This window comes from Symbioplanes lichenis (assembly GCF_030709675.1).
Lineage (GTDB): Bacteria > Actinomycetota > Actinomycetes > Mycobacteriales > Micromonosporaceae > Actinoplanes > Actinoplanes lichenis.
In genome coordinates, this window is record NZ_JAUZQD010000009.1 from 1 (window position 1) to 111477 (window position 111477).

At 72.0% G+C, this 111477-nt stretch carries 117 protein-coding genes (1 of these 117 only partly in view); 34 read left to right on the forward strand and 83 right to left on the reverse strand.

What is annotated here, in order from left to right; all coding sequences use genetic code 11:
- Window positions 1-52: 52 nt before the first annotated feature.
- Window positions 53-1291, reverse strand: a complete 1239-nt coding sequence (gene tyrS / locus RAN62_RS21840; RefSeq protein WP_305786931.1) for a tyrosine--tRNA ligase — start codon at window positions 1289-1291, stop codon at window positions 53-55.
- 62 nt (window positions 1292-1353) lie between these two features.
- Between tyrS and RAN62_RS21845 the strand changes: the two genes are divergently transcribed.
- On the forward strand, window positions 1354-2052 hold the full coding sequence (locus tag RAN62_RS21845) for a polyphosphate kinase 2 family protein (RefSeq protein WP_305786572.1): 699 nt from the start codon (window positions 1354-1356) through the stop codon (window positions 2050-2052).
- Here the strand turns inward: RAN62_RS21845 and RAN62_RS21850 are convergent.
- The 6 genes from RAN62_RS21850 to RAN62_RS21875 are packed head-to-tail and all read right to left on the reverse strand — an operon-like array spanning window position 2040 to window position 6138.
- Window positions 2040-2687: an adenylate kinase family protein gene (locus RAN62_RS21850; RefSeq protein WP_305786573.1), complete on the reverse strand. Its 648-nt coding sequence runs from the start codon at window positions 2685-2687 to the stop codon at window positions 2040-2042. The two genes, RAN62_RS21845 and RAN62_RS21850, sit on opposite strands and share 13 nt — an antisense overlap.
- A gap of 13 nt (window positions 2688-2700) precedes the next feature.
- Window positions 2701-3285 (reverse strand): hypothetical protein, encoded by a 585-nt coding sequence (locus tag RAN62_RS21855; RefSeq protein ID WP_305786574.1) that lies wholly within the window; start codon window positions 3283-3285, stop codon window positions 2701-2703.
- A 38-nt stretch (window positions 3286-3323) separates the two neighbouring features.
- Window positions 3324-3812, reverse strand: coding sequence for a type II toxin-antitoxin system PemK/MazF family toxin (locus RAN62_RS21860; RefSeq protein WP_305786575.1), 489 nt, complete (start codon window positions 3810-3812; stop codon window positions 3324-3326).
- Window positions 3813-3829: 17 nt separating this feature from the next.
- A complete protein-coding gene (locus tag RAN62_RS21865) occupies window positions 3830-5026 on the reverse strand; it encodes a hypothetical protein (RefSeq protein ID WP_305786576.1) in 1197 nt (398 codons plus the stop codon).
- Window positions 5027-5075: 49 nt separating this feature from the next.
- Complete coding sequence (locus tag RAN62_RS21870; RefSeq protein WP_305786577.1) at window positions 5076-5267, reverse strand: DUF397 domain-containing protein; 192 nt, start codon at window positions 5265-5267, stop codon at window positions 5076-5078.
- Window positions 5260-6138, reverse strand: coding sequence for a helix-turn-helix domain-containing protein (locus RAN62_RS21875; protein ID WP_305786578.1), 879 nt, complete (start codon window positions 6136-6138; stop codon window positions 5260-5262). Before RAN62_RS21875 ends, RAN62_RS21870 begins: the two co-directional genes overlap by 8 nt.
- Before the next feature lie 159 nt (window positions 6139-6297).
- Between RAN62_RS21875 and RAN62_RS21880 the strand changes: the two genes are divergently transcribed.
- The 3 genes from RAN62_RS21880 (at window position 6298) to RAN62_RS21890 (ending at window position 8266) form a co-directional block, all read left to right on the forward strand.
- On the forward strand, window positions 6298-6540 hold the full coding sequence (locus RAN62_RS21880) for a hypothetical protein (protein ID WP_305786579.1): 243 nt from the start codon (window positions 6298-6300) through the stop codon (window positions 6538-6540).
- A 106-nt stretch (window positions 6541-6646) separates the two neighbouring features.
- On the forward strand, window positions 6647-7459 hold the full coding sequence (locus tag RAN62_RS21885; RefSeq protein ID WP_305786580.1) for a CAP domain-containing protein: 813 nt from the start codon (window positions 6647-6649) through the stop codon (window positions 7457-7459).
- A gap of 195 nt (window positions 7460-7654) precedes the next feature.
- Window positions 7655-8266, forward strand: coding sequence for a DNA-3-methyladenine glycosylase (locus tag RAN62_RS21890; protein WP_305786581.1), 612 nt, complete (start codon window positions 7655-7657; stop codon window positions 8264-8266).
- Here the strand turns inward: RAN62_RS21890 and RAN62_RS21895 are convergent.
- Window positions 8214-8813 (reverse strand): dihydrofolate reductase family protein, encoded by a 600-nt coding sequence (locus tag RAN62_RS21895; RefSeq protein WP_305786582.1) that lies wholly within the window; start codon window positions 8811-8813, stop codon window positions 8214-8216. The two genes, RAN62_RS21890 and RAN62_RS21895, sit on opposite strands and share 53 nt — an antisense overlap.
- 82 nt (window positions 8814-8895) lie before the next feature.
- On the opposite strand from RAN62_RS21895, the gene RAN62_RS21900 reads away from it, so the two are divergent.
- The 3 genes from RAN62_RS21900 to RAN62_RS21910 are packed head-to-tail and all read left to right on the forward strand — an operon-like array spanning window position 8896 to window position 11738.
- A complete protein-coding gene (locus tag RAN62_RS21900; RefSeq protein ID WP_305786583.1) occupies window positions 8896-9678 on the forward strand; it encodes a dihydrofolate reductase family protein in 783 nt (260 codons plus the stop codon).
- Window positions 9679-9688: 10 nt separating this feature from the next.
- On the forward strand, window positions 9689-10174 hold the full coding sequence (locus tag RAN62_RS21905; RefSeq protein ID WP_305786584.1) for a hypothetical protein: 486 nt from the start codon (window positions 9689-9691) through the stop codon (window positions 10172-10174).
- 43 nt (window positions 10175-10217) lie between these two features.
- Window positions 10218-11738 (forward strand): hypothetical protein, encoded by a 1521-nt coding sequence (locus RAN62_RS21910; protein ID WP_305786585.1) that lies wholly within the window; start codon window positions 10218-10220, stop codon window positions 11736-11738.
- 96 nt (window positions 11739-11834) lie between these two features.
- On the opposite strand, the gene RAN62_RS21915 is transcribed toward RAN62_RS21910, so the two are convergent.
- Genes RAN62_RS21915 through RAN62_RS21925 form a run of 3 tightly spaced genes read right to left on the reverse strand, consistent with a single transcriptional unit; the run spans window position 11835 to window position 13860 of the window.
- A complete protein-coding gene (locus RAN62_RS21915) occupies window positions 11835-12248 on the reverse strand; it encodes a CBS domain-containing protein (RefSeq protein ID WP_305786586.1) in 414 nt (137 codons plus the stop codon).
- 45 nt (window positions 12249-12293) lie between these two features.
- Complete coding sequence (locus tag RAN62_RS21920; RefSeq protein WP_305786587.1) at window positions 12294-13160, reverse strand: NAD(P)H-hydrate dehydratase; 867 nt, start codon at window positions 13158-13160, stop codon at window positions 12294-12296.
- Window positions 13144-13860, reverse strand: coding sequence for a histidine phosphatase family protein (locus RAN62_RS21925; RefSeq protein WP_305786588.1), 717 nt, complete (start codon window positions 13858-13860; stop codon window positions 13144-13146). The genes RAN62_RS21920 and RAN62_RS21925 overlap by 17 nt, the downstream gene beginning before the upstream one ends.
- A gap of 146 nt (window positions 13861-14006) precedes the next feature.
- Here RAN62_RS21925 and RAN62_RS21930 point away from each other — a divergent pair, with 146 nt between their 5' ends.
- The 5 genes from RAN62_RS21930 to RAN62_RS21950 all read left to right on the forward strand — a co-directional run bounded on the left by RAN62_RS21930 (window position 14007) and on the right by RAN62_RS21950 (window position 19790).
- On the forward strand, window positions 14007-15311 hold the full coding sequence (locus tag RAN62_RS21930; RefSeq protein WP_305786589.1) for an extracellular solute-binding protein: 1305 nt from the start codon (window positions 14007-14009) through the stop codon (window positions 15309-15311).
- Window positions 15312-15326: 15 nt separating this feature from the next.
- Window positions 15327-16259 (forward strand): carbohydrate ABC transporter permease, encoded by a 933-nt coding sequence (locus RAN62_RS21935; protein ID WP_305786590.1) that lies wholly within the window; start codon window positions 15327-15329, stop codon window positions 16257-16259.
- Window positions 16260-16261: 2 nt separating this feature from the next.
- Window positions 16262-17122, forward strand: a complete 861-nt coding sequence (locus tag RAN62_RS21940) for a carbohydrate ABC transporter permease (RefSeq protein ID WP_305786591.1) — start codon at window positions 16262-16264, stop codon at window positions 17120-17122.
- A 2-nt stretch (window positions 17123-17124) separates the two neighbouring features.
- Window positions 17125-18609: an arabinosylfuranosidase ArfA gene (gene arfA / locus RAN62_RS21945; RefSeq protein ID WP_305786592.1), complete on the forward strand. Its 1485-nt coding sequence runs from the start codon at window positions 17125-17127 to the stop codon at window positions 18607-18609.
- A gap of 104 nt (window positions 18610-18713) precedes the next feature.
- Window positions 18714-19790 carry a hypothetical protein gene (locus RAN62_RS21950; protein WP_305786593.1) on the forward strand — a complete coding sequence of 359 codons (1077 nt, stop codon included), beginning with the start codon at window positions 18714-18716 and terminating at the stop codon, window positions 19788-19790.
- Here RAN62_RS21950 and RAN62_RS21955 read toward each other — a convergent pair.
- Complete coding sequence (locus RAN62_RS21955) at window positions 19783-20733, reverse strand: LysR family transcriptional regulator (protein WP_305786594.1); 951 nt, start codon at window positions 20731-20733, stop codon at window positions 19783-19785. The two genes, RAN62_RS21950 and RAN62_RS21955, sit on opposite strands and share 8 nt — an antisense overlap.
- Before the next feature lie 254 nt (window positions 20734-20987).
- On the opposite strand from RAN62_RS21955, the gene RAN62_RS21960 reads away from it, so the two are divergent.
- Together RAN62_RS21960 and RAN62_RS21965 are read left to right on the forward strand one after the other, a co-directional pair.
- Window positions 20988-21872 (forward strand): sulfite exporter TauE/SafE family protein, encoded by an 885-nt coding sequence (locus RAN62_RS21960; RefSeq protein WP_305786595.1) that lies wholly within the window; start codon window positions 20988-20990, stop codon window positions 21870-21872.
- Between the two features lie 63 nt (window positions 21873-21935).
- Window positions 21936-23339: an ATP-binding protein gene (locus tag RAN62_RS21965; protein ID WP_305786596.1), complete on the forward strand. Its 1404-nt coding sequence runs from the start codon at window positions 21936-21938 to the stop codon at window positions 23337-23339.
- A 9-nt stretch (window positions 23340-23348) separates the two neighbouring features.
- Here the strand turns inward: RAN62_RS21965 and RAN62_RS21970 are convergent, their stop codons facing one another.
- From RAN62_RS21970 to argH, 11 genes are all read right to left on the reverse strand, one after another.
- Window positions 23349-23810 carry a hypothetical protein gene (locus RAN62_RS21970; protein ID WP_305786597.1) on the reverse strand — a complete coding sequence of 154 codons (462 nt, stop codon included), beginning with the start codon at window positions 23808-23810 and terminating at the stop codon, window positions 23349-23351.
- Window positions 23807-24736, reverse strand: coding sequence for a ParA family protein (locus tag RAN62_RS21975; protein WP_305786598.1), 930 nt, complete (start codon window positions 24734-24736; stop codon window positions 23807-23809). Before RAN62_RS21975 ends, RAN62_RS21970 begins: the two co-directional genes overlap by 4 nt.
- Window positions 24737-24796: 60 nt before the next feature.
- Window positions 24797-26029, reverse strand: coding sequence for a M20/M25/M40 family metallo-hydrolase (locus RAN62_RS21980; RefSeq protein ID WP_305786599.1), 1233 nt, complete (start codon window positions 26027-26029; stop codon window positions 24797-24799).
- Window positions 26014-26679: a trypsin-like serine peptidase gene (locus tag RAN62_RS21985; protein WP_305786600.1), complete on the reverse strand. Its 666-nt coding sequence runs from the start codon at window positions 26677-26679 to the stop codon at window positions 26014-26016. Before RAN62_RS21985 ends, RAN62_RS21980 begins: the two co-directional genes overlap by 16 nt.
- Window positions 26679-27797, reverse strand: coding sequence for a hypothetical protein (locus RAN62_RS21990; RefSeq protein ID WP_305786601.1), 1119 nt, complete (start codon window positions 27795-27797; stop codon window positions 26679-26681). Before RAN62_RS21990 ends, RAN62_RS21985 begins: the two co-directional genes overlap by 1 nt.
- A gap of 17 nt (window positions 27798-27814) precedes the next feature.
- Window positions 27815-29242, reverse strand: a complete 1428-nt coding sequence (locus RAN62_RS21995; RefSeq protein WP_305786602.1) for a hypothetical protein — start codon at window positions 29240-29242, stop codon at window positions 27815-27817.
- Window positions 29243-29258: 16 nt separating this feature from the next.
- On the reverse strand, window positions 29259-30551 hold the full coding sequence (locus RAN62_RS22000; RefSeq protein ID WP_305786603.1) for a hypothetical protein: 1293 nt from the start codon (window positions 30549-30551) through the stop codon (window positions 29259-29261).
- The gene (locus RAN62_RS22005; protein WP_305786604.1) at window positions 30548-31117 is read right to left on the reverse strand and encodes a hypothetical protein; all 570 of its coding nucleotides are present in this window, start codon (window positions 31115-31117) and stop codon (window positions 30548-30550) included. The genes RAN62_RS22000 and RAN62_RS22005 overlap by 4 nt, the downstream gene beginning before the upstream one ends.
- A gap of 13 nt (window positions 31118-31130) precedes the next feature.
- A complete protein-coding gene (locus RAN62_RS22010) occupies window positions 31131-32132 on the reverse strand; it encodes a hypothetical protein (protein WP_305786605.1) in 1002 nt (333 codons plus the stop codon).
- A gap of 35 nt (window positions 32133-32167) precedes the next feature.
- Window positions 32168-32587, reverse strand: coding sequence for a helix-turn-helix domain-containing protein (locus RAN62_RS22015; protein ID WP_305786606.1), 420 nt, complete (start codon window positions 32585-32587; stop codon window positions 32168-32170).
- A 135-nt stretch (window positions 32588-32722) separates the two neighbouring features.
- Window positions 32723-34153, reverse strand: coding sequence for an argininosuccinate lyase (argH, locus tag RAN62_RS22020; RefSeq protein WP_305786607.1), 1431 nt, complete (start codon window positions 34151-34153; stop codon window positions 32723-32725).
- Window positions 34154-34182: 29 nt separating this feature from the next.
- Between argH and dapE the strand changes: the two genes are divergently transcribed.
- Entirely contained in the window at window positions 34183-35250 is a 1068-nt protein-coding gene (gene dapE, locus RAN62_RS22025) for a succinyl-diaminopimelate desuccinylase (RefSeq protein WP_305786608.1), read from the forward strand.
- 2 nt (window positions 35251-35252) lie between these two features.
- On the opposite strand, the gene RAN62_RS22030 is transcribed toward dapE, so the two are convergent.
- The 9 genes from RAN62_RS22030 to RAN62_RS22070 all read right to left on the reverse strand — a co-directional run bounded on the left by RAN62_RS22030 (window position 35253) and on the right by RAN62_RS22070 (window position 43976).
- The gene (locus tag RAN62_RS22030; RefSeq protein ID WP_305786609.1) at window positions 35253-36497 is read right to left on the reverse strand and encodes an argininosuccinate synthase; all 1245 of its coding nucleotides are present in this window, start codon (window positions 36495-36497) and stop codon (window positions 35253-35255) included.
- Window positions 36497-37393, reverse strand: a complete 897-nt coding sequence (locus RAN62_RS22035; RefSeq protein WP_305786610.1) for a hypothetical protein — start codon at window positions 37391-37393, stop codon at window positions 36497-36499. Before RAN62_RS22035 ends, RAN62_RS22030 begins: the two co-directional genes overlap by 1 nt.
- On the reverse strand, window positions 37390-37893 hold the full coding sequence (locus RAN62_RS22040) for an arginine repressor (protein ID WP_305786611.1): 504 nt from the start codon (window positions 37891-37893) through the stop codon (window positions 37390-37392). Before RAN62_RS22040 ends, RAN62_RS22035 begins: the two co-directional genes overlap by 4 nt.
- Window positions 37890-38819 carry an ornithine carbamoyltransferase gene (argF, locus tag RAN62_RS22045; protein WP_305786612.1) on the reverse strand — a complete coding sequence of 310 codons (930 nt, stop codon included), beginning with the start codon at window positions 38817-38819 and terminating at the stop codon, window positions 37890-37892. Before argF ends, RAN62_RS22040 begins: the two co-directional genes overlap by 4 nt.
- A complete protein-coding gene (locus tag RAN62_RS22050) occupies window positions 38816-39973 on the reverse strand; it encodes an acetylornithine transaminase (RefSeq protein ID WP_305786613.1) in 1158 nt (385 codons plus the stop codon). Before RAN62_RS22050 ends, argF begins: the two co-directional genes overlap by 4 nt.
- Complete coding sequence (argB, locus tag RAN62_RS22055) at window positions 39970-40836, reverse strand: acetylglutamate kinase (protein WP_305786614.1); 867 nt, start codon at window positions 40834-40836, stop codon at window positions 39970-39972. Before argB ends, RAN62_RS22050 begins: the two co-directional genes overlap by 4 nt.
- Window positions 40836-42008 (reverse strand): bifunctional glutamate N-acetyltransferase/amino-acid acetyltransferase ArgJ, encoded by a 1173-nt coding sequence (gene argJ, locus RAN62_RS22060; RefSeq protein ID WP_305786615.1) that lies wholly within the window; start codon window positions 42006-42008, stop codon window positions 40836-40838. The genes argB and argJ overlap by 1 nt, the downstream gene beginning before the upstream one ends.
- Window positions 42005-43006 (reverse strand): N-acetyl-gamma-glutamyl-phosphate reductase, encoded by a 1002-nt coding sequence (gene argC / locus RAN62_RS22065; RefSeq protein ID WP_305786616.1) that lies wholly within the window; start codon window positions 43004-43006, stop codon window positions 42005-42007. Before argC ends, argJ begins: the two co-directional genes overlap by 4 nt.
- Window positions 43007-43088: 82 nt before the next feature.
- Window positions 43089-43976 (reverse strand): LysR family transcriptional regulator, encoded by an 888-nt coding sequence (locus tag RAN62_RS22070; RefSeq protein ID WP_305786617.1) that lies wholly within the window; start codon window positions 43974-43976, stop codon window positions 43089-43091.
- Between the two features lie 72 nt (window positions 43977-44048).
- On the opposite strand from RAN62_RS22070, the gene RAN62_RS22075 reads away from it, so the two are divergent.
- Window positions 44049-44771, forward strand: a complete 723-nt coding sequence (locus tag RAN62_RS22075) for an SDR family oxidoreductase (RefSeq protein ID WP_305786618.1) — start codon at window positions 44049-44051, stop codon at window positions 44769-44771.
- A gap of 85 nt (window positions 44772-44856) precedes the next feature.
- On the opposite strand, the gene RAN62_RS22080 is transcribed toward RAN62_RS22075, so the two are convergent.
- From RAN62_RS22080 to RAN62_RS22100, 5 genes are all read right to left on the reverse strand, one after another.
- On the reverse strand, window positions 44857-46164 hold the full coding sequence (locus RAN62_RS22080) for an ATP-dependent 6-phosphofructokinase (protein WP_305786619.1): 1308 nt from the start codon (window positions 46162-46164) through the stop codon (window positions 44857-44859).
- On the reverse strand, window positions 46157-47047 hold the full coding sequence (locus RAN62_RS22085) for a phosphotransferase (RefSeq protein ID WP_305786620.1): 891 nt from the start codon (window positions 47045-47047) through the stop codon (window positions 46157-46159). Before RAN62_RS22085 ends, RAN62_RS22080 begins: the two co-directional genes overlap by 8 nt.
- A gap of 9 nt (window positions 47048-47056) precedes the next feature.
- Window positions 47057-49300: an exo-beta-d-1,3/1,6-glucosidase gene (locus RAN62_RS22090; RefSeq protein ID WP_305786621.1), complete on the reverse strand. Its 2244-nt coding sequence runs from the start codon at window positions 49298-49300 to the stop codon at window positions 47057-47059.
- A 151-nt stretch (window positions 49301-49451) separates the two neighbouring features.
- Complete coding sequence (locus RAN62_RS22095) at window positions 49452-49685, reverse strand: hypothetical protein (protein ID WP_305786622.1); 234 nt, start codon at window positions 49683-49685, stop codon at window positions 49452-49454.
- Window positions 49686-49715: 30 nt separating this feature from the next.
- Entirely contained in the window at window positions 49716-50399 is a 684-nt protein-coding gene (locus RAN62_RS22100) for an SDR family NAD(P)-dependent oxidoreductase (RefSeq protein WP_305786623.1), read from the reverse strand.
- 103 nt (window positions 50400-50502) lie between these two features.
- Between RAN62_RS22100 and RAN62_RS22105 the strand changes: the two genes are divergently transcribed.
- Both RAN62_RS22105 and RAN62_RS22110 read left to right on the forward strand, forming a co-directional pair.
- On the forward strand, window positions 50503-51321 hold the full coding sequence (locus RAN62_RS22105) for a helix-turn-helix transcriptional regulator (protein ID WP_305786624.1): 819 nt from the start codon (window positions 50503-50505) through the stop codon (window positions 51319-51321).
- Between the two features lie 15 nt (window positions 51322-51336).
- Window positions 51337-52035, forward strand: a complete 699-nt coding sequence (locus RAN62_RS22110) for a GAP family protein (protein WP_305786625.1) — start codon at window positions 51337-51339, stop codon at window positions 52033-52035.
- A gap of 7 nt (window positions 52036-52042) precedes the next feature.
- Here RAN62_RS22110 and RAN62_RS22115 read toward each other — a convergent pair whose 3' ends face one another.
- The gene (locus tag RAN62_RS22115) at window positions 52043-52780 is read right to left on the reverse strand and encodes a hypothetical protein (RefSeq protein WP_305786626.1); all 738 of its coding nucleotides are present in this window, start codon (window positions 52778-52780) and stop codon (window positions 52043-52045) included.
- 21 nt (window positions 52781-52801) lie between these two features.
- The gene (locus RAN62_RS22120) at window positions 52802-53506 is read right to left on the reverse strand and encodes an NPCBM/NEW2 domain-containing protein (protein WP_305786627.1); all 705 of its coding nucleotides are present in this window, start codon (window positions 53504-53506) and stop codon (window positions 52802-52804) included.
- A gap of 143 nt (window positions 53507-53649) precedes the next feature.
- Between RAN62_RS22120 and RAN62_RS22125 the strand changes: the two genes are divergently transcribed.
- The gene (locus RAN62_RS22125; RefSeq protein ID WP_305786628.1) at window positions 53650-54135 is read left to right on the forward strand and encodes a GNAT family N-acetyltransferase; all 486 of its coding nucleotides are present in this window, start codon (window positions 53650-53652) and stop codon (window positions 54133-54135) included.
- 141 nt (window positions 54136-54276) lie between these two features.
- On the opposite strand, the gene RAN62_RS22130 is transcribed toward RAN62_RS22125, so the two are convergent.
- Entirely contained in the window at window positions 54277-54975 is a 699-nt protein-coding gene (locus tag RAN62_RS22130; RefSeq protein WP_305786629.1) for a GNAT family N-acetyltransferase, read from the reverse strand.
- A gap of 93 nt (window positions 54976-55068) precedes the next feature.
- Here RAN62_RS22130 and RAN62_RS22135 point away from each other — a divergent pair, with 93 nt between their 5' ends.
- Window positions 55069-55761, forward strand: a complete 693-nt coding sequence (locus tag RAN62_RS22135) for a SanA/YdcF family protein (RefSeq protein WP_305786630.1) — start codon at window positions 55069-55071, stop codon at window positions 55759-55761.
- Window positions 55758-56543 carry a serine hydrolase gene (locus tag RAN62_RS22140; protein WP_305786631.1) on the forward strand — a complete coding sequence of 262 codons (786 nt, stop codon included), beginning with the start codon at window positions 55758-55760 and terminating at the stop codon, window positions 56541-56543. The genes RAN62_RS22135 and RAN62_RS22140 overlap by 4 nt, the downstream gene beginning before the upstream one ends.
- 95 nt (window positions 56544-56638) lie before the next feature.
- Here RAN62_RS22140 and RAN62_RS22145 read toward each other — a convergent pair whose 3' ends face one another.
- Window positions 56639-56848: a DUF397 domain-containing protein gene (locus RAN62_RS22145; RefSeq protein ID WP_305786632.1), complete on the reverse strand. Its 210-nt coding sequence runs from the start codon at window positions 56846-56848 to the stop codon at window positions 56639-56641.
- A gap of 95 nt (window positions 56849-56943) precedes the next feature.
- Window positions 56944-57816, reverse strand: coding sequence for a helix-turn-helix domain-containing protein (locus RAN62_RS22150; RefSeq protein WP_305786633.1), 873 nt, complete (start codon window positions 57814-57816; stop codon window positions 56944-56946).
- Between the two features lie 239 nt (window positions 57817-58055).
- Between RAN62_RS22150 and RAN62_RS22155 the strand changes: the two genes are divergently transcribed.
- Together RAN62_RS22155 and RAN62_RS22160 are read left to right on the forward strand one after the other, a co-directional pair.
- Complete coding sequence (locus RAN62_RS22155; protein ID WP_305786634.1) at window positions 58056-58244, forward strand: hypothetical protein; 189 nt, start codon at window positions 58056-58058, stop codon at window positions 58242-58244.
- A gap of 44 nt (window positions 58245-58288) precedes the next feature.
- Window positions 58289-59701: a M28 family metallopeptidase gene (locus RAN62_RS22160; RefSeq protein ID WP_305786635.1), complete on the forward strand. Its 1413-nt coding sequence runs from the start codon at window positions 58289-58291 to the stop codon at window positions 59699-59701.
- Here RAN62_RS22160 and RAN62_RS22165 read toward each other — a convergent pair.
- Window positions 59698-60396 carry a class I SAM-dependent methyltransferase gene (locus tag RAN62_RS22165; protein WP_305786636.1) on the reverse strand — a complete coding sequence of 233 codons (699 nt, stop codon included), beginning with the start codon at window positions 60394-60396 and terminating at the stop codon, window positions 59698-59700. The two genes, RAN62_RS22160 and RAN62_RS22165, sit on opposite strands and share 4 nt — an antisense overlap.
- Before the next feature lie 29 nt (window positions 60397-60425).
- Here RAN62_RS22165 and RAN62_RS22170 point away from each other — a divergent pair, with 29 nt between their 5' ends.
- The 4 genes from RAN62_RS22170 to RAN62_RS22185 all read left to right on the forward strand — a co-directional run bounded on the left by RAN62_RS22170 (window position 60426) and on the right by RAN62_RS22185 (window position 63830).
- Window positions 60426-61388, forward strand: coding sequence for a sialidase family protein (locus RAN62_RS22170; RefSeq protein WP_305786637.1), 963 nt, complete (start codon window positions 60426-60428; stop codon window positions 61386-61388).
- Window positions 61389-61398: 10 nt separating this feature from the next.
- On the forward strand, window positions 61399-62157 hold the full coding sequence (locus RAN62_RS22175; protein ID WP_305786638.1) for an SAM-dependent chlorinase/fluorinase: 759 nt from the start codon (window positions 61399-61401) through the stop codon (window positions 62155-62157).
- A 105-nt stretch (window positions 62158-62262) separates the two neighbouring features.
- Window positions 62263-62733: a sigma-70 family RNA polymerase sigma factor gene (locus RAN62_RS22180; RefSeq protein ID WP_305786639.1), complete on the forward strand. Its 471-nt coding sequence runs from the start codon at window positions 62263-62265 to the stop codon at window positions 62731-62733.
- A complete protein-coding gene (locus tag RAN62_RS22185) occupies window positions 62730-63830 on the forward strand; it encodes a hypothetical protein (RefSeq protein ID WP_305786640.1) in 1101 nt (366 codons plus the stop codon). The genes RAN62_RS22180 and RAN62_RS22185 overlap by 4 nt, the downstream gene beginning before the upstream one ends.
- Here RAN62_RS22185 and RAN62_RS22190 read toward each other — a convergent pair.
- Window positions 63823-65016 carry an MFS transporter gene (locus RAN62_RS22190; RefSeq protein WP_305786641.1) on the reverse strand — a complete coding sequence of 398 codons (1194 nt, stop codon included), beginning with the start codon at window positions 65014-65016 and terminating at the stop codon, window positions 63823-63825. The two genes, RAN62_RS22185 and RAN62_RS22190, sit on opposite strands and share 8 nt — an antisense overlap.
- Window positions 65017-65121: 105 nt before the next feature.
- Between RAN62_RS22190 and RAN62_RS22195 the strand changes: the two genes are divergently transcribed.
- Window positions 65122-65727 (forward strand): TetR/AcrR family transcriptional regulator, encoded by a 606-nt coding sequence (locus tag RAN62_RS22195; protein WP_305786642.1) that lies wholly within the window; start codon window positions 65122-65124, stop codon window positions 65725-65727.
- A gap of 30 nt (window positions 65728-65757) precedes the next feature.
- Here the strand turns inward: RAN62_RS22195 and pheT are convergent, their stop codons facing one another.
- The 9 genes from pheT to RAN62_RS22240 all read right to left on the reverse strand — a co-directional run bounded on the left by pheT (window position 65758) and on the right by RAN62_RS22240 (window position 73577).
- Window positions 65758-68226, reverse strand: coding sequence for a phenylalanine--tRNA ligase subunit beta (pheT, locus tag RAN62_RS22200; protein ID WP_305786643.1), 2469 nt, complete (start codon window positions 68224-68226; stop codon window positions 65758-65760).
- A gap of 5 nt (window positions 68227-68231) precedes the next feature.
- On the reverse strand, window positions 68232-69293 hold the full coding sequence (locus tag RAN62_RS22205; protein WP_305786644.1) for a phenylalanine--tRNA ligase subunit alpha: 1062 nt from the start codon (window positions 69291-69293) through the stop codon (window positions 68232-68234).
- A 146-nt stretch (window positions 69294-69439) separates the two neighbouring features.
- Complete coding sequence (locus tag RAN62_RS22210) at window positions 69440-70222, reverse strand: TrmH family RNA methyltransferase (protein WP_305786645.1); 783 nt, start codon at window positions 70220-70222, stop codon at window positions 69440-69442.
- 113 nt (window positions 70223-70335) lie between these two features.
- Window positions 70336-70728 carry a 50S ribosomal protein L20 gene (gene rplT / locus RAN62_RS22215; RefSeq protein ID WP_305786646.1) on the reverse strand — a complete coding sequence of 131 codons (393 nt, stop codon included), beginning with the start codon at window positions 70726-70728 and terminating at the stop codon, window positions 70336-70338.
- 34 nt (window positions 70729-70762) lie between these two features.
- On the reverse strand, window positions 70763-70957 hold the full coding sequence (gene rpmI / locus RAN62_RS22220; protein ID WP_305786647.1) for a 50S ribosomal protein L35: 195 nt from the start codon (window positions 70955-70957) through the stop codon (window positions 70763-70765).
- Window positions 70958-71010: 53 nt separating this feature from the next.
- Window positions 71011-71631, reverse strand: coding sequence for a translation initiation factor IF-3 (gene infC, locus RAN62_RS22225; protein ID WP_305786932.1), 621 nt, complete (start codon window positions 71629-71631; stop codon window positions 71011-71013).
- A gap of 302 nt (window positions 71632-71933) precedes the next feature.
- Window positions 71934-72389, reverse strand: a complete 456-nt coding sequence (locus RAN62_RS22230) for a PH domain-containing protein (RefSeq protein ID WP_438874534.1) — start codon at window positions 72387-72389, stop codon at window positions 71934-71936.
- A 45-nt stretch (window positions 72390-72434) separates the two neighbouring features.
- Window positions 72435-73271 carry an ATP phosphoribosyltransferase gene (hisG, locus tag RAN62_RS22235; RefSeq protein WP_305786649.1) on the reverse strand — a complete coding sequence of 279 codons (837 nt, stop codon included), beginning with the start codon at window positions 73269-73271 and terminating at the stop codon, window positions 72435-72437.
- 42 nt (window positions 73272-73313) lie between these two features.
- Entirely contained in the window at window positions 73314-73577 is a 264-nt protein-coding gene (locus RAN62_RS22240) for a phosphoribosyl-ATP diphosphatase (RefSeq protein ID WP_305786650.1), read from the reverse strand.
- 79 nt (window positions 73578-73656) lie between these two features.
- On the opposite strand from RAN62_RS22240, the gene RAN62_RS22245 reads away from it, so the two are divergent.
- Genes RAN62_RS22245 through RAN62_RS22255 form a run of 3 tightly spaced genes read left to right on the forward strand, consistent with a single transcriptional unit; the run spans window position 73657 to window position 76108 of the window.
- Window positions 73657-74532 carry an ABC transporter substrate-binding protein gene (locus tag RAN62_RS22245; protein ID WP_305786651.1) on the forward strand — a complete coding sequence of 292 codons (876 nt, stop codon included), beginning with the start codon at window positions 73657-73659 and terminating at the stop codon, window positions 74530-74532.
- Window positions 74529-75371 carry an amino acid ABC transporter permease gene (locus RAN62_RS22250; RefSeq protein WP_305786652.1) on the forward strand — a complete coding sequence of 281 codons (843 nt, stop codon included), beginning with the start codon at window positions 74529-74531 and terminating at the stop codon, window positions 75369-75371. Before RAN62_RS22245 ends, RAN62_RS22250 begins: the two co-directional genes overlap by 4 nt.
- Complete coding sequence (locus RAN62_RS22255) at window positions 75371-76108, forward strand: amino acid ABC transporter ATP-binding protein (RefSeq protein ID WP_305786653.1); 738 nt, start codon at window positions 75371-75373, stop codon at window positions 76106-76108. The genes RAN62_RS22250 and RAN62_RS22255 overlap by 1 nt, the downstream gene beginning before the upstream one ends.
- 4 nt (window positions 76109-76112) lie before the next feature.
- On the opposite strand, the gene ribH is transcribed toward RAN62_RS22255, so the two are convergent.
- The 11 genes from ribH to RAN62_RS22310 form a co-directional block, all read right to left on the reverse strand.
- Window positions 76113-76583 (reverse strand): 6,7-dimethyl-8-ribityllumazine synthase, encoded by a 471-nt coding sequence (ribH, locus tag RAN62_RS22260; RefSeq protein WP_305786654.1) that lies wholly within the window; start codon window positions 76581-76583, stop codon window positions 76113-76115.
- A 60-nt stretch (window positions 76584-76643) separates the two neighbouring features.
- The gene (locus tag RAN62_RS22265) at window positions 76644-77846 is read right to left on the reverse strand and encodes a bifunctional 3,4-dihydroxy-2-butanone-4-phosphate synthase/GTP cyclohydrolase II (protein WP_305786655.1); all 1203 of its coding nucleotides are present in this window, start codon (window positions 77844-77846) and stop codon (window positions 76644-76646) included.
- Window positions 77843-78439, reverse strand: a complete 597-nt coding sequence (locus RAN62_RS22270) for a riboflavin synthase (protein ID WP_305786656.1) — start codon at window positions 78437-78439, stop codon at window positions 77843-77845. The genes RAN62_RS22265 and RAN62_RS22270 overlap by 4 nt, the downstream gene beginning before the upstream one ends.
- Entirely contained in the window at window positions 78439-79524 is a 1086-nt protein-coding gene (gene ribD / locus RAN62_RS22275) for a bifunctional diaminohydroxyphosphoribosylaminopyrimidine deaminase/5-amino-6-(5-phosphoribosylamino)uracil reductase RibD (protein ID WP_305786657.1), read from the reverse strand. Before ribD ends, RAN62_RS22270 begins: the two co-directional genes overlap by 1 nt.
- A 618-nt stretch (window positions 79525-80142) precedes the next feature.
- On the reverse strand, window positions 80143-81096 hold the full coding sequence (locus tag RAN62_RS22280) for a GGDEF domain-containing response regulator (RefSeq protein ID WP_305786933.1): 954 nt from the start codon (window positions 81094-81096) through the stop codon (window positions 80143-80145).
- 133 nt (window positions 81097-81229) lie between these two features.
- Window positions 81230-81895 (reverse strand): ribulose-phosphate 3-epimerase, encoded by a 666-nt coding sequence (rpe, locus tag RAN62_RS22285; RefSeq protein WP_305786658.1) that lies wholly within the window; start codon window positions 81893-81895, stop codon window positions 81230-81232.
- A 9-nt stretch (window positions 81896-81904) separates the two neighbouring features.
- Window positions 81905-82537: a sulfotransferase family protein gene (locus RAN62_RS22290; RefSeq protein WP_305786659.1), complete on the reverse strand. Its 633-nt coding sequence runs from the start codon at window positions 82535-82537 to the stop codon at window positions 81905-81907.
- 95 nt (window positions 82538-82632) lie between these two features.
- Window positions 82633-84123 carry an RsmB/NOP family class I SAM-dependent RNA methyltransferase gene (locus RAN62_RS22295; RefSeq protein ID WP_305786660.1) on the reverse strand — a complete coding sequence of 497 codons (1491 nt, stop codon included), beginning with the start codon at window positions 84121-84123 and terminating at the stop codon, window positions 82633-82635.
- Window positions 84120-85046, reverse strand: a complete 927-nt coding sequence (fmt, locus tag RAN62_RS22300) for a methionyl-tRNA formyltransferase (RefSeq protein WP_305786661.1) — start codon at window positions 85044-85046, stop codon at window positions 84120-84122. The genes RAN62_RS22295 and fmt overlap by 4 nt, the downstream gene beginning before the upstream one ends.
- 39 nt (window positions 85047-85085) lie before the next feature.
- On the reverse strand, window positions 85086-85637 hold the full coding sequence (gene def, locus RAN62_RS22305) for a peptide deformylase (protein ID WP_305786662.1): 552 nt from the start codon (window positions 85635-85637) through the stop codon (window positions 85086-85088).
- Window positions 85638-85675: 38 nt separating this feature from the next.
- Entirely contained in the window at window positions 85676-86860 is a 1185-nt protein-coding gene (locus tag RAN62_RS22310; RefSeq protein WP_305786663.1) for a cytochrome P450, read from the reverse strand.
- 351 nt (window positions 86861-87211) lie between these two features.
- Here RAN62_RS22310 and RAN62_RS22315 point away from each other — a divergent pair, with 351 nt between their 5' ends.
- A complete protein-coding gene (locus RAN62_RS22315) occupies window positions 87212-87781 on the forward strand; it encodes a hypothetical protein (protein ID WP_305786664.1) in 570 nt (189 codons plus the stop codon).
- 75 nt (window positions 87782-87856) lie between these two features.
- Here the strand turns inward: RAN62_RS22315 and RAN62_RS22320 are convergent, their stop codons facing one another.
- The 13 genes from RAN62_RS22320 to pyrR form a co-directional block, all read right to left on the reverse strand.
- A complete protein-coding gene (locus RAN62_RS22320) occupies window positions 87857-90370 on the reverse strand; it encodes a primosomal protein N' family DNA-binding protein (protein WP_305786934.1) in 2514 nt (837 codons plus the stop codon).
- A gap of 314 nt (window positions 90371-90684) precedes the next feature.
- A complete protein-coding gene (gene metK, locus RAN62_RS22325) occupies window positions 90685-91875 on the reverse strand; it encodes a methionine adenosyltransferase (RefSeq protein ID WP_305786665.1) in 1191 nt (396 codons plus the stop codon).
- A gap of 76 nt (window positions 91876-91951) precedes the next feature.
- Window positions 91952-93169: a bifunctional phosphopantothenoylcysteine decarboxylase/phosphopantothenate--cysteine ligase CoaBC gene (gene coaBC / locus RAN62_RS22330; protein WP_305786935.1), complete on the reverse strand. Its 1218-nt coding sequence runs from the start codon at window positions 93167-93169 to the stop codon at window positions 91952-91954.
- Window positions 93170-93242: 73 nt separating this feature from the next.
- Window positions 93243-93506 (reverse strand): DNA-directed RNA polymerase subunit omega, encoded by a 264-nt coding sequence (gene rpoZ, locus RAN62_RS22335; protein WP_015623990.1) that lies wholly within the window; start codon window positions 93504-93506, stop codon window positions 93243-93245.
- 18 nt (window positions 93507-93524) lie between these two features.
- Entirely contained in the window at window positions 93525-94115 is a 591-nt protein-coding gene (gene gmk, locus RAN62_RS22340) for a guanylate kinase (RefSeq protein WP_305786666.1), read from the reverse strand.
- 32 nt (window positions 94116-94147) lie between these two features.
- A complete protein-coding gene (mihF, locus tag RAN62_RS22345) occupies window positions 94148-94465 on the reverse strand; it encodes an integration host factor, actinobacterial type (protein WP_305786667.1) in 318 nt (105 codons plus the stop codon).
- 184 nt (window positions 94466-94649) lie between these two features.
- Window positions 94650-95480 (reverse strand): orotidine-5'-phosphate decarboxylase, encoded by an 831-nt coding sequence (gene pyrF, locus RAN62_RS22350; protein WP_305786668.1) that lies wholly within the window; start codon window positions 95478-95480, stop codon window positions 94650-94652.
- Between the two features lie 126 nt (window positions 95481-95606).
- Complete coding sequence (locus RAN62_RS22355; RefSeq protein ID WP_305786669.1) at window positions 95607-96614, reverse strand: quinone-dependent dihydroorotate dehydrogenase; 1008 nt, start codon at window positions 96612-96614, stop codon at window positions 95607-95609.
- Window positions 96611-99919 (reverse strand): carbamoyl-phosphate synthase large subunit, encoded by a 3309-nt coding sequence (gene carB / locus RAN62_RS22360; RefSeq protein WP_305786670.1) that lies wholly within the window; start codon window positions 99917-99919, stop codon window positions 96611-96613. Before carB ends, RAN62_RS22355 begins: the two co-directional genes overlap by 4 nt.
- Window positions 99919-101031 (reverse strand): glutamine-hydrolyzing carbamoyl-phosphate synthase small subunit, encoded by a 1113-nt coding sequence (carA, locus tag RAN62_RS22365; RefSeq protein WP_305786671.1) that lies wholly within the window; start codon window positions 101029-101031, stop codon window positions 99919-99921. The genes carB and carA overlap by 1 nt, the downstream gene beginning before the upstream one ends.
- Entirely contained in the window at window positions 101028-102290 is a 1263-nt protein-coding gene (locus tag RAN62_RS22370; RefSeq protein ID WP_305786672.1) for a dihydroorotase, read from the reverse strand. The genes carA and RAN62_RS22370 overlap by 4 nt, the downstream gene beginning before the upstream one ends.
- Window positions 102287-103210 (reverse strand): aspartate carbamoyltransferase catalytic subunit, encoded by a 924-nt coding sequence (locus tag RAN62_RS22375; protein ID WP_305786673.1) that lies wholly within the window; start codon window positions 103208-103210, stop codon window positions 102287-102289. Before RAN62_RS22375 ends, RAN62_RS22370 begins: the two co-directional genes overlap by 4 nt.
- Entirely contained in the window at window positions 103207-103779 is a 573-nt protein-coding gene (gene pyrR / locus RAN62_RS22380; RefSeq protein WP_305786674.1) for a bifunctional pyr operon transcriptional regulator/uracil phosphoribosyltransferase PyrR, read from the reverse strand. The genes RAN62_RS22375 and pyrR overlap by 4 nt, the downstream gene beginning before the upstream one ends.
- A 288-nt stretch (window positions 103780-104067) precedes the next feature.
- Here pyrR and bldD point away from each other — a divergent pair, with 288 nt between their 5' ends.
- Window positions 104068-104556 (forward strand): transcriptional regulator BldD, encoded by a 489-nt coding sequence (gene bldD, locus RAN62_RS22385; protein WP_305786675.1) that lies wholly within the window; start codon window positions 104068-104070, stop codon window positions 104554-104556.
- Window positions 104557-104623: 67 nt separating this feature from the next.
- Here the strand turns inward: bldD and RAN62_RS22390 are convergent, their stop codons facing one another.
- From RAN62_RS22390 to aroB, 5 genes are all read right to left on the reverse strand, one after another.
- On the reverse strand, window positions 104624-107419 hold the full coding sequence (locus tag RAN62_RS22390) for a hypothetical protein (protein ID WP_305786676.1): 2796 nt from the start codon (window positions 107417-107419) through the stop codon (window positions 104624-104626).
- A 222-nt stretch (window positions 107420-107641) separates the two neighbouring features.
- Entirely contained in the window at window positions 107642-108052 is a 411-nt protein-coding gene (gene nusB, locus RAN62_RS22395) for a transcription antitermination factor NusB (RefSeq protein ID WP_305786936.1), read from the reverse strand.
- A 35-nt stretch (window positions 108053-108087) separates the two neighbouring features.
- Window positions 108088-108645 carry an elongation factor P gene (efp, locus tag RAN62_RS22400; protein ID WP_305786677.1) on the reverse strand — a complete coding sequence of 186 codons (558 nt, stop codon included), beginning with the start codon at window positions 108643-108645 and terminating at the stop codon, window positions 108088-108090.
- Between the two features lie 73 nt (window positions 108646-108718).
- Window positions 108719-109180, reverse strand: a complete 462-nt coding sequence (gene aroQ / locus RAN62_RS22405) for a type II 3-dehydroquinate dehydratase (RefSeq protein WP_305786678.1) — start codon at window positions 109178-109180, stop codon at window positions 108719-108721.
- Window positions 109177-110247: a 3-dehydroquinate synthase gene (aroB, locus tag RAN62_RS22410; protein ID WP_438874535.1), complete on the reverse strand. Its 1071-nt coding sequence runs from the start codon at window positions 110245-110247 to the stop codon at window positions 109177-109179. Before aroB ends, aroQ begins: the two co-directional genes overlap by 4 nt.
- Before the next feature lie 68 nt (window positions 110248-110315).
- Here aroB and RAN62_RS22415 point away from each other — a divergent pair, with 68 nt between their 5' ends.
- Window positions 110316-111023 (forward strand): Clp protease N-terminal domain-containing protein, encoded by a 708-nt coding sequence (locus tag RAN62_RS22415; protein ID WP_305786679.1) that lies wholly within the window; start codon window positions 110316-110318, stop codon window positions 111021-111023.
- Here the strand turns inward: RAN62_RS22415 and RAN62_RS22420 are convergent.
- Window positions 111016-111477, reverse strand: partial view of a shikimate kinase gene (locus RAN62_RS22420; RefSeq protein ID WP_305786680.1) — the 3' portion only. 39 nt of this gene lie beyond the right edge of the window; 462 of the gene's 501 nt are visible here — the last part of the coding sequence; the start codon falls outside the window, past its right edge; its stop codon occupies window positions 111016-111018. The genes RAN62_RS22415 and RAN62_RS22420 overlap by 8 nt on opposite strands.

Consider the following 111477-nt stretch of genomic DNA (forward strand, 5'->3'; position numbering starts at 1 on the left):
GAGCCGCCACCGCCAAATCGGGGGGCCGAGACCCCCGCCACAGGGTGAAGACCTAAACCCGCTCGACGCCGGCGAAGGTCCGCTTCCCCTTGCGGAGCACGAGGAACTGTCCGTGCAGCAGGGCCGACGCGGGCACCACGGCCTCGGCGTCGGTCACCCGCTCGTTGTTCAGGTACGCCCCACCCTCCGAGATCGTGCGCCGCGCGTCCCCGTTGCTCTTCGCGAGCCCCGTCTCCACGAGCAGCGCCGCGACCGTCGGCAGCTCCCCGCGTACCGGAGTCAGACCGGTCTCGGACAACGCAGCCCGCAACGTGGCTGCGGACAGCGAAGAGAGCTCACCGCGCCCGAACAGAGCCTGACTGGCGGCCACCGCCTGATCGGCCTCGGACGAGCCGTGCACGAGCGCGGTGATCTCGTACGCGAGCTCCTTCTGCGCCAGTCGTGCCTGCGGCCGCTCGGCCGTCTCCTTCTCGAGCGAGACGATCTCCTCCCGCGACTTGAAGCTGAAGTAGCGCAGGTACTTCGCGACGTCGGCGTCGTCGGCGTTGATCCAGAACTGGTAGAACGCGTACGGCGAGGTCATCTCCGGGTCGAGCCACGTCGCACCGCCCGCGGTCTTGCCAAACTTGGTGCCGTCGGCCTTGAGCACCAGCGGGGTCGTGAACGCCTGCACAGGGCCGGCGCCGCGGCGGCGGACGAAATCCACGCCGGCGGTGATGTTGCCCCACTGGTCGGACCCGCCGAACTGCAACTGGCACCCGTGCCGCTGGTGCAGCTCGAAGAAGTCGTTGGCCTGAAGCAGCTGGTAGCTGAACTCCGTGAAGCTGATGCCGGTCTCGAGCCGGTTCTTGACCACGTCGCGGGCGATCATCTTGTTGACCGGGAAGTGCTTGCCGACATCGCGCAGGAAGTCGATGACCGACAGCGACGCGGTCCAGTCGAGGTTGTTGACCATGGTCGCCGCGGAGGGCCCGTCGAAGGTCACGAAGGGCTCGAGCTGGGACCGGATGCGCGTCACCCACCCGGCGGTCACCTCGGGCGCGTTGAGCACCCGCTCGGTCGAGCGCCCGCCCGGGTCACCGATCTGCCCCGTGGCCCCGCCGACGAGCAGCAGCGGCTTGTGCCCGGCGAGCTGGAGCCGGCGCGCGGTCACCACCTGCATGAGGTTGCCGACGTGCAGCGAGGCGGCGGTGGGGTCGAAGCCCACGTAGTACGTGATCGGATCGCCGTCGAGCAGCGTCCGCAGCTCGTCGGCGTCGGTCGAGTCCTGGATCAGCCCGCGCCACAGCATGTCGTCAACAAGAGTCACCCACCGATTGTCCCGCAGGACCGGAAGGGAATTACCGTGGCCCCATGGCGAAGAAGAAGCTGCAACAGCAGCTCGAGGAGGCTCAGCAGCGGTTGCTCCGGCTGCGGCTGGAGCTGGGCGGGCAGATCGGGGCGAAGAGGATCGGCCCGCCGCTGTGCGTCGTCTTCGAGGGCTGGGACGCGTCCGGCAAGGGCGGGGCGATCAAGCGGCTGACCGCGCCGATCGACCCCCGGCACGTCCGGGTGTCGCAGTTCGCCGCCCCCACGTACGACGAGAAGCGCCACCATTTCCTCTGGCGCTTCTGGCCCAAGCTGCCGGGGTGGGGTGGCATGGCGGTGTTCGACCGTTCCTGGTACGGCCGGGTGCTGGTCGAGCGGGTCGAGGGTTTCGCCACCGAGGAGCAGTGGCGGCGGGCGTACGACGAGATCGTCGAGTTCGAGCGCACGCTGACCGCCGAGGGCATGATCATGGTCAAGTTCTGGCTCGACGTGTCGCCTGAGGAGCAACTGCGCCGCTTCGAGGACCGGGCCGCCGATCCGCTGCGCGCGTGGAAGCTCACGGACGAGGACTGGCGCAACCGCGACAAGCGCCCGGCGTACGAGAAGGCGGTCAAGGAAATGCTCGGACGCACGAATCACAAGAACGCGCCGTGGCACGTGATCCCCGGCGACGACAAGCACTACGCGCGGCTGGCCGTCGTCGAGGCGGTCTGCGAGGCGATCGAGAAGCGTCAGCCCTTGTAGGCGGGGAGGTCGAGCGTCTTCCGAATGGCCTGCTGTACGTCCTCCGGGGCGGGCCGCGCGTCGATGTCGTGCACGACCTCCTTGCGCCGGAAGATGTCGAGCACCGGCTTGGTCTTCTCGTGGTAGTCCTTGAGCCGGGCGGCCAGCGCCTCCGGAGTGTCGTCCTCGCGCACGATCAGCTCGGTGCCGCAGATGTCGCAGCGGCCCTCCTGCTCGGGCCGGTCGGCGATGAGGTTGTAGTCCATGCCGCAGCCGGGGCACAGCCGGCGGCTCAGGACCCGGCGGCGCACCTCGGCGTCGGGCAGCTCGAGGTGGATGACGGCGTCGATGTCGTAGCTCTCCATGAAGAACTCGGCCTGGCGCCCGTTGCGCGGGAAGCCGTCGATGATGAAGCCGAAGTTCCAGTCGTGCTGGTCGAGCCGGTCGCGCACGACGGACTCGACGAGGTCGTCGCCGACCAGGTCGCCGGCGTTCATCGTGCGGCGGACCTGGGCGCCGAGCTTGGTGTGCTTCTGCACGTGCCAGCGGAAGATGTCGCCCACGCTGATGTGGACGAGGTCGAGGTCCCGGGCGAGCAACTCGCTCTGGGTGCCCTTGCCGCTGCCCTGCACGCCCATGATGACGTATTTGCGCATGGTGTCCGCCTCCCTAGAGAACCGCGCCGACTCGCAACCGGCCGAGCCCCGGCAGCCGGGACGGATCGATGCTCCACGCGCCGGCCACGCGGAGCACGTCCTGCTCCGAGACCAGGATCGTGGTGTCCTCCGCCACGAGGGCGGCGAGCTCCTCCTCCAACGTGACCGGCTCGGCCACGAGGTAAACAGCGGGCAGGCCGAGCTCGAGCTCGACCGGCGTCGGGTCGCCGAACCAGGTGGTGACGTCGCCCGTCTGCCCCACGAATCCGAAGGCGCGGACCAGCTCCCCCTTCGCCGCGCGCTGCCAGCGGTGGGTCTCGGTGACCCGGTGGGTGGCGAACTGCTGCACCTCGGTGCCCAGCCGCTCGGAGAGGTCCACCACGTCGGCCGGGTGGTTGAGCAGGCGCCGCCCGGCGGCGAGGGTCCAGCCCTCGACCGGCGGCGTGACCGCGATCCGGTCGTCGGTCAGGTGGGCCACGTCGAGCCCGTCCCGCCACGGGACCTCGCCGAGATCCCGCAGCCCGAGGGCGTCCACGACCGCCCGCTGATCGACGCCCCGGATCGCCAGCCACGCCTGTTTTGTCCCGAAACCCGCCATTGCCGTCACGGTAGACGTCAACTCGGCCGCGGGCCGCGTTATGCCCAGTTGTAGTTGCGCCGGAGGATGGCCGCGACCCGGTCGAAGCGGGCGCGGTCGAGCACGGCGCCCTCCCGGCGGATGCCGTCCTCGTCGACCTCGAGCACCCGGTCGAGCCGGACCCAGCTCGGCCGCTCCTCGCGGTCCCACGCCCCGGGGCCGAGCGCGAGCCAGTTGCGCTGACCGTCCCGGTCGCTCTGCGAGGACAACATCAAGCCCAGGAGGGTACGCGCGTCGCGCCCCACCACGAGGACGGGACGGTCCTTGCCCTGGTGCGGGTCGTCCTCGTACTTGACCCAGGTCCACACGACCTCGCCCGGGTCGGCGTCGCCGTCGAGATGCGGGGCGTACTCGATCTGGCGTCCCCGCTGGCCGGTGGGGACGTGCCGGGCCGGCCGCCGCGCCGCCGTGCCCTCGGGAGCGGGCGCGCGCCGGGGTGCCGCCACGCGCTGCGCGACGCCGGTGATGGTTCGCAGAAGTCTGTTCACATCGCGCACTGTAGCGATCAGCCGTCGGCGGCCCGGTAGGCGATCTCCGGGTCGAGCAGAGCCGCCCACCCCGGCCGCCACTGCGCCGCCCGCGCCTCGATCTCGATGCGCAGGTTGGCGCGCCACGGGCCGAAGGTGTCGTCGTCCGGCCACCACGAGGGCCAGGCGTCGTAGCGGCGCTCCACGGTCACTTCCGTGGCGGTGGTGGTGACCCGCAGGAAAAGCCAGCGCCCGTACGCGTCGTCGGCCTCGGCCGCGCGCAGCCGCCGGATCAGGTCGCTGAGCTCGTGGAACATGCCGAAGTTGCCCTCGCCGGGGCGCTCGGCGGGCGGCGGGTCCCCGACCTGGGCCTCGAGGCTGCTGCCGTCGGCGTAGGCGCTGACCTCGCACCGGCCGTCGCCCGCCGCACTCCGGCCCCGCAGCCAGGTGACCAGGGCGCCGAGCTCGCCCGTGCCGACCGGGAGGGGACGGTCACGCTCGGGCTCGCGGTGCATGGCCGCCCAGATGAGCCGGTCGTGGTCGCCCTCGCTGAGCTTGCGGACCCGGCGGCGCTGCGGAGGCCGGCCGGCCGGGCGGGACGGCGGCTCGACGTCGCCGAGCAGCCCGGCGCGGGTGGCCACGGCGAGGCCGGCGCGGATGTCCGGCTCCCGGGTGGTGAGCCGGGCGAGCAGCGCGTGCAGGGCCGCCGAGCCGAAGCCGGTCAGGAGCCGGGCGGCGGCCGCGGCCACGTCGGCGCGCTCGGCGGGGGTGTCGACGTCGTGCTCGCCCCACTCGAAGACGAACTCGGCTAGCTCCCGGCCGGCGGCGTCGTCGCCGAGGACAGCGCCGGCGGTCGTGGTGAGGCCGTTGCGCAGCTCGTACGGCACGCGGCGCCAGCGGCCGGCGTCGTACCAGAAGGTGTAGCCCAGCTCGTCCCGCCCGGCCGGACCGGTGAGCTCCTCCCACGGGAGCCACTCCGGGGCGCCGGCCAGCAGGTCGAGGGGCGGCTCGGCGTCGACCGTCGCGCTGTACTCGTGGTCGTAGCCGTAGAGCACCGCCCGGCCGCCCTCGATCAGCGTGAGGTGCGCCCAGTTGCCGCCGCCGTCGTCGTGGTGGGCGCCGGCCGCGGTGATCGTCCACACGTCCTCGTGACCGAGGGCGCTCAGGGCGGCGGCGAGGGTCGCCCATCGGCGCCACAGGTCGGCGGGGGCGTCCAGGCCGGCGGGATCAGTCACCCCACCAGGCTATTCGTCCTTCGGGGCGGCGACGAGGACACGCCCCGCGCTATTCGGTCTTCAGGCCGGCGACGAAGGCCCGCCACGCCGCTTTCGGGAAGACCAGCGCCGGGCCGTCCGGGTCCTTGCTGTCGCGTACGGCCACGACGTCCACGAGATTGTCGGCGACCTCCACGCAGTCGCCCCCGTTGCTGCCGCTGCGCGTGCTCTTGTGCCAGCGCGCACCGCTGAGGTCAGGCATCGCTCTCCTTGATGATCGTGCCGATGAGATCCTCGGAGGCGCGCCGGCCGAGCGCGACTTGTTCCAGCTCAGCCCACACGCCGCTGTAAGTCTCCACTTCGCGGGGCTTGTCCAGGTAGAGGGCGCCGGTCAGATTCTCGCAATAGATGGTCGTCGGTTCCGGGGCGGCGGTGCCGACGGTCGGGAAATCGAGAATGGTGAACGAACCGGCGCTTGACGCGGTGTGCGGACCCGCTCCGAAGGGGATCACGCGCACGCTCACGCCCGGGCGCTGGCAGATGTTCACGAGATGGGCGAGCTGCTTCTGCATGCCCAGCGTGTCGGCGATCGTGCGGCGCAGCACGCCCTCGTCCACGAGCACGTCGAGGCGCGGGGGCGGCGGGTCGGCCCGGCGGAGCAGCTCCTGCCGCTCGAGGCGTACGGCCACGGCGCTGCGGACCCCGGAGTCGTCGAGGTCGGCGCGCTGACGGAAGACCCATTCGGCGTACTCGGGATTCTGCAGCAGGCCCGGGATGACGCTCGGCGCGTAGTGTCGCAGCCGCTCGGCGGCGGTCTCCATGCCGACGTAAAGCTCGAACCAGCCCGGGACGACGTCGCCGTAGGCGTGCCACCAGCCCTTGGCCTTGGACTCGCGGGCGAGGCCGACGAGCACCTCGGTGATCTGGGCCCCGGCGCCGTAGAAGGCGCACATGGCGAGCACGTCGTGCTTGCGCAGCGAGACCTCGCCGTTCTCGATCCGGTACATCCGGGCCCGGGAGAACTCGAGCTCCTCGGCGGCGGCCATGAGCGAGATGCCGGCGCGCTCGCGCAGCTGCTTCATGAGGCGTCCGGCCTGCCGCCTCGGGACGGTGGAGCCAGTCTCGACGCCCACGCGACCTCCCGTGTCAGAAAGTTTGCAGTTGTGCCGAACGAGACGGCGAGAATCTCGTTCGGGAAAATCTCGCCGTGCTCCATTGATGATGGAGAGTATGTGACGCACGCTCCTCTGTGTAGCCCCTAAGTTGCCGTAAGTGATCTTCAGAGGAGACCCATGCCGGGCAGTCCCCCCACCGAGCACCTGCCGGGCCGGCCGTCCTGGGACTGCCTGGTCTGCGACCGCCCCTGGCCGTGCGCCACCGCGAAAGCCGACCTCGCGGCCCAGTACGACCACTTCCCCGCCGGGCTCGCCATCTACATGGCCTCGGTGATGTACGACGCCGTCGCCGACCTCACCGCCCGGGGCGAGCCCACCCCCGCCGACCTCTACGACCGGTTCCTGTCCTGGGTCTCTTAGTTCTTCGTGAGTCGATCCTTTAGGGCTCCTTAGAAAAGCCCGCCCCGGCGCCCCGGCCAGCCATAGTGCAGGTCGCAACGCTGTCCGAGTCTGTCTAAGTGCCGAGGTGACCAGTTCCGTGTCGATGTCCGCTGCCCGACGTTTCCGGTACACGCTGGCGGCGGGGGCCACCGCCGTGGTGATCGGGGCCGGCTTCACGGTCATCGGCGTGGCCCGCTCCGGCGACAGCGCCCCGGACAACGCCGCGGCGACCGTGCCCCTGGCCACCCAGTCCCCCGTCGACCTGGGCGCCACGCCGGAAGCGGACCTGCTGCTCGACGAGGAGTCCGTGCCCTCGCTGCCGCCCTCGGCTCCGCCGTCGTCCCCGTCGCCCAGCCCGTCGAAGTCGGCCACCCCGAAGCCCAAGCCGTCGCGCACGGCCACGGCGAAGGCCACGCCGGCGAAGACGAAGACGGAGAAGCCGAAGAAGAAGGCGACGACCTCGGTGCCCGCCACGAGCGGCTCGATCCTCGACCAGGTGCTGGCCCACATCAACGCCGCCCGCAAGGACGAGGGCCTGGGCGCGTACACGCTGGACAGCGACCTGTCGAAGGCCGCGGCCATCCACAACCAGCTGATGATCGACGGCTGCGGGCTGAGCCACCAGTGCTCCGGCGAGGGCGGCATCGGCGACCGCTTCAGCGCACAGGGCGTCAAGTGGAGCTCCGCCGGCGAGAACATCGGCTTCGGCAGCGCCGGCTCCAGCGACGCCGCCAAGGTCGACGCGGCCAACGGCCTGACCGACAGCATGCTCGCCGAGACGCCGCCCAACGACGGCCACCGCAAGAACCTGCTGAGCGACGGCTTCGAGAAGATCGGCCTCAGCGTGGTCCGCGACAGCAAGGGCGTGGTCTGGATGACGCAGGACTTTGTCGGATGATGCGCCCCGACCACTTCCGCCGGCGGCGGCGCCCGCTCGAGTTCGGCCCGACGCGCCCCTTCGGCCCGCAGCGCCCCGCCGCGACCCTCCTGCCGGTCAAGCGCCGCCGCCCGGGCGGACCGCGCCGGCCCGCCAACTGACTTTTCCTCCCGGGCTTTTCGAGTACGCCGCCCGGGGCCGGGCAAACTGGACAGCGTGTCCGATCCCTGGCTGAAGCTGCCCGCCGCCCGCGTCGACGAGGCCGCCCGTGACCTGCTCGGCCGGCGCCTGACCGCGCACGGCGTGACCGTCCGCCTGACCGAGGTCGAGGCCTACAGCGGCCTGGGCCAGGACCCGGCGAGCCACGCCCACCGGGGCATGACCAGCCGCAACGAGGTCATGTTCGGCCCGGCCGGCCACCTGTACGTCTACCAGATCTACGGCATGCACTTCTGCGCCAACATCGTCTGCGGCGAGGAAGGCGTGGCGGCGGCCGTCCTGCTCCGCGCCGGTGAGGTGGTCGACGGCCTTGATCTCGCCCGCGAGCGCCGCCACGCGCGCAAGGAGACCGATCTCGCCGCCGGGCCGGCCAAGCTGATGCAGGTGCTCGGCCTGGACCGCGCGGCCAACGGCACCTCGGTCGTCGACGGGACGGGACCGGCCACGCTCGCCCCGCCGGACGGCCCGGTCGGCCCGGTGGTCGCCGGCCCCCGCGTCGGGGTGACGGCCGCCCACGACGTGCCGTGGCGCTTCTGGCTCGACGGCGACCCGACGGTCAGCGCGTACCGCCGTCATGTCCCCCGCCGCCGGCCCGCCGGTACGTCGTGACGTCCGCGCCGCTGGGGAAGCGCCGGCTGTCCGTGACGGTGAACGCCGCCGGGTCGAAGCCGCCGTCGACCAGCGGCAGACCGGCGCCCGCCAGCACCGGGTAGCGCTTCACGACCAGCTCGTCGATCTCCGGCAGCAGGGCCGCGGCGAGCTTGCCACCGCCGCAGAGCCACAGGTCCAGGCCGTCGGCCGCCTTCAGCTCCCGCACATACGCGACCGGGTCGCCCTGGGCCCACTCGACGGGCCCGTCCGCGCCGGGCGTCCGGGAGAACACGATCTGCCGCAGGTGGGAGTACGGGCTGGTGACGCCCTCGTCCAAGCCCACCTGGTACGTCGCGCGGCCCATCAGCACCGTGTCGAAGCGCAGGTTCGGCGTGCCCTCGAGGCCGAGCGCCGCCCGGAAGGCGGCCGGGATCGTCTCCGGCTGGACCGCGTTCATCGCCGTCATCAGGTCGGCGTCCATCGGGAAGAACGCGGACTCCCCGCCCGGCCCGGCGATCCGGCCGTCGATGGTCGTGGCGACGTAGTACACGAGGCGTCGGCTCATCGCCGGATGATCCCACGGTGGGAGAACCGGGTGATGTCACGGCCGGGGGGAAGTGTCGTAGGGCGGTGATAGACCGTGCGGCATGGGAGAGCGGCCGCGGGTGGTGGTGTCGGTGACGGCGTCGGTGGACGGGCGGCTCGCGCTGCGGCGGGAGTCGTTGCTGCTGCACGCGGCGGCGGCGCGGGAGTGGGAGGCGCTGATGCCCGCGAGCGCGGACCGGGTGCAGGCGGCGCGGACGGCGTACCTGGAAAGGGTGTGGGGTCCGCAGGCCGTGCTGGAGGGCAGCGGGTCCTTCGTGCCGGACCACGCGGGGCCGGTGGACGGGCTGCCGCCGGACGACGGGCAGCCCGGGGACTTCCTGGCCGACGCGGTCGTGCACCGGCCCGGGCGGCGCAAGTGGTTCACGGTCGTGGACTCGCGGGGGCGGGTGCGGTGGCGCTACAAACAGCACGGCGACCAGGATCTGCTCGTGCTCGTGGCGGAGGAGACGCCCCGGGAGTATCTGGCGTACCTGCGGCGAGAGGGGATCTGTCACTTGGTCGCGGGGCGCGAGCGGGTCGATCCGGGGCTCGCGCTGCGGCGGATGCGCGCCGAGCTGGGCGTCACGTGCGTCGTGGCGAGCGGGGGCGGCAGGCTGCAGGGGGCGTTGCTGCGGGCCGGGCTCGTGGACGAGGTGCACCTGGTCGTGGTGCCGGCGGTGATCGGCGGGAGCGGGACGCCGGCGCTCTTCGACGGGGTGCCGCTGAGCGCGAATGAGCGAGCCACGCCGCTGCGGCTCGTGGCGTCGCAGGCGGAGCCCGACGGGGTGCTGTGGCTGCGCTACGAAATCGCCGAAAGCGCCACCGCGGGGCGGCCCGGCCGTTAACGTCCGTGCCGTGATGTCTCGACGGGTGCTGGTGCTGCTGGACGTGCTGTGCCTGACCGGCGTGCTGTGGTGCGGCGTGCTCATCGGCGGGCTGCTGGGCGGGGCGGCCACGCTGCCGACCACGCCCGTGGTGCTGGTGGCCGTGGCGCTGGTGCTGCCCGGCTTCGTCGCGGGCATCCTCACCAACCGGCGGGCGCTGCGCGGGCGGCGGCCGCAGAGCTGGTTCATACCCGCCGTGTGGGCGCCGCCGGTGGAGCTGCCGCGCTGGGGGCTGCTGACCGCCGGGGCCGTGCTGGCCGCCTTCTGGGTGGCAGGGCTGTCGGCCTTCGCCGGGATGAGCACCGACTCCCGGCCGGGCGAGCCCGCGGCCCGCGAGGTGCGCGCCGAGCAGCGCTTCGCCCTCGGCGTGCTCGGCGGCGTCGGGGTGGGCGGCACCGCGCTGGCCGCCTCGACCGTGCTGCGCGAGCGCCGGACCGGGCAGCGCCGCACCGCCTGATCTTGTTATTGTCTCGCCCTCTCAACTCCCAAGGGCGTGACTCGTGCGGCGGAAGCCTCTTGTCCTTCTGGGCGCTGCGGCGCTCGTTCCTCTGCTCCTCCTGGGGACCACCGCGTCGGCCTCCGCCGCGAGCGGCACCCTGACGGTGACCACCTATGACCGGACCGGCGCCAAGGTCGGCACTCCGCTGAAGCTGATCAACCTCGCCACCAACGGCACCTGGACGGCGACGGCCGGCAAGGCGAAGTCGCTGCCCAAGGGCACCTATGCCGTGCTGGCCGCCATCCACACCAGGAAGACCGCGTCCGACACCGTCGGCGCGCTGGTGGTCAAGGTCGCGGGCAAGAAGGCCGCGACGATCGACGCGCGCAAGGGCAAGGTGCTCAAGGACAGCCTGGACAAGAAGCCGGTCGGCGGCTACTCCGAGGTGCAGGCGGTCGTCTGCCTCGGCGCCTGGTCCGAGAGCGTCGAGGTGCGCAACAATCCCGGCCAGGTCTTCGTGATCCCGAACGCGTCGAAGAAGCTGGAATCGCACCTCGCCACGGTGTGGAGCGACGACCGCGAGCAGTGGGTGGTCGCGCGCTCGCAGAAGACCATCCCCGCCACGCTGACGCGTACGGTCAAGCGGTCCTCGCTGGCCACGCTGACCTCCTATGTCCGCGCCGGTGTCGCGGGCGCGTCCAACGTCAACCTCATGCTGCAGGGCTCGGGCATGAGCTGCCGGAGCAGCCTGCTGACCGGGCTCCCGTCGGCCGGCGTCCCGGCCATGGTCAAGACCCACGTGTCCGCGGGCAAGTGGCAGATCGAGGCCGACACGTCCGCCCCCAACGGCGACACCATCGGCTTCCAGTACGCGGAACGCACGCTCGCCGCGGGCAAGAGCTACTCGCAGACGTTCCTCCGCTCGGCGTGGGGACCGGCGACCCGGCCGCAGATCGCGCCGAAGACGATCCACTTCGACACGTCGCAGATGTTCGTCGACCCCGGCTTCGGGTGGACCGGCCGTTACGGGTCGGAGGGCGGCTCGAAGTCGACGGCGTCACTGTCCCGCGGCGGCACGCTGATCAAGAAGCAGAACCGCACCGACATGTACTCGTACGACAACGCGATCTTCTCCGCCCCCGCGAAGAAGAAGGGCTGGTACCTGCTCCGGGTCGACGCGCAGCGCGCCCGGCCCGGGCTCACCTACCCCAAGAACCTGCTGTCCGCCCGCTCCAGCGTGTGGTTCAGCTTCTACGCCAACCCCACCGGCGAGCGTACGGCCGCCGTGGCCGTCCCGCGCTTCTCGGTGACCGGGCTCGACGGCTCCAACCGGGCCAAGGCGCGCACGACGACCACCGTGGACATCAAAGCCCAGGGCACCGCCGCGACGACGATGAGCGTCAAGGCGTCGTACGACGGGGGCAAGAGCTGGAAGGCCGTACCGGTGAAGAAGTCCGGCGGTCTCTGGAAGGCCACCGTCAAGAACCAGGGAGCCGGTTTCGTGGCGCTGCGCGCGCAGGCGAAGACGGCCAAGAACTACAAGACCGAGGTCACGGTGTATCGGGCGTACGCCGTGCGCTGACGCCGGCACCCGGATAACGGCTGCCGTCTATGTCCGATATGGTCGTGGTCCCCGGGGTGGGGGCCGGGTCCCGCGGTCCTCACCCCGGGCCGCCGCTCAGGTGGTGATGGCGTCGATCAGGTCGCCGACCGGGCGGTCCGGCAGCGCGCGGGCCACGTCGGCGAGGGCGACGATGCCGACCAGGTCGTGGCCGTCGATGACCGGCAGGCGGCGGACCTTGTGCTGGGCCATCGTGCGCAGGATGTCGGCCGCGTCGTCATCGGCGCCGATCGTGACGGGCTTGCCCTGGGCCAGCTCGCCGGCCTTGATCCCGGCCGGGTCGTGCCCCTTCGCCAGGGCCTTCACCACGATGTCGCGGTCGGTCAGCATGCCCCTGAGCCGGTTGTCGGTGCCGCAGATGGGCAGCGAGCCGACGTCGAGCTCGGCCATCTTGCGGGCGGCGTCGGCGAGCGTCTCGGCCTCGCCGACACACGTCGCGTCGGGCGTCATGATCTCTCGGGCGGTGGTCATCGGTGACCTCCCCTTCACTGGGCGTGAACGGAAGGCGTACCCGGTTTACACAGTGGCAATCGTGAATGCCACTTCATCCACCAACTCGCGGGCCAGGAAGCCGATGCGCCCGTAGCGCGGGGCCAGGCGCTGCCCGGCGACCGCGTGGGCGTACGCCGCCCAGCACGCGGCCTGGGCCGGCTCGGCCTTACGGGCCAGCAGACCCGCGACGATCCCCGCCCGGACGTCGCCGCTGCCCGAGGTGCCCAGCCCGGCGTCGCCGCTCTCCTCGCGCCACGCCTGGCCGTCGGGGCCGGCGATGTGGCCGTACAGGGAAACGGTGGCGCCGTAGGCGGACGCCAGCTCGGCGGCGACCGCGGCCAGGTCGTCGCCCGGCTCCCGGCCCAGCAGGATCTCGGCCTCGGTGACGTTCGGGGTCAGCACGACCTTGAGGTCCCGCCCCGCGAGCAGCTTGGGCTCCTTGCTGAGGGCACCCAGCGCATAGGCGTCGAGCACCACCGACGACGAGCCGGCCGCGTCGAGCAGCTGGTGCATCAGCCGCAGGGTCTCGTCGACGTCGTCGAGGCCAGGGCCGATGGCGAGCACGTCGGCCTTGACCGCCAGCTCGAGCAGGTGCTCCGGCGCGTCACCGGAGACGGACCCGCGCCCGGTCTCGGGCAACCCGACGACCTTGGCCTCGGGCACGGTGATGCTCAGGGCGGCGGCGGTCGACTCGACCACGGCCAGCTGGAGGCGTCCCGCCCCGGCGCGCATCGCGGACTCGCCGGCCAGCAGCACCGCGCCCGGGGTGAACCGGGAGCCGCCGACGACCAGGACGGTCCCCCGGCTGGTCTTGTCGCCCGCCGGGTCGGGCAGCGGCCACCGGCGCAGCACGGCCGGGGTGATGACCTGTTCCTCACGCCGGTTCGGCATCGACGTCCTCCTGCCTGGTGTGCGGGGCGCCCTCGTCCTTGATGTGCGCCACGTCGTTGAACAGGACCGGCCCGAGCTCATCGCCGCGCCGCTCCCACGTGCTGATCGAGCAGTTGGCGATCGTGGTGGCGTGCGCGACCGTCATGAGCTCCTCCTCGCTGAGGTGCTCGGCGAGATAGCGCACCAGCAGCACGATCGCCTCGTGACCGAAGAGCACGATCCGGCCGCCGGGGTGGTCCTCGCGCAGCTCCCGCAGCAGGGCGCGCAGCCGCAGCAGCACGTCGGCCCACGACTCGCCGCCGGGCGGACGGTAGTAGAACTTGCCGAGCCGGGCCCGCCGGGCGTACTCGTCCGGCAGCCGGGACTGCACGCCCCGGCCGGTCATCAGGTCGAGAATGCCCAGCTCGCGGTCGCGCAGCCGCTCGTCGACGACCATCGGGACGCCGCTGCCCGCGAGGGCGAGCTCCGCGGTCTGCCGGGTCCGCAGATAGGGGGACACCACGGCGAGATCCGGCCGGTTGTCCGCGAGCCACGCGGCGACGGCCCGCGCCTGTTCCCGCCCCGCGTCCGACAACGGGACGTCCGCGTCACGCTCCGGGATGTCGATGATCTCCAGGCCGCTCGTCTCGGCGTCCTGCGCGATCACATTGCCCGTGCTCTGCCCGTGCCGGACGACAGCCAGCCACCGCAACTCCTCCATGACCAACGCCTTTACCCTGTTGATCGGCCGCTACGCCAGCCCCGGCGCCGGGAGAAGTCGATCATTCCTGTTTCGGTGGCGGTCGTTCTTGACTGGCGAACGCCGGGCTCTGGACCGGTCCCGCGGCCGGACGGCAGGCTCACGGCATGGCCCTCACCCGACGCGCCCTGCTGGGCGGTTCCGCCGCTGCTGCGGCCCTCGGGCTGACCGGGTGCGCCGGCTTCACCCCCGGACGCGACGCGGGCGGCTCCGTGGACTTCTGGAATCTCTTCGGCGGTGGCGACGGCCTGCGCATGACGCAGATGCTCGACGCCTACCGCGCCTCGCACCCCGGGACCGATCTGAGCGCCGTGACGCTCGCCTGGGGCAACCCCTATTACACGAAGCTGTCCCTCGCCACGCTCGGCCAGAAGCCGCCGGACGTCGCGGTCGCCCACTTGACCCGGGCGAAAACGATGATCACGGCCGGGCTGCTCGAGGAGCTGCACCCGGAGGACCTGGCCCGGCACGGCATGACGCCGGACATGTTCTCCCAGCGGCCGTGGGAGGCCGGGCTGGTCGACGGTAGGGCCTACGCCATCCCGATCGACACGCACCCGTTCGTCATGTTCTACAACACCGAGATCTGCCAGAAGGCCGGCCTGCTGGCCGCCGACGGGACCCTCGCGCCGCTGGACACCCAGGAGAAGTTCATCGACGCCCTGACCAAGGTCAAGGCCGTGACCAAGGGGTACGGCGGGGTCGTCGCGATCGACGGCGACGTCGCCAGCCCGTGGCGCATCTTCCAGTCCCTGTACGCGCAACTGGGCGGCCAGGTGCTCGCCGACGAGGGCACCAAGGTGGTCATCGACGACGACGCGGCGGCCCAGGTGTTCACGTTCATGCAGAAGCTCACCAGCGGCGGGCTGATGCCGGGCAGCGTGGACTACCAGGGCGCGATCGCGATGTTCGCCAGCGGCCAGGCGGGGTTCTACTTCCAGGGCGAGTGGGAGATCTCGACGTTCCAGACGGCGAAGACGCCCTTCTCGATGACGCTGTTCCCCAATGTGTTCGGCGGGGGGACGTACGCGGTGCAGGCCGACTCGCACACGCTGGTCATCCCCAAGCAGCCCAACCGGGACCAGGCCGGGCTGGACCGCTCGCTCGACTTCATCAAGACGCTGCTGGACCAGAGCAAGACCTGGGCCGAGGGCGGGCACGTGCCCGCGTGGAAGCCGTTCCTCGACAGCGCCGAGTACAAGGCGCTGACGCCGCAGTCCAACTACGCGGCCGCCGTCGACGGCGCCACCTACGACCCGGAGGGCTGGTACTCCGGCTCCGGCTCCAACTTCGAGATCGTCTGCAGCGCGGCCATCGGCAACGTCCTCGCCGGGCGGGAGTCCCCCGCCGCCGCGATCGCGCAGATGCGCGACAACCTCGACCGGCTCGCCAAGACCGCCTCGCCCGTCTGAGAAGGAGGTGCACCCATGACCACCACCGAGACAGCCGTCCGTACGCCGTCCGCCGAGGAGCCTGTCGCCGAGAAGAAGCGCGGGTACGGTCTGCCCGCCGCGGGCTTCCTGGCGCCGTTCCTGCTGGTGTACCTGCTGTTCATCATCGGGCCCGGCCTCTACGGGCTGCTGATGAGCTTCTTCGACACCAGCCTCGTCAAGCCGGGCCTGTCCAGCTTCGCCGGGCTGGGCAACTACACCGAGGCGCTGCAGAGCGGCGACTTCTGGTCGTCGCTGTGGCACACGCTGTGGTTCACGATCCTGACGACGCCGCCGCTCATCGTGCTGGCGCTGGCGCTCGCACTGCTGGCCGACCGGGTCAAGCACGGGCGCTGGTTCTTCCGGCTCGCGTTCTTCGCCCCGTACATCCTGCCGTCGGCCGTTGTGGCCTTGATCTGGATGTTCCTCTACACGCCGGGGCTGGGCCTGATCGAGGTCAGCCTGGGCAAGATCGGGATCACCGCGCCGAACTGGCTGGGCGACCCCTCGTGGGCCATGCCGTCGCTGGCCATCACCACACTGTGGTGGACGCTCGGCTTCAACTTCGTGCTCTATCTCGCCGGCCTGCAGGAGATCCCGCGCGACCTCTACGAGGCGTCGGCGATCGACGGGGCCTCGCCGTGGCAGCAGATCAGGTCGATCACGCTGCCGCTGCTCGGGCGCACCACCACGCTCGTCTGCGTGCTGCAGGTCATCGCGTCGCTCAAAGTCTTCGACCAGATGTACATCATGACCTCCGGCGGGCCCGACTTCGCGACCCGCTCGATCCTGCAGTACGTCTACGACTCGGGCTTCACGAACTTCCGCATCGGCTACGCGTCCGCCGTCTCGATGCTCTTCTTCCTCGTCGTCCTGGCCGTCTCCGCGGTCTGGTTCACCATCGTCCGCCGCCAGGAAAAGGGGGTGTGACCATGAGCATCGCGACGCGGCCCCCCGCCTCGGCCATGACCGTGGCCACGCGCACGAAACTCTTCAACCGCATCTGCGCCGGCGTGCTCATCGCCTTCGCGCTGCTGTGGCTCGTACCGTTGCTGTGGGCGGTGGACACCGCGCTCAAGCCGAACGCCGAGACGGTCAACACCACGTGGGCGATCAACGACCCGACGGTGGCGGCCTTCGGCCGGATCCTGCGCGACACCGACATCGTCCAGTGGTTCGGCGCCAGCATCTTCATCTCCACGCTGACCGCCGTCGGCACGGTGCTGCTGGCCAGCCTCGCGGCCTTCGCGCTGTCCCGCATCAAGTTCCGCTACAGCAACGTCGTGTTCTGGTTCGTGCTCGCGGGCATCATGATCCCGAGCCAGGTGCTGATCGTCCCGCAGTTCCGCGAGATGGACTCGCTCGGCCTGCTCAACACCTTCTGGGCGGTCAGCCTGCCGCAGATCCCCACCGCCGTGGCCGTCTTCATCTTCAAGCAGTTCTTCGACGGCCTGCCCCGCGAGCTGGAGGAGGTCGCCCGCATGGACGGCGCCGGCTGGCTGCGGATCTATCGGCGGATCATCATGCCGCTGGCCCGGCCGGCGGTCTCCGCGGTCGCCATCTTCGCGTTCGTCACCTCGTGGAACGACCTGCTGTGGCCGCTGCTCGTGCTGAGCAACCCCGACACCATGACGATCCCGGTCGGGCTCGCCACCGTGCAGGGCACGTTCGGCATCCGGTACGCCGACACCATGGCGTCCGCGATCCTCGGCGCGATCCCGCTCGTCGCCGTGTTCCTGCTCTTCCAGCGCAATATCGTCGAAGGCATCGCCGGCAGCGGCCTGAAAGGATGAGAATGCTCAACGCTTCCCTGACCGTCGACCCCGCGTACACGATCGGGACGGTGGACCCGCGCCTCTACGGCTCGTTCGTCGAGCACATGGGACGCTGCGTCTACACCGGGATCTACGAGCCGGGTCACCCGTCCGCGAACGGCGACGGGTTCCGGCAGGACGTGGCGGGGCTCGTGCGGGAGCTCGGGGTGCCGATCGTGCGCTACCCCGGGGGCAACTTCGTCTCCAACTACAAGTGGGAGGACGGCATCGGGCCCGTCACGGATCGCCCCCGGCGGCTCGACCTGGCGTGGCGCTCCCTGGAGACCAACGAGGTCGGCGTCGGCGAGTTCGTGACGTGGGCCCGCTCGGTCGGCGTCGACCCGATGATGGCGGTCAACCTGGGCACGCGGGGGCTCGAGGCCGCTCGTGACCTGGTCGAGTACTGCAACCTGCCGGGCGGGACGTACTGGTCCGACCTGCGCGGCGGGGATCCGTACGGGATCAAGGTGTGGTGTCTCGGCAACGAGATGGACGGTCCCTGGCAGACCGGGCACAAGACCGCCGAGGAGTACGCCCGGATCGCCGTCGAGACCGCCAAGTCCATGCGCCAGGTCGACCCGTCGATCGAGCTCGTGGCGTGCGGCAGCTCCAACCGCGCGATGCCGACGTTCGGCTCGTGGGAGGCGACGGTGCTCAAGGAGGCGTACGAGGCGGTCGACTACATCTCCGCGCACGCCTACTACCAGCAGCACGGCGACGACCGGGCCAGCTTCCTCGCGGTGGCGACCGACATGGACGCCTTCATCGAGGAGGTGGTGGCGACCGCGGATCACGTACGGGCGGTCAAGCGGCAGTCCAAGCGGATCCACGTCTCCTTCGACGAGTGGAACGTGTGGTACCAGAGCCGGTTCGTCGGCGAGACCAACCTCGACGTGGAGCAGACCCCGCGGCTGATCGAGGACGTCTACTCGGTGACCGACGCGGTGGTGGTCGGCAACCTGCTGATCTCGCTGCTCCGGCACGCCGACCGGGTGAAGATCGGGTGCCTGGCCCAGCTGGTCAACGTCATCGCGCCGATCATGACCGAGCCGGGCGGGGCGGTGTGGAAGCAGGCGTCCTTCCACCCCTTCGCCCTGACCGCGCAGTACGGGCAGGGCACGGCGCTGCAGGTGATCCCCTCCGCCCCGACGGTGTCCACGGCGCTCTACGGTGACGTGCCGGTGCTGGACGCGGTGGCCGTGCACACCGACGCCGACGAGATCGTGATCTTCGCGGTCAACCGGTCGCTGGAGGAGCCGCTCGACCTCGCCGTGGACCTGCGGTCGCTGCCGGGCGTCACGTCGGCCACGCACACCGCTCTGGCCGACGCCGACCCGGACGCGGTCAACACCGCCGCGGCGCCCGATCGGGTGGCGCCCCGGCTGCTGGACGAGCCGAAGATCGACGGGGGCCGGCTGTCGGCCGTGCTGCCGCCGCTGTCCTGGAACATGATCCGGATCAGCTGACCCCTGGTCCCAGCGGTCCCGCGCCTGCCAGGTGCGGGACCGCCGTCGTTCCGGACTCCTTCCCCTGGTGCCGGACACGGCGGCGGATGCGGCATGATGCGCGGATGATCATCGATGCGGTCCGGGTCGCGTCGTTCCGGCTCCCGGTCGGCTACGTCAGCGCCCTGACGCCGCGTGTCCCCGGACGGCGGCTGATCGTGGCCGGCGTGGGAGCCGCGGTCGCGGTCTTCGACGTGGACCGGGCCGCCGCCGGGCCGCTGGCCACGTTCCCCCAGCCGGGCGAGCCCACCGGCGACCCGGCGGTGGCCCCGGATCTCTCCCTGGCCGTGTGGCCGGGCCTGACGGCGGTGCACGCGGTCGCGGCGAACGGCACGGCGGTGTGGACGGCACGCCACCCCTGCCGGGTCTGCGGCGAGACCCACGAATCCGCGGACGAGTACGCCGACGACCTGTACCACCGCAGCCCGGACAGCGGCTCGGCGGCTTTCGCGGCCGACGGGCGCACGGTGTGGGCGCACGTACGCGGCGACCTGCTGGACGCTCCGGCCCCGCCCGGCCCGCCTCCGGCGGACGACGACAGCACCGAGCAGTGGGTGGTCTTCGCCGCGGCCGACGGCTCCGTGCTGGCGCGGACCGGCACGGAGTCGTGGGGCGCCGGCTCGGACCACCTGCCCCACCTCGATCCCGCCGTGATGGGCCTGGACATCGGTGAGGGCCAGGACGGCTCGGTGGTGCTGGTCGGCCGGCTGCGGGAGGACGGGCTGGAGACGGTGAGCTTCGATGACCGCGACCGGATCCTCGTTGCCCTCGGGCCGGACCACGTGCTGACCGTGCGCCACGGAGGCCCGACGGACCTGCGGGTGCACCGGCTGACCGACCTGGGTGTCACCGCCGAGCTGGCGTCCGCGGATCTGCCGGGCAGCGGCCCGGAGAACGGCTGGGACTACTACGTCGCGCCGCTCGACGACCGGACCTACGTAGCGAGCACCTCCCGGCACGGGCATGCCGAGGACGACATCCGGCACTGGCTGATCGACGTGGTCGACGGCGTGGTGCGGGGGCAGGTGCGCTACCCCGGCGCTGCGGGCCCGCGGCTCATCGGCTTCGGCGACGGAACCTGGCTCACCGCCGGGCCGGAGAGCGATGTCGCCCTGTGGCGCCTGCCCCCTTCGATCAGCTGACTTCTTCGTGCGGCGCGCTGCCGGTCCACTCCCGTTCGGTGGCCAGGCGGCGCGCCGTCGCGATGAGCGCGCGGACCTGGGCGGACGGCTCGTGCTCGCGCCACAACAGCGACCACGGATAGCGCGGGGCGACCGGGCCGAGCGGGCGCCAGCAGACATCGTCCGGCCAGCCGGCGGCCGAGGCGGGGACGCACATCACGCACTTCTTCTGCGCGACGAGATCGACGGCGGCGCGCAGGGTCTGGACCGTGCCCGGGAAGCTCGACGGGAAGAAACCCGCCGCCCGGCACAGCTCCGCGACGTAGGAGTTGAACTCCGGCGCCACGTCGTCGTCGGCCAGCAGCAGCGTCTCGTCGCGCAGGGCGGCGACCGGGACCTGCGCGAGGGCGGCGTACGGGTGCCCGGCCGGCACCAGCACACCCAGCGGATCCTGCCGGAACACCTCGGCGGCGATCCCCGCCGTCCCGGTGCTGAGCCGCCCCACCCCCACATCGAGCCGGCCGTCGGCGAGCATCCGGCACTGCTCGGGCACGCCCACCTGCACCTGGTGCACCTCGACCTCGGGGAAGAGCGCCTGCACCATGCGCAGCACGGGACGGATCGCGCCGTACCCCTCGTCGAGCAGACCCAGCCGCAGCGTCGGCGCCGCCGTGCCCCGAGCCTGTTCCGCGGCCCGCTCGACGTGGTCGAGGATCTGCCGCGCCTCGACGAGGAACCGGCGGCCGGCGCCGGTCAGCGCGACATGCCGGGTCGTACGCTCGACGAGCTGGACGCCGACGGCCCGCTCGAGCCGCTGCACCTGCGCGGTGAGCGCGGAGGGGACGATGTGCTCGCGGGCGGCGGCGCGGCCGAAGTGGAGCTCCTCGGCCAGCGTCACGAAGTATCTGAGCTGCCGCAGCTCGATCCGGCCACCGTGGGCCGCGGAGGGCAACGAGCTGACCACCATGACACCCTCCCGAGGATCACCTTCAGTCGATGCGTCCTCCGGAGTGTTATCGCTAACACTCTGGTAGTCAATACGTAACCCTCCAGCAATGATCTTCCTGTGTCCCCGCTGTTAGCGGTCACAACCCGCCGCCGCCGCTCCCCCGCGCCCGCCCGGGCACCCCGAAGGTGAACGCTCACCTCATCGAGTAAAAGTCCACCAACTCGACCCGGTTGGTAGACAAAGGGGGAACCGTCGCGGAGACTTCCGGGATGGATCTCACCCTGGCGCTCGCCGGCCTCGGTGTCGGCATCGTCGTCGGCCTCACCGGCATGGGCGGCGGCGCCCTCATGACCCCCGTCCTGGTGCTGCTCTTCGGCATCCCCCCGGTCGCCGCCGTCTCCAGCGACCTCGCGGCCAGCGCCGTCATGAAACCCTTCGGCGGCTGGGTGCACGCCCGGCGCGGCACGGTCAACTGGCGCCTCGTCGCCTGGCTCTGCGCGGGCAGCGTCCCCAGCGCCTTCGCCGGCGTCCTGATCCTGCGCGCCCTCGGCGACGACGAGACGGTCCAGCACATCATCAAGATCTCGCTCGGCGTCGCCCTCCTGCTCGCCGCGGCCGGCCTGCTCCTCAAGGCCTGGGTCGGCCGCGGCCGCCCCGCCTCCGGCGAGCCGATCGCCGTGCGCCCCCTCCCGACCCTGCTCATCGGCGCGGCCGGCGGCGTCATCGTCGGCATGACCAGCGTCGGCTCCGGCTCACTGATCATCGTCGCCCTGCTCGCCCTCTATCCGACGCTGCGCGCCAACGACCTCGTCGGCACCGACCTCGTCCAGGCCATCCCCCTGGTCCTGTCGGCCGCCGCCGGCCACGCCCTCTTCGGCGACCTGCAGCTCGACCTGGCCGGCGCGGTGCTGCTGGGCTCGATCCCGGGCGTGCTGATCGGCTCCCGCATCTCCTCCCGCGCGCCGGGCGGCATCGTCCGGGCGGCGCTGGTGATCGTGCTGCTGGCCAGCTCGCTCAAGCTCCTCGACGTCCCGACGACGGCCGTCGGCCTCGTCGTCGCGGCGGCGATCGTGGTGGCGGTGGGCCTGGCCCTGTGGCAGCACACCCATCGGGCGCCCGAACAGCGGCTCCCGGAACACGCTCACGCGAGATAGTAACATCGGTGATAGTATCTTCAGCGAGACTATCTGGGATGGGAGCTGGAGGCAGCCGTGTTCGTGGGGCGGAGGCATGAGCTGGCCTCGCTCGACAGCCTGCTCACTCAGGTGCGTAAGAGCATGGGCGACGCCAAGCCGGGCCGCTGCGTCCTGATCCGCGGGCGCCGCCGGATCGGCAAGTCGAGCCTCGTCGAGGCCCTGGTCGACCGGGCGGACGCGCCGGCGGTCTTCTTCACCGCGTCAGGTGCGCCCGACGCCGTGGAGCTGCCGGCCTTCCTCGACGCGGTGAGCGGCTCGACGCTGCCCGAGCGGGAGATCTTCGCCGAGGCGACGCCCGGCAACTGGAGTGCCGCCCTGCGTCAGCTCGCCGGCATCCTGCCCGACGACCGGCCCAGCATTGTCGTGCTCGACGAGGTGCCCTATCTGGTCGAGCAGGTCGAGGCCTTCGAGGGCATGCTGCAGCGCGCCTGGGACCGCGAGCTCAGCCGCAAGCCGGTCCTGCTCGTCCTCATCGGCTCCGATCTGTCCATGATGGAAGCGCTGAACACCTATGGGCGGCCGTTCCACCAGCGCGGCACCGAGATGGTGCTCGGCCCGCTCAACCCGGCCGAGGTGGGCGAGATGCTCGGCCTCGCGCCGGCCGAGGCGTTCGACGCCGCGCTGGTCACCGGCGGACTGCCCCTCATCTGTGCCGCCTGGCCGCGAGGCGCCGGCCTCCTCGACTTCCTCGGCACCGAACTACGCAACCCGGTGTCGCCGCTGCTGGTCTCCGCCGAGCGCTCCCTCGCCGCCGAGTTCCCGACCGCCGCGCAGGCCCGGACGGTGCTCTCGGCCATCGGCAGCGGCGAGCGCACCTTCACCAACACCGCCCGGGCCGCGGGCATCTCCCACGCCACCTTGAACCGGGCGCTCGAGACGCTGACGGCCAAGCGGCTCGTCGCCGCGGAGCTGCCGCTGTCCCGCACGCCGTCGAAGGAGCGCCGCTACCGGGTCACCGATCCTTACCTGAGGTTCTGGCTGACGTTCGTGGGCCCGTACCTGCCGGAGATCGAGCGGATGCGCGGCGACCTCACCCTGGCCCGGCTGCGTGCGAGCTGGACGAGCTGGCGGGGGCGGGCGATCGAGCCGCTGCTGCGGGAGTCGCTCGCCCGCCTGCTGCCGGCGCAGGGCATCACCGCCGCGGCCGCCGTGGGCGCCTACTGGACGCGCTCCAACAGCATCGAGATCGACGTGGTCGGCGCCGACCGAGAGCCGGTCGCGCGGGAGCTGCTCTTTCTCGGCTCGATCAAGTGGCTGGAGAGCTCGACGTTCGACGACCACGATCTGCTTGCGCTGCAACGGCATCGGGCCGCGCTCACCGACGATCCGGTGCCGTTGCTGGCGATCAGCCGCAGCGGGGTGACGGCTCGGGGGCTCGACGCGGCCTTCGGACCGGACGATCTGCTCGCCGCCTGGGTGCGGTAGGGCGCGCGGTCACCAGGAGCTCAGGCCGGCGTACTTGCGGTGGGTGCCGATGGCGTGCTCGACCAGCTTGCGGACCGCGTCGGACTTGAGAGTGGCGGGCGGGAGGGTCAGGCCCGCGGCGGCGGCGAGGGCGATCAGGTCGGCCTTGGTGGCCTTCCTGCCGTTGAGCTGCAGCTTGTTGAGGTACGCGGCGCCGTCGGCGACGGACGGCTGCCCGCGCAGCTCCGCGATGATCGCCGAGTAGTCGCCCTGTGCCCCGACAAGTGGATTCTTCGCGGATGAGCCGGCGCCGACATCCTTCGCAGGTGAATCGGCGGCGACATCCTGCCCAGGCGAGCCGTCGGTGACGGCGGCGAGGTCCAGGGTGGCGCGGCCCGTGGCCAGGTCGGTCAGCTGGGCCGCGGACCGGCTCGCCAGGAACTCGAAGACCCGGTGCAGGAGCTTCACCGTGCTGGTCAGATCCATGGTCATGCTCGGGCCCTCTCTCCGGCGACCGTCTCGACGAACTCGCCGATCAGGGCGCGCATCTCCTGGCTGACGGGATGGTCCAGCGGGCCGCGCAGGATCGCGGGCACGCCGCTCTCCCCCGACTCCGCGAAGTACTGGGGACTGTTGCGCACCGACGAGCCGAAGATCGGCATGATGCCGGCCTCGCGCAGATTCTCGATCGGGGTGCGCTGGGCGATGATCGGCTGCTCGGAGCGGACCTGCGTCATGGTGAAGGCGACCCCGGCGAAGCGCGGGTCGATGCGCCGCGCGAGCGTGTCCTCGTCGGCGAACTCGTTGTAGCGCTTGACCAGTTTCACGACGCTGCTGCGCAGATAGCCGATGCCGATGGTGGACAGGTAGTCGGGCTTCGCCGGTACGAGCACGAAGTCACTCGCGACGATCGCAGTCTTGGTCACCAGGCCGAAGTTGGGGGCGCAGTCGATCAGGACGATGTCGTACGCCCGGAAGGCCGGCGCGCGGAGCGCCTCGGCGAGACACCCGTGCACGTCCAGGAAGCGGCGCCGTGACTGGGCCGGGGTCATGCCGACGAGTTGCAGGGCCAGCTCCAGGTCGATGTCGATGAGCCCGAGGTGCGAGCTGATCAGGTCGAGCCGGCCGCCGTTGCGGGCGACGCGCTCGTTCACGCGCGGCGGCGTCACCACGAGCTCCTCGAGGGCCAGCTCCGCGCTCGACGGTCCGCTGTCGTACCACCGCTTGATCGTCCGCCGCTCGCGCAACTCGGTGGTCCACTCCTCGACGGTGAAGAAGGAGAAGGTCAGGTTGGTCTGCGGGTCGAGGTCGATCATCAGGACGCGATAGCCGTTGTTCGCTATCTCCGCGGCGACATTGGCCGTGAGCGTCGTCTTGCCGACCCCGCCTTTGTAGTTCATGACCGAGACAACTGGCACGCACGACCCCCCGAGGACTGGACGGGAATCGTAGGCAGCGGGTGGCCCGCCGGTGCCACATCAGAAAGCCGACAGCGTCCGGCCGTAACCCTCGCGCCAGGGCGCTGAGCGGCGCGGATGCGGTGCGGGGCGGGCGTCCGGCGCCGCGAGCCGGGTCAGGAAGGCCGCGATCGTGGCGGTGGCGCGGCGGGCGGTGGGGAGGTGGAGGCTCTCGTCCGGGCCGTGGGCGTTGTCGGCGGGCAGGGCGAAGCCGAGGAGCACCGGGTCCAGGCCCAGGGTGCGGCGCAGGATGCCCAGGGCGGGGATCGTGCCGCCCGAGCGGGGGAAGACCGGGGGTACGCCGAAGACGGCCGTGCAGGCGGCGGCCGCGGCGGCGAGGCCGGGGGTGGTGGGCGGTACGGAGATCGGGTCGGCGGTCGACGTGATCCGCACGGTGGCTGTGGGCTCGCGGCCCAGGAAGGCGGCGACTCGGGCGGCCACGGTGGCGGTGTCCTGGCCGGGGGCCACGCGGAGGCCGAGGCGGGCGAGGGCGGTGGCCGGGATGATGCTGCTCGTGCCGGGTCCGGTGTAGCCGGCGCGCAGGCCGTGCACCGACAGGGCGGACCGGCGGGCGGCCTGATCGGGCGACGGGACGACGGAGGGGAAACGTTCGCCGAGGCTCGTGATCAGGGCGCAGAGGGTGTTCGCGGGGTTGGGGACAAGACCGCCGTGGCGGCCGGAGTGCAGGTCGGTTGGCGGGCCGTCGACCCGGAGGGAAAGAGTGGCCGCGCCGCGCAGGGAGCGGACGATCGCGGGCTGGGCCGGCGACGGCATCATCGTGTCGGAGACCAGGAGGATGTCGGCGGACAGCGGGTGGCGGGCCAGGAAGCCGGCGAGGTGGGGGCTGCCGATCTCCTCCTCCCCCTCGTAGAGGCACGTCACGTCGAGCGGCCGGGACGAGCAGGCACGCAGGGCGGCGAGCTGGCAGAGGATCGGGCCCTTGTCGTCGGAGGCGCCGCGGGCGTACAGGCGGTGGCCGCGCAGCTGGGGCGCGAAGGGCGGGGAGTGCCACCGGGTGCCGGGCGGCTGGACGTCGTAGTGGCCGTAGAGCAGGACGGCCGGGCCGGGGCCGGGGCGGCGGCCCAGGACGACCGGGTGGCCGCCGGTGGGCAGGACGGACGTGTGCAGGCCGGCGGCGCGCATGTGGGCGGCCAGCCAGTGGGCGGCGGCGCGGACGTCCGGGGCGTGGCGGGGGTCGGCGCTCACGCTGGGCAGCGCGGCGAAGCGGGTCAGCGCCCTCAGGAACGGACCCACGAGCGGATCATCAGGAGTTTGCGGGAGGTCAGGCGGACGCCCGCGTTGAACCGGCCGGGGATGCCCGCGCGGTGGAGGCCGGCCAGTGTGGGCCGGCCGTCGTGGGTCAGCCAGATCGGGCCGCCGCTCTGGCCGGTCTCCGTGGCGATGCGGTATTCGAGCTGCTCCGGCCGCACGCCGGTCAGCAGGCCCTCGGCCACGTAGAGGTGGTCGCGCGGATAGCCGGCCACGCTGACCGGATTGCTGCTCAGCACGCGGTCGGGCAGGGCGCTGACGTGCCGCCAGTGCCCCGCGCCCAGGCGACGGGTCAAGGTCAGGACCGCGAAGTCGTACGCCGCCACGGCCGAGCCGTCGAGGAACTCCCGCGGCATGTCGATCCGGTTCGCCATGGCGTGTCCGAACGGCTCGCTCGCGCCGTCCTTGCCCGGAGCCACGCTCACGAACTGCGCGTTGCGGACGTGGTGGGCCGCGGTGAGCACCTTGTCCGGGGCGATCAAGGTGCCCGTGCCCACCCGCCGCTGCTGCACGCCGCCGGGCCCGGCCGAGACGGTCATGAGGTGGCAGACGTACCGGAAGGGCTCGCCTGTCGCCGGCGTGACCCGGCGCCGCGCGTCCGGAGGGAAGACGAGCGCTTCGAGCGCGGGGTGCATCAGCCGGCCGGCAGTCGCTGCGGCAGGGTGTGGGCCTGGCTCCGGTAGTCCCAGGGCTGCGCGGGCGGGCGCCGCCGCCGCGAGCCGCCCCCGGTCAGGGCCTCCCAGCTGGTCACCCACTCCTCGGCGAACTCGGCGATCTGCAGCAGCAGCGCCTCGAAGCGGGTCCGGTCGTTCTGCAGCACGTGCGAGTCGGCGAGCCAGCGCAGCACCTCACGCCCCGAGACGGCCATGCGCTGCCGCAGCGAGGTGGTGAGCGGCTCGCGCATGTACCGGGTGAGGACCTCCTCGATCACGTCCCAGTTGGTGCGGGCGCCGAACTGCTCGCGGATGTCCGGGGCGGCCAGCAGGTTCATGGCCTCCTCGAGCAGCGCCATCACCTCGACGCGGAGGACGCTGATGTGGCCGTACGAGGCGTACTTGAGGTTGTTGCGCAGGTCCAGGCCGGAGCGGCGGACGGCCGCGATGCTCCCGAAGCTCGGGTCGAAGGCCCGCTCGCGGATCACGTCCGAGATCCGCTTGTCCCGGAAGAAGTCCGCGACCTCCTGGTTGAAGTTCGTGAACAGCGGCTGGAAGGGACGGTTGGGTCGGCCCCCGGCCGGCGGCGGTACGTTTCCGAAGCCGAACGCCCGCTGATAGGCCGCGTGCCGGTCGCGCAGCGTGTAGCGCAGCACCTCGCGCCGGTCGAAGCGGTAGAGCCCGTACGCCCCCGGCCCGCCCGACAACCGCAGCGTCCCCGCCTCGAAGAGGTTCTGCAGCATGGCGACCACCCGGAACACGCCGAGCCGCTCGTGCTGGTAGATGTAGTACAGATCGGCGATGGCGAGCAGGCGCTCGGACTCGACGGTCTCGTCGTACTCGTCGACGCCGGCCGCGAGCCGCGTGGAGGCCAGATCGGGCACGGCCTCCTCGCCGATGCCGACCAGCGCGGCGAGCCCGTTGTCGGCCGGGGGCGCGGTGCCGTTGCCGGCCCCGGCGAGCAGGGCGCTGACCCGGCGGTCGATGTCCTCGGCCAGGCGCGGGTCCGCGCTCAGCCGGCTGCCCAGCAGGTCGGTGAGCTGCGCCCGCAGCGCGGCGGCCCGGCTCCGGAGCTGTTCCGTGTCACGAACGGTGGCCATGGCACACACCTTCCTGGTCAGAGGACGAACTTGACGGGGGTGCCGCCGGGACGGGACACGGTGAGCTCTTTGAGATCCTTGGCGGCCGCGGCCGTGATCGGCACGAGCAGCTCCTCGTCGCTCGCCGGCACGACCGACGGGAAGGTCTGCGAGCTCTTGCCGGTCAGCACGACGTCGGCCGCGGGGCTGAAGCCGGAGCCCGTGATCACCAGCGCGTCCTGCAACCCGGGCCACAGCCGGGTGCCGTCGGCCTGCAGCGGCGAGCGGCGCAGCGCGACCTGGACGTCGAGCACCTCCACGTCCGGGAGCAGGCGCAGGGCGAGGGTGCGTACCTCGCGCACGCGGTCCTGCAGGGTGGTCAGCGAGGACCGGACCGGCGTGCTGCCCACCCCGGAGAGGGTGAAGGTCCCGGCCGGCGGCACGGGCAGCGAGGCGATCACGTCACCCAGGGCGTCGTCGAGCGTGTCGGCCTCCTCGGCGAAGGAGGCGATGCCGTCCTGCCCGCCGAGGCGCAACCGGTCGGCGCCCGTACGCCCGAAGGCCTCCACCCAGTCGAGCACCGATCCGAGGCTGACCGAGCGCCCGTTGGACAGCACGGGCAGTTCCGTCTCGGCCCGCTCGACCTCCGCGCGTACCAGGGTGTCCCGGGTCTCCTCCACGGCCCGGACCACGACGCTGAGCCCGCGCTCGATCTGCACGATCTGGGTGCCCAGGAACGGGCGGCCGCCGGCCAGCGGGTCGAGGAAGACGCGGTCGGCGATCCACGCGGAGACCAGCGCGGCACCGTCGCTGACGATCGTGCCGAACGTGGTGAAGATCTGCTCGTCGCGGACGCTGGAGATGTTCTCGCGGATCATGCCGAAGACGTCGCGCAGCCGGCCCAGCAGTCCCTCCGCGGTGTCGGCGGTGACGGCCACGGGCGGGTTGCCGAGCACGGCGGCCTCCCCGGCGAACTCCGAGAGCAGCTGGTCGACCCGGTCGATGTTGGGACCGCCGGGATAGGAGAGTTCCACGACCACCTGGTCCAAGGTGGTGTGCACGAGGGCGCGCACGTCGCGGATCTGGTCCTCGTCGGGCACCAGCTCGAGCGGCTGCAGCGGATCGAGGTTGCGATAGATCGCGTCGCGCGACGCCGTGGCCCGCGCGACGATCGTGGCCTGCGCCCCGGTCAACGCCCCGCCCCCGTTCGCCGTGATCAGGCCGCCGGTCGACGGGCGCCGGTAATAGAGCTCGGTACGGCCGTTGTACTCCTTGGTCTCGAACGCGCGGACCAGCAGCGCCTCGAAGTCCTTGCCGTTCTCCGGCTTGGCGCCCAGCACCGACTCGATCGCCGCGTCGACGATCCCGGCCCCGCCGGTGGCCGGCCCGTTCCCGCCGTTGCCGCCGTTCTGGTTGCGCGACAGGAAGGAAGCGGCCTCGATGATGGTCTGCTCGACGGTCGTCATGACGTACTCCTCGCGGTCAGCGGCGGGCCAGTTGGCGGTAGAACGCGGTGGTGATGCGCCCCGGCGGGGCGAGCCCCCGGTCGAGCGCGGAGCGGGCGGCGCCGATCAGGAAACGCTCCGGGACCACGCCCGGATCGGTGCCCCGCGCGAGGCGCTGCGCCGCCTCGTCGACCATGGCCTGCTCCTTCGGCGCGAAGCGGAGCACCTCCGCGAGACGGCGACCACCGAGCGACGGGTACGGCGTCAGGCACATCGCCTCCACGACCAGCGGCACGACCTTCGGGGCGCTGCGCAGCACGGCCGGCGGGATCGAGCCGCCGGGGTCGCCGGGATAGAGCCGGGCCCACAGCCGGGAGTAGTGACCGGCCTGCGCCCCGAAACCCATCCGGCGCAACAGGTCGATGCTCAGACCCGGGCGCAGGTACGGGGTCGGGTGCGGCCCGGTCCGGCTGTACGCGACCACCGTGTCCGGCGCCCGGCCGACCACGTCGAGCAGCGAGGCCACGACCGCCGGGCCGCCGAGCAGCAGCGCGCACAGATCGGCGAACGTCTCCCGGTGCCAGCGCAGCCACACGTGGCGTACGGAATCGGGGACCCCCGCCTCGGCGAGCACCCGGGAGAGCCGCTCCGGCACGGCCCGCGCGAGCCCCAGGTCGTTCTGCAGGTTGTGGCTGACCTCGTGCAGCACCGCGCCCAGCGTCCACGGGTTGACGAGCCGGTGGTACGGGAGCTGGATCAGCGGGAACGGGTTGAGCCGGCTGCCCAGGCGCCGCAACGGGATGTTGCGCCGGAACGTCGCGGGCGAGAAACCGGTCCGCATGTACGAGAACGGGGCCGGCGCCGGGATCGACCGCGCGGTGCCCAGGTTCACGTACGCGGTCTGGTAGCAGTCCAGCGCGATCCGGTCACAGGCGAGCAGCCGGTCGGCGACCTGCGACTGCCGCTGGCCGAACAGCTCGAAGTAGAAGTCCCACACCCGTTCCACGGCCCGGACCCACAGGTGCGCCCGCTCCTTGTGCCGCAGGACGCGGTGCAGCGCCGGGGTCGCCGGATCGCCGGAGGCCGCCCGCACCGCCTCGACCGCGGCCCGGGTCTCGGTTGTCAGGGTCTCCCGCAGCTCGGCCATGAGCCGGTTGACCTCGCGGACGTGCCCGGCGCTGGGCGCACCGGGACCGGCCCCGAACTCCTCCTCGCCGAAGGGCCGCAGGGCGGCGAGATGCCGCTCGACGTTGACCGCCTGGGTGGCGAGCCACCCGGGCAGCAGCGCCGGGGCGGCCGCGGCGGGCCTGGTCGCGACCGCTGCGCTCACGACGGCTCCTGCGGGATCGCGGCGTGGAACCGGGCGTCGGCGGTGGCGGCGGTGGTCCAGGCGGCGACGCAGGCGACCGGGTCGGCCAGGAGGCGGCGAGCCGCGGCGGCCAGGGCGACGACCGGGTCGGTGCGCTCGGCCGCGGCCTCGGTGACCAGGGCGGGCACGAGCCGCAGCAGGGGCCGGAGCGCGGGATCGGCGTGCAGGCCCCGGACCAGCGCGGTCACGGCGGGCAGCAGCGGGGGTACGGCACCGGTCAGTCCCACCATCGCTCCGGCAGCAGCTGTGGCCTCGGCCTCGCCCAGGGCCTCAGCGACCAGATGACCGAGGTGTTGCAGCAGGTCGCTCTGGGCTGGGCCGGTGGCGGCGTACCGGCCGTTGGGCAGCCGCGTCCGCGGGCCGGCCGGCACCGGGCCGGGCTGCACGTGCTGGAGCACCAGCCGGTGCGCCGCCTCGGCCAGGTCCCGGAGCGGCCGCGGGGCGGGATCACGGCGCGCGGCCCCGGCGAGACGGCGGAAGAACTCCTCCGCCTCGCCGGACGCGTGCTCGACCGAGTTGAGGGTCACCGTTCGCCGCCGGTCACATGCGACGGGTGGACTGCTGGCGGCGGCCGGGCTGCGGCGCGCCGCGGCGGCCGTTCTGGCGCCGGCTCGGGCTGTGCCCGTTCGAGCCGCGCTGCTGGGCGCCGGGCTGCCGGCCCACGGCCGGGCTCGTGCGGCGCACCGCGGTCACGGTGCCGCGGGCGTTGGTGGCGAGGGCCCGGCGGGCGGCGGCGGGACGGCCCAGCACCCGGCGCGTCTGCCCGGCCATGACCTGCGCGGCCCGGCGCGGCGTGGGACGGCGGCCGGACGCGCTCTGGCGGCACAGCGCGCGGGCGGTGCCCCGGACGATCGACGGCACCATGCGGATCGCCGGGCGCAGGTTGCGCCGGCGCCACAGCAGCCGGGTCAGCGCCGCGGACCCGCGGACCAGCGGCGCCATGACCTGCTCCAGCTCGGCGCGCTCGCGGGGGCTCAGCGCGTTGACGGTGGCGGCCCCGATCATCGCCTCGGCCTCGGCCTCGGTGGCGGCCCGCGAGGCGACGGCGGCCATCATCTCGGCCAGCGCCTGGGCCGGGGTAGGGGCCATCTCCTCGTACTCGTCCTCGAACTCGCCTTCGTCCTCGAACTCGTCCTCGAACTCGTCCTCGAACTCGCCCTCCCGCAGCAGCTGCGCCACGCCGCGGCCGAGCGTGGCGCCGAGCGGCCCGCCGACGGCCCCGCCGACGATCGGGGCGGCGACCCGGGCGACCTGGCGCAGCACCGGCGCGGCCCGGCGCACGAAGCGGCCGGCGGAACGCAGGGCCCGGCGGAAGAACTCCTCGCCCTCGTCCTCGAACTCGCCCTCGAACTCGTCCTCGAACTCCCCTTCGTCCTCGTACTCGTCCTCGAACTCTCCTTGGCCGCCGCCGAGCAGCCCGCCCACGCCCCGCGCGATGGACCCGAGGAACTCCTCGCCTTCCTCCTCGCCCTCGCCCTCGAACTCGTACTCGTCCTCGCCCTCGAACTCGGTCTCGTAGAGCGTGCGCTGGCCAGTAGCCATCTCCGGACCCTCCCTCGCGCGGATTCCTACGCCGGTCAGGAAACCGTGTCGGCGCGCTCCGGGGCAGTCGCGTCTTCGGGGGAGACATCTATGTGCGTCGCTCGAACATGCGACGGCGCGTCCCCGGCGAGCAGCCGGGCCACCATCGCCGCCCGCGAGTTGACGCCGAGCTTCGCGAAGATGCGCCGCAGATGGGTGGCCACGGTCCAGGTGCTGATCCCCAGCCGGTCGGCGATCGCCTGATTGGTACGCCCCGCCGCGACCATGCGGGTGATCTCGAGCTCGCGCGGGCTCAGCGACGCCGGATCGTCCTCCTCCGGCCCGGCCCGCGAGCATCGGCACCGCACACCGTCCACTGTGATGTCGAGCAGGGTGGCGACAGGCGGCGGGTTCCGGGCCAGGGCGGCGACGAGCCGGTGCACCAGGTCGCGGACCTCGGGGTCGTCATGGGTCATGATGCCTCCCTGTCCGCGGCGATGCGTGCAGTAGGGCATCCAACCTAGACCGGGCCGTCCGGGCACGGAAGGTGACAGACGGGTTCCCGTCGTACGGCATTCGCGCCCCGGAGGCGACCCTCCGGGGCGCGGCGATCAGCGGGGAACGACCTGCTCGGCGGCCCAGGTGCGCCAGCCGTCGAGCTTGTCGCCGGCGATCTGGAGCTGGTCGGCGACCGGGCCGGGGCCGGTGGAGCCCGGCGTCGTGCGGGCGGCCAGGGCGCTGCGGACCGAGAGGACCTGGCGGACCGACGGGTCGAGGTGCTCGCTGACGGCCTTGAGGTCGTCGTCGGTGACGTCCTCGAGCTCGCACTCGCGGGCGGCGCACAGGGCGACCAGCGAGCCGGTGATCTCGTGGGCGTCGCGGAAGGGGATGCCCTTGCGGACCAGCCAGTCGGCGACCTCGGTGGCCAGGGAGAAGCCGACCGGCGCGGCCGCGGCGAGGCGGTCCACGCGGACGGTCATGGTGGAGATCATGCCGGCCAGGGCGGGCAGGAGGATCTCCAGCGTGTCGACCGCGTCGAAGACCGGCTCCTTGTCCTCCTGCATGTCGCGGTCGTAGGTCAGGGGCAGGCCCTTGAGCATCGTGAGGACCGCGACGAGACCGCCGATGAGCCGGCCCGCCTTGCCCCGGGCCAGCTCGGCGATGTCCGCGTTCTTCTTCTGCGGCATGATCGACGAGCCGGTGGCGAAGGCGTCGTCGAGGATGACCCAGCCGAACTCGGTGGAGGTCCAGAGGACGACCTCCTCGCCCAGGCGGGAGAGGTGCACGCCGAGCAGGCTCGTGATGAAGAGGAACTCGGCGGCGAAGTCGCGGTCGGCGACGCCGTCCATGCTGTTCTGCACCGGGGCCTTGAAGCCGAGCTCCTTGGCGACCGCGGTCGGGTCGAGCGGCAGCGACGAGCCGGCCAGGGCACCCGAGCCCAGCGGGGAGAGGGCGGCGCGCTCGTCCCAGTCGCGGAGCCGCTCGAGATCGCGGAGCAGGGGCTGGACGTGGGCGAGCAGCCAGTGGCCGAAGCTGACCGGCTGGGCGTGCTGCACGTGGGTGAGGCCCGGCGCCGGGGTGTCGACGTGCCGGCCCGCCTGCTCCATGAGGGCGTCGGCCAGCTCGACGACCGCCGCCGCCACCCCGCGGGCGTGGTCGCGCAGGTAGAGGCGCAGGTCGGTGGCGACCTGGTCGTTGCGGGAGCGGCCCGCGCGCAGCTTGCCGCCCAGGGTGCCGAGGCGCTCCAGCAGGCCGCGCTCGAGCGCCGTGTGGACGTCCTCGTCCTCGATCGTGGGACGGAACTCGCCCGCCGCGCACGCCGACTCGAGGTCGTCGAGGGCGGCCAGCATCTGGCCCAGCTCGTCCGGGTCGAGCAGACCCGCGGCGGCGAGAACCCGGGCGTGGGCGCGGGAGGCCGCGATGTCGTACGGCGCCAGGCGCCAGTCGAAGTGCACGCTGACACTGAGGCGGGCGAGCGCGTCGGCCGGCCCACCGGCGAACCGGCCGCCCCAGAGCCTGGTCGGACCTTCGGTTTCCGGCACTTCGGTATCCCTTCGATAAGGTCATTCTCATGACGCTCGACCTGCACGATGATGTTGTCTCATTGACCCGCGCGCTCTGCGACATCCCCTCCGTCTCAGGGGAGGAGGCCGCCCTGGCCGACGCCGTCGAGGCGGCGCTGCGCAAGCTGGGTCACCTCGAGGTGCTGCGCGACGGCGACGCCCTGATCGCCCGGACGAACCTCGGCCGCGAGAAGCGCATCGTCCTCGCAGGGCACCTCGACACCGTACCGATCAAGGACAATCTCCCGACCTGGACCACCGGCGAGGGCGACGCCCAGCTGCTGCACGGGCGCGGCACCTGCGACATGAAGGCCGGCCTCGCCACCCAGCTGCGCGTCGCGGCCACGCTGCCCGCGCCCAAGCACGATCTCACCTTCGTCTGCTACGACAACGAGGAGGTGGCGTCGGTCAAGAACGGGCTCGGCCGGCTCGTCCGCAACCACCCCGAGTGGCTGGCCGGTGACTTCGCCATCCTGGGCGAGCCGTCCAACGCCGCCGTCGAGGGCGGCTGCCAGGGCACGATGCGGGTGCGGATCACCCTGACCGGCAAGCGCGCCCACACCGCCCGGTCGTGGCGCGGCAGCAACGCCATCCACGCCGCCGCGCCGATCCTGGCGATCCTCAACGCCTACGAGCCGCGCAAGCCGATCGTCGACGGCCTGCAGTACCACGAGGGCCTCAACGCCGTGAACATCCAGGGCGGCGTGGCCGGCAACGTGGTCCCCGACGAGTGCGTGATCGACATCAACCACCGGTTCGCGCCGGACCGCACCATCGACGAGGCCTACGCGTACCTGCGGGAGGTCTTCGCCGGCTACGAGCTGGAGATCCGGGACCAGGCCCCGGGCGCCCGGCCCGGTCTGGACCGGCCGGCCGCGGCGGAGTTCCTGGCCGTCGTGGGCAAGGAACCCGCCGCCAAGTACGGGTGGACCGACGTCGCCCGGTTCGCGGAGCTCGGCATCCCGGCCGTCAACTACGCGCCCGGCGACCCGCTCCTCGCCCACACCGACGAGGAGTACGTGCCGGTCGCCGAGATCCGCGAGTGCGAGCGCGTGCTGACGGCTTGGCTTAGCTGAGATCACTTGTCTTGCGGGCCTGCGTTCTTCGCGATGGCGCCGGGGATGGCGTACATGTGGGCGAAGGCGCGGGCCTGCTCGCCGGACCACAGCGACGAGCCGTAGCCGTAGACCACGCCCTGGCGGGTGGCGGCGTCGAGGAGGCTGTAGGGGCTGCGGCTGCCGAGCGGGATGATGTTGCCCTTGACCAGCTTCACGCGCACGTGACCGGTGACCCGCTGCTGGCTCGAGTCGAGGAACGCGCGGAAGTCGTCGAGGATCGGGTCGTAGTAGACGGCCTCGTGCAGCAGGTCGCCGTACGTGTTGCCGAGCTGCAGCTTCGTCGCCTGCTGGCGGTTGCTGAGCACCAGCTTCTCCAGCTCGCGGTGCGCGGCGATGAGCGTCAGCATGCCGGGCGCCTCGAAGCCGACCCGCGCGAGGTTGCCGACCATCGTCGAGCCCATGTGGATCCCGCGGCCCACGCCATGAGAAGCCGCCAGGGTGTTGAGCGAGCGCAGGATGGCGTAGTTCGGCGCGTCCGGGCCCGTGCCGGGAATCGCCACACCGTCCGGCGTGGTCGCGGAGACGACCTCGCCCTTCACGAACTCCAGGATCAGCTCGACACCGCCGGCCGGCGCGTCGTCGATCGACTTCGTGTAGGTCCACGCGTCCTCGGGCAGGTAGTCCCAGGACCCGTACGTCTCCTTGCCGCCGATCGACGTGCCGATCAGGCCCTCGTTGATCGAGTAGGTCGTGACCTTGTCCGGCGTGTGGAAGCCGTGCTGCAGCAGGAAGTCCCGCTCGAACTCGCGGGTCAGCCGCTCGTCGCGGATGGGCGTGACGATCTCCATCTGCGGCGCCAGCGCGCGGATCACCGAGTCGTAGCGCACGTGGTCGGCCCCGGCCCCGGTCGAGCCGTGCGCCACCGCGTCGGCGCCGTGGTCGAGGGCCGCCTGCACGACCTTCTCCGCCTGCACGAGCCGCTCGGCGCCGACACACGAGGGGTACGCGCCGTTGCGCAGATAGTTGGCCTTGACCGCGTACGTGATGACGCGCGAGTAGAGCTCCTCGCGCGCGTCGATGACGAAGTGCTCCGCCGCGCCCAGCTCCTCCGCGCGCTTGCGGACCACGTCGGCCTCGCCGCTGTGCAGGCCGCCGGTGTCGATGTTGGCGGTCAGCACCTCCCAGCCCTGCTCCTTGAGGGAGACGAGGGCGTACGACGTGTCGAGGCCGCCGGAGAACGCGAGGACGATCTTGCGCTTGCTCATCAGATTCCTTCGATCGGGACTTCGAGGATCGGGACGTACGAGGTCCCGTCCTGCACGAGGTGGCCGGGGGGCAGCACGTAGTAGCGGCACTCGCGCGCCTCGATGCTCTTCTGCATGGCGCGCTGCCGCTCGTAGTCGAACGGGTCGAGCAGGAACGTCGGCTCCGGCTGGCTCTGCACGGGGTCGGCGGTGAAGTCGTTCTCGTAGACGAACGAGCCGGGCGAGGTGTGGAACGGCACGGTCGCGACCATGATCTGCAGCCGGCCGAACCGGGTGTGCACGCGCAGGGCCGTGTTGTCGTACTGGGTGACGCCGTCGAGCTTCTTCGCCTGGTAGACGCTCAGGGCGAGGGCCTTGAGGGCCCGGCCCAGCCCGACGTTGGTCATGACGGACCACAGCGACCAGCCGACCCACGTCCCGGTGGCCGCGCTGGGGTTCGCGCAGTAGCCGCCGATCGGGATCGGTCCGCTGTAGCCGCTGGCCTGAGCCTTCTCGAACACGGCACGCAGGTGCTTCTTCGTCTCCTCGTCGAACGCGCTGGTCTCCAGCGTCGCGGTGAACAACGACTGGGGCAGCGCGGCGATGACGGCCGCCGACGGCATGAGAATGAGGTCGATCATCACCCACTGCGGCATCGGGATGCCCCGGTCGCCGAACGCGATGCCGTTGATCACGTTGAACAGGTTGAGGAACTCGTTGGTGTCCCAGCCCTTGGAGCCGGTGGTCTCGGTGAAGTCGAGCCAGTTGAGCCGGTGCCCGTACGGGGCCTCGTTGAGGTGCGGGCGCAGGGTGTCGTTGGAGGCGAGGTAGAACTCCACGCCGTGCGCCTGGAGCTTCTTCATGTTGTCCGTGAAGCCGGGGAAGAAGGCCTCGACGGCGGGCTGCTGCGCGATCACGGCAGGGTCCCTTCGTTGTCCGTACGGCTCCACGCCGTGAGCTTGTCGGCGAGGCGGGCGCCGGACCCGGTGTCGGTGGCGGGCTCGCGGGCGACGACCAGGATCGTGTCGTCGCCGGCGATCGTGCCGACCACGTCCGGCAGCCCGGAGCGGTCGAGCGCGCTGGCCAGGAACTGCGCGGCGCCCGGCGGGACGCGCAGCACCACGAGGTTGCCGCTGACGTCCACCGAGTTGAGGAGCTCGCGCAGCAGCCGGACGAGGCGGGCCGGCGCCTGTTCCACGGGACGCAGCGGGCGCAGGCCGTCCTCGGGGATCACGTACACGCCGCCGGTCTTGACGGCCCGCAGCTCCTCGAGGTCGCGCGACAGTGTCGCCTGGGTCACCTGGACGCCGTCGAGCGCGAGGAACTCGGCGAGCTCCGTCTGCGACCGGACGGCCTTGTCCCGGATCAGGTCGACGATCCGCGCGTGCCGCGCTGCACGCGTCCCGGGGCCGGTCATTCCGCGTTGACTCCTAGAAGCCAGGCCAGCAGCGCCTTCTGGGCGTGCAGGCGGTTCTCGGCCTGATCGAACACCGCGCTCTGCGGGCCGTCGAGCACCTCGTCGGTGATCTCCTCGCCGCGGTGCGCGGGCAGGCAGTGCAGCACGATAGCGCCCGGCGCCGCGTGCGCGAGCAGCTCCTGGTTGATCTGGTACGGCCAGAAGGGCGTACGCCGGTCCTTGCCGTCGTTCTCCTGCCCCATCGATGTCCACGCGTCCGTGGCGAGCACGTCGGTCTTCGACGCCGCCTCGACCGGGTCGCGCAGCACGGTGACCGAGCCGCCCGTGGTCGCGGCGATCTCGGCGGCGCGCGTGACGACGGCCGGGTCGGGGTCGAAGCCCTCCGGCGCGGCCACCCGCACATGCATGCCCGCCGTGGCGCCGGCCAGGAGATACGAGTGCGCCATGTTGTTGGCGGCATCCCCCACGTACGTGAGGCTGCGGCCCTGCGTCGCACCCAGCCGCTCGCGGATCGTCTGCAGATCGGCCAGCAGCTGGCACGGGTGGAAGCCGTCGGTGAGCGCGTTGATCACCGGCACGTGCACGTCCCGCGACAGCTCGGCGAGCCGCTCGTCGCCGTGCGTCCGGAAGACCATGGCCGCCGCGTAACGGGAGACGACCCGGCCCGCGTCCTGCAGCGACTCGCCCCGGCCGAAGTGCGTCGCCTGGGTGTCCACGATGATCGGATTGCCGCCCAGCTCGGCGATGCCGGCCTCGAACGACAGCCGGGTGCGCAGGCTGGCCTTGTCGAAGAAGACCGCCACCGACCTCGGGCCCGCGAGCGGCTGCCGCGCGAAGCGGTCCGCCTTCATCGCGGCGGCCAGCTCGAGCACCTCGTTCTGCTCGGCCGGGCTCAGATCGTCGTCGCGGAGAAAGTGCCTGGTCACGGGAGAACCTCCTGGAACGCGGCCAGGAACGCCTCGGCCTGCTCGGTGGTGAGAATCAAGGGGGGCGCCAGCCGGATCACGTCGGGCTGGATGGGGTTGACGAGGAAGCCGGCCCCGGTCAGCTTCGCGGCGAGGTCCTTGGCGATCGGCTCGTTGAGCACGATGCCGAGAAGCAGACCCGCGCCCCGCACTTTTTCCACGGCCGGATGGTCGAAGCTCTCGACGCCGCGGCGGATCAGCTCACCGACCCGCTTGACGTGGTCGAGCAGCCCCTCCCCCGCGATCGTGCGGATGACCGCCAGCCCCGCCGCGCAGCTGATCGGATTGCCGGCGAACGTGCTGCCGTGCGACCCCGGCGTGAACAGGTCGGCCGCCTTGCCGAAGGCGAGCGTCGCGCCCAGCGGCAGGCCGCCGCCGAGCCCCTTGGCCAGGGTGATGACGTCCGGCTCGACGCCCTCGCTCTGATGGTGGAACCAGTGGCCCGTGCGCCCGATGCCGGTCTGGATCTCATCGAGCACGAGCAGCGCGCCCGTGGCGGTGCAGATCTCCCGCGCCGCGGCCAGGTAACCGGGCGGGGGCACGACCACGCCCATCTCGCCCTGGATCGGCTCGAGGATGACCATGGCGGTGTCCGTCGTCACGGCGCTCTTCAGGGCCTCGGCATCGCCGTACGGGACATGCGTCACGTCGCCCGGCAACGGCCGGAACGGGTCCTGCTTCGACGGCTGGCCGGTCAGCGCCAGCGCGCCCATCGTGCGGCCGTGGAACCCGCCCTCGGTGGCGACGACGTGCGTGCGGCCGGTGAGCCGGGACAGCTTGAACGCGGCCTCGTTGGCCTCGGCGCCCGAGTTGCTGAAGATGACCCGCCCCGGCCGGCCGGCGAGGGCCAGCAGCAGCTCGGCGAGGGCGACGGTGGGCTCGGCGACGTACAGGTTGGAGATGTGCCCGAGCGTGCTCACCTGCTGCGTCACGGCCTGCACGACCGCCGGGTGGGCGTGGCCGAGGGCGTTGACGGCGATGCCGCCGAGCAGGTCGACGTACTGCTTGCCGTCCTCGGCGGTCAGCACCGCGCCCGCACCGCTCACCAGGCCGATCGACGGGCCGCCGTAGTTGTTCATCATGCTCTGCGACCAGCGCTCGACGAGGCTGCTCATGACGGGACCACCATGGTGCCGATTCCTTCCGGGGTGAACACTTCGAGCAGGGTCGAGTGCGGGACGCGGCCGTCGACCACGTGCGCGGCGGGGATCCCGCCCTGCACGGCCCGCAGGCACGCCTCCATCTTGGGCACCATGCCGGCCTCGAGGCTCGGGAGCAGCTTTTCCAGGGCGTCGGTGTCGATGCGCTTGGTCAGCGAGCCGGTGTCCGGCCAGTTGGTGTAAAGACCGGGCACATCCGTGAGTACGACCAGCTTGCGCGCGTTCAGTGCGATCGCGAGGGCCGCCGCCGCGGTGTCGGCGTTGACGTTGTGGAGCACGCCGTCCCTGTCCGGGGCGACCGTCGCCACCACCGGGATCCGGCCCGCGGCGATCAGGTCGTCGACCGCCTCCGTCCGCACCTCGGCCACGTCGCCGACCTGGCCGATGTCGATCGGTTCGCCGTCGATGACCGCGTGACGGCGAACGGCGGTGAACAGGCCCGCGTCCTCGCCGGACAGCCCGACGGCGAAGGGCCCGTGCTGGTTGATCAGCCCGACCAGCTCGCGGCCGACCTGACCGACGAGCACCATGCGGACCACGTCCATGGCCTCGGGCGTGGTGACGCGCAGGCCGCCGCGGAACTCGCTCTCGATGCCCAGCTTGGTGAGCATCGAGGAGATCTGCGGACCGCCGCCGTGCACGACGACCGGGCGGATGCCGGCGTAGCGCAGGAACACCATGTCGGCCGCGAAGGCCTTCTGCAGTTCCGGGTTGATCATGGCGTTGCCGCCGTACTTGATGACGATGGTGCTGCCGTGGTACTGCTCGAGCCACGGCAGGGCCTCGATCAGGACGGCTGCTTTGTCCTGCGCGTTCATCATGTGGAGTAGGCCGAGTTCTCGTGGACGTAGGCGTGGCTCAGGTCCGTGGTCCAGATCGTGGCGTCCATCTCGCCCTCGTGGAGATGGATCTGGACTTTGACCGACCTGTCGGTGAGGTCGACTTTGGAGCGGTCGTCGGCGGCCGCGCCGTTCTTGCAGATCCAGACGCCGTTGATCGCCACGTCGATGCGGTCGGGCTCGAAGGCGGCCTTCGTGGTGCCGACCGCCGCGAGGATCCGGCCCCAGTTGGGGTCGTTGCCGAAGAAGGCGGTCTTGACCAGGTTGTTGCCGGCGACCGTCCGGCCGACCTCCACCGCGTCCGCCTCGCTGGCCGCGCCGAGCACCTCGATCGCGATGTGCTTGGTGGCACCCTCGGCGTCGGCGATGAGCTGCTGGGCCAGGTCGTGGCACGCGGCGGTGACCGCGGCCGTCAGCTCCTCCTGCGTCGGCTGCACGTCCGAGGCGCCGCTGGCCAGCAGCAGCACGGTGTCGTTGGTGGACATGCACCCGTCGGCGTCGATCCGGTCGAAGGTGACCCGGGTGGCCGCGCGCAGCGCCTCGTCGAGCGCCTCGCTGCCCGCCACGGCATCCGTGGTCAGCACGACGAGCATCGTGGCCAGGGCCGGGGCCAGCATGCCGGCGCCCTTCGCCATGCCGCCGACGGACCAGCCGCTTCCTTCGACAAGGGTGTTCTTGGCCACGGTGTCCGTGGTCATGATCGCCTCGGCGGCGCTCTTCCCGCCTTCCGGGTCGAGCCCCTTGATGGCGGCCGTGACACCGGGCAGCAGCTTGTCCATCGGCAACAGCTCGCCGATCAGACCGGTCGAGCAGACCGCCACGTCGCCGGCCCCCATCAGCACCGGCTTGCCCAGGCCCCGGAAGGTCGCCGCCACGTGCTCGGCGGTCGCGTGCGTGTCGCGGAAGCCCTGGGTGCCGGTGCACGCGTTGGCGCCGCCGGAGTTGAGGACGACCGCGCGGACCACGCCGCCCTTGAGCACCTGCTGGCTCCATAGCACCGGCGCCGCCTTCACGCGGTTGCCGGTGAAGACGCCGGCCACGGTCGCGTCCGGGCCGTCGTTGATCACGACGGCGACGTCGGCGTTGCCGCTGGCCTTGAGCCCGGCCGCGACGCCGGCGGCCCGGAAGCCCCGGGGGGAGGTGACGGTCACGGCGCCACCCCGAAGACGCTCAGGCCCGAGGTCTCGGGCAGCCCGAGCATGATGTTGGCATTCTGCACGGCCTGGCTCGCGGCGCCCTTGCCCAGGTTGTCGAGGGCGCTCACCACGACGATCCGGCCGGAGTCGACATCCACCGTGGCCTGCAGGTGGCACGAGTTGGAGCCGAGCGTGGCCGCCGTGTGCGGCCAGCGCCCCTCGGGGAGGACGTGAACAAAAGGCTCGTCCGCGTAGGCCGCCTCGAGGACGTCGCGCGGATGGGTGGTGCCCACCGGCTTCGCGGTCACGGTGGCGAGGATGCCCCGCGGCATGGGCGCCAGCACCGGCGTCATCGACAGCGAGTCGGCGCCGGTCGCCTGCTTGATCTCCGGCACGTGCTGGTGGGCGCCGACCTTGTAGGGGCTCAGGTCGCCCATGACCTCGCTGCCGAGCAGGTTCACCTTGGCGCTGCGCCCGGCGCCCGAGGTGCCCGACGAGGCGACCACCACGACGTCGGCCGGGTCGGCCACCCCGGCGGCGATCAGCGGCGCCAGCGCGAGGCTGATGGTCGCGGCGTAACAGCCGGTGCTGGCCACCCGGTCGCTCGCGGCGATCAGCTCGCGCTGCCCCGGCAGCTCCGGCAGCCCGTAGGTCCAGGTCCCGGCGTGCGCTCCCCCGTAGTAGCGCTCCCACAGCGCGGCGTCGCGCAGGCGGAAGTCGGCCCCGAGGTCGACGATCCGCACCCCGCCGGGCAGCTGCGCGGCCAGCGCCGCCGACTGCCCGTGCGGCAGCGCCAGGAAGACCAGATCGGCGTCGGCCAGCGACGCCGCATCGGTCGCCCCGAGCGTCAGATCCAGCCCGGCGAGCTGGGGATGAACGGCGGCGACGGGCGTGCCCGCCTGCGAGTGCGCCGTGGCGGCGACAAGGTCGAGCCCGGGATGCCCGGCGACGAGCCTGAGCAGCTCACCGCCCGCATACCCACTCGCCCCGGCGACCGCGACCCGGATTCCCATACTTACCTCCGCATGACTATGCAGAGAACCGTATAACGCCGGGTACCGCGACAGCAAGCCGGTAAACCTGTGCGTTGAGCCGTCAGACCGGCGTGGCGATGCGCAGCAGGTCGCCCACCTCCGGCAGGCCCCGGCGGCGGTCGTGAAGGAGCATCGTGCGGAGCGGCTCCTGGTCCGCCAGCGGGACGAAGGTCACGTCGGCGGGGGCGTCGCGGGACATGCTCAGTGGCAGGGCGGCCGCGCTCAGGCCGGTGGCGACCAGGGCCAGCTGCGTGGTCACGTCGTCGACCTCCGCGAACTTGCGGGCCCGGAAACCGGTGCGCCGGCACATGCCGTGGAGGCCGAACGGCTGCTCGCGGATCGCGTCGCGGGCGATCGTGGTGAAGCGCTCGGCGGCCAGCTCGGGCAGCGTAAGGGTCTCACGCCGGGCCAGCGGGTGGTCGCGGTGGAGGGCGACAGCGAGGGGCTCGGCGGCGAGCTCGGCGACCTCGATCGGCGGGGAGACCGACGGCGGGGTGAAGCCGCTGGTCACCGCGAACCGCATGGTGCCGTCGGCCAGTTGGGCGCAGGCGTCCTCGATGCGGGTCTCGCGGACCCGCAGCCGGGCGCCGGGCCGGGCGACGGCGACCTGGCGCATCAGGTCCGCGAGGCGGTGCGGCGGGACGCCCGGGGTCAGGCCGATCGTGACCGTGCCGGTCTCGCCGCGCATCGCCGCTTCGCCCGCCCGGATCGCCAGCCGGCTGGACTCCAGGGTGTCGCGCGCGTGCGGCAGGAAGGCGGCCCCGGCCTCGGTGAGCAGGACGCCCCGGCCGTCCCGGCGGACCAGCGTCATGTCCAGCGCCGCCTCGAGCCGCTGCAGCTGCTGCGAGACGGCCGGCTGCGCGATGCCCAGCCGGTCGGCGGCCCGCCCGAAATGCCGCTCCTCGGCGACCGCCACGAAACAGCGCAGCCCCTTGAGGGAGATGTCCATAACGAAACATTATCACCGGCATAATAGGGTCATATTGGACAGTCGGGCCGGTCCGTTCCTATCGTTCCGGGCATGACGAGAACAGCTCTGATCACCGCGTCCTCCCGGGGCATCGGCCGGGCGATCGCCTTGCGCCTGAGCCGGGACGGGGCATCCGTGGCGGTCAACTATCAGCGCAACGAGACGGCCGCCAAGGAGGTCGTCGCGACGATCGAGCAGGCCGGCGGGAAAGCCGTGGCCGTGCGGGCCGACATCGCCGATCCCGCGGACATCACCCGCCTCTTCGAGGAGGCGGCCGGCGCCCTGGGCGGTCTCGACATCGTGGTGAACAACGCGGGCGTACGCGCGTTCGGAGCCGTGGCCGAGATGCCGCTGGACGTTCTCGACTCGATCCTGGCCGTCAATGTCCGGGGCACTTTCCTGGTCATGCAGCAGGCGGCGCGGGTGCTCCGGGACGGGGGCCGGATCATCAACATCTCCACCGGGCACACGCGGGAGGCGAATCCGAATGTCGCCGCCTACGGGGGCGGGAAGACGGCGGCGGAGTATTTCGCGCGCGTTCTCGCCAAGGAACTGGGCAGCCGGCGGATCACCGTCAATTCCGTGCTGCCCGGGCTGACCGACACCGACGGCTTGTCGCCGGATTTCCGGGCGAACGACGCGTTGCTGGCCCGCACGCCGTTGGGGCGGCTCGGGCGGCCCGAGGACATCGCGGACGTCGTCGCCTTTCTCGCGGGCGACGACGCCCGCTGGGTCACCGGCGACACGATCGCGGCCGCCGGCGGCCTGGTCTGAGGATCGCAGCCGGTGGCCTGGCGAGAAGCGCCGCCGGCGGCCTGGTCCGACCAGCACCGCCGGCCTTGAGGAGGAAAGAGCCGGGTCAGCCGAGGCCGCCGAAGACCGGGGGCTGGCCGGTGGCCTCGAGGACCGAGAGCCACAGGTCGCCGTCCGGGTCGACCTGGTTGCGGCGGGAGACGGCGAGGCGCATGGGCACGTGGACGAAGCGGCCGCGCCACTGCCCGACCACCATCTCGGTGCGGCCGGCCAGGGCGGCGTGGACGGCGGACTGGGCGAGGCGCAGGCAGTAGACGCTGTCGTACGGATTGGCGGGCACGCTGCGGATCGCGTAGCTGGGGTCGATGTACTTCAGGTTGACCTCGTCGCCGGCGGTCTCGAAGTCGGCCTGGATGCGGTCGCGCAGGAAGCGGCCGAAGTCGGCGAGCTTGCGGTTGCCCGAGGCGTCGGTGCGGTCCTGGGCGTCGGACATGAGGTCCTGGCCGGCGCCTTCGGCCACCACCACCAGGGCGTGGCCGCGCGTCTTGACCCGGTGGCGCAGGGCGGGCAGGAAGCTCTCCAGACTGACCGGCACCTCAGGGATCAGCACGAAGTCGGCGTCGTTGTTGGCCAGCGCGGCATAGCTGGCGATGAAGCCGCTGTGCCGGCCCATCAGCTGCACGAGCCCGATGCCGCCCGGCTGCCCGGCGGCCTCGACGTGGGCCGCGCGCAGCGACTCGGCGGCCTTGCCGAAGGCGGTCTGAAAACCGAAGGACTGCCCGATGTACGGGATGTCGTTGTCGATCGTCTTCGGCACGCCGACCACCGCGATGCGCCGCTCCCGCGCCTCGATGACCTCAGCGATCTTGAGGGCGCCCCGCATCGAGCCGTCGCCGCCGATGACGAAGAGCACGTTGACGCCGAGCTGCTCGAGGCAGTCGACGATCTCGTCGGGGTCCTGGTTGCCCCGGGAGGTGCCCAGGATCGTGCCGCCGTGCTCGTTGACGTATTCCACCGACTCGGGGGTCAGCTCGACGATGCTGCGCCCGTGCCGGGGCACCAGGCCCTGATAGCCGTTGCGGAACCCGATGATGCGAGTCACGCCGTACTGGTTGGTCAGGCTGAGCACCAGGCCGCGGATGACGTCGTTGAGGCCGGGGCAGAGGCCGCCGCACGTGACGATGCCCACCCGGATCTTCGACGGGTCGAAGAAGATCTTGCGGCGCGGCCCGCCCGGCTCGAACGACGGCGGCTCGCCCTCGCCGTGCGCCCGCAGCAGCGAGAGGGTGTCGTCGAGCAGGACGCGGTCGTTCTCGTCGACGTAGTGCGCGCTGCTGGAGCGCTCGCGCAGCAACGCGCCGAGCGGCGAGTCGATGCGCCCGGCTCCGAGTGTCTTGACTTCCAGCTCAGCCATCGGTGAACTCCAAGGCCTCCGGCACGCCGGCGACCATGTTCCGGTGCAGCAGCTTCCATGACTCGGCGTCCTCGACGGTCCCGGCGTGCGGCCGGCGGAAGCGGTGCAGATCCACGCACAGGTCGTTGATGATCCATCGCAGCCGGTAGAGAATCAACATCGCCGGCACAACAGTCATCCCGGTGGCGGCACTCCACGCCGAGTGTTCACCGCCCAGCAACCAGAGGTCGCGCTCGGGCGGGGCGACCAGCGCGGTCTCCCAGTCGATCAGCTTCCACCCGGTGGCCGTGCGCATGGTGTTGCCCGGGTGCGGCTCACCGTGGGTGAGCACGTCGCGGCTGCGGTCCGCCCCGGCCACGAGGTCGTCGTAGCGCCCGAGCAAAGCACGAATCACTGCCGCGTGGTCCGTGATGAGCGCCGCGGCCCGATCAGTGTACGGCCCGGCGGTGACGAAACCTCCGGCGAGGGCGTCCCGATGCTCGATCACCAGGTCGTCCCGCGCGGCGGCCGCCGGCACCGGGGCCGTGTGCAGCCGGGCGAGCATGTCCCGCACGGCGTCCCGGTGCCCGGCCGACGGCCACTCTCCGAAGTGGAAGCTCTCGCCGGACAAATACGGGTAAAGCGTGGCCATCCACTCGTCGGTGATCGGCTCCGGGCCGGCCGCCGGCGCCACGACGAAGTCCAGGTCAAGAGCCGCGGCCGCCGCCAGCGCCCGCTCCCGGCGGGCCGAGGCGAGGTCCGCCGTCACGAACCACCGCACCCCGGCCGCGTCCACGCTCGTCCAGTGGTGACTGCCCCAGCCGACCGGCACGTACTCCAGGGCGTGCAGCCCGAACCGGTCGGCCAGCAGCGCGGCGGGCAGGGAGGCGGGAGGCGTCAGCACGCCGCGACCCTACGAGATGCGGAAGCCCGCGCGCAGGAGGTTTTCGCGCCGCGAGTCCGGGCCGACGAGCAGGTCGAAATCACCCGGTTCGACGACCCGCCGCCCGGCCGCCGTCACGAGCGTGCAGTCGGCCGCGGCCACCTCGATCTCCACGGTCACCGACTCGCCCGGCAAAACCTCGACCTGCCGGTACGCTTTCAGCTCGCGCGTGGCCCACGTGACGCTCGTCACCAGGTCGCTGACGTACGCCTGCACGGTCTCGAGCGCGGGACGCCCTCCCGTGTTGGTCAGAGTGACCGTGGCCCGGATCACATCCTCGGCCGTCACCGCCGGGGTGTGCACGGTCAGGTCCGAGTACTCGATCGTGGTGTAGCTCAGGCCCTCGCCGAACGCGAACAGCGGATCCTGCGTCAGGTCGGCGTAGCGGTTGCCGTGCTGGCCGCGGATCTGGTTGTAGTAGATCGGCTGCTGACCGGCGTGCCGCGCGGCCGACAGGGGCATGCGCCCGCTCGGCTCGATCAGGCCGAGCAGCAGCTCGGCGATCGCCCGGCCGCCCCGCATGCCGGGATTGAAGGCCTGCACGATCGCGGCCGCGTTCAGAGCGGAGGGCGGCAGGACCAGGGGCTTCGAATTGATCAGTACGACGATGAGGGGCGTACCCGTCCCGGCCAGCGCGTCGAGCAGCGCGATCTGACCGCCCTGCAGCTCCAGCGTCGCGGTCGATTTGCTCTCGCCGGTCAGCGCGACCGTGTCCCCGAGCACGACCACCGCATGGTCGGCGGCCCGCGCCGTGGCCACCGCCTCGGCGATCAGCTCCGGATCGGCCCCGGCGGGCCGGGAGATCGGCGGCCGCGGCTGCCCGTCGGGATAGAACTCGCCGGCCGGGTCGGGCACGAGCCGCTCGATGTCGGCGCCGCGGGCGGTGGTGACGGTCACGCCCTCGGGCGCCACGGCGCGGAAGCCGTCGAGGACCGTCTCGATCAGCTCGCGCGGCTGGCCGTCCGGCATCCAGTCGACCTGGCCGGAGGCGCCCGCCCAGTCGCCGAGCTGGGACTGCGGGTCGTCGGCGTTGGGCCCGATGATCGCGACGGTTTTCGCGCCCTGTGCGGGAAGAGGCAACGTGCCGTCGTTGCGCAGGAGAACCAGCGAGCGCCGGGCCACTTCGAGGTTGAGGGCGGCGTGGTCCGGGTGCCCGATCACGGCCGCCTGGCGTGCGGCGTCGGGCGCGCGCGGGTCCTCGAACAGGCCCAGCTCGAATTTCACGCGCAGGATCCGGCGTACGGCGGCGTCGACCTCGGCCTCGCTCAGCAGCCCGCGCCCGACCGCCTCCTGGACCCCCTCGAAGAAGCCGGGGGTGGTCATGATCAGGTCATTTCCCGAGCGTACGGCCACCGTGGCCGCCTCGACATCGTCGGCGCAGACCTTCTGCTCCCACACCATGCGGCCGACGTTGTCCCAGTCGGTGACCAGCGTGCCGGTGAAGCCCCACTCGTCCTTGAGCACGTCGTTGAGCAGCCACTTGTTGGCCGTGATGGGCACGCCGTCGATCGACTGGTAGCCGAGCATGAACACCCGGCAGCCCTCCTTGGCCGCCCGCTCGAACGGCGGCAGGAACCACGCGCGCAGCTTGCGGGGGCTCAGGTCGGCCTCGCTGGCGTCGCGCCCGCCCTGCGTCTCCGAATAGCCGGCGAAGTGCTTGGCGGTGGCCAGGATCGCGGTCGGGTCGGTGAGCCCGGCCCCCTGATAGCCGCGGATCATCGCGGCCCCCAGCTCCCCGATCAGGTACGGGTCCTCGCCGAACGTCTCGTCCACCCGCCCCCACCGCAGGTCGCGCGTGATGCACAGCACCGGCGAGAACGTCCAGTGGATCCCGGTCGCCGACACCTCCACGGCCGTGACCCGCGCCACCCGCTCGGCCAGCGCCGGGTCCCAGGAGGCGGCCAGGCCGAGCTGCGTCGGGAAGACCGTCGCGCCGGGCCAGAAGCCGTGCCCGTGGATGCAGTCCTCGGCGGTGATCAGCGGGATGCCCAGCCGCGTGCGGGCGGCCAGGTCGATCGCCTCGAGCATGCGCTCCGGCGAGGCGTGCAGGATCGAGCCCGCGAGCTTGCCCGCAACGGCGTCCTTGATGTCGCGCCGCGCGTCGAGCTGCAGCATCTGCCCGGCCTTCTCGGCCAGCGTCATCCGGGCCAGGAGATCCTCGACCCGCTGATCGACGCTGAGCGAAGGGTCACGGTACGCATCGATCGCTGTCACAGCACTCCTCGCGTTCGGGGGGAACGTCCGGAAGTCTTGCACAGCCCGGAACCGGTTACGGCCCGCGCCGGGGTCGGATCTTCGGTCAGTTGGTACCGGAACCGGCGCGGATCGGGGGTTTCGCCCCGATCCGCGCCTTCTCGTGGTGGCTTCACCCGACCGCGCTGCTGCCGTCCACGCTCGGCGCCTCGATGCCGGCCGCGTCGATCGCGTCGAGCCGGGCGTCGCGGGCTTCCTTCTCGCGCTGGAGCAGCGTCACGTACTCGGCCTGCACGGCCGGGTCCTCCAGGTCCTCGACCCGGTCGAAGTAGCGCTGCGTGGTGCGGACGGCCTCGGCGTAGGCCAGGGCGGTCTCACGGATCAGGGTCAGGTCCTTGTCAGCCATGGTCGAGTCATACCCCCTCCGGCCGTGCGGTCACCAGGGCACTGTGCCGTGGCGGTCGGTGAAGCTGCCCGTCGGGCCATCCGCCGCGATGCGTGCCATCCGCACGATGATCTCGGCGCCCTCCTCGACGGTCTGCGTCCCGGTGTTGTCGTTGAAGTCCGTCGCCGTGTAGCCCGGGTCCACCGCGTTGATCCGCATCCCCGGGTAGGCCTTGGCGAACTGCACGGTCACCATGTTGAGCGCCGCCTTCGACGACCCGTAGGCGATCGGCGTGAACTTCGACGCGATGCTGTCCGGATCCGTCGCCAGCGTGTGCGACCCGAGCCCGCTGCTCACGTTCACGACCACCGGTGCGGCGGACTTCTCCAGGAGCGGCAGGAACGCGTGCAGGGTCCGCAGCGCACCGAACACGTTCGTCTCGAACACGTTCCGCAGGTCTGCCGCCGTCAACTCCCCGGGCGCCTTGAGCGGGCCCCGGATGCCCGCGTTGTTGACGAGCACGTCCAGCTCGGTCAGCTGCGCCGCCGCCGCAGCCACCGACTCGTCACTGGTCACGTCCAGGACCAGCAGCCGCGCCCCGATAGCTTCCGCGGCGGCACGCCCGCGGGTCTCGTCGCGCGCCCCGACGTACACCGTGTGTCCCGCCGCGACGAGCTGGCGGGCGGTCTCGAAGCCGAGGCTCTTGTTCGCCCCGGTGATCAATGTCGTTGTCATGCCACTCAGCCTGTGCTTGTCGCCGCCGGCCAGGCAGTCGCCGCATCTTCCTGGGACTTTCCGTACCAGGCACATGGCCTCGGATGCGGGTCATGATGAGGTCATGGAGTTCGGGCAGGCGGTGCGGCGGTGGCGGGATCGGGTGCGGCCGGAGGCGGCCGGGCTGCCCGCCGGTGGGCAACGCCGGGCGGCGGGCCTGCGGCGCGAGGAGCTGGCGATGCTCGCGGGCATCTCGGTGGACTACGTCACCCGGCTCGAGCAGGGGCGGGCCACCGGGCCGTCCGTCCAGGTGGTCGAGGCGCTCGCCCGCGCGCTGCGGCTCGACAGCGCCGAGCGGGAGCACCTGTTCCGGCTCGCCGGCCTGGTCGCGCCCGGGCGCGGGACGATCCCGGCGCACATCACGCCAGGCGTGCAGCGGCTGCTCGATCGGCTGGACAGCACGCCGGTCGCCGTTTACGACGCCGCGTGGACATTGATCACCGCGAACTCGCCGTGGGCGGCGCTGATGGGCGACTTCTCGGGCACGCGGGGGAAGGAGCGCAACGTCGTGTGGACGCACTTCTTCCAGCCGTCCGGGCGGGTCGAGCCGCTGCCCTCGTTCGAGGCGTCGACGGTTGCGGATCTGCGCGCGGCGGCGGCGCGTTACCCGGGCGACACGCGGCTGGCCGAGCTGATCGCCGAGTTGCGCGCGGGCAGCCCACGGTTCCGCGAGCTGTGGGAGGAGGGGGCGATCATCCCGCACGCGTCGGAGCGGAAGACGGTCCACCATCCGCAGGTCGGTGCGCTGGAGCTGGACTGCGACGTGCTCACTGTGCCGGGCAGCGATCTGCGCATCGTCGCGTACACGGCGGAGCCCGGCTCGTCCGCCTGCGACCGGCTGGCCCTGCTGAGCGTGGTGGGACAGCAGAACCTCGTCGGGTAGCCCTATCCTCACGCGGTGGAGTGGAGCCTCATCGCCGCCCTGGCCGGACTCGCGCTCGTCGACAGCACCAGCGTGGGGACATTGGTCATTCCCCTGTGGATGCTGCTGGAGCCCAGGCCCCGGACTTCCCGGTTACTGCTTTATCTGAGTACGGTCGCCGCCTTCTACTTCGTCGCCGGTGTGCTCCTCACGGTCTTCGCCGGCACTGTTCGTGACGCCGTTGCCGACCTGTCCGTGCTCAGCTGGGTCCAGCTCGGCCTCGGCGTGGCTCTGTTGGTGCTCAGCTTCGTCGTCGACCCGGGCAAGCGGCGGCGTCGGCGCGGCAGCGTGACCCCGGCCGACCGCTGGCGGGCCCGCCTCTCCACCGCCGAGGGCTCACCCCGCGCGATGATCGGCCTCGGCGTCACGGCCGCCGGCATCGAGGTGATGTCGATGCTCCCGTACCTCGGGGCGATCGGGCTTCTCACCACGTCGGACCTGAGCCTGCCGATCTGGCTGCCGGCCCTGGCCGCGTACGTGCTGATCATGGTCCTCCCCGCGCTGGTCCTGCTCGCCGTCCGCGTGGCCCTGGGTGACCGGGTCCAGGAACCGCTCCAGATGGTCAGCGCGTGGCTGGCGCGGCACTCGGAGGGGGTGCTGGGCTGGGTCCTCGGCATCGCCGGCTTCCTGCTGGCCCGCGACGCCGCGTTCAAGCTGGGCCTCTTCGGGGTCTAGCTCAGGGTTACTGCGGCACCTTCCACGCCTTGACGGTCACAGCGAGGATCCCGGTGCCGTTGTCGGTGGTCACGGAGTTGACCGTCACGAAGACGAGCTTCTGGTCGATGCCCTCGGCCGCCGCCTGGTTCTGGGCCGTCTGGAAGCAGAGGGTCATGCCGCGGCTGGGGGCGATCGGCGACCGGCCGGGGTCGGTGCGGATGGTCTCCAGGCAGTCGGCGGGCGTCGCGTCGGGGCCGGAGACCTGCGCGAAGGGCAGCCCCGTCAGGATCGTTCCAGGGTCACAGCCGCCGTAGCGCAGCTCGGCATCGACCTCCCCCAGGATTCGTGGTTCGTCGAGATCCACACCCGTCCGATAGAGGTCATTGCAGTTGACCGATCTGATGCGCAGGTTCTCGCCCTCGTAGGCGACCTCGAACTGGGCGGTCGGGCTGATGTCCGTAGGGGTTCCGGACGCCGCGGGTTCGTCGGCAGTTTCGTCGGTGGGTTCGTCCGCGGGCGGCTCGGTGGTTTCCGTCACGGCCGGGCTGCTGACCGCGGGCGCCGGCAGCGGGCGGCTGTTCGCCTTCTCCGCGGTCACGACGGCGTCGTCGCTGCGGCTGAGCGCGAGCGCCGAGATGATCACGGCCGAGACGCCGACGACCAGGGCCAGTACGGCGACGATCAGCGTGACGGCCGGCAGGCCACCCCGTGATCCTCGTCTCGGCGTCTCCGGGGCAGGCGCCGGGTGATGCGGATTCGTCACCGATCCGCTCCTTGTCTCATGTCAGCGGGCCAGTGCCGGGGCGCGGAGCTCTGCTTCTCCGTCCGGGAACTGGCACGTCCATTGGATGCGCAATTTCTGCCGGCCGGCGATCGGGGCGTTCACCGTCGCCGGTGCTTTCCTGGTGACCACGTGGTTGGCGATCTGCCGGCCGTCGGCGAAGATTTTGATCTGCAAAGAGGTCTCGTCGTCGCGGGCTTTCGACACGCTCAGTCCGGCTCGCAGGGCGGCATAGCGGCCGAGGATGTCGTATTCGACCGTGCGTTGCCGGTCGTCGGACTCGCCGCTGGCGCAGGGCATGATCAGGTCGCCGGACCGGGCTTGGACGGAGCTTCCGCCCGCTGTCGGCGTCAGCTCTGTCAGGGGCGTCGCCCGCTCGTTTTTCTCTCCGGGTTTCTCTCCGGGCGCGGCTTGCCCGCTCACGTTTCCTTCTCCGGGCGCGGCTTGCCCGCTCACGGGACCGGCCGCGCCGGTGGTCGTGGTGACCTGATCGCCGCCCTCGCCGGCCGGGGCGTGCGGGCGGACCCAGGCGTAATAGGCGATCACGAGCGCGACAATGGCAATGGCCACGCCGAGGCCGCCGAACACCACTTGGATCCACGTGGAAACAGCGGCGGCGACCTTTCCGTCGTCCGGTGCCGGCGCGGATTCCGTACCCGCGCGTGTTTCTTGACGCATGTGCTCTCCGACCTCGTCCGGGCCCGCCATTCACGGTGATCGAGATCTTGGAATGCGGGCATCGGCCGAGCGGGCCGGGCGCGGCACTTGTCGGCGGGCGCCCGGCACCCGGGCGGGGAGGGTTTCCGGCTACCGTGATCTTGGCGGGAGGCGAGAGGCGAGAGGAGCGGCCCGTGGGGTGGACGATCGAGCGGCGCGAGTGGGACGACGCCGAGGGCGCGGCGTTGCGGGCGGCGCAACGGGCCGAGCTGGACGCGCGCTACGGCACCGACGATCATGAGCCGGGCCCGCCGCCGTCGGCCGCGGACATCGATGTGTTCCTCGTCGCTGTGGACGACGCCGGCCACGCGCTGGGCTGCGGGGCGCTGCGGCGGCTCGGGCCCGGGGTGGCGGAGCTCAAGCGGATGTACGTCATCCCCTCCGGCCGCGGCTCCGGCGTGGCGACCGACCTGCTGCGCGCCCTCGAGGCGGCGGCCGTGGCGCGGGGGTGGACGACGGTCAAGCTGGAGACCGGCCCGGCGCAGCCCGAGGCGATGAGGTTCTACGAGCAGTGCGGTTACCGGGAGATTCCGCTGTTCGGGCCGTACGCCGGGTCGGATCTTTCGGTCTGTTACGAGCGGGTGCTCCAGCCCGGCCCGGACGGGTCTCAGCCGGCGTAACTCGCGGCGGCCACCCGGCGTAACTCGCGGCGGCCACCCGGCGCAGCTCGCGGCGGCCACCCGGCGCAGCTCGCGGCGGCCACCCGGCGCAGCTCGCGGCGGCCACCCGGCCCAGCTTGCCGCCCGGCCGCAGGACAGGCCTCAGCCGGCGTAGCTCGCCGCCGCGACCCGGCGCAGCTTGTAGCCCAGCCGTTCGTAGGTGCGCAGCGCCGGGGCGTTCTCCAGATCCACGAGCAGGCTGACCGTACGCCGGCCCGCGCTGAGCCGGGCCGTCAGTGCACCGCAGACCCGCCGCGCCAGCCCCCGGCCGCGTACGTCGGTGCGGGTGGCGACGCCGCCGATCGAGGCGACCGTGCTGGTCGACCAGGCGTCCGCGGCCACGGCGAGCAGCCGGCCGTCGTCGTCGCGCAGGCCCACCCACCGGGTGACGCCGGTCCCACCCGGTACGGCGAACGAGTGCGGGTGATGCTCGGCGAGAAAGGCAGTGATCTCCGCCTCGTCGGTCAGGTCCTCAAGCTCGTCCGGCTGCGCCCAGGGCGGCACGGGCCCGCCGGTGTCCATCCAGCCGAACGTGCCCGCGAGCCGCAGCCCCGGGATGCGCGGTACGAGATCCGCGTCACCCCACGGGTGGAAGTCGTCGAACTCGGGGCGGATCCGCTGCAGCAGCTCGCCGAGCGTTTCCGCACTTCCCCGCACGGCGATGCGGTCGCGACGGCCGACGTCGGGACAGGCGACCGCCACGGCGTCGCCGAGCGCCCAGGCGCGCACCCCGGCGCGGAAGTCCTGCGCCGTCCAGAGCAGCAGGGGGTCGTCACCGGGAAGGTCGCGCAGCTCGATCACAGCAGCATCATGCGCGCCCCGGACGGGTGACCGCGGCCGGGGACGGACAGACGTGAGCCGGATCGCTTGACGCGAGCTGGCATGCTCCGCCTCATGCTGCGTACCTGGGAAAGGGCCGTGCTGCGACGGCCGCTGTGGCGCCGCACGGTGCTGGCGGGGTCGCTCGCGGCCGCGGCGTCCGTCCTGGTCATGGCCGGGTGTGACCTCTGGGTGCGCACGGTCGCGCACGATCATGTGTACGCCGTGACCGACGTCCCCGCCGCCCCGGTCGCCATCGTGCTCGGGGCGAAGGCCGACGACGAGGTGACACCGTCCCCTTTCCTGGCGGCGCGGCTGGAGATCGCCCGGCAGCTCTATGCGGCCGGCAAAGTCAAGGCGATCCTCGTCTCCGGGGACCACGCCGAGTGGACCTACAACGAGCCGGGCGCCATGCACCGCTGGCTGGTCGAGCACGGGGTCCCGAGCGGCCAGATCGTCCTCGACCACGCGGGCTTCGACACCTATGACACCTGCGCCCGGGCCAAGCGCGTGTTCGGCGTGACCAGGGCCATCATCGTGACCCAGAGCTATCACATCAACCGCGCCGTGGCCCTGTGCCGCCACCTCGGCGTGACGACCGACGGTGTGGGCGACGACACCGCCAAGCAGTACTTCGACTACTACCAGAGCGCGGGCCGCGAACGAGGCGCCGTGGTCAAGGCCGTCCTCGACGTCGCCTCCGGCCGCGACCCGGTCTTCCTCGGCCCCCACGAAACGGGCGTGGAAACGGCCGTCGCCGCCCGATGATCTCCACTGTCTACGCCGCTGCCACCCGGGCCGCCGGCGGCACGTGGCACACCTGCATCCCGGGCCACGTGGAGGACGGCGCCGACGATGTCATCCATGGCTACAGCGTGCAAAAGGCTGCCGTGGCGGTGGCCCTCCTCACCGAGGTCGACCGCGGATCATTGTCCCTCGGCGATCGCGTGCGGCTGACCGACGCCGACATCCTCGGCGGCAGCGGCACCTATCACCTGCAAGGCATCTGGGGCGACGAGATCACGGTCGCCGGCTTCCTGACCGCGATGCTGCTGGTGTCCGACAACACGGCCGTACGCCTGTGCGCCCGCGTGCTGCCCGCCGCGAGAATCAACGAGGTGCTCGGATCGCTGGGCCTCGTCCACACCCGGGTCGAACCGGCGGGCGACCGCTTCTTCCTGGGCGTGACGACGCCCCGGGAGACGGCCGACCTGTTGTGGCGTCTGGCGACCGGAAAGCTGCTCGCCCCGGCGACGACGGCGTTCGTGCTGCGGGTGATGCGGTCGACGAGCGGCTACCACGACGGCGTACGCCGCGACATGTCAAGCTCGGAGCGCAGCCGCGTGGCCACCAAGCACGGCGCCGACTACGACATTTCGGGCGCGGCCCGCCACGAGGCCGGCATCATCTTCGACCCGGCCGGCCAGCCCCGCCTCCCGTACGCCATGTTCGCCACCGCCCTCCCCGACCGCGACAACTACGGAAGCACCCACCCCGCCACCCAAGCCCACGCCACCATCGGCCGCGCAATGCTCGACTGGTGTGCTTGATAGCGTCGCCGCCGCCGAAGATCTCCGACGGCAAGGCGCCGGGAGACTGCGGGCCACTTGACGTCGTCCCGCCGATCAGGAACCTCTCGCCGGCCTCATAGACGAGCGTCGTCGAATTCGCCCTCACGAACGCCGGCGACGAAGTCGCGCCATTCGCGGAGAGAATAGCGCAGGATGCCCCCATCCGGATTCTTCGAGTCGCGCAGCGCGATGCCGCCATCAATGAAGGCCACCTGCACGCAGTTCTGTGCGGCGCACGCCTTGGCAGTGCGCCACTTCGACTCCGACGAGTTTTTTTCCACCATGATCCCCTCAGGCTGTCGAGGGCCATTCATAGATGGCCCGGCCTAAATGTCACACGCTTGTACACCGCCGGTTCATCACACATCCCGGCGGCTGGTTATCGTAACGATTCGACGCTTTCCTTGGCGCGTCGCAGCAGGTCAACTGACTCACGTTGAGTCAACGCCACATCTTGAATCTTCTTGAAAGCCTCGGCGAACCCATGGATCCTGGCCGCATCGTCCACCGTCTGGCCATCGTAGAGGTTCTCGAAGAAGACAAGTCCCGGAATTCGCATGCCGTTCGCGTCGTCCGGGAAGTCCACCATCTCGAAGCCCTGAAACATTCCATGATGGGCACCCGCGTCGAACGGTACCACCCGCAACGACACGTGAGGCACGGCCGCAACTGCCAGGAAGTGCTCCAATTGAGAGCGCATGACCTCGGCGCCGCCGACCATTCTGCGCACCACAGCTTCGTCGATGACGAAGGAGAACACGGGAGGATCCGCGGCCGAAAGCAATTCCTGACGGCGAAGCCTGATGCGTAAGGCCTTGTCCCGCACGGCCGGGTCGGCGGAACCGAACATGTCCAGCATCGCCCGCGCGTATTCCGGCGTCTGCAGCAGACCGGGAACCAGCAAGGGTTCGAACTCGCTGATCCGCCCGGCCGCGCCTTCGAGACCGATGAGCCGCTCCAGTGCCGGCTGCAGGCCCGCACCCTGCCACCAGCCCCGCTCCCTGGCCTCCACGGCCAGCGCCATGAGCTGCCGGCGCACCTCGTCGTCGGTGATGCCGTAGATGTCACAAAGATCGCGAACGTCGCGCGGGGAGGCGGCACGCTCGGCGGTCTCGATGCGGCTGATCTTCGACGGAGGACTCAGCAGCCGGTCGGCCGCCTCTTTCGCGGTCATCCCCGCCGCCTCGCGATGCTGCCGCAGAGCTGCGCCCAGGCGTCGACGCTGGACCAGGGGACCGGGGTCCGCAGGCATTCGCAACCCTCCGCGCGTCTGCGCCGCGTCAACGAGCGGCGTGGACAGGTTTCACGCAGAGGGAGGGAGGTTCCAGTGTCCGTTCACGACTGCGGGCGATCAACCACCGTCATCGTGAATTGATCATTGATCGACCCACACCCCACCAGCGGAGGTAACACCATGCCCCGAGCCGTCAGCGCGAATATCGTCGATGCGCGATCCCGCTCACATCTTTCCGCCCCGGGCCGGGGCCGGCCATGAAGATCATTTCGATTGTCTCGACCATCGCAAAAATGATCATGGCGAGTTTCCTGGCCGGCTTCGCGCTCGGCATGCTGGCGTTCTGCGTCCAGCCCTTCCCCGGCACTCCTGCGCCGGAGCCTTCCCAGAGCGCGATCGGCACCCTCCTCGGCGGCGCAGCCCGGGAAAGACCGTTTGAAGCATAGATGGACGTGGACATCCGGGGCGGGGTGGACGAGCATGGGACGGTATGACGGATCGGGGTTCTTCGTCCTCTCGGCGGGCGTTTCTGACCGCCACCGCGGCCGCTGCCGCGGTGCCCGCCCTCGCCGGTAAGGCACTGCCGGCCCACGCGGCGGCGGGCAGTCCGCAGAGCGGCCCGGCCAAGCAGGTGCCCGGTCCTGAGCTGCGGGCCATCCTCAAGGAGATCGACCCGCATCGCATCGAGACGATTGTCACGCGGCTGGCGGCCTTCGGGACGCGGCACACCTTGTCCAGCCAGGACGATCCCGTACGCGGCATCGGGGCGGCGCGGGAGTGGATCTTCGAGCAGCTGACCAAGTATGCGGCCGCCTCCCAGGGGCGGATGACCGTCGCGCTGCAGTCCTATGTGCAGGAGCCCGCCCCGCGCATCCCCACCGCCACCCGGATCACGAACGTCGTGGCGACGTTGCGGGGTACCGAGGAGCCGGAGCGGGTATACGTCGTCACCGGGCACTACGACTCGCGGGCCAGTGATGTGCTCGATGCGACGAGCGACGCGCCCGGGGCTGACGACGATGCTTCCGGGGTCGCCGTGATCATGGAGCTGGCCCGGGTCATGGCTCGGCGGCCCACGCGGGCGACCATTGTCTTCGCCGCCGTGGCCGGGGAGGAACAGGGGCTCTACGGGTCCGATCACCTGGCGCAGCAGCTCAAGGACGCGGGCGTGGACGTGCAGGCAATGGTCAGCAACGACATCGTGGGCACCGGGGACGCGCACGACGGGTCGGCGGCTGATCCGCGTACCGTCCGGCTCTTTGTGGAGGGTGTGCCGACGGCCGAGACGCCCGCGCAGACGGCGACCCGGCAGTCGGTCGGGGGTGAGAACGACGGGCCGTCGCGGCAACTGGGCCGCTTCGTGCGGGACGTCGCCGAGAACACGCAGACCGGCATGGCCGTGCGCGTCGTGTGGCGCCGGGACCGCTATCTGCGCGGCAGCGACCACATCTCGTTCCTGCAGCGGGGCTGGCCGGCCGGGCGCTTCACCGAGCCGCGCGAGAACTTCGCGCACGAGCACCAGGACGTGCGCGTCGAGGACGGGGTGCAGTTCGGGGACCTGGTGGAGTTCTGCGACTTCCGGTACATCGCGCGGGTCGCCCGGGTGAACGCGGCGGCGCTGTGGTCGCTGGCGCAGGCGCCGGGGACGCCGAAGGGTGTGGTCATCGACACCACTCAGCTGACGAACGAGACGACGTTGCGGTGGGCGGCCGGTCAGGGCAGCCCCGCCGGCTACGAGGTGCTGTGGCGCGAGACGACGGCACCCGACTGGCAGCACGTCCTGCCGGTGGGCGACGTCACCACGGTCACGATCGACCTGTCGAAGGACAATGTCTTCTTCGGCGTACGCGCGGTGGGGCGCACCGGTCTCCGCAGCCCCGTCGCCGCCCCCGCGCCGGGCTAGGAACCACCCCCGCGCCGGGCTAGGAGCCACGTCTCGTCCCGGTCCAGGTAACGGTCGACGCGCAGTCCGGCCGACGTCACCGCCGCCTCGAACTGCGCCCGCGTCAACGGCCGGGACAGGAACACCTGCCGCCACTCGGCGTCGGGGAACACGTACTCGGCATGCATCTCCCGCACCCCGTCGCCGAGGTCGACGGAAGCCGTGATCCGCGCGACACCGTCGAGCAGCGGCCGCTCGCGCGGCACCTGCGTGTGCCACCCCGCGCCCTCGCGCTGGATGATCACCGCGCCGCTGTCCGTCACGTGCCGGCGGCAGGTCGCGAGCAAGCCCTGCCGCACGGCCGGGTCGCCGGCGTGCACCAGGAACGAGGCCAGCAGCACGACGTCGAACCGCTCGCTCAGCTCGAGCCGCTCGATCGGGCTCCGCACCGTGGCGCGCGCGCCGGTCACCTCGGCCAGCATCGCGGCGCTCTCGTCGACCGCGGTCACGTCGAAGCCCAGGGCGGCCAGCGGCCGGGTCATCCGCCCGACGCCGCAGCCCAGCTCCAGCAGCGTGGCCGGCGGCGGGACGGCCGCGGCGACGATGTCCGGCGAGCCGTCCGGAGGCAGCCGCTTGTAGAGCTCGACCGCGCAGCCGTCGGGCGTGATGTCGCCGGGGCCGCTGCCGGAGTAGCCGGGCCGGTACGTCGTCTCCATCCCGCCACACTATTGGCTACCGTTTGCTCGTGCTGACCACTGTCACCGTCGCCCGCGCCGAGCCCGGGCTGCTCCCCCACTTCCCCGATCTCGTGCGCCTGCCGGACGGCACGCTGCTCGCGGCCTATCGGGAGGGCGCCGGCCACGTCCGCTCGGACGGCCGGATCCGCGTCGTCACGAGCGCCGACGGCGGGCAGACGTGGGGAAGGCCACACACCGCGGTGGACGGGCCCTGGGACGACCGCGACCCGAAGCTGGCGGTGCTCGCGGACGGCTCGGTGCTGCTCAGCTGGTTCGTGCTCGACTGGAGCACCGAGCCGCACACCAACCTCGGCACCTTCGTGCGCCGCAGCCCTGACGGCGGACTGACCTGGGGCGACTCCGTCCAGGCGGGCGTGACGGCGTCGCACGGCGCGGCGGTCCAGCTGCCGGGCGGAGACCTTCTCCTTCCCCTGTACGGCCGGCAGCCCGGCGGCCAGTGGGAGCAGGCCACGGTCGCGCGCAGCACCGACCTCGGCGCCACGTGGACGGTCTCGGTGCTCGCGGCGCGGGACGGGGTGAACTTCCAGGAGCCCACGCTGACCGTGCTGGACAGCGGCGAGCTGGTCGCCCTGATCCGCACGACCGGCGACGTGGCGTGGATCGCCCGCTCCGCCGACGACGGTCACACGTGGAGCGTGGCCGAGCCCACGGACCTGCCGGCGTCCTCGCATCACGCGCTGGTGCTGAGCTCCGGCGAGGTGCTGGTCACGTACGGGGATCTGGCGCGGCGTTTCTCCCCCCGGCGCGACACCGTCGGCCGCGTCGTGCGGCGGCCGGAGGGCTCGTGGAACGGCTACCCGGACGTGCAGCTCTACGACTCGGGCCATCACGACCAGGCCAACCCGTCGAGCGCCGAGGTGGCGCCGGGCCGCTACCTGACGCTGGGCTTCGACATTCCCGCCGCCGCCGTGGTCGGAGTTTTCAGCAGCGCCGAGGACTTCCCGGCGTAGCTTGAGAGGCATGCTTCTGACGATCGTGGCGGACTACGGTGTCGGGGATCTGGCGTTCGCGGAGGTGCGGCAGCGATTCGCGAGCCTGCTGCCCGAGGCCGACGTGGCCGCGATCCCGGTGCCACCGTTCGACACGGTCAGCGCCGGCTTCTGCGTCGCGCAGCTGGCCTTCGGGCAGGGCCCCGCCGATCGTGTGATCTACGCCAACGTCGCGCCCCGCCAGGACGAGGACGAGCCCCGTGAGGACAACGCCGGCGAGCGCCTCGTCGCGGCCCGCCTCGACTCCGGCGTCCTGGTCGTCGGCGTGGCGGCCGGCGCCAGCCTGTCCTTCCTGGCCGGCGCGGGCGTCCCCCTCCGGGCCGTCGCCGTCACCGACGCCGGCTCCCAGTTCCGCTCCCGCGACGTCTTCCCCGACGCCGTCGCCGGCCTGGTCCACGGCGACAACACCCTGCTCGGCGACCCCGTGACCGTCGCCCCGGCGCCGCAGCGCGCGCTCGCCTACACCGACGGCTACGGCAACCTCAAGACCACCTGGTACGAAGCCCCCGCCGCGACCGGCACCACCGTCCGCGTCCGCATCGGCGCCGCCACCGCCGAGGCTGTGGTCAGCGACGGCGTCTTCACCGTCCCGGCCGGCACGATCTCCTTCGCCCCGGGCAGCTCGGGCTGGTCGGGCCGTGCGTGCTACGAGCTCTTCGCCCGCGGCGGCAACGCGGCCGAGCTCTTCGGCCACCCGGCCGCCGGCACCCCGGTCGAGATCCTCCCCTGAGCACCGTCCACCCGGACCGCCCGGTGAACTGAGCGTGAACAACCACGCCGGGCGCAGCGGGCCGGGGCCTCCGGGCGTTCAAGGACGCGACGGAAGGGACCCCGGATGCGGTTCGACGATTTCATAGCGGCGCGACTACGGGCGCTGCTGAGATACGCGACGGTGCTCTGCGGCGACAGGGCCGAGGCCGACGACCTGGTGCAGGAGGTGCTGACCCGCGCGCTGGTGAGGTGGAGACGGATCGAGGGACTGGCCGAGCCGTACGCCTATGTGCGCGCCATGGTCACCAACGAGTTCCTGTCGCGGCGGCGCCGGCGGCGGTTCCGGCTGGTGCCGCTGGACCAGCACGAGCAGGCGGCGCCCGCGGTGCCGGAGGGCGACCCGGAGCTGTGGGCCCGGCTGGCCACCCTTCCCCGGCAGCAGCGGGCGGTCGTGGTGCTGCGGTTCTACGAGGACCTCGGCGACGAGGAGATAGCCGAGGTGCTCGGGTGCCGGACGAGCACGGTCCGGGCGTACGCGAGCCGCGCGCTCGCCACTCTGCGCGTCACCCTGACCCGCGAAGGGATGTTGTCATGACCACGACCGACGAGCTGCGGCGCGCCCTCGACCGGGGCGCCGGGACCGCCTCCGACGGCGCGGGCATGGCCGACCGGGTCCGCGCCGGGGCCCACCGCATCCGCCGCCGGCGCCGGGTGACCGCGGTCGCCGTGAGCGCCTCTCTGGTACTGGCGGCGGGGCTGGCGGTGACCCGGCTGCGCACCGAGCCCCCGGCGCCGCCGGCCGCCCCCGCCTATCGGGAGCCGGGCCGGCTGACCGTACGCCCGGCCGCCGGCTCGAAGTCCGTCTGGCAACAGGGGTTCGACGGCACGATGCAGTGGCTGATGCCGTCGGAGGACGGGACGAGGCGGGGTGACGTGGTGATCCGGGTCTTCGACCCGGGCTCGTACGACGCCACGGCATTGCGCAAGGGCGAGCGGGTCTCGGTCGGCGGGCAGCCCGCGTTCTGGGCCTACACGCCGGTCGAGGCCACGAACGGGCTCACCGGCGCGCGCGGAACCGTCATGGCGGCGACCGTGGGCTGGCAGGACGGATCCGGCGCCTGGGTGACCGTCGCCGATCGGAAAGCGGCGGACCGGACGGACGGGCTGGACGATCCGGCGGGGGTGCGGAAGGCCCTGATCGAGGCGGCCGGACAGGTGCGCCTCGGCCCGCCGCAGGGCCTGGGGGTGCCGGTGCACTTCCCGGCCGTCGCCGACGACCTGCCGATGACCTTCGCGGACATCACCCGGCAGCGGGGCAACCCGATCGCCCGGCTCGGCTTCGGCGCCGGCCCGGTGCCGGACCTGAGCGTCGGTTTCGCCCGCGGTCCGGTGCCGGACGATCCGCTGGAGGTCACCGTGTGGACGGTCGGCAAGGTGAACTGGAAGGAGCTGACCGGCGATCCGGTCAACACCACCGTCGCCGACCGCCCGGCCCGCTACTACGAGCGGAACGACCACCTCGGCGTCCCCCCGGGCGGCAGTCTGCTGCTGATCGAGGCCGGCACGTGCGGGCTCGAGATCCTCGTCCGGGACCGGACGAGAATCACCCGCGCCGACCTGGAGACCATGCTCACCGGCGCGACGGTGGACGACTGCACGTCCACCACGAGCTGGACCGAGCCGGTCAGCTGAGATCGCGGTGCGGGCGGTGCGTTCCGGCCAGGAGCGCCCCGCCCGCGATCGCCGCGATGCTGCCGGCGACCAGCGGGGCCGCCGGCGCGACGCCGTCCACGAGCAGCCCGCCGCCGACCGCGCCCAGAGCGATCGCGATCTGGAAGACGGTCACGGTGAGCCCGCCCATCTGCTCGAGCCGCGCCGGCTCGGTGCGGGCGCCCCAGGTCTGCGCCGTCGTCGGCACGCCGCCGAAGCCGAAGCCCCACAGGGCGGCGGCGAGGAACAGCCCGGCCGTCCATCCGCCGATGACGACCATGGCGAGCATGCCGACGCCGAGCACCACGGGGAACACCAGAGCGGCCGCCCGCAGCGACCGGTCGGCGAGCACGCCGCTGAGGGCGGTGCCCGCCACGTTGGCGATGCCGTAGACCAGCAGGAGCACGGCGAGCCCGTCGGCGTCGATGCCGGACACGCTCTCGGCGGCCGGGCGTACGTACGTGAAGCCGGTGAAGTGCCCCGCGACGAGCAGGAGGATCGCGGTCAGGCCGAGCAGCACGATGCCGGAGCGCAGGGTCGAGCCGAGGGCTCGCAGGCCGCCGGCGGTCTCGGGAACGACGCGGGGCAGGGTCGCCGCCTGGACGACGAGCGCGAGCACCGCGGCGCCGGCGCTGAGCAGGAAGACCGCCCGCCAGCCCCACAGCTCGCCGAGCCAGGTGCCCAGCGGGACGGCGGCGATGGTGGCGGCCGAGACGCCGGTGTTGACGACGGTCACGGCGCGGCCCAGGTGGCCGGCGGGCACGAGCCGGGCCGTCATCGCGATCGCCAGGGCCCAGAACCCGCCGAGCGCGGCCCCGAGCAGCAGGCGCGCGGCGAGCAGCACGCCCAGGTTCGGCGCCAGCGCCACCAGGATGTCGGAGACGACGGCGACCAGGGTGAGCCCCATCATCACCCGGCGGCGGTCGGCCCGGGGCACCACGACCGGCAGGAGCAGGCCGGCCAGACCGGCGCCGATCGCGGTGACCGTGACCGACTGGCCGACGGCGCCCTCGGACACACCGAAGTCGCCGGCGATGCGCGGGAGCAGACTGGCGGGCAGGAACTCGGCCATGACCAGCGCGAACACGCCGAGGCTCAGCGAGACGACACCGCCCCAGGAGGCCGGCCGGACGCTCTTGCCGGCGTCGGTGATCAGGGTGTCCGCCACAAGGCCTCCTTTTGTACTGATCAGTTGCGCCAACACCGTAACAGGTTTTGTACTGATCAGTTGGTGAGCCGGATCACCATGTGTACCGAGCGGTAGACTGGGCCGATGAGCGCGACACCCGCCGTCGGACGGCCCCGGGCCTTCGACGAGGAGGCGGTGCTGGACCGGGCGGCGGAGGTCTTCTGGCGGCACGGCTACGACGGCGCGTCGCTGAGCGCTCTCACCAGCGCGATGGGCATCAACCGGCCGAGCCTCTACTCGACGTTCGGCAGCAAGGAGCAGCTGTTCCGGCGCGCGTTCGCCCGCTATCACGAGGAGAAGCTGGCCGACACCCGCGCCGCCCTCGACCGGCCCACGGCCTACGCGGCCGTGCGGGCCTATCTGTGTGTCAGCGCCGACGGGCTCACGGCGGGGAACCAGCCGCCGGGGTGCCTCTCCATCCAGGGCGGGCTGGCCTGCGCGCCCGGGAACGCGGGCATCTCCGACGTCCTGGCCGCCGGGCGGGCCGGCACGGAGGCCGCGCTCGAGGAGCGGCTGGCGCGCGCGGTCCGGGAGGGAGACCTGCCGGAAGATACGGACATCTCGGGGCTGGCGCGATTCGTGATGGCGCTCAGCGAGGGGCACGCCGTGCACGCCGCCGCGGGGGCGAGCCGCGAGGAGTTGCAGGCGTCCATCGACATGGCGATGCGCGCGGTCCCCTTGCGGCCCTGAAAGGGGCGCCCGCCCGGGCGCCCCTTGGGGTCAGCCGCGCAGAGTGGCTCCGGTCCGCGAAGCGGCCAGCGCCACGGCCGCGTCGCGCGCCGCCACGGCTTCTTCGACCTTCAGCGTACGGTCGGCCGCCCGGAACGTGAGCTTGTAGGCGAGACTCTTCACGCCCTCGCCCAGCTGCTCCGACGCGTACACGTCGAAGAGCCGGACCGACTCGAGCAGGTCTCCCGCACCGGCGGTCAGGGCGGCCTCGACGTCGGCCGCCGGGACCTCCGTGCGGACGACCAGCGCGACGTCGATCAGCGCCGGCGGGTACGTGGAGATGGCCGGCGCCTGCGTGACCGGGGTCGCCGGCAGCCGGTCCAGATCGATCTCCATGGCGACCGTGCGCCTCGGCAGCTCGAGGGCTTCGAGCACGGCCGGGTGCAGCTCGCCCGCGTGGCCCACCGGGTTGCCGTCGACGAGGATCTCGGCGCAGCGGCCCGGATGCCAGGGCGCGTACTCGGCGGCCCGCACCGAGACGCGGTCCGCGGAGAGTCCGGCCGCCGCGATCGCCACGCGGGCCGACTGGACGGCGTCGGACCAGGTGGCCGGGCGGCCGTCGCCCCACCAGCCGGCCGGGGCCGCGTCGCCGGTCTGGACCGTGGCGAGGTGCCACGGCTGCTCCGGGACGATGGCGTTGGCCGCCTGCCAGTCCTCGTCGGACGGGCCGTGGTCGACGCCGAGCTGCGGCGGGGCCGTGGCGGTCAGGTGCGGCAGGAAGACCGTGCCGGTCTCGTAGAGGGCGAGGTCGCGCTCGCCCCGGCCGAGGTTGCGCTTGAGCGTGGCCAGCAGGGGCGGCAGCAGCGACGTGCGCAGCAGCGGCTCCTCCTCGGACAGCGGGTTGGTCAGCCGGACCGCGCTGCGCCGGGGGTCGGCCGGCTCGAGCCCGAACGCGTCCGCGGCGCCCGGGGCGACGAACGGGTAGGACAGCACCTCGACGTAGCCGTTCTCCGCCATGGCCCGCCCGACCGAGCGGCGGCGCAGCTGGGCCGGGGTGAGGCTGCCCCCGCCGAGGACCGGCGGCAGGACGGCCGGGATGGCGTCGAAGCCGCCGAGCCGGGCCACCTCCTCGACCAGGTCGATCGGCGCCACGAGGTCGGGCCGCCACGAGGGCGGTGTGACGTCGAGGGCACTGGTGACCGTGCAGCCGATGCGGCTCAGGATCTCCGCGACCTGCTCCGGCGAGTACGGGACACCGATGCGCCGCGTCGCCAGGTCCGGCGGCAGGGTGATCACCGCGGGCGGCGTCACGTGGTTGAGGTCGAGGATCCGCTCGTCCACCGTGCCGCCGGCGTGCGTGGTCAGCAGCTCGACCGCGCGGTCCAGGGCGACCAGCGGCAGTTGCGGGTCGACGCCACGCTCCCAGCGCTTCGCGGCCTCGCTGAACAGCTTGTGCCGGCGGGCCGTGCGCCCGACCATGACCGGGTCCCAGTGGGCGGCCTCGAGCAGCACGTCCACGGTGCCCGGCTGGACCTCGCTGGTCTCGCCGCCCATGACCGCGGCGAGCGAGATCGGGCCCGACTCGTCGCAGATGACCATGTCCTCGGCGTCGAGCACGCGGGCCACGCCGTCCAGGGTGGTCAGCTTCTCGCCCGGGTGGGCCCGGCGCACGACCAGCCCGCCCTTGAGCAGGTTGAGGTCGAACGCGTGCATGGGCTGCCCGAGCTCGATCATCACGTAGTTGGTGATGTCGACGGCGAGCGAGATCGTGCGGATGCCCGCGGTGAGCAGCCGGCGCTGCATCCACTCCGGCGACGGCGCCGACGGGTCGATGCCGCGCACCACCCGGGCCGCGAACCGGTCGCAGCCCACGGTGTCGTCGAGGCGGACCTCGTACGGGACCAGCTCGGTCGCCGCGGACCGGGCGGGCCGGCCGGGATCGGTGTAGGCGGCGTCGTACGCGTGGGACAGCTCGCGGGCGATGCCGCGCACGCTCATCTCGTAGCCCCGGTCGGGCGTGATCTCGACCTCGACGATCGTGTCGTCGAGCCCCACGAGCGGGCGCGCGTCGGTGCCCGGCGAGGCCGACTCGGGCGGCAGCACGATGATGCCGTCGTGGTCGCCGGAGAGCCCCAGCTCGGCCGCCGAGCAGATCATGCCGTTGGACGGCTTGCCGTAGGTCTTGCGCGCGCCGATGTGGAAGCCGCCGGGCAGCTCGCCGCCGGGCAGGATCACCACGACCAGGTCGCCGACCGCGAAGTTGCGCGCCCCGCACACGATCTCCTGCGCCGCCGGGTTGCCGACGTCGACGTGGCAGAAGCGGATCGGCTTCTTGAAGCCGGTCAGCTCCTCGATCTCCAGCACGCGCCCGACGACCAGGCCGCCCTTGACGGTGGCGCCCTGGTCGACGATCGACTCGACCTCGATGCCGAGATCCACCAGCTTGCGTTCCAGGTCGGCCGGGTCGAGACCGGCCGGGAGCTCCACGTACTCGCGGAGCCAGGACAGGGAGAGCTTCATCTTCCTCAGACCGCCATACCGAAGTTGCGGGTGAACCGGGCGTCACCCTCCACCATGTCGCGCATGTCGCTCACGCCGTTGCGGAACATCAGCGTGCGCTCCACGCCGATGCCGAACGCGAAGCCGGAGTAGCGCTCGGGGTCGATCCCGCACGCCGTCAGGACGCGCGGGTTGACCATGCCGCAGCCGCCCCACTCGACCCAGCGCGGGCCGTCGCGGTGCTCGGCGAACCACACGTCGAACTCGGCGGACGGCTCGGTGAAGGGGAAGTAGTGCGGGCGCCAGCGGGTGCGGGCGTCCGGGCCGAACATCGCCTTGGCGAAGTGGTCGAGCGTGCCCTTGAGGTGGGCCATCGTGATGCCCTCGTCGACGACCAGGCCCTCGATCTGGTGGAAGACCGGGGTGTGCGTCGCGTCGAGCTCGTCGGTGCGGTAGGTCCGGCCCGGGCTGACCACGTGGATCGGCAGCTCGCCGCTGAGCATCGTGCGCACCTGGCCGGGCGACGTGTGCGTGCGCATGACCAGGCCGGGCAGGTCCACGTAGAACGTGTCCATCAGCCCGCGCGCCGGGTGGTCGGGGCCGATGTTGAGCGCGTCGAAGTTGGCCCACTCGAGCTCGAGCTCGGGCCCGTCGACGATCGAGTAGCCCATGCCGACGAACAGGTCGCCCATGTGCTCCATGAGCGTGGTCAGCGGGTGCCGGGCGCCGCGCGGGGCGCGGTCCCACGGCAGGGTCACGTCGACGCGCTCCTCGACCAGCACCCGGGCGGCGCGCTCGCGCTCCAGCTCGGCGTGGCGGGCGTCGAAGGCGGCCTGCACGGCCTGGCGCGCGATGTTGACGCGCTTGCCGGCGTCGGACTTCGCGGCGGGCGGCAGCGAGCCGATCTCCCGCCGGGCCAGCGACACCGGCGAACGGTCGCCGAGGTGCGCGGGCTTCAGCGCGCCGAGCGCGTCGAGGTCCTTCGCCTCCCCGAACGCCTTCTCGGCGTCGGCGACGGCGGTCTCGAGCGCTTCGGGCGCCAGCAGGGCGGCCTGCTTCGGATCGTACGGATCGTTGCGGTAGGACATGGTCGGGCGAACTCCCTCACACCGGATGAGCCATGCGGCAGTCTACGGAGGCGCGGCTGGGCCGTAGCCCGCCGGTCAGGGAAGTTCGCGCTCAGGAGTCAGTCAGCGCACGGACCCGCGACCAGCGGGCCGGGTAAACAGCTGACTCATGATCCACTCCTAGGAGAGCGTTGCGCTCGGGCTGAAGCATACAAGCAGACCGCTGCGGCGGCCGACAGATTAAGGCTCTCGGCGCCCCCGTAGATCGGCACCCTGACCCTTTTGTCGGCCTTTTTCAGCACTTCGTCGGGCAGCCCGTGCGCCTCGGACCCGAACACCCACGCCGTCGGCCCGGCCAGCGTGCCGTCGTCGATCAGCTCGTCGAGGTCCGTCTCGCCGTAGCCGCTGGTGGCCAGAACGGTCAGTCCAGGCGTCGCCAAGGAGAGGGGCGCGCGGACAATGTCCACGTTGAACAGGCTGCCGGCCGAGGAGCGGACACACTTCCCGTTGTACGGGTCCACGGCGTCCCCGGCGAAGATGACGGTCGTGGCCCCGGCGGCATCCGCGGTGCGCAGGATCGTGCCCGCGTTGCCCGGATCGCGGATCTCGGCGAGCACCGCCACCAGTCGCGGCTCCTTGGCCAGCGCCTCGGGCAACGGCACGTCGACCTGCTCGCACACGGCCACGAGACCCTGGGGCTGCACGGTCTCGGCGAGGGCGGCAAGTGCCTCCTCGGTGACCGGGGAGACGACGGGCGCCTGCAGTGCGAGGTCGCCGTGCTTGGTGAGGGCTTCGTCCGTACCGAAAAGGTCGAGAACCACCCCCGCGGCGAGGGCGGACCGCACGGCCTGGGGTCCCTCGGCCAGGAAGCGACCGGCCTTGTCGCGGTCGCGGCGGCGCTGCAGACGCTTGGCGGCGACGACGCGCGGGGTGCGGGGGGTGAAGCTCACCAGGCCTCCGGAGGCTCAGCTCGTCGCCCGCAGGACCGCGGGCGACGACGGCGGAACAAGCGAAGCGCCTCCCGGCGAACCGGGAGGCGCTTGCGAAACGTGCGGTGCGTTAATCAGGCGGCCTGGGCGCCGGCGCCGCCGGTGCCCTCGGCCACGACCGCGGCCCGCGCGATCTCGACGATCGCCGCGAACGAGGCGGCGTCGTTGACGGCCAGGTCGGCCAGGATCTTGCGGTCCACCTCGACCCCCGCGAGCTTGAGGCCCTGGATGAGGCGGTTGTAGGTCATGCCGTTGGCCCGGGCAGCCGCGTTGATGCGCGTGATCCACAGCTGGCGGAAGTCGCCCTTGCGGTCACGGCGGTCGCGGTAGCTGTACTGCATCGAGTGCAGCACCTGCTCCTTGGCCTTGCGGTACAGGCGCGAGCGCTGACCGCGGTATCCGCTGGCGGTCTCCAGCAACGTGCGACGCTTCTTCTGGGCGTTCACTGCCCGCTTGACGCGTGCCATGTCAATCTCCTTACAGGGGAATCAGGGGCGCGCGTCAGCGGCCGAGGAGCTTCTTCACTCGCTTGGTGTCGGCCTTGGCCACTTCGACCGTTCCGGTCATCCGGCGGGTGACCTTGGAGGACTTGCCCTCCAGCAGGTGACGCTTGCCGGCCTGCTCCGTGCGGAGCTTTCCCTTGCCGGTGACCTTCACCCGCTTACCCATGCCGGTGTGGCTCTTCATCTTCGGCACTTGACGCCTACTCTCATCTCGTCCCCGGGGCCGGTGGCCCCGGGGGCAACTAACTACTCTGCCGAACTGTCCGCGGTTTCGGCCGCGGGAGCCGCCTCGCCCTCGCGCGGCTCGCGGCCCGCGGGCCGGGATGCCTCGACGGCGGCCGCCGCGGCCACCTTCGTGGCCCGGTGCGGGGCCAGGACCATGATCATGTTGCGGCCGTCCTGCTTGGGACTGGCCTCCACGAATCCGAGCTCCGAGATCTCCTCGCTGAGCCGGCGCAGGAGCCGGAAACCCAGCTCCGGGCGGCTCTGCTCGCGACCGCGGAACATGATCGTCACCTTGACCTTGTCGCCCGCCTTGAGGAACCGCACCACGTGACCCTTCTTGGTCTCGTAGTCGTGCGGGTCGATCTTCGGCCGGAGCTTCATTTCCTTGATGACGGTCTGCTGCTGGTTCCGCCGCGACTCGCGTGCCTTCAGTGCGCTCTCGTACTTGAACTTGCCGAAGTCCATGAGCTTGCACACCGGCGGGCGCGCCATGGGCGCAACCTCGACCAGGTCCAGGTCGACGTCCGCGGCCAGCTGCAGGGCGCGCTCGAGCGGGACGATGCCCACCTGCTCACCCTCGGGGCCGACCAGACGGACTTCCCGTGCCCGGATCTGCTCGTTGACGCGTGGTTCGACGCTGATGGGGCCTCCTCAGAACGGGGACAAACTGTCTCTTACCAATGTCGGTCGGCCTCACGTCGGCCCTCATACCACTGGGCGACGGGAAAGCAGAGAGCCCCGGCGTGCTGTGCGCATGCCAGGGCCCGCTCGACCGGTCATCGGCGCCCCGAATGAAGCGCTCACCCACCGCGGAACATTCCCGCGCGGGTTGACCGGACCCAGCCCCCGGAAGGGGAAGCGTGGGTGGGAACCAGCGGGCTCCTCTTTCGCGCCGGCCACTCGTGTGAGGGCAGGCGTGGTCGACTGCCGTACAGCTTATCAGCTCAGCTCGACGCCGCCGAATGAAGGGCCCGCAGCGTCCGCACGCCGTGCACCGCGTAGTCCTTGTCGGTCGCCTGCAACGCGTGCACCGGGACGGTCTCGTCGTCGTGCAGCTCCAGCATCGCCCAGGGCGAGTTGCGGTCGAAGCGCACGGCCCGCACCGCCGACCAGGGCAGCTCCACCCCGCCGATCACGTTGCGCACCTTGATGCCCTCCGCGGTGGCCCACACCCGGGGCCGGGCGAACGCCATGACGCCCAGCCCGATGAGCACCCCGAGCCCGATCATGGCGCCCTGGTCGCCCCGCTCGAACTGGCCGAAGCCGTCGCCCGTCGAGCCGTGCAGCCCGAAGCTGAGCACGGTGAACAGCACCACCACGGCCACGGCCAGGATCGCCGTCACCCAGCGGATGCGCTGCGGGCGGAAGACTGCGGGGGCCTGAGTCGTCACGTCGACCATGATGCTCCTTCGGGACCGGCGGTGGGCAGTCGGTGGCCGGCGGCGTCAGAGCCGGCAGTTGGCGATGTCGGTGACGAGGATCGCCCGGGCACCGATCTCGTAGAGCTCGTCCATGATGTGGTGCACGGCGGCCCGCTCGACCATGGCCTGGACCGCCACCCACCCCTCGCGGTGCAACGGCGACACGGTCGGGGACTCGATGCCGGGCGTCACGGCGGTGGCGTGCTCGAGCAGGTCGGCGCGGACGTCGTACGCGAGCATGACATAGCTGCGCGCGACCAGGACGCCCTGCAGGCGGCGGAGCAGCTGGGAGACCCCGGCGCCGGCCTCGTCGCGGCCGATCAGGATCGCCGAGCTCTTGAGCAGCGGCTCCCCGACGGTCACCAGGCCGGCCTGGCGCAGGGTCGCGCCGGTCTCCACGACGTCGGCGATGATGTCGGCCACGCCGAGGCGGACCGCGTTCTCCACCGCGCCGTCGAGACGGACCACCTCGGCCTTGAGGTCGTTGGCGTCGAGGTAGCGCTGCACCACGCCCGGATAGGCGGTGGCGATGCGGCGGCCGCCGACGGTGAAGTCGTGCGCGCCGTCCGCCGGGACGGCCCAGCGGAAGGTCGCCCCGCCGAAGCTCAGGTCGAGCAGCTCGTGCGCCGGGACCCCGGAGTCGACGAGCAGGTCGCGGCCGGTGATGCCGAGATCAAGATCACCCGATCCGACGTACGTGGCGATGTCGCGCGGGCGCAGATAGAAGAACTCGACATTGTTGTCCTCGTCACGGCAGACGAGGTCCTTGGGGTCGGTGCGCTGGCGGTAGCCGGCGTCGCGCAGCATCTGGGCGGCCGGGGCGGACAGGGTTCCCTTGTTGGGAACGGCGATGCGCAACATTGACGTGCTCCTTGGTCAGAACCAGACGGGACGGAGGGCACGTCATAGATGTCGGTACACGTCCTCGAGCGTCAGACCGGAGGCGATCATCAGGCATTGTGCCTGGTAGAGCAGCTGGGAGAGCTCCTCGGCGGTGCGCTCGGCGCCCTCGTGCTCGGCCGCCATCCAGGACTCGGCCGCCTCCTCGACGACCTTCTTGCCGATGAAGTGCACGCCCTTGTCCAGCGCGGCGACGGTGCCCGAGCCCTCGGGCCGCTCCACCGCCTTCGCCGACAGCTCGGCGAACAACTCTTCGAACGTCTTCACGGGGTGCGATTGTTGCAGCTCATTACGGGGTGGCAACGGAGGACCCCTCTCCGTCCCACCTTCGCCTACAGTTCCGGGCATGGTCAGCAGAAATACCCTCGCCGCGCTGGGCAGCGCGACCGTGCTCCTCACCTCCCTCGCCGCGTGTGCGCCCGCCGACGAGAACGACTCCCCCGCCGCCGGCGGCTCCGCCTCCGCGTCGAGCTCCGCCTGTGCGCCCGGCGCGCTCGACACCCTCGCCGCCGGCAAGCTGACGATCGGGACGGACACCCCGGCGTACGAGCCGTGGTTCAGCGACAACAAGCCGGCCAACGGCAAGGGCTTCGAGTCCGCCGTCGCCTACGCGGTCGCCGAGCGCCTGGGCTACCCGGCCGCCGAGGTGGTCTGGACGAACGTCGGGTTCAACAACGCGATCGCCCCGGGCCCCAAGACGTTCGACTTCGACGTCAACCAGTTCTCGATCACCGCCGACCGCAAGAAGGCGGTCGACTTCTCGTCGCCGTACTACCTCGTCCGCCAGACCGTCATCACCACCAAGGGCTCGAAGATCGCGTCGGCGAAGTCACTGGCGGAGCTCCAGGGCGCCAAGCTCGGCGCGCAGGTCGGGACCACGAGCTATCAGGCGGTCACCGACATCATCAAGCCGGCCGCCAAGCCGCAGGTCTACAACAACAACGACGACGCCAAGGCCGCGCTGGAGAACGGCTCCGTCGACGGCATCGTCGTGGACCTGCCGACGGCGTTCTACATGACGGCGGCCGAGCTCGACAACGGCGTCATCGTGGGCCAGCTGCCCCAGGTGGGCGTACCCGAGCAGTTCGGTCTGGTTCTTGATCTGGGGTCGAAGCTGACGCCGTGCGTGAGCGGCGCCGTCGACCAGCTGCGTCAGGACGGCACCCTCGCGGAGCTGGAGAAGACCTGGCTGACCAGCGGTGGAGCGCCTGAGCTTTCGTGAGCGCGTTTCAACCGAGTGAGATTCAGCTCGGGCGGATCGCCTACCGGAGACGGCAGACGGTCCGCTCGGTGCTGCTGGCCGCGGCCTCGACCGCGGTGGTCGGCGTCGTCCTCGTGCTCGGCGTCACGGGGGCGCCCGGCTGGGAACGCGTCAAGCGGTCGTTCTTCGACGGCTCGATCGCCCGCGAGTACCTCCCCGACATCCTCGAGGGCCTCTGGCTCAACCTGCGCCTGCTGGTCGTCTGCACCCTCGCGGCGCTGGCGCTGGGACTGCTCATCGCGGTCGCGCGGACGCTGCGGGGCGCGGTCTTCTTCCCGGTACGGGCGCTGGCCACCGGATACACGTACGCGTTCCGCGGCCTCCCGCTGATCATCGTCCTGTACGTCTTCACGCTGGGCGTCCCGGGACTGCGGCTGGAGGGCATGCCGAGCGTGCTCGTGCTGGGCGGGGCGGCGCTGGTGATCGTGTACGGCGCCTACCTGGCCGAGGTGTTCCGGGCCGGCATCGAGTCGGTGCACCCGTCGCAGCTCGCCGCGGCCCGGTCGCTCGGGCTCACGTACCGGCAGACCATGCGGCACGTGGTGCTCCCGCAGGCGGTCCGCCGGGTCACGCCGCCGCTGCTCAACGACGTCGTCGCGCTGCAGAAGGACGTGGGCCTGGTGTCGCTCGCCGGCCCCATCGACGCCGTACGCGCCGCGCAGATCGCCACCGCGCAGGACGCCAACTTCACGCCGTACATCGTGGCCGGGGTGCTCTTCGTGCTCCTCGCCCTGCCGCTCATCGGCGTCACCGACTGGGTGACCCTGCGGGCGGCCCGTCGCCAGTCAGCGGGGTTCTGATGCTTGACGTCGCGCACTTGCGCAAGACATTCGGGACTTCCGTGGTGCTCGACGATCTGTCGCTCTCCGTGGACGAGCACGAGGTCGTCGCGCTCATCGGGGCGTCCGGATCGGGCAAGTCGACCCTGTTGCGCTGTGTCAACCTGCTCGAGGGCATCGACGACGGGGTGATCCGGCTCGACGGCGAGGACATCACCGATCCGCGCGCCGACCCCGACGTGGTGCGGCGGCGGATCGGGATGGTCTTCCAGTCGTACAACCTCTTCCCGCACATGACCGTGCTCCGCAACATCACGCTCGCCCCGTCGAAGGTGCACAAGCGGGACGCGCGGGAGATCGAGGAGCAGGCCATGGAGTGGCTGCGCCGGGTCGGGCTCGAGGACAAGGCCTCCTCGTACCCGGACCGGCTCTCCGGCGGGCAGCAGCAGCGCGTGGCGATCGTGCGCGCGCTGGTCAACAGCCCGCGGCTGCTGCTGCTGGACGAGGTCACGTCGGCCCTCGACCCGGAGCTGGTCGGCGAGGTGCTCACGATGATCCGCGGGCTCAAGGACGAGGGCATGACGATGGTGCTGGCGACGCACGAGATGGGCTTCGCCAAGCAGGTCGCCGATCGCGTCGTCTTCCTCGACGGCGGGCGGGTCCTCGAATCCGGGCCGCCCGCGCAGGTGCTGGGTGACCCGGTCGAGGCCCGCACCCGGCAGTTCCTCGCCCGCATCATCGAGGCGGGGCGGTTGTAGGCCGCTACTTGTTGATCTCCCGGATGGCCAGCACGGCGTCGAGGACGGCGACCGTGCTCTGCCAGCCCTTGTCCTCGATCGAGTCCTCCAGGCCCGCCCGGTCGCGCGCCTGGCCGAGGCTGTCCACGGTCAGCACCCCGTGCGCCACCGGCGTCTGCTCGTCGAGGGCGACCCGGGTCAGGCCCGCGGTGACCGCGTCGCAGACGTACTCGAAGTGCTTCGTCTCGCCCCGGATGACCACGCCCAGCGCCACCACGGCGTCGCACTTCCTGGCCAGGGCCTGGGCGACGATCGGCAGCTCGACCGAGCCGGCCACGCGCGCGGTGATCACCTCGGCGCCGCACGCCTTGGCCGCGGCCCGCGCACGGTCGACCATGTGGTCCACCAGGTCGTTGTGCCAGCGCGAGCCGACGATGCCGACGGTGAGCCCGGCCGCGTCGACCGTCTCCATGTGCGGATCCCCGAAACCAGCCATGTTGCCCCCTTTGTCATAAGCAGTATCAGCCCCGGGTCCTGGTCAGGTGGCCCATCCGGGTCAGCCCAGGGCCTCGAACAGGTGGCCCATCCGGTCGCGCTTGGTGCGCAGGTAGCGGACGTTCTCCGGGTGCAGCCGGACGGGCAGCGCCTCCCGGCCGGTGACCGTCAGGCCGTAGCCCTCCAGCCCCGCGCGCTTGGCCGGATTGTTGGTGAGCAGGCGCATCGAGCGGATCCCGAGGTCGTACAGGATCTGGGCGCCGATGCCGTAGTCGCGGGCGTCCGCCGGCAGCCCCAGCTCGAGGTTGGCGTCGACGGTGTCCAGACCGCGGTCCTGCAGCTGGTAGGCCTGCAGCTTGTGCAGCAGCCCGATCCCGCGGCCCTCGTGCCCGCGCATGTAGAGCACCACCCCGCGCCCGGCCGCGGCGACCCGTTCGAGGGCGGCCTCCAGCTGCGGGCCGCAGTCGCAGCGCACCGAGCTGAAAACGTCCCCGGTCAGGCACTCCGAGTGCACCCGGACCAGCACGTCCTCGCCGTCCGTCAGGTCGCCGTGGACCAGGGCGACATGCTCGCCGCCGTCCGTGATCGACCGGTAGCCGACGGCCGTGAACTCGCCGTGATCGGTGGGCAGCCGCGTCTCGACGACCCGCTCGACCAGCGACTCGTGATGCCGCCGGTACGCGATGAGCTGCTCGATGCTGATCAGCGCCAGGTCGTGCTCGGCGGCGAAGGTTTGTAATTGTGCGCCGCGCATCATCGTGCCGTCGTCATTGATCATCTCGCAGAGGACGCCGGCGGGACGGAGACCGGCGAGCGTGGCGAGGTCGATGGCGGCCTCGGTGTGCCCGGGGCGGCGCAGCACTCCCCCGGCCTTCGCGCGCAACGGCACCACGTGCCCGGGGCGGGACAGGTCGGCGGGCTGGGTGTCCGCCCCGGCGAGCAGGCGGATGGTGTGGGCCCGGTCGGCCGCGGAGATGCCGGTGGCGATGCCTTCCCGGGCGTCGACCGTGACCGCGTACGCCGTCCCGCGCGCGTCCTGGTTCGTGTGGAACATGGGCGGCAGGTCGAGCCGGTCGGCCTCGGACTCGGTCAGCGGCACGCAGACGTAGCCGGAGGTGTAGCGGACCATGAACGCCACCAGCTCGGGCGTCGCCATCTCGGCCGCGAAGATGAGGTCGCCCTCGTTCTCCCGGTCCTCGTCGTCCACCACGACGACGGCCTTCCCCGCCGCGATGTCCTCGATCGCGCGCTCGACGGTGTTCACGACCGCTCCCCCAGCATCTTCTCGACGTACTTGGCGATGACGTCGACCTCGAGGTTGACCGGGTCGCCGGCCTGCTTCGAGCCGAGCACGGTCAGCTTGAGCGTCGTCGGGATCAGGCCCACGCTGAACGTGTCGTCCGTGACCGCCATGACCGTCAGCGAGACGCCGTCGACCGTGATCGAGCCCTTCTCGACGACGTACTTCGACAATTCGGGCGGGAGGGTGAAGGTGACAACCTCCCACTCGCCTTCCTGCGAGCGACCCTTGACGGCAGCGACCCCGTCGACGTGACCCTGCACGAGGTGGCCGCCCAGGCGCGACCCCACCGTGGCGGCACGCTCCAGGTTGACCGGGGAGCCCACGGCGAGGGCGCCGAGGGAGGAGCGGCGCAGCGTCTCCCCCATCACGTCGGCCGTGAACACCCCGTCCTCGTTGTCGATGACGGTCAGGCAGACGCCGTTGACGGCGATCGAGTCGCCGTGCCCGGCGTCGCCGGTGACGAGCGGGCCGCGGACGGCCAGCACCGCGGCGTCCCCGCCCGCGTCGGTGAGCCGGACGACCTCGCCCAGCTCCTCCACGATCCCGGTGAACATCAGATCTCCTTCTGCCGGAGGGTGGCGGTGAACCGCAGGTCGGGGCCGATCTGCGTGATGTCGAGAAACTCCAGGTCATAGGCCTCGCCGATGGTCGCGGCCCCGGCGTCCGCGAGCGCCGCCCGCCCGGCTCCGAGCAGCTTCGGCGCGACGTAGCCGACGACCCGGTCGACCAGGCCGGCGGCGAGGAAGGCACCGGCCAGCGTGGGCCCGCCCTCGAGCAGGGCGGCCCGGACGCCCCGGTCGTAGAGCCGCCGGAGCAGGGCCTCCAAGTCGACCCGCCCCTCGGGCGCGGTCACGATCAAGGTCTCGGCGGCGGCATCGCGCACCCGGGCGTTCTCCGGGGTACGCCCCCGGCTGTCGACGACGACCCGCAACGGCTGCCGGGCCGGCCGGTTCCCGTCGTCCGGTCGCGGATCCGCCGGCGCACCGGGGTGGGCGGCCCGGTCGGCGGCGCTCAGGCGGACCGTCAGCTGAGGGTCGTCGGCCAGCACGGTGCCGATGCCGGCGATGACCGCGTCGACCGTGCTCCGGAGCCGGTGGACGTCGCGCCGGGCCGGCTCGGACGTGATCCACTGGCTGCTGCCGTCGGCCGCGGCGGACCGCCCGTCGAGCGTCGCGGCGAACTTCCAGACGACAAAGGGGCGCCCCCGCCGCACCGCGGTCAGCCACGCCACGTTGCCCGCCTCCGCCTCGGCGCGCCCCACCCCGGTCAACACCTCGACGCCCGCCGCCCGCAGCGTGGCGGCACCCCCGGCCGCCGCGAGCGTCGGATCGTCCACGGCGATGACCACCCGCCGCACCCCGGCGGCGATCAGCGCCTGGGCACACGGCCCGGTGCGGCCGGTGTGGTTGCACGGCTCCAGCGTGACGACCGCCGTGCCGCCGCGAGCCCGCTCCCCCGCCTGCCGCAGGGCGCCGACCTCCGCGTGCGGGCCACCCGCGAACGCGTGGAACCCCTCGCCCGCGATCTCGCCAGCCGCGTCGAGCACCACACAGCCGACGACGGGATTGGGGCTGGTGGTGCCGAGGCCACGCGCGGCCAGCCCGACCGCCCGGCGCATCGCCTCGTCGTCGGTGACCATGTGGTGCCCTCCCTCGCGCGGTCGTGGCCACGCGCGAGCTCCGCGCGGCCGTGGTCGCGCGGGGTGCCGCGCGGCCGTGTGGCTGCGCGGTCGGAACCGCGCGGCCGTGGTCGCGCGGGGTGCCGCGCAGCCGTGGCCGCGCGGGGTGCCGCGCGGCCGTGGTCGGCCACGCGAGCGGCGCGCGGCCGGAGCTGCGCGGAGAACCCGCGCGGCCGTGGTCACGCGCGGGCAGGGCTGTGGGGGACAAAACGCCGGAGAACGGACACGCTGCGCGCGCCCCTGGACCGGTGGCTCGTGACGGCACGCCGCGACGAGACCCGTGGTCCAGCTCCCGCGCGCCGTCTCCCATCCGGACTGTCGGACCGAGGCGGGGCTGTGCCCGCTCAGTCCACCGTCGGCCCCGGAGTCACACCAGGTCCACCGGGCCTCGCAGGGGTGCGGGGTCCGGGTCGCGGGCTTACCTCGAGCTGCGAGGATCACCGCCGGTTCGGAATCTCACCGAGTCCCGCCAGCGCGTGGTGGGTACCCCGATACTGTCACGCCCGGCGCACCCCCGGCCACCACCCGCGACCGACGTCACGCATCTGGTGACATCCGTGTTGCGGACCCGTGAACCCGTCACGCGAGCGGCGGCAGATCGGTCGGCTCGGCCTTGGAGTGCCGCTTGTCGATGGCGACGTACGAGCCGGGCTGGCTCTTGGCGACCTTCTTCATCTCGGAGGCGACGGCGACCACGGCGCGGTGGTCGTTGAACTTGCGCCCGCCCGCCTTCGACTCCGCCACGCCGATGGAGAGCGTGACGAGCGCCGCCCGCTGCTTGCCGCCCCGCCGGTCGGGCACCTCGATGTAGCCGCGCTGCGCGTCCTCGGGGTCGTACAACTCGTCGGCGGACGCCTCGAAGTCGGTGACCATGTGCTTGGTCAGCGGCAGCACCTGGTCGGGGTGGCAGATGAAGACGAAGTCGTCGCCGCCGATGTGACCGAGGAAGACCGACGGCTTGCCGGCCGCGGTCGCCGCGCGGTGGACGCTGCGGGCGAGGGTGGTGATGAACTGGTCGCCGCGGTCGAAGCCGTAGACGTCGTTGACCGGCTTGAAGCGGTCGATGTCGATGTAGCCGACCGAGTAGTCCTTGCCGCTCTTGATGCACTCGACGATCTCGCGGGTGACGCGGGCGTTGCCGGGCAGGCCGGTCAGCGGGGAGACCTCGCGGAACTCCTTGGTGCGGCGCAGCGTCGACGAGACCCGGGCCATCAGCTCGGCGGTGTCGAACGGCTTGACCAGGTAGTCGTCGACGCCCGTGGTGAGGCCGACGACCTTGTCCACGGTCATGCCCTTGGCGGTCAGCATGATCACCGGCAGGGCGGAGGTGAGGGGCTCGGCCCGCAGCCGGCGGGTCAGCTCGACGCCGTCCATGTGCGGCATCATCCAGTCGACCACGGCCAGGTCGGGGCGCCGCGTCTCCATCAGCTCGAGCGCCTCCTGCCCGTGCCGGGCGCGAACCACCTCGAACCCGTGCACCTGCAGGTTGAACGCCACGAACCCGGCGATGTCGTCGTCATCGTCGACAACCATGATCAGGTCCGGTTTCTCGGCCGGATCGGCACCCGGGGTGTCGATCTCGTTGCTCACCGATGATCCCCCTCTCGACGCCACCCATCATGCCCGACGCATCGGCCCGCCGACACGTCCGAAATTGCATGAAGCGTCACGCCCGTGCGGCGAGATCACGCAGCTTGCGTACGGCGTCAGCGGGGTCCTCCGCCCCGTACACCGCCGTGCCGGCCACGAACGCGTCGGCGCCCGCCGCGGCGGCCTGCTCGATCGTGTCCGCCGCGATGCCGCCGTCGACCTCCAGGCGCACCTCGAGATCCTTGGCCTTGATCCGGCGGCGCACGTCCCGCACCTTGTCCAGCATCTCGGGCAGGAACTTCTGACCCCCGAACCCGGCCTTGATCGTCATGATCAGCACCGTGTCCACATAGGGCAGGAGCTCCAGGTACGGCTCGACGGGCGTGTCCCGGTCGATGGCGAGCCCGGCCTTGGCGCCGGCCGCGCGCAGGGTCTTGGCCAGCGCGACAGGATTCTCACAGGCCTCGGCGTGGAACGTCACGTTGTGCGCCCCGGCCTCCGCGTAGCCGGGCGCCCACCGCTCGGGGTCGGTGATCATCAGGTGCACGTCGAACGGGATCGCCGTCGCCTTGCGCAGGCTCTGCACCACGGGCAGCCCGATGGTGAGGTTGGGGACGAAATGGTTGTCCATGACGTCGACGTGCACCCAGTCGGCCGCCCCCTCGATGGCGTGCACGGCCTCCGCGAGATGCGCGAAGTCGGCGGCGAGAATGCTGGGCGCGATGATCGGCGATGGCTCCACGGCTGAAGTCTATGTCCCGGGCGCCCCTCGTCCGGCAGGGGCCGAGAACCTCCGGTCACAGAAGCTCGCCGTGTCGTTGACGTGCGGGAACGGCTCGCCGGGCACGGGCTCTCCGAGGAAGTCGCACAGCGGCTGCCACCCGTCGCGCACCCGGAACTCCAGCAGGCGCGGGGCGGGCACTTCCCGGCGTACGGCGGCGTTGTGCTCCTGGAAGGTCTTGATCGCCCGCTCCCGGTCCTCGAACCGGTTGCCGAACGTCTTGCCCCAGACGATCGTCCGCGCCATCCGGAGCGTCGGCGAGGGGTCGGGCGTGCGCAGCATCCCCTGATAGATCGTGTCCCAGGCGCTGCGGTACCACTTGTCCGGTTCGCGGACGGTCAGGATCACCTTCGCCCGGGGGTGGCCGGCGACGAGCTCACGCCAGAAGTAGGCGCCCGGCCAGTCCACCGTCGACCGGTATCCCGCCACCGCCGCCTCGAGCGCCCCGGGGTCGCCCTCGGCCGCGCGTCCGAAGAGCGCCGCCCGCTCCGGGTCGTCGAAGAGCGGAAGCATGTGCAGGCACGGCCCGAAGCCGAGCCGTTCGAGCGCCACTTTGAGGCTGAGTGTGCCGGTTCGCCCGAATCCCACGCCGATGACGTCCATGGGCGTGGGATACCGGCACCTTGTCGACCTGAAACGTGAGCTTTCAGCTCGTGCGCCGCAGCACCGCCTTTCAGCTCGCGCCGCAGCACCGCCTTTCAGCTCGTGCGCCGCAGCACCGCCAGGAACATCGCGTCGGTCCCGTGCCGGTGCGGCCACAGCTGGACCGTCGGGCCCGGACCCAGCTTCGGCATGCCCGGCGGCAGCAGCGGCCGCGCGTCCACGAAGTCGACCTCGACCCCGCTGCGGCGCGACCCCTCGGTCACCGTGACCTGGGTCTCGACCATGTGCGGCGAGCACGTCACATAGGCGACCACGCCGCCCGGGCGCACGGCCCGCAGCGCGGCGACCAGCAGCTCCCGCTGCAGCCGGGTCAGCGGCGGCAGGTCGGCCGGCTTGCGGCGCCAGCGCGACTCGGGCCGCCGGCGCAGCGAGCCCAGACCCGTGCAGGGCGCGTCGACGAGCACCCGGTCGAAGGACTCCTCGGGCAGGTCCGGGTCGCGGCCGACCGTGCGGCCGTCGGTCGGCAGCACGGTGACCGGCAGCCCCTGGGTGGCCTGCTCGACCAGCCGGGCCCGGTGGTCGGCCACCTCGACGGCGGTGACGTCGGCGCCGCGCAGGGCCGCGATCGAGCCCAGCAGGCCGGCCTTGCCGCCGGGACCCGCGCACAGGTCGAGCCAGCGGCTGTCCGAGCCCTCGAGCGGCGCGGCGAGCAGCGCGGCCGCGACCAGCTGCGAGCCCTCGTCCTGCACATGCGCGCGGCCCTCGCGGATGGCGGCCAGCTCGGCGGGCGAGCCGCCGTGGGTGAGATAGACCGAGTACGGCGAGAAGGCCCCCGGCACGCCGCCCACCTCGTCGGCCAGCTCGACGGCGTCGGCGCGGCCCGGACGGGCGCACAGGTGCACGGTCGGCGGCTGGTTGTCCTCGATCAGCAGGCGCGCGGTGTCGTCGAGGTCGCCGCCGAGCGCCTCCGCGAAGGACCGGATGATCCACTCGGGGTGGTTGTGCACCACGGACAGGTTGCCGACCGGGTTCTCGGCGGGGTCGGGGGCGATCCGGGTCAGCCAGTCGTCGAGGCTGGTCTCGGAGATCCCGCGCATGACCGCGTTGGCGAAGCCGGCCGCGCCCGGCGCCACCGAGCGGACCAGGTCGACGGTCTGGTTGACGGCCGCGTGCGCCGGGACCCGGGTGAAGAGCAGCTGGTACGCCCCGAGCCGCAGCGCGTCCCGGGCGGGCGGGTCGATCCGGGCGACCTCCCGGCCCGCGGCGGCGGCGATGATCAGGTCGAGGGTGCCGACCGCGCGCAGGGTGCCGTAGGCCAGCTCGGTCGCGAAGGCGGCGTCCCGCCCGTGCAGGTTCATCCCGCGCAGGATGTCCGCGAGGACCAGGTTGGCATAGGCGTCGTCGCGATGGACGGCGGCGATGGCCTCGTACGCGGCCTGGCGAGCCGGATCGGCCGGCGGGCGACCCGACCGGGGAGCCCGGCCCGTGCGGGCGTCGCGGTCCTGCGTGCGCCCGTAACCGGGGCCGCCGGGGCGCCGCGGCCGGCCGGTGTTGTGCGGACGATCGGCACGGTGCTCGGAGGTCACTGGAACCGCTCCTGAGGGTTCAGCCGCAGGCCACGGGCCCAGTCGACGGCGGACATGGCTTTCTTGCCGGCGGCCCGGACCTCGCCCAGGACCACCGGGGTGGTGGCGGTGCCGGCCAGCACCTGCGTGCGCTCGGCGAGCAGCTCGCCCGGCGCCAGCGGAGTCGCGTTGGCGACCGGGTGCACCGGCCCCAGCTTCACGCGCTCGCCGCGGAACGTCGTCCACGCGCCCGGCGCCGGCGTGCACGCCCGGATGCGCCGGTCGACCGCGAAGGCGGGGTCGGACCAGCGGACCTTCGCGTCCTCAACCGTGATCTTGGGCGCCAGCGACACGCCGTCGGCGGGCTGCGGGTGCGCGCGGGCGGTGCCGGCCTCGATCGCGTCGAGCACCGCCACGAGCAGGCCCGCGCCCTCGGTGGCCAGGCGCCCGAGCAGATCGCCGGACGTGTCGGCGGGCCGGATGCTCTCGGTCAGCGTGCCGTAGACCGGGCCGGTGTCCATGCCCGCCTCCAGCTCGAACACGCTGGCGCCGGTCACCTCGTCGCCGTGCAGGACGGCGTGCTGCACCGGCGCGGCGCCACGCCACGCGGGCAGCAGGGAGAAGTGCAGATTGACCCAGCCGTGCTTCGGGATCTCCAGGGCCGAGGGCGGGACCAGCGCACCGTACGCCACCACGGGCACACAGTCGGGCGCCAGCTGCCGCAGCCGCTCCTGGAACTCGGGCTCGCGCGGCTTGGCCGGCGTGAGCACCTCGATGCCCCGCTCGTCGGCCCAGGCCCCGGCGGGCGAGCGGACCAGGCGGCGCCCCCGGCCGGCGGGAGCGTCGGGGCGGGTGACGACGGCGACCAGCTCGTGCGACGACGCGGCGATCGCGTCCAGCGACGGCAGGGTGACCTCGGGCGTGCCGGCGAAGATCAGACGCATGGGATCACCCGCGGCGTGGAGAAGATCAACGGCATCGTGTCACCGGCCGAATCCGAAGAGACCGTGCGGGCTCGTCTTGACCACCGGCGGCTTGCCCGCGTCGTACCAGTCGGCGGCCCGGATCTGCCGCATCGCCTCCTTGCGGGCGGCGGCGTCGAGACGGTCGAGGAAGAGCACCCCGTCGAGGTGATCGGTCTCATGCTGCACGCACCGCGCCATCAGGCCCTCGCCGATCAGCCGGATCGGGTCGCCGTGCTCGTTGAAGCCCTCGGCGATCACATTCTGCCGGCGCTTGGTGTCGATGTAGACGCCCGGGATCGACAGGCAGCCCTCGTCGCCGTCCTGCTCCTGCTCGTCCGGAAAGTGCAGCACCGGGTTGACGATGTGCCCGAGCACGTCGTCGACATGGAACGTGAACACCCGCAACCCCACCCCGAGCTGCGGCGCGGCGAGACCGGCACCGTTCTCGTCGAGCATCGTGTCGGTGAGATCCTTGACGAGGGTGCGCAACTCCTTGTCGAAATCGGTGACCGCGTCGGCCTGCGTGCGCAGCACCGGGTCGCCGAAGAGACGGATGGGCTGGACGGTCACTCGGTGCTGCTCCTCGGCTGGCGGCGTGCGGGACGCCCCTAGTCTACGGACACCGGCAGCGTCGCCCAGCCGCGCAGGGTCAGCCGTTCCCGCGACCGGGGCTCGCCCGCCGCTTCCATCCTCGGGAAGCGCCGCACGAGCGCCGGGAGCGCGATCTGCGCCTCGAGCCTGGCCAGGGGCGCGCCGAGGCAGTAATGGGCGCCCGCCCCGAAGGACAGCGGCGCGTTGCCGGGGCGATCCTCGTCGAAGCGGTCCGGGTCCGGGAAGCGATCGGGATCACGGTTCGCGGCACCGAGGAAGAGCACGATCTCACTGCCCGCCGGGATGCCGACCCCGGCTACTGTCGTGTCCACGCTGGTGAAACGTTCGGTGAGCTGGACCGGCGAGTCATACCGCAGGCTCTCCTCCACAAATTTGTCCGGATTTTTCATGACTCGTCCGGTGGCCAGCTCGTGGATGCCGTTGGCCAGCAGGTTCGTCGTCGTCTCGAAGCCGGCCACCAGCAGCAGCGCCAGGTTGCCGAGCAACTCCCCCGCGCTCAGCGTCGAGCCGTCCGCGTCGTGCGCCGCCGCCAGCGCGGTCACCAGGTCGTCCCGCGGCTCCTGCCGCCGCAGTGCGATCATCGCCGAGAAGTAGTCCTCGAGCTCCTTGGCCGCCTCGTGCGCCGCCACCGCCTGCGCCTCCGTGAACCGCACCTCCAGCACCGCGGTCAGCGCCTCGGCCAGCCGCCGGAAGAGGTTCCGGTCGCTCACCGGCACCCCCAGCAGCGCGCAGATCACCCCGATCGGCAACGGGTACGCGAGATGGCGCACCACGTCGACGACCCCGTCCTCCCGGTGGGCCGCGAGCTCGTCGAGCGCCTCCTCGACCTGCGCCTCGATCACCTCCCGCAGCCGCGCGACCCGGCGCGCGGTGAACACCCCGGACGCCAGCCGCCGCATCGACGTGTGGTGCGGCGCGTTGGTCCGCAGCATCGAGTCGACGAACAGCTCCACGCCCTTGTTGCCCCGCCAGTCGTCCCACTGCTCGTCGAGCAGCGCGCTGTCGTAGACGCGCATCGTCGAGTCGCGCAGCACCGCGTCCACGGCCGCGTACCCGGTGACGAAGAACGCACCACCCTGGCCGATCACCGGACCGGCCGCGCGCAGGGCCGCGTACGCGGGATAGGGGTCCCGCCCGGCACCCGGCGTGAGCAACGTGTTGATCGCGGTGGCAGCGTCCATCAATCCATTCTGCTGATCGGTTCAACCTCCGGTTCACGAGCCGCCCCTACGACCAGGCCGAGTCCCCCGACGGCCGCTGACTCCACCCGCTGCTCGAGGGCACGGTCACCGGCGACGCCCCGGGGCGACCTTCGCCTGAACGAGTTCCACGGCCGGCGCCCCTCCTGCACCGGCAAGCGCTGGACCCACCGCCTCGAGTCGCCCGCCGGCGCCATCGGCGACGCCGCCGCCGTCGAACGCAGCCACCTCGCCGGCAAGCACGACCGGGCTCTGGTCCCGCTCCCTTCGGCGTACGGACCTGATGTGCGGGCCGGTGTTCACAGCGGGACGGCGCGGGGTGAGAATGGACGCGTGGTGGCCCGGCACGGCAGGCAGAGCCCGGACGAGAGGGACCGGGCGGGGCAGGCGCGCGACGATGCCGCCGAGGCCCGTGACACGGAGGCGCAGGACCGCGACCGCGACGCCCGCGCGCGGGATGAAGTCGCGCGCGCCCGCGACCAGGCCGCCCAGCAGGCTCAGCAGGCCGAGCGGGACCGCCTGTGGGAGGCCGAGCTGCGCGACCGGGTGGCCGCCGACCGGGACGGCATCGCCCGGTTGCGCGAGCAGGCGGCCATCGATCAGGAGCCCTCCCGGGAGCAGCTCCTCATCCTGTGGAAGCAGGCCGCCACCGACCGGGACGCCGCGGCCGCCGACCGGGACCAGGCGGCCACCGACCGCGCGGCTTTCCGCAGCCATCTCGACCAGACCCGGCGCGACCTCGGCGCCGCGGGGACCGACCGGATGGCCGCCCGCCGCGACCGCGCGGACTCCGGCCGCGACCGCACCGCCGCCTCGGCCGACCGGGCCGCCACCGACGCCGACCGCCAGCAGTCCGCGGTCGAGCGCGCCACGACCGAGCCGCCCGACCCGGCCGACCGCTGAACATCAGAGCAGCCCGGCGGGGCCGACCCCGGCCCACACAACAGAGCCCGCCCGACCCGGCCGGATCGATGAGCGTCAGAGCAGCTCGGCGGGGTCGACCTGGACGCGGACCGGGAGGGTGGCCTTCTTGGCGCTGCGAACACCGGCGGCCTCGTGGAGGGCGTGCGCGAGCTCGGCGGCGCGCCCCCGGTTGATGCGGACGAGCATGCGTTCCTGCTCGTCGGCCGCCGGGACCGGACCGAGCACCTCGGCGCCGTCCGGGAGGCGGGCGGCGTCGAGCAGCTCGTTGACGGCCTCGGCCTGGCCGGTCAGGCTCACGAACCGTACCGCCGGCGGAAAGCCCAGCTCCCGCCGCTCGGCCAGCTCCCGCGCGGCGAACCAGCCCGGGTCCCACCGCAGCAACGCCTGCACCGGCGCGAGCGAACCGTCGGCGACCACCACCACGCGCCCGCCCCCGCGCCCCGGCTTGGCCAGCGCCGCCGCGGACAACCAGCGCCGCATCGTCTCCTCGGCCGCGCGCAGGTCGGCGCGGGTCAGCAGGGCCCACGTGTCGAGCAGCAGCACCGCACCGTAGCCGCCCTCGGCCACCGGCTCCGCCCCCGGCGTCGACACGACCACCGCGGCGTCCCCGGGAACCGTGTCGAGCACCTCGTCCCGCCCCGAGGTCCGCACCGGAACCCCCGGAAACGCGCGCCCGAGCTCCTCCGCCGTCCGCCGCGCCCCCGTCACCGAGGCCCGCAGCCGCCGTCCGCCGCACGCCGGGCACGAGTAGTCCGCCGCCACCCGCGCACACCAGTGGCAGGTCGGGACGTCCCGGGCGCCGGCGAGCCCCAACGGCCCCGAACAGTGTGGGCACCGGGCCGGGGTCCGGCACTCGGCGCAGGCCACCGACGGCAGGTAGCCCCGGCGTGGCACCTGCACCAGCACCGGGCTCCCCGCCTGCAACGCCTGCCGGGCGGCCTGCCAGGCCAGGCTGGGCAGCCGCGCGGTCACCGCCCCCGGATCGCGGGCCAGCTGCGGATCGTCCCCGGTCGGCGCGATCGCCGGACACCGCACCCGCAGCGTCTCCCGCGTCGCCACGATCTCCTTGGCCCACCCGGTCTCGAGCAACAACTGCGCCTCGCCCGTACGCGCGAAGCCCGCCACCAGCGCCGCACACCCGCTCAACTGCGCCCGGGTCAGCAGCACCTCCCGCGCGTGCGGATAGGGCGCCCGCGGCTCCGCGTGCAGATCGTCCCCGTCGTCCCAGATCACCACCAGCCCGAGCTCCGCCACCGGCGCGAACATCGCCGCCCGCGTCCCCACCACCACCGGCACCTGATGCCGGCCGGCCGCCAGAAAGCGCCGATAACGCTCGGCCGGCCCCGCCGCCGCGTTCAACGCGACGTGCCGCCCCGCCCCGAGCGCCCGCTCCAGCGCCCGGTCGAGCCGCTGCAGATCCCGCGCATCGGCGACGACAACCACCACTCCCCGCCCCGCCCGCACGGTCGCCGCCGCGGCCTCCGCGATCCGAGCCGCCCAGTCCTCCCCGGGCAACGCCGACCACACCGCCCGCGCGGCCCGCCCCTGCTCCAGCGCCTGCAAGAAAGCCGCCCCCGCCGGATACTCCCCCCACCCCCCGGCCACCACCGGCGCCGCAACGCCCGCCGCATCAGACCCCGCGACGACCGAAACGGCGGGCCGGCCGACGGCACCATCGGCGGCAGCGACCCGGGCGGCGGGCAAGCCAACGGCACCATCGGCGGCAGCGAGCCGGGCGGCGGGCTGGGAAGCGACGAGCTCCGCGGAGGACGCGAAAGGCTGCGCAGCGGCGTCGGAGGGCTGCGCGGCGTCGTCGGAAAGCTGCGCGGCGGCAGGGTCCGCGGAAGAGGCGGAAGACTGCGCGGCGCCGGCACCCGAGTGCTGCGCCCGGACGGCAACGACGGGCTGCGCAGCGGTCGAACGCGCGGCGACGGAATGGGCAGCGGTCGGACGCGCGGCGACGGAATGGGCAGCGACGGGCTCAGCGGAGGAGGCGACGGACTGCGCGGCGACGGGCTCCGCGGAAGGAGAGACGGGCTGCGCGGCATCGGAGGGCTGCACGGCGACCGCGTCGGAGCGCTGCGCCCGGACAGAAGCGGCGGGCCGGGCGACAGCGTCGGACGACTGCGCGGCGACGGGCGCCACAGGATGCGCGGCGACGGGCTCCGCGGCGGGCGCCACAAGCTGCGCGGCGTCGGCGCCGGTCGGCTGCGTGGCCGGGGACGGGGGCTTGGCCTCGACCCGGGCGTGGCGTGGTGGGACGGCGAGGCGCAGGACATCGGACAGGTTGCCGGCATAGCGGTCGGCGACAGCCCGGGCCAGGCGGGCGATCTCCGGGTCGAGGACGCGCTCCGGCGACACGACCTTGTCGAGCCAGGCCAGGCGCGCGTGCGCGCTCGACTCGACCCGCTCGAGCAGATAGCCGTTGACCAGCTGACCGGCGAAGCGGACCTTGACGCGGACGCCGGGCTGGGCGGCCTCGTCGTCGTCGGCCGCGATCCGGTAGTCGAAGAGGCGGTCGAGGTGGGGCAGCGGCACCTCGACGCAGACGCGGGCGACCGGCAGCACGGCCGCGGGCTCGCGGTCGCGGGTCGGGGCGCTCTTCGTCGGCACCCGCTTATTCTCCCGCCGGGGTACGACACTTCCGCCCGTTCCACCCCCCGCCGCCCCCGTGACGAAGCCCACCGAACCCGAGGAGGAGCCCGCCGAACCCGAGGAGGAGCCCGCCGAGCCCGTGGAGGAGCCCACCGAACCCGTGGAGGAGCCCACCGAACCCGTGGAGGAGCCCACCGAACCCGAGGAGGAGCCCACCGGCTCAGGGAACAGCGCGGGTGCTCCGGACGGATCCGGAGCACCCGTTCGATCTGTCAACGCGGGATGGCTCAGGCAGCGGCGTTCTTCAGGTCCTGCGCCCGCTCGGTGCTCTCCCACTTCAGGTCGGGCAGCTCCCGGCCGAAGTGCCCGTAGGCCGCCGTCTGCTGGTAGATCGGGCGCTTCAGGTCGAGGTCGCGGATGATCGCGGCGGGGCGCAGGTCGAAGACCTCGTTGATGGCCTTCTCGATGCGCTCGACCGGCACGTTCTCGGTGCCGAAGGTCTCGACGAAGAGCGAGACCGGGTGCGCCTTGCCGATCGCGTACGCGACCTGCACCTCGCACCGCTCGGCCAGCCCGGCGGCGACGACGTTCTTGGCGACCCAGCGCATCGCGTACGCCGCGGAGCGGTCCACCTTCGACGGGTCCTTGCCCGAGAAGGCGCCGCCGCCGTGGCGGGAGTAGCCGCCGTAGGTGTCGACGATGATCTTGCGGCCGGTGAGGCCGGCGTCGCCCATCGGGCCGCCGATCTCGAAGCGGCCGGTCGGGTTGACCAGCAGGCGGTAGTCGCTGGTGTCGAGGTCGAGACCCTCGAGCTCGGGCGCGATGACGTGCTCGCGGATGTCCGGGGTGAGCAGCGACTCGATCGAGATGTCCGCGGCGTGCTGGGTGGACAGGACGACGGTGTCGAGGCGGACCGGCGTGAAGCCGTCGTACTCGATGGTGACCTGGGTCTTGCCGTCGGGCCGCAGGTAGGGCACCGTGCCGTCCTTGCGCACGGCCGACAGCCGGCGGGCCAGGCGGTGGGCGAGGGCGATCGGCAGCGGCATCAGCTCGGGCGTCTCGGAGCAGGCGAAGCCGAACATCATGCCCTGGTCGCCGGCGCCCTGCGCGTCGAGCACGTGCTCGGAGTCGCCGGTGCGCAGCTCGAGCGCGCTGTCGACGCCCTGGGCGATGTCGGGCGACTGCGCGCCGATCGACACGCTCACGCCGCAGGACGCGCCGTCGAAGCCCTTCTTCGACGAGTCGTAGCCGATGCCGAGGATGGTCTCGCGGACGATGCTGGCGATGTCCGCGTACGCCTGCGTCGTCACCTCGCCGGCCACGTGCACCTGACCGGTCGTGATCAGCGTCTCGACCGCGACGCGGCTCGTGGGGTCCTGCCGCAGCAGGGCGTCGAGAATGCCGTCGCTGATCTGGTCAGCGATCTTGTCCGGGTGGCCTTCCGTGACCGACTCGGAAGTGAAAAGGCGGCGTGCCACGGTGCTCCTCAGAATTCGTCGAAGTTTCGTTCCGCGGCAGTCTAGTCACCGCGGCTCGAGTGCCGCTTGCCCGGTGTCAGGGCATCCCATCCTGGTCGGCCCGCGCCACCAGACGCGAGGCGACCTCGTCCCAAATCCTGTCGGCCACATCGTCTTTGGGGAGTTTGCCGAGGGCCGTGGACGACCCGTCGGCGCCCAGGATCGTGACCGTGTTGTCGTCGGCGCCGAACACCTGATCGGTGCCCACCTCGTTGACCACGATGAGGTCGGCGCGCTTGCGGGCCAGTTTCCCGCGCGCGTTCTCCAGGGCGTCGTGCGTCTCGGCGGCGAACGCCACGAGCAGCTGCCCGGATCGTTTCGCCGCGCCCAGTTCGGCCGCGATGTCGGGATTGGTGACCAGCTCGACAACGGGCGCCGTACCGTCGGCGCTTTTCTTGATCTTCTGCTCCGCGACCGACGCGGGCCGGAAGTCGGCCGGGGCGGCGGCCATGACGACGACGTCCGCGTCCGCGAAGGCCGCGACGGTCGCCTTGCGCAGCTCCTCGGTCGTGGACACGCGCACCACGGCGGCGCCGGCCGGGTCGGGCAGCGCGACGTTCGCGGCGACGACGGTCACCTCGGCCCCCCGGGCCACCGCCGCGCGGGCGAGGGCGTAGCCCTGCTTGCCCGAGGACCGGTTGCCCAGGAACCGTACGGGATCCAGCGGCTCCCGCGTCCCACCCGCCGTGACCACCACATGGCGTCCCGCGAGGTCGGCGGCGAAGGACGGACGCAACGCGCGCACCGAGAGAGCAAAGATGGCCGGCGGATCCGGCAGCCGCCCCTTACCCGTGTCGGCGCCGGTGAGCCGCCCCACGGCCGGCTCGATGACGATCACGCCGCGCGACCGCAGCGTGGCGACGTTCGCGCGGGTGGCGGGGTTCTCCCACATCTCGGTGTGCATCGCGGGCGCGAGCACCACCGGGCACGTGGCGGTGAGCAGCGTGGTGGTCAGCAGGTCGTCGGCGATGCCGTGCGCGGCCTTGGCGATCAGGTCGGCCGTGGCGGGCGCGACGACGACGAGCTCCGCGGCCCGGCCGATGCGCACGTGCGGCACCTCGTGCACGTCGGCCCACACCTCGGTGGCGACCGGACGGCCCGACAGCGCGGCCCAGGTGGGCTCGCCGACGAACTTCAGCGCCGCGGCGGTCGGCACCACGCGCACGCCGTGGCCCGACTCGGTGAAGAGCCGCAGCAGCTCACACGCCTTGTAGGCGGCGATGCCCCCGCCGACCCCGAGGACGACCTCGGCCATGACAACCCCCACGCGGACGAAATCAAGAAACCCGCGCCCGCAGAACGCGGACGCGGGTCTCAGGAAAGCATGATCACGGGTTGTCGGTCGCCTCGGCGGTCAGCAGCCCGGCGTTGATCTCGCGCATCGCGATGGAGAGCGGCTTCTCCTGCGGCGTCGTCTCCACGAGGGGCCCGACGTATTCCAGCAGGCCCTCGCCGAGCTGGCTGTAGTAGGCGTTGACCTGGCGGGCGCGCTTGGCCGCGAAGATCACCAGCGAGTACTTCGACGAGGTCTTGTCGAGCAGCTCGTCGATCGGCGGGTTGGTGATGCCTTCGGGGTTGGCGATGGTTCCCACGAAAATGACGTCCTAACGTTAAAGCTGTTCGGGAGTCAGGAATGACGAACCGAGCAATCCTACCAGCTCATCGGCCGCCCGCTCGACGAAGTCGTTGACGACCGTGCGGTCGAACTCCTTCTCGGCGGCCAGCTCCTCGTCCGCGTGGGCCAGCCGGCGGCGGATCGTGTCCTCGTCCTCGGTGCCCCGGCCGACCAGGCGGCGGTGCAGCTCCTCGACGCTGGGCGGCGCGAGAAAGACGAGCTGGGCGTCGGGCATGGTGGCCCGCACCTGGCGCGCGCCCTGCAGGTCGATCTTCAGCAGCACCGGGCGGCCGTTGGACAGCCAGCCCTCCACCTGCGCGCGGGGCGTCCCGTAGAGGTTGCCCGCGAACTCGGCCCATTCCAGCAACTGGTCGCCGTCGATCAGGCGCTGGAACTCGGACCGCGTGACGAAGTGGTAATGCTCGCCGTCGGTCTCGTAGTCGCGCTTCTTGCGGGTCGTCACCGACACCGAAAGCTTGATCCATGGCGAGCGCGCCCGGATCAACTCGATCACGCTGTCCTTGCCGACCCCGGAGGGGCCGGAGAGGACGGTGAGTCGGGCCGCCGGGCGCGCGTCGTCATCCATGCTCACGGCTCATTACTACACGAGCCGCCGAGTCAGTTCGCAGCGAACTCCCCCAGGAGGGCCTTACGCTGCTGCTCGCCGAGGCCACGGAGGCGACGGCTGTCGGCGATCTTGAGCTTCTCCATGATCTGGGTGGCCCGGATCTTGCCGATGCCCGGCAGCGCCTGGAGCACGGCCGAAACCTTCAGCTTGCCGACGACGTCGTCGCCCTCGGCCCGGTCGAGCACGGCGGCGAGGGTGGTCTTGCCGGACTTGAGCTGTTCCTTCAGCTCGGCCCGGGCCTTGCGAATCTCCGCGGCCTTCTCCAGCGCGGCTGCACGCTGCTCGGGGCTCAGTGACGGGAGCGGCACCAGTTCTCCTCAGGTCCCTATCGCGCTGGCAGTTCAATACCGGCGCTTCTGTGAAACGTGGTGTGCCAGGGAACCAAAGGGGCATGTGGTTCCCGGCGCCGGGAAAACTAGCGGTCAATCAGCCTTTCGGCAACGTGGGGGTACCCCTCACGCCGATGCGGCCGGGCCTGCTAGGCAGCCTGTTTCACCCGATCACGGCCCGGCAGGCGGCCTCGGCGCGGTCCGCCGCGGCCCGCAGCGCGGCGATGTCCGGGCCCGCCGAGAGAACCTCCCGTGAGTAGGAGGGCAGCACGTTCCGCAGGCTTTCCCCGAAAATTTCGCGGAGCCCGGCGGGGTCGCCGCCCTGCGCCCCGAGGCCCGGCGCGAGCAGCGCGCCGTTGATCTTCGAGAGGTCGTGCCCGGTGCGCCCGATCGTCGCGCCGACCACCGCGCCGATGCTGCCGAGCGGCTCCGCACCCGCGTTGAGCTGGGAAATCTCGTCGATCACGGTCTGCGCGACGCTGCGCCCGTCCGCCCCGACGGCGTGCTGGACGGCCGGCCCCTCGGGGTTCGACGTCAGCGCGAGCACAAACACACCACGTCCGTAAGTGGCCGCCAAGTCGAAGGCGGGCCGTAGCGAGCCGACACCGAGGAAGGGACTGACAGTAATGGCATCGACACTGAGCGCACTGTCCGGATCGAGATAGGCAGACGCGTACGCGGACATCGTCGAGCCGATGTCGCCGCGCTTCACGTCGAGAAGTACCAGCCCACCGGCCTGACGTGACTGTCGGATAATTGACTCAAGGATCGCGATGCCACGTGATCCAAATCTCTCGAAGAAGGCCGACTGCGGCTTGAGCACGGCGACCCGATCGGCCAGTGCTTCGACGGCCGTGAAGCTGAAGCGTTCGAGGCCGGCGAGGTCGTCGGACAGGCCCCAGCTCGCCAGCAGCGCCGGGTGCGGATCGATGCCGACGCACAGCGGGCCCCGGGTGTCGAGGGCGGTGCGGAGCCGGCTGCCGAAGGTCTCCATGACTGGTGATCCCCTTTCGGTGGACGCGGGTGTCGGGTGGCAGACACCGCCAACGCACCCGAAGCGGTAGAGAGCGGCGCTGAGAGCCCGCTGTGCGGCACAGAACGCTGTACCGCACAGGCGGGTCTAGGAGAGGCGGGTCCGGGCTGCTGCACGGACGAGCGCGGGCCCGCGATAGATGAACCCCGTGTAGAGCTGCACCAGCGCCGCCCCCGCGTCGAACATCCGCGCGGCGTCGTCGGCGTCGAGGATCCCGCCGACCCCGATGATCGGCAGCCGCCCGCCGGTCTCGTCGTGGACGAACCGCACGGTCTTGAGGGCGAGCGAGGTCAGCGGCCGCCCGGACAGCCCGCCGGCCTCCGCCGCGCGCGGGGCGTCGGCCGCCGCCAGCCCGTCCCGGCCCAGCGTCGTGTTGGTCGCGATCACTCCGGCCGCCCCGTAGGCCAGGCAGACCTCGAGCACCTCGGCGATCGCCGGCTCGGTCAGGTCGGGCGCGATCTTGACGAGCACCGGCGTCTTGCCGACCAGCGCGCCCAGCAAAGTGGACAAGAAGGACTTGTCCTGCAGGGTACGCAGCCCCGGCGTGTTCGGCGACGACACGTTGATCGCGATGTAGTCGGCGTGCGGCGCCAGCAGCTCGTACGACGCCAGGTAGTCCGGCACCGCCTCGTCCAGCGGCGTAACTTTCGACTTGCCGAGCGAAATTCCGAGCGGCACCCCGATCGGGCCGGTGGCCGCGAGCCGGGCCGCCAGCGCCGCCGCCCCGTCGTTGTTGAAGCCCATCCGGTTGATCACGGCCTCGCTGTCCCGGAGCCGGAAGAGCCGGGGCTTGTCGTTGCCGGGCTGGGCGTGCGCCGTGACCGTGCCCACCTCGACGAAGCCGAAGCCGAGCGCGGGCCACGCGGGCAGGGCGTGACCGTTCTTGTCCATCCCGGCGGCGAGCCCGACCGGGTTGGGGAAGCGCACGCCGAAGACCTCGGTGGGCGCGCTCACCGCGTACCGGCGGCGTAGCAGCGACAACGCGGCCGGCGGCATTCCGGCCAGCCGGTCCAGGGTGAACTGGTGCGCCTTCTCGGCGTCGCCGCCGCCCACCCGGAAGAGGACCGGGCGGACGGCGGACTCGAACAAGGTCACTCGCTCTCCCGCAGCATCGCGTGCAGCTCCTGCAGCGGCCGGACGGTCATGCCGCCGCCCAGCAGCGCCTCGATGCCCAGCACCGCCGCGGCCACGCCGGGCACGGTGGTGATGCTCGGGATGTCGTTCGTGACGGCGGCGCTGCGGATCTCGTACCCGTCGGAGCGGGCCCCGGCGCCGGAGCCCTGCGGCGTGTTGATGATCAGCGCGATCTCGCCCGCCGCGATGAGCGCCACGGCGTTCTGCGCCGACTTCTCGAAGTGCTTCGGGACGACCTCGCACGCGATGCCGTAGCGGCGCAGCACCTCGCCGGTGCCCGCCGTGGTGACGATCGTGAACCCGAGGTCGGCCAGGCGCTTGACCGGGAAGACGATCGCACGCTTGTCCCGGTTGGCGACCGAGACGAAGACCTTGCCGCTGGTCGGCAACGACCCGTAGGCCGCCGCCTGCGACTTGGCGAACGCCGGGCCGAAGCCGGGGTCGATGCCCATGACCTCGCCGGTGGACTTCATCTCGGGGCCGAGCAGGCTGTCGACGCCCTTGCCGGCGGGGGTGCGGAACCGCTTGAACGGCAGCACCGCCTCCTTGACGGCCACCGGCGCGTTCTCCGGGACCACCCCGCCGTCCCGGTGGCGGAGCAGCATGCCCTCGTCGCGCAGCTCCTTGATCGTCGCCCCGAGCATGATCCGGGCGGCGGCCTTCGCCAGCTGCACGGCGGTCGCCTTGGACACGAAGGGTACGGTCCGCGAGGCGCGCGGGTTGGCCTCCAGCACGTAGAGCTGGTCGTCCTTGAGCGCGTACTGGACGTTGAGCAGGCCCTTGACCCCCACGCCGCGGGCGATCGCCTCGGTGTAGCGGCGCACCTCGGCGAGGTGCGGGCCGGCCAGCGTCACCGGCGGCAGCGAGCAGGACGAGTCGCCGGAATGGATGCCGGCCTCCTCGATGTGCTCCATCACGCCGCCGAGGTAGACCTCGCCGGTGGCGTCGCACAGCGCGTCGACGTCGATCTCGATCGCGTCGTCGAGGAACCGGTCGACCAGCACCGGGTGGTCCGGCGAGATCTCGGTGGCGCGCTCGATGTAGCCGGCCAGCGTCGGCTCGTCGTACACGATCTCCATGCCGCGCCCGCCGAGCACATAGGACGGGCGGACCAGCACCGGGTAACCGATCGTGTCGGCGATCGCCTTGGCCTCGTCGAAGGAGGTCGCCGTGCCGTGCTCCGGCGAGCGCAGCCCGGCCTTGGCCAGCACAGCCCCGAACGCCCCGCGGTCCTCCGCCAGGTCGATCGACTCGGGCGAGGTGCCGACGATGGGTACGCCCGCCGCCTTCAGCCGCGCGGCCAGCCCCAGCGGCGTCTGCCCGCCGAGCTGCACGATGACCCCGACCACGCCCGGGCCCCCGGCCGCCTTGCCCGACGAGTCCTCCGCGTGCACGACCTCGAGCACGTCCTCGAAGGTCAGCGGCTCGAAGTAGAGCCGGTCGGCGGTGTCGTAGTCGGTGGACACCGTCTCGGGGTTGCAGTTGACCATGACGGTCTCGAACTCGCCCTTGAGCGCCTGCACCGCGTGCACGCACGAGTAGTCGAACTCGATGCCCTGGCCGATGCGGTTCGGCCCCGAGCCCAGGATCAGCACCTTGGGCCGGTCGCTGGGCGCGACCTCGGTCTCCTCGTCGTACGTCGAGTAGTGGTACGGCGTGTTCGCCTCGAACTCCGCGGCGCACGTGTCGACCGTCTTGTAGACCGGGCGGACGCCGAGGCGGTGGCGCAGCGTACGGACGCCGTCCTCGCCCGCGAGCTCGGGGCGCAGCGCCGCGAGCTGCCGGTCGGAGATCCCGGACCGCTTCGCCTTGCGCAGCAGCTCCTCGTCCAGCACGGGAGCGTCCAGGATCCGGGTACGCAGGTCGACCAGCGCCTGGATCTCGTCGAGGAACCACGGGTCGATGCCGCCGCTGGCCTCGTGCACCTGCTCGACGGTCGCGCCCAGCCGCAGCGCCGCCTCGACCGTGTAGAGCCGGCCGTCGTGCGGCACCCGCATCGCGGCCAGGGCCTCGTCGGCGCTCTCGAAGGTCGGCGCGGTCCAGAAGCCCGCCGCCTTGGTCTCCATCGAGCGCATCGCCTTGTTGAGCGCCTCGGCGAAGTTGCGGCCCAGGCTCATCGCCTCGCCGACCGACTTCATCGTGGTGGTCAGCTCGGCGTCGGCGCCGGGGAACTTCTCGAACGCGAACCGCGGGATCTTGACGACCACGTAGTCCAGCGCCGGCTCGAAGGCCGCCGGCGTCTTGAGCGTGATGTCGTTGGGGATCTCGTCGAGCGTGTAGCCGATGGCCAGCTTGGCGGCGATCTTCGCGATCGGGAAGCCGGTGGCCTTGGACGCCAGCGCGCTGGAGCGGGAGACGCGCGGGTTCATCTCGATGACGACCAGGCGCCCGTCGCGCGGGTTGATCGCGAACTGGATGTTGCAGCCGCCGGTGTCCACGCCGACCTCGCGCAGCACCCGGATGCCCAGGTCGCGCAGGTCCTGATACTCCCGGTCGGTGAGGGTCATGGCGGGCGCCACGGTCACGCTGTCACCCGTGTGTACGCCCATCGGGTCGACGTTCTCGATCGAGCACACGACCACGACGTTGTCGTTCTTGTCGCGCATCAGCTCGAGCTCGTACTCCTTCCAGCCGAGCACGCTCTCCTCGATCAGCACCTCGTGCACCGGGGAGGCGGCCAAGCCGGAGCCGGCGATGCGTTCGAGGTCCTCGTCGGTGTGCGCCATGCCGGAGCCGAGGCCGCCCATGGTGAACGACGGGCGGATGACCACGGGCAGGCCGAGCTCCGCCACGGTCGCCTTGACCTCGTCCATCGAGTGGCAGACCCGGCTGCGCGGGGTCTCGCCGCCGGCCTTGGCGACGATGTCCTTGAACAGCTGCCGGTCCTCGCCGCGGTTGATCGCGTCGATGTTGGCGCCGATCAGCTCGACGCCGTACTTCTCGAGGATGCCGCCCTCGTGCAGGGCGACCGCCGCGTTGAGGGCCGTCTGGCCGCCCAGCGTGGGCAGGATCGCGTCGGGGCGCTCCTTGGCGATGACCAGCTCGAGGAACTCCGGGGTGATCGGCTCGACGTAGGTGGCGTCGGCGAACTCGGGGTCCGTCATGATCGTCGCGGGGTTGGAGTTGACCAGGGAGACGCGCAGCCCCTCGGCCCGCAGGACCCTGCAGGCCTGGGTGCCCGAGTAGTCGAACTCGCAGGCCTGGCCGATCACGATCGGCCCGGAGCCGATCACCATGACGTGCTGGATATCGGTGCGCTTCGGCATCAGCGGGCCTCCACCTTCTCGACGAGCTCCACGAACCGGTCGAACAGGTAGTCCGCGTCGTGCGGACCCGCGGCGGCTTCGGGGTGGTACTGGACGGTGAACGCGGGGACCTCGAGCGCCCGCAGGCCCTCGACCACGTTGTCGTTGAGGCAGACGTGAGAGACCTCCACGCCGCCGAAGTTCGTGTCGATGACCGTGTTGAGCGGCGCGTCGACCGCGAACCCATGGTTGTGGCTGGTCACCTCGACCTTGCCGGTCGTCTTGTCGAACACCGGCTGGTTGATGCCGCGGTGGCCGTAGCCCAGCTTGTAGGTGCCGAAGCCCAGCGCGCGGCCGAGGATCTGGCTGCCGAAGCAGATGCCGAAGAGCGGCACCTTGCGGGTCAGCACCTCACGCGCCAGCGCGACCGGCCCGTCGGCCGTGGCCGGGTCACCCGGGCCGGGCGACAGGAACACCGCGTCGGGGCTGACCGCGAGCATCTCCTCGATCGACGTCGTTGCCGGGAAGACGTGCGTGGTCACGCCGCGCTCGGCCAGCCGGCGCGAGACGTTGCGCTTGATGCCGAGGTCCAGCGCGGCAACCGTGTAGCGGTGCTCGCCGACGGCATCGACGGTGTAACGCGACGACGTGGTGACCTCGGCGGAGAGGTCGGCGCCGGTCATCTCGGGCGCGGCCTGCACGCGGCTGAGGAGCGACCGCGGGTCGAGGTCCACGGTGGAGATTCCCACCCGCATCGCCCCGCGCGACCGGAGGTGGCGGGTCAGGGCGCGGGTGTCGACGCCGCTGATGCCCACGACACCCTCGGCGGCCAGGCGCTCGCCCAGGTCGCCGGTCGAGCGCCAGTTGGAGGGCCGGCGCGCGGGGTCGCGGACGACATAGCCGGCCACCCACATCTTCGAGGACTCGTCGTCCTCGGCGTTGACGCCGGTGTTGCCGATCTGCGGCGCGGTCTGCACGACGACCTGCCGGTGGTAGGACGGGTCGGTCAGCGTCTCCTGGTAACCGGTCATGCCGGTGGTGAAGACCGCCTCGCCGAAGGTCTCCCCCTCGGCGCCGTAGGACTCACCGGAGAACGTGCGCCCGTCCTCGAGGACGAGGATTGCTTTCTTCACTTCACGGCCTTTCCGTCCAGGACCGTCGGAACTCCCCGGAGGAAGGTCGCCACGATGCGACCCGGCAGGGTGGTGCCCGCGTACGGTGTGTTGCGACTGCGGCTGGCCAGCTCGGACGGGTCGACGACCCGCCGCGCGGACGGGTCCACGAGCGTCAGGTTGGCCGGCGACCCGGCCGTGAGTTCCCCGCCGTGTCCGTCCAAACCAACGATCTTGGCGGGGGTACGGGACATGCGGTCGGCGATGAGGTCCCAGCGCTCGCCCAGGACGCTGAGCACGACCGGGAGGGCCGTCTCCAGGCCCACCATGCCGGGGCGCGCGTACGCCCACTCGCACTCCTTGTCCTGCACGGCGTGCGGAGCATGGTCGGTCGCGACCACGTCGATCACCCCGTCGACGAGCGCCTGACGCAGCGCCTCGACGTCGGCCCGCGTACGCAGAGGTGGGTTGACCTTGAAGACCGGGTCGTAGCTGGCGGCCAGCTCGTCGGTCAGCAGCAGGTGGTGCGGGGTGACCTCGGCCGTCACGCGCACGCCGCGGGCCTTGGCCTGGCGCAGCACCTCGACCGACCCGGCCGTGGACACGTGGCAGACGTGCAGGCGGCTGCCCACGTGCTCGGCCAGCAGCACGTCGCGGGCGATGATCGCCTCCTCGGCGACCGCCGGCCAGCCCGTGAGCCCGAGGCGCGTGGACACCTCGCCCTCGTGCATCTGCGCGCCCTCGGTGAGCCGGGGCTCCTCGGCGTGCTGGGCGATGATGCCGTCGAACGCCTTGACGTATTCGAGCGCCCGGCGCATCAGCCGCGGGTCGGCGACGCAGAAGCCGTCGTCGGAGAAGATCCGGACGTTCGCGGCGGAGGTGGCCATCGCCCCCAGCTCGGCCAGCTGCGTGCCGGCCAGCCCGACCGTGACCGCGCCGATCGGCTGCACGTCGACCAGCCCGGCCTCGCGGCCCAGGCGCCAGACCTGCTCGACCACGCCCGCGGTGTCGGCGACCGGCGACGTGTTCGCCATCGCGCAGACCGCCGTGTAGCCGCCGAGGGCCGCCGCGCGCGACCCGGTCTCGACCGTCTCGGCGTCCTCGCGGCCCGGCTCGCGCAGGTGCGTGTGCAGGTCGACCAGCCCGGGCAGCGCGACGAGCCCGTCGGCGTCGATCGTCTCGTCGGCCTTTCCGCCGTCGGCGATGATGCCGTCACGGATGACGAGGTCTTGCTTCGCGCCGCCCAGAACGGAGACGCCTTTCAGGAGATACGAGGTCACGCCTTGCCTCCGAGCAGCAGGTAGAGAACCGCCATCCGGGCGCTGACCCCGTTGGCGACCTGTTCGACGATGGTGGAGCGGGTGGAGTCGGCCACCTCGGGCGCGATCTCCATGCCCCGGTTCATCGGCCCGGGGTGCATGACGATCGCGTGCTCCGGCAGCTTCCTCATGCGCGGGGCGTCGAGCCCGTAACGGCGGCTGTACTCCCGGGCCGAGGGGAAGTAGGAGTCCTGCATCCGCTCGGTCTGCACGCGCAGCATCATCACGACGTCCGCCTCGGGCAGGACGCTGTCGAGGTCGTACGACACCTTGGTGGCCGGCGAGAGCGCGGCGGCGATGTCCACCGGGATGAGCGTGGGCGGGCCGACCAGCGTCACCTGCGCGCCCAGCGTCGTGAGCAGCAGGACGTTGGACCGGGCGACCCGGCTGTGCAGCACGTCGCCCACGATCGCGACCCGCAGGCCGTCGATCTTCCCGAGCCGGGACCGCATCGTGTACGCGTCCAGCAGCGCCTGCGTCGGGTGCTCGTGCGTCCCGTCGCCCGCGTTGACCACCGACCCGTCCACCCACTGGGCGAGCCGGTGCGGGGCGCCGGAGGCGGGGTGCCGGATGACGACCGCGTCCGCGCCCATGGCCTGCAGAGTCAGCGCCGTGTCCTTGAGGCTCTCGCCCTTGGAGACGCTGGAGCCCTTGGCCGAGAAGTTGATGACGTCGGCCGAGAGCCGCTTGGCCGCGGCCTCGAACGAGATCCGCGTGCGCGTGGAGTCCTCGTAGAAGAGGTTGACGACCGTCCGCCCGCGCAGGGTCGGCAGCTTCTTGACCTCGCGGCCGGCGAGGGCGGCCATCTCCCCGGCGGTGTCGAGGATCAGCGTGGCGGTGTCCGCGTCCAGGTCGGCCGCGGAGCGGAGATGCTTGATCATGCGACGCCTCCGAACAGCTTGACCTCGTCCACGCCGTCGTCGGTCTCCGCGAGCCGGACGCGAACCTTCTCGGCGAGCGCGGTCGGGATGTTCTTGCCCACGTAGTCGGCGCGGATCGGCAGCTCGCGGTGGCCGCGGTCGACGAGCACGGCCAGCTGCACCGAGCTGGGCCGGCCGACGTCGTTGAGGGCGTCGAGCGCCGCCCGGACCGTGCGGCCCGAGAACAGCACGTCGTCGACGAGGATCACTCTGCGTCCGTCCAGGCCGTCGCCGGGGATCTCCGTACGCCCGAGCGCGCGCGTCGCGTGCAGCCGCAGGTCGTCGCGGTAGAGCGTGATGTCGAGCGCCCCGACGGGAACCTCCACGCCCTCGAAGGCGTGGATGCGCGCGGCGAGCCGGCGGGCGAGCGGGACGCCCCGGGTCGGAATGCCCAGAAGGACAGTGCCCGTTGCCCCGGAGGTCTTCTCGAGGATCTGATGGGCGATGCGGTCGACGACGCGGTGCAGATCGGCGCCGGAGAGAATGACCTTGGAGGAGATGTGCTCGGTGTCAGCGCGTGGTTGAGCCACGGCGGACCTCCTTCCCCGCCTCACGGGACGGGTCGTTAAAGGACGTCGGCGGACCCCCCGATCATGGGCGGCCCGATGCCTGACGCTACGTTACCAGTGAGCGCAGCGTTGACCATGGTGACGTGGCCTACCCACGGGATCAGACGGACGAATGCGGACAACTCACGGCCGGGGTCGGCGATTCATAGGTAACCGACACTTGACCGGCGGTCGCAAACTCCGTACCGTCACGCAGCGTAGCGATCCGGAGGAAGAACCCTCCGGGCCAGCCAGTACTGGAGTGTCCGAATGCCGTCTGAGTACGCCAAGTCGCTTGGCGCCCGCCTGCGCTCGATCCGCCAGCAGCAGGGCCTGTCCCTGCAGGGCGTTGAGGAGAAGTCCAACGGGCGGTGGAAGGCCGTCGTGGTGGGCTCGTACGAGCGTGGTGACCGCGCTGTTACGGTCTCCCGCCTGGCCGAGCTGGCCGACTTCTACCGCGTCCCGGTCTCGGAGCTGCTGCCCGACGGCAGCGGTGTCCGGCTCGAGGCCACCAACAAGATCGTGCTGGACCTGGAGAAGCTGTACGACGTGGCCGGCGAGGACCTGGCCTACGTCGCCCGCTACGCCCGGGCCATCCAGCAGCAGCGCGGCGACTACAACGGCCGCGTGCTCTCCATCCGCGCCGACGACCTGCGCGCCCTCGCGATCGTCTACGACATCTCCCCCTCGGGCCTCATCGAGCGCCTCACCGAGCAGGGTGTCCTGGTCGCCGACCCGCGCGCCTTCTTCGCCAGCTGACCGCCGGCACCCCTCGAGTTCCACCGAAGTCCGCGTCGCCCCTCGCGACGCGGACTTCCGCGTCTTCTCAGTCCCGCACCCGGGCCATCACCGCCGCCGCCTGCCCCGCGTCCATCCCCGGGCGCACGTCCCAGTAGTCGAGGATTCGCAGCATCTGCGCGGCCGGCTCGGCGGAGCCGCGGTCGATCTCGCGGGCGCGCCGGATCAGCACCTCGTCCAGCTCCTCCGCCTGCTGCCAGGTGAGGCCGGCGGCGTACAGGGTCATGGTCAGGTCGTTGCGGGAGACCACCCGCGGCCCCTGGTTGTCCAGGTCGCGGGTCATCAGCGGGATCTCGCCGTCGCCCAGGAACGAGCCGGGCAGGAACGAGCAGGCCCGGTAGAGCAGCGTCAGCTTGGGCAGCCGGTGCCGGTGCATCCGGCGCGGCCGCTCGGTCAGCAGCAGCGTGAAGAGCGACCACTGCTCGATCCGGCGGCGCAGCAGCCAGATGTCGCGCCGGATCAGCTCGCTGCGCAACTCCCGCGAGCCCCGCAGCGGCCACCGCCGGCGCAGCCCGGCCCGCGCGGTGCGGTCCCACAGCCGGGCCAGCCGCCGCGCCAGGTCCGCGTCGCGGCGGACGTCCACCTCGGGCCCGTCCCGATCCCCGGCCACGCTGCCGAGCAGGCCGGTCGAGGAATCCTTCAGGTACGACCAGAGGCCCTCCCGCCACGGCTCGTCCTGCCACGGGCGTTCCGCCGTGCGCCCGGTCGCCCACGCCCCGAGCCGGTTGTGCCGCATCCGCAGGACGAACCGCGACACCATCCCGCCGTTGTACATGCGGCGGAACCACCGTGAGCCCAGCCGTCCCAGCCGGGTCGTCGAGGCGAGCACGGCCAGCACCACGACGGCGAAGACCCCGCCCAGCGTCAGGCTCACGAGGGCCGCCGCCTTCGGCAGCCACTGTGGAGCGTCGCCGAGCAGGATCTGCCCGGGGTCCTGCGGCTTCATCGCGATGGTGGCGTCGAGCACGGTCACCACGCCGACCACGGCCAGCCCGAAGCCCATGATGGCGCTCGCCTTGGACAGGGCGTCCGACTCGCGTACGCGCCGCTCGTCGAAGGCCGCCGCGATCGTGCCGATCAGGTCCCGGTACTTCGCCTGGACGCGCAACGCCTGCGCGCTGACCCGCAGCCCGTCCTCACGCACCTCGCCCATGACGCCGTCGGTGGTCAGGGCGTCGCGCACGCCCGGGTAACGGGCCACGCCGCTGCTCAGGGGATAGGCGGTGACCTCGGCGTCGAACCCGTCCACGAGCTGCTGCACGGCCGCGTCGACCTGGGCGACGCACGCGTCGGTCTCCGTCGCGAGGTGGGCCAGGTCGGCCGTACCCTGCAGGAGGGTTTGGTGCAGCAGCTCGACCGTGCGGTGCAGCCGGCCCAGGCGGAACCAGCGCCGCACCGGCAGATGCGTCGAGAGGGCGTCCCAGAGCAGCAGGCCCCGGTCCGCGACCCGGTCGTAGACGGCTGCGTGCGTCCGCCAGATCTCCAGGTCGTTCTGGATCCGGTAGAGCCGCTGGGCCGCCTCGGCCTCGAGCCGGATGAGCAGCTGCACGACCTGCCCGAGCGAGACCTCCTGCAGGTCCGCCCGCTCCCCCTCGGCGAAGCGATCGGGGACCAGCAGATAGCAGGGCACGCTGCGGCCCGGGTCGAGCCGGATGAGCCGGCGCATGGCGAGCATCTGTCCGTTGAGGACGCTCGCCGACAGCACGCTGTCCCGGCAGTCGCCGACCCCGAGCGCCATGTCGCACAGGCTGTTCATCAGGCGGCGGTTCTCGCTGAGCAGGTAGTCCCCGGCGTCGGGCAACAGCCGGCGCGGCACCGCCACCCAGATCGTCGGCAGATAGTGGGCCCGGCGGGCGGCCCGGAACTCGGTGCGGATCAGCGGCGGCTCGTGCCGGGGATCGCTGAACCAGCGCTCGACCCCCTGGCACAGGATCGTGAAGGTGTCCCGGTAGACGTCGATCGGGAAGACCTCGGCCGCGACCTCGTCCTCCGGCGCGTCGTCGGGCCGGTGCTCGCGGTGCAACGGCCGCTGCTGCCACACCGAGACGCTCAGCACGCAGGTCGGCTGTCCGAGCAGCCAGTCGAAGCTGAAATCCAGCAGCACGTGCACGCCCAGCGCGCCCGCCCCGGCCGGGATCTCGTCCGCGTCGAAGACCGCGTCCAGCCGGCTCGAGTGCAGATAGACGCGGTGCTGCAGGCCGCCCAGCCCGCGGTTGCGCTCCGGGCGCACCCGGGCCAGGTCGGCCGCCAGCCGGTCGATCGCCTCCGCGCTGTCGTCGCCGCCGGACCAGTCGATCTCCGGGCGGGACAGCTCGCGGGCGCCGTAGCGGCCGCCGAACGTGCTGCGGGTGGTCTTCGCCGGGCGCCGGACGCGGGTGAACGCGGCGGTGCCGGGCTCCGCCCCGGCGACGAGCTGCCGGACGCGCTCGGCGTGGGCCTTGGCGGCGTCCGGGCCCGCGGGCCAGCCCCAGGCCGAGCTGGTGATCATGATGAGGTTGCGGACCTCGGGCTCCCCGCCGGCGAGGGCCGCGGAGTCGGCGGCGTGCAGGACGCCCTGCATGAAGTCGTCGTCGTTCGGGAAGTCGCCCAGCAGCTCGCTGCCCAGATCGGCCAGCGGGTCCCGGGCCGCCGGTGCGGCGGCGGGCAGCGGGAACTCGCGAGCCGGCGCGGGGGCGCCCTCCGGCGGGGGCGGCGGCTGAGCGCCGTTGCCGCCCGGGCGGGGCCGGCCGCCGGAGACCCGCAGCCAGCGCTGGTAGGCCCGGAGGCCGGCGAGCACGTCACGGATCCGATAGAGCCGCTCGCGCCGCTTCTCGTCGTCGCTCATCCCCGCCTCCGCCACCACCGGGTGTGCCCCGGGACGGGCGGGCCGTGCCGCCACTCGGTGCCGCGGTGCAGCGCCGGGGAAAGGTCACGCTAGGGCGCGGCGCCGCATGATCGCAACCACGCTGATCGATCTCGGACCGGACGGCCCCGGCGTTCCAGGAACGGCGGACGCCCCCCGGCGCCGGCCAGGGGGCGTGCGAAGACGCGGATCTCAGCGCATGTCTCAGCGCGTCGCGAACTCGGCGATGCGGCCGAGGATGCCGTTGAGGAAGCGCGGGCTGTCGTCGGTGGACATCTGCCGCGCCAGCTCGACGGCCTCGCTGATCGCGACGGCGTCGTCGATCTCGGGCAGGTAGAGCAGCTCGTAGACCGCGATGCGGGCGAGGTTGCGGTCGACCACCGGCATGCGCTCGATGGTCCAGCCCTCGGCGTAGCTCGCGATCAGCTCGTCGATCCGGTCGAGGTGCTCGGCCACGCCCTCCACCAGCCCGACCGTGTAGTCCATGTGGTCGGGCCGGGGCTGGGCGATCCGGGCCAGATAGGTGGTGAGCACCGCGCCCGGCGCGAGGTCGCGCAGGTCGGCCTCGTAGAGCACGTCGAGAGCCCGCTTGCGCGCCTTGCGGCGCGCGGGCATCTGCGTCTTGGGACCTTCAGCCATGGACCGGAACCTCAGCTGCGGCCGAGGTAGCGGCCGTCGCGGGTGTCGACCTTGATCTTCTCGCCCGTGGTGATGAAGAGCGGGACCTGGACGGTCGCGCCGGTCTCGACCGTGGCGGGCTTGGTGCCGCCGGTCGAGCGGTCACCCTGCAGGCCCGGCTCGGTGTAGGTGACCTCGAGGAAGACGCTGGTCGGCAGCTCGATGTAGAGCGGCACGCCCTCGTGCGTCGCGACGGTGGCCTCGGCCTCGGGGAGCAGGTAGTTGGCGTTCTCCGCCACCGTGCCGCCGGGCACGGTGATCTGGTCGAACGTGTCCAGGTCCATGAAGACGAAGTCCTCGCCGTCCTGGTAGAGGTATTGCATCGTCCGCTTGTCGACCGTCGCCGTGTCGACCTTGGTGCCGGCGTTGAAGGTCTTGTCCACGACCTTGCCGGAGAGGACGTTCTTCAGCGTGGTGCGCACGAACGCCCCGCCCTTGCCCGGCTTGACGTGCTGGAACTCGACGACGGCCCACAGCTCGCCGTCGAGGTTGAGCACCAGGCCGTTCTTCAGGTCGTTGGTGGAAGCCATGTCCTGCCCTGTGATTGAAGCGATACCGAATTGAGCGCTACGTGAGGTGACACGCGGAGGTGACCGACCGAGTTTACCGGCGCGACACGCCAGGCGACGAATCGGGGCGCTGACGTCCCGCGATGTGCCGCAGCGCGAGCAGGTAGCCGTCGACCCCCAGACCGGCGATGACGCCGGTCGCCACGGCGGAGACGACCGAGTGGTGCCGGAACTCCTCCCGCGCGTGGATGTTGGAGATGTGCACCTCGACCAGGGGCGCCCGCAGCAGCGCGCAGGCGTCGCGCACGGCGATCGAGTAGTGCGACCACGCCGCCGGGTTGAGCACCACGGCGGCCTCCTCGTCGGCGGCGGCGTGCAGCCACGCGAGCATCTCGTGCTCGGCGTCGGTCTGCCGCACCTCCACGTCGAGGCCCAGCTCGGCGCCGGTCGCCTCGCAGAGCCGCACCAGATCGGCGTAGGAGGTCAGGCCGTAGACGTCGACCTGCCGCGAGCCGAGGCGGCCGAGGTTGGGCCCGTTGAGCACGTAGACCTTCACGCCGCCACCGCCGCGTAGGCCCGGGTCAGGAGGGAGATGTCGGCGACCGGGAGCACGTTGGGCGCGCCCAGGCCGTCGAGGACGACGAACCGCAGCGTGTCGGCGCGGGCCTTCTTGTCGATCCGCATGGCCGGCAGCAGCTCCTCCCAGGCGTCGGCGGCATAGGAGACCGGCAGGCCGAGCCGCGACAGGACGGCCTTGTGGCGGGCGGCGGTCGCGTCGTCGAGACGCCCGGCCAGCCGCCCCAGCTCGGCCGCATAGACCAGGCCGACCGCCACGGCGTGCCCGTGCCGCCACCGGTAGCGCTCGCGCTTCTCGATCGCGTGCCCCAGCGTGTGCCCGTAGTTGAGGATCTCGCGCAGCCCCGACTCGTGCAGGTCCTCGCCGACCACCCGCGCCTTGACCCGGATCGCCCGCTCGACCAGCTCGCGCAGCACCGGGCTCGCCGGGTCGGCGGCGGCCGCGGGATCGCCCTCGACGAGGTCGAGGATGACCGGGTCGGCGATGAAGCCGCACTTGACGACCTCCGCCAGCCCGGCGACCAGGTCGGCGCGGGGCAGCGTGGCCAGCGCGTCGAGGTCGCAGAGCACGCCGGCGGGCGGGTGGAAGGCCCCGACCAGGTTCTTGCCGGCGGCGATGTTCACCCCGGTCTTGCCGCCCACGGCCGCGTCGACCATGCCGAGCAGCGACGACGAGACGGGCACCCAGCGCACCCCGCGCAGCCAGCTCGCGGCGACATAACCCGCGAGGTCGGTCACCGCTCCCCCGCCCACGCCGACCACAGCATCCGTACGGGTGAAGCCCGCCGCCCCCAGCTCGTCCCAGCACCGCGCCGCGACCTCGACCGTCTTGCCGGCTTCCGCGTCGGGCACCTCGATCGGGAGCGGGCGCAGCCCGGCCTCCGCCAGCACCCCCGCCACGGCCTCGGCCCGCTCCTTGAGGGGGGCGGCATGGAGCACCGCGACCCGCGCGGCCCCCGCCACCAGCCCGGGCAAGGACCCGAGCAGATCGCGACCCACGAGCACGTCATAGGGCCGGTCCCCGGCCACCGGGATGCGTGTCACCACGGGCCTGATCCTAGTCCTGCGGAAATGGGGTTATAGACAGCTAACCCCAGACGGGTTACACCTGACGCATGCCCAAAATCAACGTGTACCTGCCCGACGACCTGGCCGACGCCGTCCGCGACGCCCAGGTGCCGGTGTCGGCCATCTGCCAGCGCGCGCTGGAGCAGGCCGTGCGCCGCATCACCACGATCCGCCGCACGGTCCTCGACGAGCTCGACCCCGCCGCCCTGGCCGGGCAGCTGCCACACTTCACCGCCCGCGCCGTGACGGTCCTGAGCCTCGCGGTCAACCGGGCCCGCGCGGCCGGCGCCGAGACTGTCACCACCGGTCACCTGCTGGGCGGCATGCTCGCCGAGGGCGCCAACCTGGGCCTGCAGATCCTGCACACCCTCGACATCGATCCGGTGGCCCTCGACGAGCCGGACGCGGCGGAGCCCGGCCCCGGCGGCGGCGGTCTGCGGTTCAGCACGGCGGCGGCCAACGCGGTGGAGCTGGCCGTCACCGAGGCGACCGGGCTCGGCCACAACTACGTCGGGTGCGAGCACCTGCTGATCGGGTTGAGCGCCGAGCCCGACGGCGGGGCGGGACGCTTGCTGCGCGATCGCGGAGCCGACGGCCGCGCGACCCGCCGGGCGGTGGCCGCCGTGCTGACCGGGTACGCCCGGGGCCGCGACGCCACGGCCACCGCCGACGTGCCTCAGGTGCTGGCGGCCGTACGCGCGGAGTTGTCGCCTTTGATCCGGCGCATCGAGGCCCTGGAGCAGCGCGTCAGCTGAGCAGGCCGGCGATCTCGGTGGCCAGGTCGGCGGGCTCGCGGGCGTCGGTCTTGACCGTGTGCGTGGCGACCGACTCGTACAGGGGGCGGCGCTCGTCCATGAGGAACTTGAGCGTCGCCCGCGGGTTGACCGACAGCAACGGCCGGCCCGCGCCGAGGCCGACCCGCTTGACGGCGTCCGGCAGCTCCACGGACAGGAAGATCACCTTGTGCGGGCGCAGCAGGTCTCGCGTACCCGGATCGAGAATGGCGCCCCCGCCCAGCGCGAGCACGCCGCCGAAGGTCTCCAGCGCGCCGGCGACCGTGGTCTTCTCCAGCGCGCGGAAGGCGACCTCGCCCTCGTCGATGAAGATGTCGGGGATCGGCTTGCCGGCCGCCGCCTCGATCAGGTGATCGGTGTCGGCGAAGTCCACGCCCAGCAGTGCGGCCACCGCCTGACCGACCGTGGTCTTGCC

Excerpts from the sequence above, each read along its gene's own strand:
- RAN62_RS21845 (WP_305786572.1), top strand. The coding sequence starts at position 1,354 with ATGGCGAAGAAGAAGCTGCAACAGCAGCTCGAGGAGGCTCAGCAGCGG.
- RAN62_RS22140 (WP_305786631.1), top strand. The coding sequence starts at position 55,758 with ATGATCTCCACTGTCTACGCCGCTGCCACCCGGGCCGCCGGCGGCACG.
- bldD (WP_305786675.1), top strand. The coding sequence starts at position 104,068 with ATGCCGTCTGAGTACGCCAAGTCGCTTGGCGCCCGCCTGCGCTCGATC.
- arfA (WP_305786592.1), top strand. The coding sequence starts at position 17,125 with ATGCTCAACGCTTCCCTGACCGTCGACCCCGCGTACACGATCGGGACG.
- RAN62_RS22080 (WP_305786619.1), bottom strand. The coding sequence starts at position 46,164 with ATGGCTGAGCTGGAAGTCAAGACACTCGGAGCCGGGCGCATCGACTCG.
- RAN62_RS21950 (WP_305786593.1), top strand. The coding sequence starts at position 18,714 with ATGATCATCGATGCGGTCCGGGTCGCGTCGTTCCGGCTCCCGGTCGGC.
- RAN62_RS21970 (WP_305786597.1), bottom strand. The coding sequence starts at position 23,810 with ATGACCATGGATCTGACCAGCACGGTGAAGCTCCTGCACCGGGTCTTC.
- RAN62_RS22155 (WP_305786634.1), top strand. The coding sequence starts at position 58,056 with ATGAAGATCATTTCGATTGTCTCGACCATCGCAAAAATGATCATGGCG.
- tyrS (WP_305786931.1), bottom strand. The coding sequence starts at position 1,291 with ATGCTGTGGCGCGGGCTGATCCAGGACTCGACCGACGCCGACGAGCTG.
- fmt (WP_305786661.1), bottom strand. The coding sequence starts at position 85,046 with ATGCGTCTGATCTTCGCCGGCACGCCCGAGGTCACCCTGCCGTCGCTG.
- RAN62_RS21855 (WP_305786574.1), bottom strand. The coding sequence starts at position 3,285 with ATGGCGGGTTTCGGGACAAAACAGGCGTGGCTGGCGATCCGGGGCGTC.
- RAN62_RS22175 (WP_305786638.1), top strand. The coding sequence starts at position 61,399 with ATGCTTCTGACGATCGTGGCGGACTACGGTGTCGGGGATCTGGCGTTC.
- RAN62_RS22015 (WP_305786606.1), bottom strand. The coding sequence starts at position 32,587 with ATGACCCATGACGACCCCGAGGTCCGCGACCTGGTGCACCGGCTCGTC.
- RAN62_RS22050 (WP_305786613.1), bottom strand. The coding sequence starts at position 39,973 with ATGAGCAGCCTCGTCGAGCGCTGGTCGCAGAGCATGATGAACAACTAC.
- RAN62_RS22150 (WP_305786633.1), bottom strand. The coding sequence starts at position 57,816 with ATGCCTGCGGACCCCGGTCCCCTGGTCCAGCGTCGACGCCTGGGCGCA.
- gmk (WP_305786666.1), bottom strand. The coding sequence starts at position 94,115 with ATGGATGACGACGCGCGCCCGGCGGCCCGACTCACCGTCCTCTCCGGC.
- dapE (WP_305786608.1), top strand. The coding sequence starts at position 34,183 with ATGACGCTCGACCTGCACGATGATGTTGTCTCATTGACCCGCGCGCTC.
- RAN62_RS22165 (WP_305786636.1), bottom strand. The coding sequence starts at position 60,396 with ATGGAGACGACGTACCGGCCCGGCTACTCCGGCAGCGGCCCCGGCGAC.
- RAN62_RS22185 (WP_305786640.1), top strand. The coding sequence starts at position 62,730 with ATGACCACGACCGACGAGCTGCGGCGCGCCCTCGACCGGGGCGCCGGG.
- ribD (WP_305786657.1), bottom strand. The coding sequence starts at position 79,524 with ATGGTCACCGACGACGAGGCGATGCGCCGGGCGGTCGGGCTGGCCGCG.
- RAN62_RS22070 (WP_305786617.1), bottom strand. The coding sequence starts at position 43,976 with ATGGACATCTCCCTCAAGGGGCTGCGCTGTTTCGTGGCGGTCGCCGAG.
- RAN62_RS22375 (WP_305786673.1), bottom strand. The coding sequence starts at position 103,210 with ATGATCAAGCATCTCCGCTCCGCGGCCGACCTGGACGCGGACACCGCC.
- RAN62_RS22040 (WP_305786611.1), bottom strand. The coding sequence starts at position 37,893 with ATGACCGGCCCCGGGACGCGTGCAGCGCGGCACGCGCGGATCGTCGAC.
- RAN62_RS22390 (WP_305786676.1), bottom strand. The coding sequence starts at position 107,419 with ATGAGCGACGACGAGAAGCGGCGCGAGCGGCTCTATCGGATCCGTGAC.
- RAN62_RS22290 (WP_305786659.1), bottom strand. The coding sequence starts at position 82,537 with ATGGACGTCATCGGCGTGGGATTCGGGCGAACCGGCACACTCAGCCTC.
- RAN62_RS22030 (WP_305786609.1), bottom strand. The coding sequence starts at position 36,497 with ATGAGCAAGCGCAAGATCGTCCTCGCGTTCTCCGGCGGCCTCGACACG.
- RAN62_RS21940 (WP_305786591.1), top strand. The coding sequence starts at position 16,262 with ATGAGCATCGCGACGCGGCCCCCCGCCTCGGCCATGACCGTGGCCACG.
- RAN62_RS22245 (WP_305786651.1), top strand. The coding sequence starts at position 73,657 with ATGGTCAGCAGAAATACCCTCGCCGCGCTGGGCAGCGCGACCGTGCTC.
- RAN62_RS22100 (WP_305786623.1), bottom strand. The coding sequence starts at position 50,399 with ATGACAACGACATTGATCACCGGGGCGAACAAGAGCCTCGGCTTCGAG.
- RAN62_RS22270 (WP_305786656.1), bottom strand. The coding sequence starts at position 78,439 with ATGTTCACCGGGATCGTGGAGGAGCTGGGCGAGGTCGTCCGGCTCACC.
- RAN62_RS22160 (WP_305786635.1), top strand. The coding sequence starts at position 58,289 with ATGACGGATCGGGGTTCTTCGTCCTCTCGGCGGGCGTTTCTGACCGCC.
- hisG (WP_305786649.1), bottom strand. The coding sequence starts at position 73,271 with ATGTTGCGCATCGCCGTTCCCAACAAGGGAACCCTGTCCGCCCCGGCC.
- RAN62_RS21930 (WP_305786589.1), top strand. The coding sequence starts at position 14,007 with ATGGCCCTCACCCGACGCGCCCTGCTGGGCGGTTCCGCCGCTGCTGCG.
- RAN62_RS22310 (WP_305786663.1), bottom strand. The coding sequence starts at position 86,860 with ATGGACGCTGCCACCGCGATCAACACGTTGCTCACGCCGGGTGCCGGG.
- RAN62_RS21935 (WP_305786590.1), top strand. The coding sequence starts at position 15,327 with ATGACCACCACCGAGACAGCCGTCCGTACGCCGTCCGCCGAGGAGCCT.
- ribH (WP_305786654.1), bottom strand. The coding sequence starts at position 76,583 with ATGGCTGGTTTCGGGGATCCGCACATGGAGACGGTCGACGCGGCCGGG.
- nusB (WP_305786936.1), bottom strand. The coding sequence starts at position 108,052 with ATGCCCGCGCGCCGCAAGGCGCGCAAGCGGGCTCTCGACGTGCTCTAC.
- RAN62_RS21985 (WP_305786600.1), bottom strand. The coding sequence starts at position 26,679 with ATGCACCCCGCGCTCGAAGCGCTCGTCTTCCCTCCGGACGCGCGGCGC.
- RAN62_RS22195 (WP_305786642.1), top strand. The coding sequence starts at position 65,122 with ATGAGCGCGACACCCGCCGTCGGACGGCCCCGGGCCTTCGACGAGGAG.
- RAN62_RS22095 (WP_305786622.1), bottom strand. The coding sequence starts at position 49,685 with ATGGCTGACAAGGACCTGACCCTGATCCGTGAGACCGCCCTGGCCTAC.
- RAN62_RS21850 (WP_305786573.1), bottom strand. The coding sequence starts at position 2,687 with ATGCGCAAATACGTCATCATGGGCGTGCAGGGCAGCGGCAAGGGCACC.
- RAN62_RS21915 (WP_305786586.1), bottom strand. The coding sequence starts at position 12,248 with ATGACCACCGCCCGAGAGATCATGACGCCCGACGCGACGTGTGTCGGC.
- RAN62_RS22415 (WP_305786679.1), top strand. The coding sequence starts at position 110,316 with ATGCCCAAAATCAACGTGTACCTGCCCGACGACCTGGCCGACGCCGTC.
- RAN62_RS22145 (WP_305786632.1), bottom strand. The coding sequence starts at position 56,848 with ATGGTGGAAAAAAACTCGTCGGAGTCGAAGTGGCGCACTGCCAAGGCG.
- RAN62_RS22205 (WP_305786644.1), bottom strand. The coding sequence starts at position 69,293 with ATGTCCTACCGCAACGATCCGTACGATCCGAAGCAGGCCGCCCTGCTG.
- RAN62_RS22075 (WP_305786618.1), top strand. The coding sequence starts at position 44,049 with ATGACGAGAACAGCTCTGATCACCGCGTCCTCCCGGGGCATCGGCCGG.
- RAN62_RS21920 (WP_305786587.1), bottom strand. The coding sequence starts at position 13,160 with ATGCCGAACCGGCGTGAGGAACAGGTCATCACCCCGGCCGTGCTGCGC.
- RAN62_RS22105 (WP_305786624.1), top strand. The coding sequence starts at position 50,503 with ATGGAGTTCGGGCAGGCGGTGCGGCGGTGGCGGGATCGGGTGCGGCCG.
- argC (WP_305786616.1), bottom strand. The coding sequence starts at position 43,006 with ATGGGAATCCGGGTCGCGGTCGCCGGGGCGAGTGGGTATGCGGGCGGT.
- RAN62_RS21880 (WP_305786579.1), top strand. The coding sequence starts at position 6,298 with ATGCCGGGCAGTCCCCCCACCGAGCACCTGCCGGGCCGGCCGTCCTGG.
- RAN62_RS21960 (WP_305786595.1), top strand. The coding sequence starts at position 20,988 with ATGGATCTCACCCTGGCGCTCGCCGGCCTCGGTGTCGGCATCGTCGTC.
- RAN62_RS22120 (WP_305786627.1), bottom strand. The coding sequence starts at position 53,506 with ATGGCGGGCCCGGACGAGGTCGGAGAGCACATGCGTCAAGAAACACGC.
- argB (WP_305786614.1), bottom strand. The coding sequence starts at position 40,836 with ATGAACGCGCAGGACAAAGCAGCCGTCCTGATCGAGGCCCTGCCGTGG.
- RAN62_RS22230 (WP_438874534.1), bottom strand. The coding sequence starts at position 72,389 with ATGGTCGACGTGACGACTCAGGCCCCCGCAGTCTTCCGCCCGCAGCGC.
- efp (WP_305786677.1), bottom strand. The coding sequence starts at position 108,645 with ATGGCTTCCACCAACGACCTGAAGAACGGCCTGGTGCTCAACCTCGAC.
- RAN62_RS22280 (WP_305786933.1), bottom strand. The coding sequence starts at position 81,096 with ATGGTTGTCGACGATGACGACGACATCGCCGGGTTCGTGGCGTTCAAC.
- carB (WP_305786670.1), bottom strand. The coding sequence starts at position 99,919 with ATGCCGAAGCGCACCGATATCCAGCACGTCATGGTGATCGGCTCCGGG.
- coaBC (WP_305786935.1), bottom strand. The coding sequence starts at position 93,169 with ATGGCCGAGGTCGTCCTCGGGGTCGGCGGGGGCATCGCCGCCTACAAG.
- rplT (WP_305786646.1), bottom strand. The coding sequence starts at position 70,728 with ATGGCACGCGTCAAGCGGGCAGTGAACGCCCAGAAGAAGCGTCGCACG.
- RAN62_RS21925 (WP_305786588.1), bottom strand. The coding sequence starts at position 13,860 with ATGGAGGAGTTGCGGTGGCTGGCTGTCGTCCGGCACGGGCAGAGCACG.
- RAN62_RS21990 (WP_305786601.1), bottom strand. The coding sequence starts at position 27,797 with ATGGCCACCGTTCGTGACACGGAACAGCTCCGGAGCCGGGCCGCCGCG.
- RAN62_RS22135 (WP_305786630.1), top strand. The coding sequence starts at position 55,069 with ATGCTGCGTACCTGGGAAAGGGCCGTGCTGCGACGGCCGCTGTGGCGC.
- RAN62_RS22255 (WP_305786653.1), top strand. The coding sequence starts at position 75,371 with ATGCTTGACGTCGCGCACTTGCGCAAGACATTCGGGACTTCCGTGGTG.
- pheT (WP_305786643.1), bottom strand. The coding sequence starts at position 68,226 with ATGAAGCTCTCCCTGTCCTGGCTCCGCGAGTACGTGGAGCTCCCGGCC.
- RAN62_RS21870 (WP_305786577.1), bottom strand. The coding sequence starts at position 5,267 with ATGCCTGACCTCAGCGGTGCGCGCTGGCACAAGAGCACGCGCAGCGGC.
- RAN62_RS22010 (WP_305786605.1), bottom strand. The coding sequence starts at position 32,132 with ATGGCTACTGGCCAGCGCACGCTCTACGAGACCGAGTTCGAGGGCGAG.
- RAN62_RS22180 (WP_305786639.1), top strand. The coding sequence starts at position 62,263 with ATGCGGTTCGACGATTTCATAGCGGCGCGACTACGGGCGCTGCTGAGA.
- RAN62_RS21900 (WP_305786583.1), top strand. The coding sequence starts at position 8,896 with ATGGGAGAGCGGCCGCGGGTGGTGGTGTCGGTGACGGCGTCGGTGGAC.
- RAN62_RS21995 (WP_305786602.1), bottom strand. The coding sequence starts at position 29,242 with ATGACGACCGTCGAGCAGACCATCATCGAGGCCGCTTCCTTCCTGTCG.
- RAN62_RS21895 (WP_305786582.1), bottom strand. The coding sequence starts at position 8,813 with ATGAGCCGACGCCTCGTGTACTACGTCGCCACGACCATCGACGGCCGG.
- pyrF (WP_305786668.1), bottom strand. The coding sequence starts at position 95,480 with ATGGAGACCTTCGGCAGCCGGCTCCGCACCGCCCTCGACACCCGGGGC.